The organism is Gordonia westfalica, assembly GCF_900105725.1.
GTDB classification, from domain to species: Bacteria; Actinomycetota; Actinomycetes; order Mycobacteriales; family Mycobacteriaceae; genus Gordonia; species Gordonia westfalica.
Genome location: NZ_FNLM01000034.1, coordinates 115,343 through 230,685, shown reverse-complemented (window position 1 = coordinate 230,685; position 115,343 = coordinate 115,343). Strand labels below are relative to the sequence as shown.

106 protein-coding genes and 7 pseudogenes (2 of these 113 running past the window's edge) are annotated in these 115,343 nt (G+C 66.0%); 53 read left to right on the top strand and 60 right to left on the bottom strand.

Translation table 11 applies throughout. From position 1 onward, the window contains the following. The 4 genes from BLU62_RS06380 to BLU62_RS06365 form a co-directional block, all read right to left on the bottom strand. Positions 1-692, bottom strand: partial view of a hypothetical protein gene (locus BLU62_RS06380; RefSeq protein WP_024499316.1) — the 5' portion only. Its footprint begins 268 nt before the window's first position; only the first 692 of its 960 coding nucleotides appear in the window; it begins with the start codon at positions 690-692; its stop codon lies off the left edge, out of view. 92 nt (positions 693-784) lie between these two features. Next, positions 785-991, bottom strand: a complete 207-nt coding sequence (locus tag BLU62_RS06375; protein ID WP_074848791.1) for a heavy-metal-associated domain-containing protein — start codon at positions 989-991, stop codon at positions 785-787. Positions 992-1,093: 102 nt separating this feature from the next. Next, positions 1,094-2,362, bottom strand: coding sequence for an MFS transporter (locus tag BLU62_RS06370; RefSeq protein ID WP_074848790.1), 1,269 nt, complete (start codon positions 2,360-2,362; stop codon positions 1,094-1,096). A gap of 3 nt (positions 2,363-2,365) precedes the next feature. Next, positions 2,366-3,502 (bottom strand): PLP-dependent cysteine synthase family protein, encoded by a 1,137-nt coding sequence (locus BLU62_RS06365; RefSeq protein WP_005180004.1) that lies wholly within the window; start codon positions 3,500-3,502, stop codon positions 2,366-2,368. A gap of 243 nt (positions 3,503-3,745) precedes the next feature. Between BLU62_RS06365 and BLU62_RS06360 the strand changes: the two genes are divergently transcribed. The 3 genes from BLU62_RS06360 to BLU62_RS06350 are packed head-to-tail and all read left to right on the top strand — an operon-like array spanning position 3,746 to position 6,130. Beyond that, a complete protein-coding gene (locus BLU62_RS06360) occupies positions 3,746-4,480 on the top strand; it encodes a response regulator transcription factor (protein WP_005180009.1) in 735 nt (244 codons plus the stop codon). Next, entirely contained in the window at positions 4,470-5,702 is a 1,233-nt protein-coding gene (locus BLU62_RS06355) for a sensor histidine kinase (protein WP_005195289.1), read from the top strand. Before BLU62_RS06360 ends, BLU62_RS06355 begins: the two co-directional genes overlap by 11 nt. A 47-nt stretch (positions 5,703-5,749) precedes the next feature. After that, positions 5,750-6,130: a BlaI/MecI/CopY family transcriptional regulator gene (locus BLU62_RS06350; protein WP_005180013.1), complete on the top strand. Its 381-nt coding sequence runs from the start codon at positions 5,750-5,752 to the stop codon at positions 6,128-6,130. Positions 6,131-6,183: 53 nt separating this feature from the next. On the opposite strand, the gene BLU62_RS06345 is transcribed toward BLU62_RS06350, so the two are convergent. The 5 genes from BLU62_RS06345 to BLU62_RS06320 all read right to left on the bottom strand — a co-directional run bounded on the left by BLU62_RS06345 (position 6,184) and on the right by BLU62_RS06320 (position 10,217). After that, positions 6,184-6,513, bottom strand: a complete 330-nt coding sequence (locus tag BLU62_RS06345) for a hypothetical protein (RefSeq protein ID WP_074848789.1) — start codon at positions 6,511-6,513, stop codon at positions 6,184-6,186. 27 nt (positions 6,514-6,540) lie between these two features. Continuing rightward, positions 6,541-6,984: a hypothetical protein gene (locus tag BLU62_RS06340; RefSeq protein WP_244278085.1), complete on the bottom strand. Its 444-nt coding sequence runs from the start codon at positions 6,982-6,984 to the stop codon at positions 6,541-6,543. A gap of 506 nt (positions 6,985-7,490) precedes the next feature. Beyond that, entirely contained in the window at positions 7,491-8,441 is a 951-nt protein-coding gene (locus BLU62_RS06335) for a tyrosine-type recombinase/integrase (protein ID WP_005195278.1), read from the bottom strand. Positions 8,442-8,608: 167 nt separating this feature from the next. Then, the gene (locus BLU62_RS06330; protein ID WP_236577746.1) at positions 8,609-9,580 is read right to left on the bottom strand and encodes a dihydrolipoyl dehydrogenase family protein; all 972 of its coding nucleotides are present in this window, start codon (positions 9,578-9,580) and stop codon (positions 8,609-8,611) included. 250 nt (positions 9,581-9,830) lie between these two features. Beyond that, entirely contained in the window at positions 9,831-10,217 is a 387-nt protein-coding gene (locus BLU62_RS06320) for an ArsR/SmtB family transcription factor (protein WP_004018626.1), read from the bottom strand. A 122-nt stretch (positions 10,218-10,339) separates the two neighbouring features. On the opposite strand from BLU62_RS06320, the gene merA reads away from it, so the two are divergent. From merA to merB, 3 genes are all read left to right on the top strand, one after another. Then, positions 10,340-11,776, top strand: coding sequence for a mercury(II) reductase (merA, locus tag BLU62_RS06315; RefSeq protein WP_005195274.1), 1,437 nt, complete (start codon positions 10,340-10,342; stop codon positions 11,774-11,776). A gap of 34 nt (positions 11,777-11,810) precedes the next feature. Continuing rightward, positions 11,811-12,221 (top strand): MerR family transcriptional regulator, encoded by a 411-nt coding sequence (locus BLU62_RS06310; RefSeq protein WP_004018624.1) that lies wholly within the window; start codon positions 11,811-11,813, stop codon positions 12,219-12,221. A gap of 70 nt (positions 12,222-12,291) precedes the next feature. Further along, positions 12,292-12,942: an organomercurial lyase MerB gene (gene merB, locus BLU62_RS06305; RefSeq protein WP_074848787.1), complete on the top strand. Its 651-nt coding sequence runs from the start codon at positions 12,292-12,294 to the stop codon at positions 12,940-12,942. Positions 12,943-12,977: 35 nt separating this feature from the next. On the opposite strand, the gene BLU62_RS06300 is transcribed toward merB, so the two are convergent. The 3 genes from BLU62_RS06300 to BLU62_RS33210 all read right to left on the bottom strand — a co-directional run bounded on the left by BLU62_RS06300 (position 12,978) and on the right by BLU62_RS33210 (position 17,765). Further along, the gene (locus BLU62_RS06300; RefSeq protein ID WP_005195266.1) at positions 12,978-15,989 is read right to left on the bottom strand and encodes a Tn3 family transposase; all 3,012 of its coding nucleotides are present in this window, start codon (positions 15,987-15,989) and stop codon (positions 12,978-12,980) included. A gap of 183 nt (positions 15,990-16,172) precedes the next feature. Then, positions 16,173-17,317 (bottom strand): IS3 family transposase gene (locus tag BLU62_RS06295; RefSeq protein ID WP_085950783.1). Its coding sequence is split into 2 segments (ribosomal slippage): positions 16,173-17,050 and positions 17,050-17,317, totalling 1,146 coding nucleotides; the frame shifts between segments, so codons are not numbered across the junction. 175 nt (positions 17,318-17,492) lie between these two features. Next, positions 17,493-17,765, bottom strand: coding sequence for a hypothetical protein (locus BLU62_RS33210; protein ID WP_024497892.1), 273 nt, complete (start codon positions 17,763-17,765; stop codon positions 17,493-17,495). Positions 17,766-18,148: 383 nt separating this feature from the next. Between BLU62_RS33210 and BLU62_RS32475 the strand changes: the two genes are divergently transcribed. Then, positions 18,149-18,751, top strand: coding sequence for a COG1361 family protein (locus BLU62_RS32475; protein WP_139180018.1), 603 nt, complete (start codon positions 18,149-18,151; stop codon positions 18,749-18,751). Between the two features lie 58 nt (positions 18,752-18,809). On the opposite strand, the gene BLU62_RS32470 is transcribed toward BLU62_RS32475, so the two are convergent. From BLU62_RS32470 to BLU62_RS06270, 4 genes are all read right to left on the bottom strand, one after another. Beyond that, positions 18,810-20,159, bottom strand: coding sequence for a hypothetical protein (locus BLU62_RS32470; RefSeq protein ID WP_139180017.1), 1,350 nt, complete (start codon positions 20,157-20,159; stop codon positions 18,810-18,812). 767 nt (positions 20,160-20,926) lie between these two features. Next, a complete protein-coding gene (locus tag BLU62_RS06280) occupies positions 20,927-22,381 on the bottom strand; it encodes a hypothetical protein (RefSeq protein ID WP_024497891.1) in 1,455 nt (484 codons plus the stop codon). Further along, positions 22,365-22,730, bottom strand: a complete 366-nt coding sequence (locus BLU62_RS06275; protein ID WP_024497890.1) for a helix-turn-helix domain-containing protein — start codon at positions 22,728-22,730, stop codon at positions 22,365-22,367. The genes BLU62_RS06280 and BLU62_RS06275 overlap by 17 nt, the downstream gene beginning before the upstream one ends. A gap of 24 nt (positions 22,731-22,754) precedes the next feature. Further along, positions 22,755-23,861 carry a tyrosine-type recombinase/integrase gene (locus tag BLU62_RS06270; RefSeq protein WP_074848786.1) on the bottom strand — a complete coding sequence of 369 codons (1,107 nt, stop codon included), beginning with the start codon at positions 23,859-23,861 and terminating at the stop codon, positions 22,755-22,757. 361 nt (positions 23,862-24,222) lie between these two features. Between BLU62_RS06270 and BLU62_RS06265 the strand changes: the two genes are divergently transcribed. The 4 genes from BLU62_RS06265 to BLU62_RS33760 all read left to right on the top strand — a co-directional run bounded on the left by BLU62_RS06265 (position 24,223) and on the right by BLU62_RS33760 (position 28,865). Then, the gene (locus BLU62_RS06265) at positions 24,223-24,825 is read left to right on the top strand and encodes a class I SAM-dependent methyltransferase (protein WP_244278084.1); all 603 of its coding nucleotides are present in this window, start codon (positions 24,223-24,225) and stop codon (positions 24,823-24,825) included. Positions 24,826-25,023: 198 nt separating this feature from the next. Continuing rightward, positions 25,024-25,734 carry a TnsA-like heteromeric transposase endonuclease subunit gene (locus tag BLU62_RS06260; RefSeq protein ID WP_084811747.1) on the top strand — a complete coding sequence of 237 codons (711 nt, stop codon included), beginning with the start codon at positions 25,024-25,026 and terminating at the stop codon, positions 25,732-25,734. After that, a complete protein-coding gene (locus tag BLU62_RS06255; RefSeq protein ID WP_074848784.1) occupies positions 25,716-27,734 on the top strand; it encodes a Mu transposase C-terminal domain-containing protein in 2,019 nt (672 codons plus the stop codon). Before BLU62_RS06260 ends, BLU62_RS06255 begins: the two co-directional genes overlap by 19 nt. Positions 27,735-28,415: 681 nt before the next feature. Further along, positions 28,416-28,865 carry a helicase associated domain-containing protein gene (locus BLU62_RS33760; RefSeq protein ID WP_244278083.1) on the top strand — a complete coding sequence of 150 codons (450 nt, stop codon included), beginning with the start codon at positions 28,416-28,418 and terminating at the stop codon, positions 28,863-28,865. A 113-nt stretch (positions 28,866-28,978) separates the two neighbouring features. Here BLU62_RS33760 and BLU62_RS06245 read toward each other — a convergent pair whose 3' ends face one another. From BLU62_RS06245 to BLU62_RS06225, 4 genes and pseudogenes are all read right to left on the bottom strand, one after another. Next, a complete protein-coding gene (locus BLU62_RS06245) occupies positions 28,979-29,452 on the bottom strand; it encodes a lipoprotein LpqH (protein ID WP_074848783.1) in 474 nt (157 codons plus the stop codon). A gap of 166 nt (positions 29,453-29,618) precedes the next feature. Then, a complete protein-coding gene (locus tag BLU62_RS06240; RefSeq protein WP_074848780.1) occupies positions 29,619-30,122 on the bottom strand; it encodes a hypothetical protein in 504 nt (167 codons plus the stop codon). Positions 30,123-30,321: 199 nt separating this feature from the next. Beyond that, a pseudogene (locus tag BLU62_RS06235) lies at positions 30,322-30,681 on the bottom strand (ATP-binding protein); the annotation flags it as partial. Between the two features lie 709 nt (positions 30,682-31,390). Continuing rightward, entirely contained in the window at positions 31,391-31,978 is a 588-nt protein-coding gene (locus BLU62_RS06225; protein ID WP_159441547.1) for a TetR/AcrR family transcriptional regulator, read from the bottom strand. A gap of 88 nt (positions 31,979-32,066) precedes the next feature. Here BLU62_RS06225 and BLU62_RS06220 point away from each other — a divergent pair, with 88 nt between their 5' ends. Both BLU62_RS06220 and BLU62_RS33755 read left to right on the top strand, forming a co-directional pair. Beyond that, on the top strand, positions 32,067-32,627 hold the full coding sequence (locus BLU62_RS06220; RefSeq protein ID WP_074848776.1) for a hypothetical protein: 561 nt from the start codon (positions 32,067-32,069) through the stop codon (positions 32,625-32,627). 102 nt (positions 32,628-32,729) lie between these two features. Next, positions 32,730-32,896, top strand: a pseudogene (locus BLU62_RS33755) (IS256 family transposase); the annotation flags it as partial. 409 nt (positions 32,897-33,305) lie between these two features. Here BLU62_RS33755 and BLU62_RS06210 read toward each other — a convergent pair. Continuing rightward, entirely contained in the window at positions 33,306-34,439 is a 1,134-nt protein-coding gene (locus BLU62_RS06210; RefSeq protein ID WP_074848774.1) for a hypothetical protein, read from the bottom strand. Between the two features lie 31 nt (positions 34,440-34,470). Further along, positions 34,471-35,667, bottom strand: a complete 1,197-nt coding sequence (locus tag BLU62_RS06205; RefSeq protein ID WP_084811744.1) for an aromatic ring-hydroxylating oxygenase subunit alpha — start codon at positions 35,665-35,667, stop codon at positions 34,471-34,473. Positions 35,668-35,794: 127 nt separating this feature from the next. Here BLU62_RS06205 and BLU62_RS06200 point away from each other — a divergent pair, with 127 nt between their 5' ends. Further along, positions 35,795-36,430 carry a TetR/AcrR family transcriptional regulator gene (locus BLU62_RS06200; RefSeq protein ID WP_074848772.1) on the top strand — a complete coding sequence of 212 codons (636 nt, stop codon included), beginning with the start codon at positions 35,795-35,797 and terminating at the stop codon, positions 36,428-36,430. A 381-nt stretch (positions 36,431-36,811) separates the two neighbouring features. Further along, complete coding sequence (locus BLU62_RS06195) at positions 36,812-38,062, top strand: ABC transporter permease (RefSeq protein ID WP_244278082.1); 1,251 nt, start codon at positions 36,812-36,814, stop codon at positions 38,060-38,062. A 16-nt stretch (positions 38,063-38,078) separates the two neighbouring features. Here the strand turns inward: BLU62_RS06195 and BLU62_RS06190 are convergent, their stop codons facing one another. The 4 genes from BLU62_RS06190 to BLU62_RS06170 form a co-directional block, all read right to left on the bottom strand. Then, positions 38,079-38,456 carry an SRPBCC family protein gene (locus BLU62_RS06190; protein WP_074848770.1) on the bottom strand — a complete coding sequence of 126 codons (378 nt, stop codon included), beginning with the start codon at positions 38,454-38,456 and terminating at the stop codon, positions 38,079-38,081. Between the two features lie 1,241 nt (positions 38,457-39,697). Continuing rightward, complete coding sequence (locus tag BLU62_RS06180; RefSeq protein WP_074848766.1) at positions 39,698-40,531, bottom strand: DUF4436 family protein; 834 nt, start codon at positions 40,529-40,531, stop codon at positions 39,698-39,700. A 277-nt stretch (positions 40,532-40,808) separates the two neighbouring features. Next, positions 40,809-41,276, bottom strand: a complete 468-nt coding sequence (locus BLU62_RS32465) for a cold shock domain-containing protein (RefSeq protein ID WP_244278081.1) — start codon at positions 41,274-41,276, stop codon at positions 40,809-40,811. 22 nt (positions 41,277-41,298) lie between these two features. Beyond that, positions 41,299-42,747, bottom strand: coding sequence for a hypothetical protein (locus tag BLU62_RS06170; protein ID WP_139180014.1), 1,449 nt, complete (start codon positions 42,745-42,747; stop codon positions 41,299-41,301). Positions 42,748-43,130: 383 nt separating this feature from the next. Here BLU62_RS06170 and BLU62_RS06165 point away from each other — a divergent pair, with 383 nt between their 5' ends. Beyond that, a complete protein-coding gene (locus tag BLU62_RS06165) occupies positions 43,131-43,520 on the top strand; it encodes a DUF1304 domain-containing protein (protein ID WP_074852720.1) in 390 nt (129 codons plus the stop codon). A gap of 33 nt (positions 43,521-43,553) precedes the next feature. Here the strand turns inward: BLU62_RS06165 and BLU62_RS06160 are convergent, their stop codons facing one another. The 3 genes and pseudogenes from BLU62_RS06160 to BLU62_RS06150 all read right to left on the bottom strand — a co-directional run bounded on the left by BLU62_RS06160 (position 43,554) and on the right by BLU62_RS06150 (position 45,741). Continuing rightward, on the bottom strand, positions 43,554-44,207 hold the full coding sequence (locus BLU62_RS06160; RefSeq protein ID WP_074848761.1) for an LGFP repeat-containing protein: 654 nt from the start codon (positions 44,205-44,207) through the stop codon (positions 43,554-43,556). A 174-nt stretch (positions 44,208-44,381) separates the two neighbouring features. Next, a pseudogene (locus BLU62_RS06155) lies at positions 44,382-45,286 on the bottom strand (DUF5996 family protein). A 90-nt stretch (positions 45,287-45,376) separates the two neighbouring features. Next, positions 45,377-45,741: pseudogene (locus BLU62_RS06150) on the bottom strand (Rv2640c family ArsR-like transcriptional regulator). Between the two features lie 100 nt (positions 45,742-45,841). Between BLU62_RS06150 and BLU62_RS06145 the strand changes: the two are divergent. Further along, complete coding sequence (locus BLU62_RS06145) at positions 45,842-46,324, top strand: ArsI/CadI family heavy metal resistance metalloenzyme (protein ID WP_074848759.1); 483 nt, start codon at positions 45,842-45,844, stop codon at positions 46,322-46,324. Between the two features lie 25 nt (positions 46,325-46,349). Here BLU62_RS06145 and BLU62_RS06140 read toward each other — a convergent pair whose 3' ends face one another. From BLU62_RS06140 to BLU62_RS06130, 3 genes are read right to left on the bottom strand one after another with little or no spacing between them, the layout of a single operon-like run. Beyond that, complete coding sequence (locus BLU62_RS06140) at positions 46,350-46,760, bottom strand: arsenate-mycothiol transferase ArsC (protein WP_074848757.1); 411 nt, start codon at positions 46,758-46,760, stop codon at positions 46,350-46,352. Beyond that, entirely contained in the window at positions 46,753-47,802 is a 1,050-nt protein-coding gene (arsB, locus tag BLU62_RS06135; RefSeq protein ID WP_244278343.1) for an ACR3 family arsenite efflux transporter, read from the bottom strand. The genes BLU62_RS06140 and arsB overlap by 8 nt, the downstream gene beginning before the upstream one ends. Before the next feature lie 32 nt (positions 47,803-47,834). Then, positions 47,835-48,197: an ArsR/SmtB family transcription factor gene (locus tag BLU62_RS06130; RefSeq protein ID WP_074848753.1), complete on the bottom strand. Its 363-nt coding sequence runs from the start codon at positions 48,195-48,197 to the stop codon at positions 47,835-47,837. A 240-nt stretch (positions 48,198-48,437) separates the two neighbouring features. Between BLU62_RS06130 and BLU62_RS34535 the strand changes: the two genes are divergently transcribed. Together BLU62_RS34535 and BLU62_RS35100 are read left to right on the top strand one after the other, a co-directional pair. Next, positions 48,438-48,563, top strand: a complete 126-nt coding sequence (locus BLU62_RS34535) for a hypothetical protein (RefSeq protein WP_342028590.1) — start codon at positions 48,438-48,440, stop codon at positions 48,561-48,563. 59 nt (positions 48,564-48,622) lie between these two features. Further along, positions 48,623-49,390, top strand: a pseudogene (locus tag BLU62_RS35100) (oxygenase MpaB family protein); the annotation flags it as partial. Positions 49,391-50,027: 637 nt separating this feature from the next. Here the strand turns inward: BLU62_RS35100 and BLU62_RS34895 are convergent. The 4 genes from BLU62_RS34895 to BLU62_RS06105 all read right to left on the bottom strand — a co-directional run bounded on the left by BLU62_RS34895 (position 50,028) and on the right by BLU62_RS06105 (position 52,618). After that, a complete protein-coding gene (locus tag BLU62_RS34895) occupies positions 50,028-50,552 on the bottom strand; it encodes a MaoC/PaaZ C-terminal domain-containing protein (RefSeq protein WP_084811742.1) in 525 nt (174 codons plus the stop codon). A 288-nt stretch (positions 50,553-50,840) separates the two neighbouring features. Then, positions 50,841-51,296 carry a nitroreductase/quinone reductase family protein gene (locus tag BLU62_RS06115; protein WP_074848750.1) on the bottom strand — a complete coding sequence of 152 codons (456 nt, stop codon included), beginning with the start codon at positions 51,294-51,296 and terminating at the stop codon, positions 50,841-50,843. A gap of 74 nt (positions 51,297-51,370) precedes the next feature. Continuing rightward, complete coding sequence (locus BLU62_RS06110; RefSeq protein ID WP_074848748.1) at positions 51,371-51,973, bottom strand: AMIN-like domain-containing (lipo)protein; 603 nt, start codon at positions 51,971-51,973, stop codon at positions 51,371-51,373. Between the two features lie 21 nt (positions 51,974-51,994). Then, positions 51,995-52,618 carry an LGFP repeat-containing protein gene (locus BLU62_RS06105; RefSeq protein WP_074852719.1) on the bottom strand — a complete coding sequence of 208 codons (624 nt, stop codon included), beginning with the start codon at positions 52,616-52,618 and terminating at the stop codon, positions 51,995-51,997. A gap of 111 nt (positions 52,619-52,729) precedes the next feature. Between BLU62_RS06105 and BLU62_RS06100 the strand changes: the two genes are divergently transcribed. The 3 genes from BLU62_RS06100 to BLU62_RS06090 all read left to right on the top strand — a co-directional run bounded on the left by BLU62_RS06100 (position 52,730) and on the right by BLU62_RS06090 (position 55,692). Continuing rightward, positions 52,730-53,386, top strand: coding sequence for a TetR/AcrR family transcriptional regulator (locus BLU62_RS06100; protein WP_074848746.1), 657 nt, complete (start codon positions 52,730-52,732; stop codon positions 53,384-53,386). A gap of 11 nt (positions 53,387-53,397) precedes the next feature. After that, positions 53,398-54,060, top strand: a complete 663-nt coding sequence (locus BLU62_RS06095; protein WP_074848744.1) for an enoyl-CoA hydratase-related protein — start codon at positions 53,398-53,400, stop codon at positions 54,058-54,060. A gap of 129 nt (positions 54,061-54,189) precedes the next feature. Then, a complete protein-coding gene (locus tag BLU62_RS06090; RefSeq protein WP_074848742.1) occupies positions 54,190-55,692 on the top strand; it encodes an APC family permease in 1,503 nt (500 codons plus the stop codon). A 26-nt stretch (positions 55,693-55,718) separates the two neighbouring features. Here the strand turns inward: BLU62_RS06090 and arr are convergent, their stop codons facing one another. Next, positions 55,719-56,147, bottom strand: coding sequence for an NAD(+)--rifampin ADP-ribosyltransferase (arr, locus tag BLU62_RS06085; protein WP_074848740.1), 429 nt, complete (start codon positions 56,145-56,147; stop codon positions 55,719-55,721). 160 nt (positions 56,148-56,307) lie between these two features. Here arr and BLU62_RS06080 point away from each other — a divergent pair, with 160 nt between their 5' ends. Continuing rightward, complete coding sequence (locus tag BLU62_RS06080) at positions 56,308-57,309, top strand: alpha/beta hydrolase (RefSeq protein WP_074848738.1); 1,002 nt, start codon at positions 56,308-56,310, stop codon at positions 57,307-57,309. Positions 57,310-57,534: 225 nt separating this feature from the next. On the opposite strand, the pseudogene BLU62_RS34890 reads toward BLU62_RS06080, so the two are convergent. Both BLU62_RS34890 and BLU62_RS06070 read right to left on the bottom strand, forming a co-directional pair. Continuing rightward, positions 57,535-57,648 (bottom strand): annotated as a pseudogene (locus tag BLU62_RS34890) (epoxide hydrolase); the annotation flags it as partial. Between the two features lie 201 nt (positions 57,649-57,849). Then, positions 57,850-58,404: a helix-turn-helix domain-containing protein gene (locus tag BLU62_RS06070; RefSeq protein ID WP_244278079.1), complete on the bottom strand. Its 555-nt coding sequence runs from the start codon at positions 58,402-58,404 to the stop codon at positions 57,850-57,852. 141 nt (positions 58,405-58,545) lie between these two features. Between BLU62_RS06070 and BLU62_RS06065 the strand changes: the two genes are divergently transcribed. Next, the gene (locus tag BLU62_RS06065; protein WP_074848734.1) at positions 58,546-59,238 is read left to right on the top strand and encodes an SDR family NAD(P)-dependent oxidoreductase; all 693 of its coding nucleotides are present in this window, start codon (positions 58,546-58,548) and stop codon (positions 59,236-59,238) included. Between the two features lie 40 nt (positions 59,239-59,278). Next, positions 59,279-60,025 (top strand): MBL fold metallo-hydrolase, encoded by a 747-nt coding sequence (locus BLU62_RS06060; protein ID WP_074848731.1) that lies wholly within the window; start codon positions 59,279-59,281, stop codon positions 60,023-60,025. Positions 60,026-60,047: 22 nt separating this feature from the next. Here BLU62_RS06060 and BLU62_RS06055 read toward each other — a convergent pair whose 3' ends face one another. Continuing rightward, the gene (locus tag BLU62_RS06055; protein ID WP_074848729.1) at positions 60,048-61,220 is read right to left on the bottom strand and encodes an acetyl-CoA C-acyltransferase; all 1,173 of its coding nucleotides are present in this window, start codon (positions 61,218-61,220) and stop codon (positions 60,048-60,050) included. A gap of 124 nt (positions 61,221-61,344) precedes the next feature. Between BLU62_RS06055 and BLU62_RS06050 the strand changes: the two genes are divergently transcribed. Continuing rightward, positions 61,345-61,818: a winged helix-turn-helix transcriptional regulator gene (locus BLU62_RS06050; protein WP_074852718.1), complete on the top strand. Its 474-nt coding sequence runs from the start codon at positions 61,345-61,347 to the stop codon at positions 61,816-61,818. A 21-nt stretch (positions 61,819-61,839) separates the two neighbouring features. Here BLU62_RS06050 and BLU62_RS06045 read toward each other — a convergent pair whose 3' ends face one another. Continuing rightward, positions 61,840-63,216 carry an NAD-dependent succinate-semialdehyde dehydrogenase gene (locus tag BLU62_RS06045; protein ID WP_074848727.1) on the bottom strand — a complete coding sequence of 459 codons (1,377 nt, stop codon included), beginning with the start codon at positions 63,214-63,216 and terminating at the stop codon, positions 61,840-61,842. 299 nt (positions 63,217-63,515) lie between these two features. Between BLU62_RS06045 and BLU62_RS06040 the strand changes: the two genes are divergently transcribed. Beyond that, on the top strand, positions 63,516-64,514 hold the full coding sequence (locus BLU62_RS06040; protein WP_074848725.1) for an alpha/beta hydrolase: 999 nt from the start codon (positions 63,516-63,518) through the stop codon (positions 64,512-64,514). A 59-nt stretch (positions 64,515-64,573) separates the two neighbouring features. Here BLU62_RS06040 and BLU62_RS06035 read toward each other — a convergent pair whose 3' ends face one another. Further along, on the bottom strand, positions 64,574-65,029 hold the full coding sequence (locus BLU62_RS06035) for a hypothetical protein (protein WP_074848723.1): 456 nt from the start codon (positions 65,027-65,029) through the stop codon (positions 64,574-64,576). A 594-nt stretch (positions 65,030-65,623) separates the two neighbouring features. Here BLU62_RS06035 and BLU62_RS06030 point away from each other — a divergent pair. The 5 genes from BLU62_RS06030 (at position 65,624) to BLU62_RS06010 (ending at position 69,638) form a co-directional block, all read left to right on the top strand. After that, on the top strand, positions 65,624-65,989 hold the full coding sequence (locus tag BLU62_RS06030) for a hypothetical protein (RefSeq protein ID WP_244278078.1): 366 nt from the start codon (positions 65,624-65,626) through the stop codon (positions 65,987-65,989). Between the two features lie 40 nt (positions 65,990-66,029). Beyond that, on the top strand, positions 66,030-66,515 hold the full coding sequence (locus BLU62_RS06025) for a GreA/GreB family elongation factor (protein ID WP_074848721.1): 486 nt from the start codon (positions 66,030-66,032) through the stop codon (positions 66,513-66,515). A gap of 48 nt (positions 66,516-66,563) precedes the next feature. Further along, a complete protein-coding gene (locus tag BLU62_RS33745; protein WP_244278077.1) occupies positions 66,564-67,169 on the top strand; it encodes a hypothetical protein in 606 nt (201 codons plus the stop codon). A gap of 85 nt (positions 67,170-67,254) precedes the next feature. Beyond that, on the top strand, positions 67,255-68,613 hold the full coding sequence (gene gdhA, locus BLU62_RS06015) for an NADP-specific glutamate dehydrogenase (protein ID WP_084811741.1): 1,359 nt from the start codon (positions 67,255-67,257) through the stop codon (positions 68,611-68,613). A gap of 164 nt (positions 68,614-68,777) precedes the next feature. Continuing rightward, positions 68,778-69,638, top strand: coding sequence for a hypothetical protein (locus tag BLU62_RS06010; protein WP_244278076.1), 861 nt, complete (start codon positions 68,778-68,780; stop codon positions 69,636-69,638). Between the two features lie 40 nt (positions 69,639-69,678). Here the strand turns inward: BLU62_RS06010 and BLU62_RS06005 are convergent, their stop codons facing one another. Next, entirely contained in the window at positions 69,679-70,260 is a 582-nt protein-coding gene (locus BLU62_RS06005; protein WP_074848718.1) for a TetR/AcrR family transcriptional regulator, read from the bottom strand. Between the two features lie 24 nt (positions 70,261-70,284). Between BLU62_RS06005 and BLU62_RS06000 the strand changes: the two genes are divergently transcribed. Next, entirely contained in the window at positions 70,285-71,553 is a 1,269-nt protein-coding gene (locus tag BLU62_RS06000) for an MFS transporter (RefSeq protein WP_074848715.1), read from the top strand. Positions 71,554-71,660: 107 nt separating this feature from the next. Here BLU62_RS06000 and BLU62_RS05995 read toward each other — a convergent pair whose 3' ends face one another. Further along, the gene (locus BLU62_RS05995; protein WP_074848713.1) at positions 71,661-72,653 is read right to left on the bottom strand and encodes a helix-turn-helix transcriptional regulator; all 993 of its coding nucleotides are present in this window, start codon (positions 72,651-72,653) and stop codon (positions 71,661-71,663) included. Positions 72,654-72,755: 102 nt separating this feature from the next. Between BLU62_RS05995 and BLU62_RS05990 the strand changes: the two genes are divergently transcribed. Then, positions 72,756-73,223, top strand: a complete 468-nt coding sequence (locus BLU62_RS05990; RefSeq protein ID WP_074848711.1) for a VOC family protein — start codon at positions 72,756-72,758, stop codon at positions 73,221-73,223. Positions 73,224-73,226: 3 nt separating this feature from the next. On the opposite strand, the gene BLU62_RS05985 is transcribed toward BLU62_RS05990, so the two are convergent. Continuing rightward, a complete protein-coding gene (locus BLU62_RS05985; protein ID WP_074848709.1) occupies positions 73,227-73,910 on the bottom strand; it encodes a DNA alkylation repair protein in 684 nt (227 codons plus the stop codon). 252 nt (positions 73,911-74,162) lie between these two features. On the opposite strand from BLU62_RS05985, the gene BLU62_RS05980 reads away from it, so the two are divergent. Further along, entirely contained in the window at positions 74,163-75,821 is a 1,659-nt protein-coding gene (locus BLU62_RS05980) for an alkaline phosphatase D family protein (RefSeq protein WP_074848707.1), read from the top strand. Between the two features lie 25 nt (positions 75,822-75,846). Here BLU62_RS05980 and BLU62_RS05975 read toward each other — a convergent pair whose 3' ends face one another. Together BLU62_RS05975 and BLU62_RS05970 are read right to left on the bottom strand one after the other, a co-directional pair. Further along, on the bottom strand, positions 75,847-76,284 hold the full coding sequence (locus tag BLU62_RS05975; RefSeq protein WP_074848705.1) for a VOC family protein: 438 nt from the start codon (positions 76,282-76,284) through the stop codon (positions 75,847-75,849). A gap of 64 nt (positions 76,285-76,348) precedes the next feature. Next, entirely contained in the window at positions 76,349-76,780 is a 432-nt protein-coding gene (locus tag BLU62_RS05970; protein WP_074848703.1) for a PPOX class F420-dependent oxidoreductase, read from the bottom strand. Positions 76,781-77,972: 1,192 nt separating this feature from the next. Here BLU62_RS05970 and BLU62_RS05960 point away from each other — a divergent pair. Continuing rightward, positions 77,973-79,484: an FMN-binding glutamate synthase family protein gene (locus tag BLU62_RS05960; RefSeq protein WP_074848701.1), complete on the top strand. Its 1,512-nt coding sequence runs from the start codon at positions 77,973-77,975 to the stop codon at positions 79,482-79,484. 80 nt (positions 79,485-79,564) lie between these two features. Continuing rightward, positions 79,565-80,119, top strand: a complete 555-nt coding sequence (locus BLU62_RS05955) for a DUF4334 domain-containing protein (RefSeq protein WP_074848700.1) — start codon at positions 79,565-79,567, stop codon at positions 80,117-80,119. Positions 80,120-80,359: 240 nt separating this feature from the next. On the opposite strand, the gene BLU62_RS05950 is transcribed toward BLU62_RS05955, so the two are convergent. After that, on the bottom strand, positions 80,360-81,214 hold the full coding sequence (locus BLU62_RS05950; protein ID WP_074852714.1) for a hypothetical protein: 855 nt from the start codon (positions 81,212-81,214) through the stop codon (positions 80,360-80,362). Between the two features lie 130 nt (positions 81,215-81,344). Here BLU62_RS05950 and BLU62_RS05945 point away from each other — a divergent pair, with 130 nt between their 5' ends. The 5 genes from BLU62_RS05945 (at position 81,345) to upp (ending at position 87,437) form a co-directional block, all read left to right on the top strand. After that, positions 81,345-81,764, top strand: coding sequence for a Fur family transcriptional regulator (locus BLU62_RS05945; protein ID WP_074848698.1), 420 nt, complete (start codon positions 81,345-81,347; stop codon positions 81,762-81,764). Between the two features lie 104 nt (positions 81,765-81,868). Further along, on the top strand, positions 81,869-84,097 hold the full coding sequence (gene katG, locus BLU62_RS05940) for a catalase/peroxidase HPI (RefSeq protein ID WP_074848696.1): 2,229 nt from the start codon (positions 81,869-81,871) through the stop codon (positions 84,095-84,097). A 190-nt stretch (positions 84,098-84,287) separates the two neighbouring features. Beyond that, entirely contained in the window at positions 84,288-85,538 is a 1,251-nt protein-coding gene (locus tag BLU62_RS05935; RefSeq protein ID WP_074848694.1) for a GTP cyclohydrolase II, read from the top strand. Then, complete coding sequence (locus BLU62_RS05930; protein WP_208863605.1) at positions 85,535-86,788, top strand: URC4/urg3 family protein; 1,254 nt, start codon at positions 85,535-85,537, stop codon at positions 86,786-86,788. Before BLU62_RS05935 ends, BLU62_RS05930 begins: the two co-directional genes overlap by 4 nt. A gap of 19 nt (positions 86,789-86,807) precedes the next feature. Continuing rightward, on the top strand, positions 86,808-87,437 hold the full coding sequence (gene upp / locus BLU62_RS05925; protein WP_074848692.1) for a uracil phosphoribosyltransferase: 630 nt from the start codon (positions 86,808-86,810) through the stop codon (positions 87,435-87,437). A gap of 75 nt (positions 87,438-87,512) precedes the next feature. Here the strand turns inward: upp and BLU62_RS05920 are convergent, their stop codons facing one another. Continuing rightward, a complete protein-coding gene (locus BLU62_RS05920) occupies positions 87,513-88,223 on the bottom strand; it encodes a CPBP family intramembrane glutamic endopeptidase (RefSeq protein WP_074848690.1) in 711 nt (236 codons plus the stop codon). A 67-nt stretch (positions 88,224-88,290) separates the two neighbouring features. Between BLU62_RS05920 and BLU62_RS05915 the strand changes: the two genes are divergently transcribed. Continuing rightward, positions 88,291-89,259, top strand: a complete 969-nt coding sequence (locus tag BLU62_RS05915; RefSeq protein ID WP_208863604.1) for an arsenic resistance protein — start codon at positions 88,291-88,293, stop codon at positions 89,257-89,259. On the opposite strand, the gene BLU62_RS05910 is transcribed toward BLU62_RS05915, so the two are convergent. Beyond that, the gene (locus BLU62_RS05910; protein WP_074848686.1) at positions 89,234-89,968 is read right to left on the bottom strand and encodes a glucose 1-dehydrogenase; all 735 of its coding nucleotides are present in this window, start codon (positions 89,966-89,968) and stop codon (positions 89,234-89,236) included. The genes BLU62_RS05915 and BLU62_RS05910 overlap by 26 nt on opposite strands. A gap of 134 nt (positions 89,969-90,102) precedes the next feature. Between BLU62_RS05910 and BLU62_RS05905 the strand changes: the two genes are divergently transcribed. Next, the gene (locus tag BLU62_RS05905) at positions 90,103-91,188 is read left to right on the top strand and encodes an NAD(P)H-dependent amine dehydrogenase family protein (RefSeq protein WP_074848684.1); all 1,086 of its coding nucleotides are present in this window, start codon (positions 90,103-90,105) and stop codon (positions 91,186-91,188) included. On the opposite strand, the gene BLU62_RS05900 is transcribed toward BLU62_RS05905, so the two are convergent. Both BLU62_RS05900 and BLU62_RS05895 read right to left on the bottom strand, forming a co-directional pair. Next, entirely contained in the window at positions 91,163-91,813 is a 651-nt protein-coding gene (locus BLU62_RS05900) for a response regulator (RefSeq protein WP_074852712.1), read from the bottom strand. The genes BLU62_RS05905 and BLU62_RS05900 overlap by 26 nt on opposite strands. Next, complete coding sequence (locus BLU62_RS05895) at positions 91,810-92,970, bottom strand: sensor histidine kinase (protein ID WP_074848683.1); 1,161 nt, start codon at positions 92,968-92,970, stop codon at positions 91,810-91,812. Before BLU62_RS05895 ends, BLU62_RS05900 begins: the two co-directional genes overlap by 4 nt. Positions 92,971-93,105: 135 nt before the next feature. Here BLU62_RS05895 and BLU62_RS05890 point away from each other — a divergent pair, with 135 nt between their 5' ends. The 5 genes from BLU62_RS05890 to BLU62_RS05870 all read left to right on the top strand — a co-directional run bounded on the left by BLU62_RS05890 (position 93,106) and on the right by BLU62_RS05870 (position 98,342). Next, on the top strand, positions 93,106-94,020 hold the full coding sequence (locus BLU62_RS05890) for an ABC transporter ATP-binding protein (RefSeq protein WP_208863603.1): 915 nt from the start codon (positions 93,106-93,108) through the stop codon (positions 94,018-94,020). Further along, complete coding sequence (locus BLU62_RS05885) at positions 94,017-94,829, top strand: ABC transporter permease (protein WP_074848678.1); 813 nt, start codon at positions 94,017-94,019, stop codon at positions 94,827-94,829. The genes BLU62_RS05890 and BLU62_RS05885 overlap by 4 nt, the downstream gene beginning before the upstream one ends. Before the next feature lie 161 nt (positions 94,830-94,990). Continuing rightward, positions 94,991-96,754: an alpha/beta hydrolase gene (locus BLU62_RS05880; RefSeq protein WP_074848676.1), complete on the top strand. Its 1,764-nt coding sequence runs from the start codon at positions 94,991-94,993 to the stop codon at positions 96,752-96,754. 75 nt (positions 96,755-96,829) lie between these two features. Next, complete coding sequence (locus BLU62_RS05875) at positions 96,830-97,786, top strand: helix-turn-helix domain-containing protein (protein WP_074848674.1); 957 nt, start codon at positions 96,830-96,832, stop codon at positions 97,784-97,786. A 1-nt stretch (position 97,787) separates the two neighbouring features. Continuing rightward, positions 97,788-98,342: a dihydrofolate reductase family protein gene (locus BLU62_RS05870; protein WP_074848672.1), complete on the top strand. Its 555-nt coding sequence runs from the start codon at positions 97,788-97,790 to the stop codon at positions 98,340-98,342. Between the two features lie 23 nt (positions 98,343-98,365). Here BLU62_RS05870 and BLU62_RS05865 read toward each other — a convergent pair whose 3' ends face one another. Beyond that, complete coding sequence (locus BLU62_RS05865) at positions 98,366-99,025, bottom strand: PaaI family thioesterase (protein ID WP_074848670.1); 660 nt, start codon at positions 99,023-99,025, stop codon at positions 98,366-98,368. Between the two features lie 71 nt (positions 99,026-99,096). Between BLU62_RS05865 and BLU62_RS05860 the strand changes: the two genes are divergently transcribed. Then, complete coding sequence (locus BLU62_RS05860; RefSeq protein WP_074848668.1) at positions 99,097-99,939, top strand: crotonase/enoyl-CoA hydratase family protein; 843 nt, start codon at positions 99,097-99,099, stop codon at positions 99,937-99,939. Positions 99,940-99,954: 15 nt separating this feature from the next. Here the strand turns inward: BLU62_RS05860 and BLU62_RS05855 are convergent. Beyond that, positions 99,955-100,886 (bottom strand): annotated as a pseudogene (locus BLU62_RS05855) (N-acetylglucosamine kinase). Positions 100,887-100,946: 60 nt separating this feature from the next. Between BLU62_RS05855 and BLU62_RS05850 the strand changes: the two are divergent. Further along, positions 100,947-101,420 carry a nitroreductase family deazaflavin-dependent oxidoreductase gene (locus tag BLU62_RS05850; protein WP_074848666.1) on the top strand — a complete coding sequence of 158 codons (474 nt, stop codon included), beginning with the start codon at positions 100,947-100,949 and terminating at the stop codon, positions 101,418-101,420. A gap of 1 nt (position 101,421) precedes the next feature. On the opposite strand, the gene BLU62_RS05845 is transcribed toward BLU62_RS05850, so the two are convergent. Together BLU62_RS05845 and htpG are read right to left on the bottom strand one after the other, a co-directional pair. Further along, a complete protein-coding gene (locus tag BLU62_RS05845) occupies positions 101,422-102,405 on the bottom strand; it encodes a hypothetical protein (RefSeq protein WP_074848663.1) in 984 nt (327 codons plus the stop codon). 34 nt (positions 102,406-102,439) lie between these two features. Beyond that, a complete protein-coding gene (htpG, locus tag BLU62_RS05840; RefSeq protein WP_074848662.1) occupies positions 102,440-104,425 on the bottom strand; it encodes a molecular chaperone HtpG in 1,986 nt (661 codons plus the stop codon). 234 nt (positions 104,426-104,659) lie between these two features. On the opposite strand from htpG, the gene BLU62_RS05835 reads away from it, so the two are divergent. Then, a complete protein-coding gene (locus tag BLU62_RS05835; RefSeq protein WP_074852711.1) occupies positions 104,660-105,415 on the top strand; it encodes a PIG-L family deacetylase in 756 nt (251 codons plus the stop codon). Between the two features lie 139 nt (positions 105,416-105,554). Here BLU62_RS05835 and recD read toward each other — a convergent pair whose 3' ends face one another. The 4 genes from recD to BLU62_RS05815 are packed head-to-tail and all read right to left on the bottom strand — an operon-like array spanning position 105,555 to position 114,784. Further along, on the bottom strand, positions 105,555-107,414 hold the full coding sequence (recD, locus tag BLU62_RS05830; RefSeq protein WP_074848660.1) for an exodeoxyribonuclease V subunit alpha: 1,860 nt from the start codon (positions 107,412-107,414) through the stop codon (positions 105,555-105,557). After that, positions 107,411-110,863 (bottom strand): UvrD-helicase domain-containing protein, encoded by a 3,453-nt coding sequence (locus BLU62_RS05825; protein WP_074848658.1) that lies wholly within the window; start codon positions 110,861-110,863, stop codon positions 107,411-107,413. The genes recD and BLU62_RS05825 overlap by 4 nt, the downstream gene beginning before the upstream one ends. Then, a complete protein-coding gene (gene recC / locus BLU62_RS05820) occupies positions 110,860-114,309 on the bottom strand; it encodes an exodeoxyribonuclease V subunit gamma (RefSeq protein WP_074848657.1) in 3,450 nt (1,149 codons plus the stop codon). The genes BLU62_RS05825 and recC overlap by 4 nt, the downstream gene beginning before the upstream one ends. Before the next feature lie 10 nt (positions 114,310-114,319). Next, entirely contained in the window at positions 114,320-114,784 is a 465-nt protein-coding gene (locus BLU62_RS05815) for an acyl-CoA thioesterase (protein ID WP_074848655.1), read from the bottom strand. 177 nt (positions 114,785-114,961) lie between these two features. On the opposite strand from BLU62_RS05815, the gene BLU62_RS05810 reads away from it, so the two are divergent. Beyond that, positions 114,962-115,343, top strand: the 5' portion of a protein-coding gene (locus BLU62_RS05810; protein WP_074848653.1) for a GNAT family N-acetyltransferase. It continues 227 nt past the right edge of the window; only the first 382 of its 609 coding nucleotides appear in the window; its start codon is at positions 114,962-114,964; the stop codon falls past the right edge of the window.

Genomic DNA, 115,343 nt, shown 5'->3' with positions numbered 1-115,343 from the left:
AAAGCGCCCAGATACGGCTGCAGGGTGGTGACTGGTTGTCCTGCTCGGCGCACGGTGACGGTCAGTTCGGACTCGGCTCCAGCGCGCAGGTGCCCGGCCAGTTCGATGTCGAACCCGTCGACGGGTGACTGTCGTGATTCGGCGGCGGGTGGGGCCGGCTGGTAGTCACCGCTGACTTCGACGGTGCTGGTGAGGGTGAGGGGTTGGCCGGTGGCGGCGGGCACGAAGTCGGCGTAGATCCGGTAGCTGCCTCCCGTCGCCCACTGCCAGGGCAGCGTCCAGCGCCCTTCGGGCGAGAGAGTGGGGTGCACGTGTCGGAAGTGGGTGCCATCCGCGCGGACGACGATCAGGTGCAGCTGCTTGTCGTGCTCGGCGGCGAAGTCGGTGACCGCGGCCCCGGCGGCGTCGAGGATCTCAAAGCTCAGCGGTGCCTGCACCCCGGACGCATGGGGTGCCACCACATTCCCCAGGATGAAGCCGGCTGCTGCCATCGAAACTCCGCGAACCTGATCGGCCCCCGGAGACGAGGCGGATGTTCGCGACTGTGGTGCAGCATTGTGATCGGCATGGGCGGACTCAGCCGGGGAGGTCGACGCCCTGTCGGGAGCGACACCAGCGGCGATGGCGTACGCCGCAGCGAAAACTATCAGCAGGGCCGCGGCGAAGACGCCGAGCTTGGTTGGAACATTCATCGCTGGATTCCTGTCATCGGTGGTGGCGACACCCACGCCGCCCGGGAGAGGCTGAAGTCGCCAGTGGGGCAGACACTTCAGCCCCCCATCGGCTACTGCGCCAGGTGGTAGCCGGCCTCTTCGATCGCGCCGCGGATCGCGTCGGGCTCGATCGGGGCCGAGCTGGAGATGGTGACGTGCCCGCTGGCCAAGTCGACGTCGACGTCAGTCACGCCGGCCAGTGCTCCGACTTCTTCACGCACCGACGACGCGCAGTGCCCACACGTCATTCCGGAGACGATCACTGTCGATGTGCTCATGAGATGTGCCCTTTCGGTACAGCAGTGGTGCCGACGACCCTCAGGGGGTCTGTCGCTGTGGCGTCTCGCCACACCACATTCATACCTTACCCCCTAGGGTAATCAATGGGTTGTGGTGGGCTGAGCTTCGGTGGTGGCGGTGAAGCCCAGCCATCCGCGGCGGTGCAACAGCAACAGGGCTGACGCCGCCGCCATGCCGGTGAGGACTAGAGCGATCCACACCAGTTCGGGCATGTCGCGGGTGGTGGCCGCGCTGAACAGCCACCCGGTCGCGGCGTTGCCGAGCAGAATCCCGATCCCGACGATGGTGTTGTAGAGCCCGTAGTGGGTGGCGACAAGCGTGCCGCGGGCCAGTCCCACCACGGTGTCCATTTCGAATGGGAACACTGCTGCGGTGGCGGCGGCGAGCAGAGCTGCGGTGAGTAGCAGGGCGGCGATGTTGAGGGCGATGTTGCGCTGATGCGTTGCGGTGCTGGCGACTAGGGGCAGGAAAGCTGCAGCCATCAGCGTCATTCCCACGCTCAGGCTGCCGGTGCTGCCCCAGCGGTTGCCGAACCATGTGGTGATGCGTAGCTGGCCGGCGATGGCCACCAGACCGGTCACCACGAACATTGCGGTGACAACACTGGTGGCGAGGGTGGGGTTGTCTGCTATGCGGTCGGCATGTAGGGGCAGGGCGAGGTAGACCTGGAAGGACAGCACGTAAGAGCTGGCCATCGCCGCAGCGAAGAGCAGGAATCGCCGGTTACGGACGACGCTGCGCCAGTCCTGAATGATTGAGGTGCTGCTCGGGGCAGGTGTTGTTGCGGGTAGCGCTTTGATCTGCACGAGGGTCAGGACCGCGAAAACTGCTGCCGCACAGAGGGAGGTGAGCCGGAAGTCCAGGGCGGTCAGGGCTAGTCCGACCAGCGGCCCGAGCAGGATCCCGGCCTGGTAGAAGACGTTGAACACGGCGAATGCTTCGATGCGGCGCTCACCGGAGTCGGCGGCCAGGTATGCGCGTACGGCGGGGTTGAACAGCGCCCCGGCGAATCCCGTTGCCGCCGAGGCGATCAGGATCGCCGGCAGCGAACTGGCCAGGGCCAGTAGGACGAATCCGATGACCCGCATCAGGCATCCGGCGATGATGAGCGGTTTGTAACCCCAGCGGTCAGCGAGTGTTCCCCCGATCAGGAACATGCCCTGTTGGGAGAAGTTGCGTATCCCCAGGACCAGGCCCACTGCCCATGCGGCCAGGGCCAGCGGGCCGGCGAGGTAGGCGGCGAGGTAGGGCATGAGCATGTAGAAGCCGAGATTGATGGTGAACTGATTGACCATCAGCACTTGGCTGGGGCGATCGAAGCTGCGGAAACTGCGGTAGAGGCGTCGCATAGATCAGCTCGTGGGCTCGGCGTGCGGCACGCAAGTGGGGTCGATGATGGTAGGGCACCGCGTCCAGCTGCTCGCGACCTGAGTGAGCGGATCGCTGATGGTGCGGGGTTCAGTGGGCGGCGCCGGGGCGCCGATCAGGTCGTGAGCGCGGCAGTACTCATCGTTGTAAATGGTTCCGTAGTAGCGAGCGGGGCCATCGGGGAACACCGCCGCGATGCGCGTATCGGCCGAACGAGTACGCGCCAGCCAGCCCGAGACCAGGGCCACCGCGCCCACGCTCCAGCCGCCGGTGGCGTAATGCGTGGCGGCCAGGGTGCGACATGCCCAGACTGCTTCGGCCGGCGCCACCCAGTGCACCTCACTGAACTGGTCATAGGCAACGTTGCGGGGGTAGATACTCGAGCCGAGTCCCCGCATAATCCGTGACTGTGCCGGCTGGCCGAAAATCGTCGAGCCAATGGTGTCTACGCCCACAACCTCCAGCTCAGGGTTGAACTGCCGCAGAGTATGAGCCACACCGGCTGAGTGCCCACCGGTGCCCACCGAGCACACCAGCACATCGATATGTCGCAGCTGCGCGATCAACTCCACACCCAACGAGCTGTAACCGGTCACGTTGTCGGGGTTGGAATACTGGTCGGGACACCACGCAGCCTCGTCGCGCTCGAGCAGGGTGCGCACGCGGTCGCGGCGGGCTTGTTGCCAACCCCCGACCGGATGGGGATCGCTGACGACATCGACCTGGGCGCCGTATGCGGCGAGCATCTGCCGCAAGATCGGTTCCAGTCCTGGATCGGTCACCAAGGTCACCGGATGCCCGAACACGATGCCCGCTAAAGCCAGGCCTAATCCCAGTGTCCCACTAGTTGATTCGATGATCCGCGCCCCCGGGGCCAGCTCTTCACGGGCGCGGGCGCGTTCCACCATGTGCAGCGCAGGCCGGTCTTTCATACCACCGGGGTTGAAGCCTTCCAGCTTGGCCCAGAAGCCGCGCCCGTGCTCGGCGAAGGGTTCCTCGATGCGCAACACCGGGGTGCCGCCCACCAGCTGACGACTCAGCCCAGCACGGGGCGACGCGGCTTCGGCGGGGAAGGTACTGGCGAATGGATCACTGGTGGTGAGGCTGTAGGAGACAGTCACACGGGCATCCTCTGCGTTGTTGAACAGGACGCCGCCGGGCAGAAATCAGATCATCAGTGTGAGAGGGAACTGTGTCGTAACGTTCCACCCGGCGACACCGCCACCTTGCCCACCGAACCTCAAGGCTGATCGGCAGCGTGGATCAAGATCTGCTCAAGAATGCCCACGAGGTTGGATGATCGTGTAGACCACCGCCACCATAGGAGCGTGCCCCAAGATCGCAACGTCGTCGACGACCTCCATATGCCGGTGGTCCGACCACCGCACGGTCTGCACGCCCTGGTGATCGAAGATGAGCCCGACATTGCCGAAGTCGTTGCTGACTACCTGCAGCGCAGCGGATTCACGGTCACCGTTGCGCCCGACGGCCAGGAGGGAGTCGCCGCCGCACGCACGGCGAGTCCGGCAGTAGTCATCCTCGACCTGGGCTTGCCGTCACTCGATGGCGTCGAGGTCTGTCGACAGTTGCGCACCTTCACCAACGCCTACATCGTGATGGTCACGGCCCGCGCGGACGAAGTCGACACAGTCGTTGGCCTGTCGGTGGGGGCCGATGACTACCTCACGAAACCATTTCGCCCTCGTGAGCTGATGGCGCGCATCGACGCCATGCTGCGCCGACCACGGCCGACCCCAACCGGCGAGTCGCACCCGCGGACGATAGGGGAGCTCACCCTCGACCCTCAGGGTCGTGAAGTCCAGGTGGAGAGCACACCCGTGGAGCTGACTCGGACTGAGTTCGACGTTCTCGAAGCGCTCACGCGGCGGCCCGGTGTTGTGTTCAGTCGAGAGCAACTGCTCACCGAAATCTGGGGACCCGACTGGGTCGGCGATGCCCACGTCGTCGAAGTCCATGTCGCCAGTCTGCGCCGCAAACTCGGTGACAGCGCCGTAGCCGGCCGATTCATCCGCACCGTTCGCGGAGTGGGCTACCGGATGGGTGACGGCCAACCTCGAGGAGCCAGCGATGAACGATGAACGTCGACGGTTACGTATCCCCGGCAGCTTCGGCTCCCGGCTCATGCTCGCTCAAGCTATCGTCATCGCCGGCGGCGGCATCAGCGTCGCGATCGTGGCACTATTCGTGGCTCCACACACCTTCCACGACCACCTCGGCCAAGCTCGCCTCGAGCCAGGGTCAGTTCAGGCCGACCATGTCGAAGCCGCGTTCACTTCCTCGATCGTCGTCTCAATGTCTGTCGCATTGATCACCTCGACGATCCTGGCCACGGCCGTCAGCTGGTTCCTGGCTCGCCGCGTACAACAGTCAGTCGCCAGTGTCGCCCGCTCAGCCGTGGCTATTGGCGCCGGCAACTACCGCACGCGCGTACCCGATCGCCAGCTCGGCACCGAGTTCACCCAGCTCAGCCGAGCTATCAACCAACTTGCACAACGGCTGGATTCACAAGACGACATCCGTAAGCGGATGCTGTCAGACCTTGCCCACGAACTGCGCACCCCACTGACCACCATCGGCGCGATCACCGACGCCATCGAAGACGGAATCCGGGCTCCCGACTCACAGACCTTTGACGTCGTGCGCACCGCCACCACCCGCCTGCAGCGTCTCGCCGAGGACATCGCGACCGTATCCAGCGCCGACGAGCATCAGATGCCCCTCCACCCGGCGACGATCACTGTCAACGAACTGCTCATCGCGACCTACGAAGAAGCCGCCGACCTGTTCACCGACGCCAAAGTCACGCTAGGCATCGTCACCACCGCCGCGCGCGTACACATCCATGTCGACGCCGAACGAATGAGCCAAGTACTGCTCAATCTGCTCACCAACGCGCTGCGACACAGCTCCCCGGGCCAGCGAGTCGTAGTGAAAGCCGACACCGCCCCGGCACACGCGGTGCGCATCAGCGTCGTCGACTGCGGTGACGGCATTCCCCCTCAACACCTTCCACACATCTTCGACCGCTTCTACCGCACCGACTCCTCACGCACCAGAGACGCCGGCGGCAGCGGAATCGGCCTCACCATCGCCCGCTCTATCGTCGAAGACCATGGGGGCACCTTGCTCGCCGAAAGCCTGGGAGCCGGACACGGAGCCACCTTCACCATCACGTTGCCGACCACCACCCGACGTCACATCCACCGCAGCACCCCTGGAACCGAATTCTCCGTGGCCTTCAAACACCGCCCGCGTCGCGGCGCTGCCGATGCGCTCCAACGGGACCAAGCTACTAACTGAGGTAGTCCGTCGTAAGATTGACCCGCATCTAGAGATGGTGGGTGAAAATGACTGGGCTGGGTTCACTGGAACGCGCAGTGATGGACGTGCTGTGGTCAGCCGGTGCGGCGATGTCGGTGCACGACCTAGTCGAGGAACTCCACGACCGCGAACCGGCCTACACCACAGTGCTCACCGTCGTCACCAACCTGCACAAAAAAGGGTTCGTCGGTAGAGAAAAAGTCAGCCGCGCCTACCGGTACTTCCCCATGCAGACCCGTGAAGAGGCCACCTCACGCACCTTGCGTCAGGTCCTCGACGCCAGCGGGGACTCCGCGGCAGTACTGATGCACTTCGCCCAGACCGTGACACCCGCCGAGCGTGAAGTGCTCAGCGAATACCTCACCCTTAAACCTCGCCACACCCGCGGCGGCGGCACCAAAGCCTAAGCCATAGAAACCCTCCGACAAGGGAAACTCCGGCGAGGCCCAGGCCCGACTACTCAACCGGTCGCGCGCCCCTTGACTGCTGGGAGTAGACGCGCCACCAGCGCACCGGCCACACCCGCAGCGAAGGCCGCAGCACTCAGAGCCGACACCCAGTCGTGCACACCCACAGCGGTCAGCACCCGCAGCTCAACCGGATCACCGCGCCCGACTCCTGAGCGGGGGTCGGATGGCACGAGATCCGACGTTCGGAGCAGCATCACCAGCCAGAACGCGGCCACCGCCTCAAACATCACCACAGCAAGACCCACCGCACGGGAGATCGTACGGGCAGGACCGCGCGGGCCGAACCGACCCGCACGCCGCACCGCGACACCGTCAGTCATGCCTCACCACCTCCCCGCACACCCGCATCACACCCCACTTCTACTAACCACCTTCGTATTTTGTGGCCATCGGGCGTGGGCGCCGGGAACGAGGGTCTCGAAGCAATCACCACAGGAGGCCGGCCGGGCCAGGCGGAAGACTATCGCGGCCACCAGACCGAAAATCGCGATCACACTGCCAGTACGGACCCACCTCGGGGGTCGATTGAGCTCTGCCCTCAACGCCAACTCGGCAATCGGATCAGCAGGCACCACATCACCCTCGATCGGCCCGCCCGTGGCGGCGAACACGATGAACACCCACATCGCCGAGGCCATCCACACGAGCGAGTCCACCATCACCGCCAACGACGCGCCGTGCAGACGAGCAGAAGACAGCATGAACGCCCCAACACAGAGCAGCGCCAACACGATAGCCGCCGCGAAAAAGCCCTGGGGAGCAACCACCATCACGCCGCCGGCCGCACTCACAGCAAGCGCACACGAAACGAGCGCCCGCCAAGCCTCCCCACCTCGACCCGGCCGACGGGCAGCGGCGACACCACACGCTACGACCGCACCGAACAGCCCCAAGAGTGCCCCTTGGGCCACAACGCTTGCGATCACCGCGCCTCCAACAGCCATCTTGAAACTAATCCAAATAGTAGTTCAGATGAGCCGGAGGACGCTGAGCGGAGGGGGAGTAGCCCTACCCCATGGATGAACCGAGGCCTCCCGAGGCGAGGAACCCTGGGCCGCGCTCACACCAGTCCCTAAAAGGTGTCTGCCACCCGACTTCGAGAGTGACCGCGCGGTACACGCCAAACTGGCGTGCCCGTAACTGGAAGCGCAACAACCAAGTGCTCTCTGGTATCAGATCTCCTGGCAGGTCCCCGATAGCCGGTCCAGGCAGGGGTCACGGTAGTAATGGCGCAAAAAACAACGAAGTTCGCGTAGTGCCTGGTCAGCGGGTAGACGGACGCTCTTGTTGGTGGCCGCTATCGGTGGCTGCGGTCGGGGCCGATGAGGCTGGTGATGCCGCGCATGGCTGCCGGTGAGGGTTTGAAGTAGCGGCGTAGGTTCTCGGGTTTGCGGTGGCGGGACTTGGCCATCAGCTCCACCAGGCTGGCACCGGCCTCGCCGAGATGCGTCAGGCCGGAATGCCGAAGTTCGTGCAGATCCCAACCGGTGCCGGGCCCATTCGTCGCGGTGGCGGCATCCAGCACGGCGCGGGCCTGGCCGTAGGACAGCCGGGCCAGCCCGGTGTCGGGGCAGATGTCCCGGTCGGCGGCGGCCTTTCCGGGGCCCGGTCGGCGGTGGGTGACGAACAGCGGTCCGCGGGTGCGGCCCTTGGTGAGGCGTGGCAGGAGCCGGGCGGTGCCCGCGTCCCAGTACACGAGCTCGTGCGCGTACTCGTGGTAGGTGGCACCGCGGCGGCGGGTGCGGGGCTTGGCGCCCTTGGACTTCACCGGGCAACACCGCCCGGCCAGATCGAGGTCCTCGATGTTGACCTGGAGCAGTTCCTCGGTGCGGGCGCAGGTTTCGTAGAGCATCCGCCACAGCGTCTTCTCCCGGAGGTCGATGTCGCGGCGGGCGATGAGCCGGTCGATCGCGGTGCGCGAGTGCACCGGGGTGGTGGAGTCCGGTGGAGTGGAGCGTTTCACCCAGGCCGGGACCGCCGGGGCGGTGTGGCCGTGCTCGCGGCACCACGCCAGCCACGACGCGACCGCGGCGCGGCGGGCGTTCCAGGTGTTGACTGCTGAGGAGCCCCACAGGGTTTCGAGGGTTTCACCGATCTCATCGTCGGCGACGTCGGCCAGCCGCCGGGTCTCGCCGAGCGTGGCGGTGGTCTTGTCGACGGCGATGCCGTAGGCGCGGCGGGTGTTCGGGGAGCCGATCGAGTCGAGGAAGCTGTCGCCGGCGGCGCGGACGGTGATCCCGGACGGCACGGTGGTACCTCCCTCACTGGGCTTGCCGCAGATAACAGGTCCGCGTCGCGCACCGCCGGAGCGGAGTCGGCGCAGGCCGGATGTCATGATGCTACAGATAACAGGGTGTTATCCGTGGCAGTCGGAAAATGGCCTCACCCGAGTACCGGGCGATGCTCATGGGGTGTCTATGCGCCGATTTCGCGGTGGACGCCGCCGGCGGCGGTGTTGACCGCTTCGGCGAGGGTGGGGTGGATGTGGATGGCTTGGGCGAGTTGGGTGTAGGTGGCGCCGGTGGTCATGGCGATGACGGCCTCGTGAACGAGGTTCCCGCCGTCGGGTCCGGCGATGTGGCAGCCGAGGATACGGTCGGTGGCGGCGTCGGCGACGAATTTGACCAGGCCGCGGGTGTTGCCGATGGCGCGGGCTTTCACGACGCCGGTGAAGTCCTGGCGCCCGACGACGACGTCGTAGCCGGCGGCGCGGGCGGCAGGTTCGGTGAGCCCGACGGCGCCGACTTCGGGGTCGGTGAACACCGCGTGCGGCACGATGCGCCCGGTTGTGGTGCGGTCCTGGCTTCGGAATATGGTGCGGTAGACGATGTCGGCGTCGTCGCGGGCGGTGTGGGTGAACATGGGCCCGCCGCGCAGATCGCCGAGCGCCCAAACATTTTCGGCGTCGGTGCGCAGGGAGGCGTCGACGGTGAGGAAGCCCTGTGGGTCGGGTTCGAGACCGAGGTACTCGAGGCCGAGATTGTCGCTGTTGGGGGTGCGTCCTGTCGCGATCAGCAGGTGGCTGCCGGTGATGTCGTCGGCTTCGCTGCCGGTGCAGCCGAGCCGGATGTTCCCGGTGGTGCCGGTGGCCGCGGTGCAGGTGGTGCCGGTGAGCACGGTGATGCCGTCGGCGGTCATGCCCTCTCTGACGGCGGCGGAGATGTCGGGGTCCTCGCCGGGCAGCAGCCGGTCGGCGCGTTGGATGAGGGTGACCTCGGAGCCGAATCGCCGGAACATTTGGGCGAACTCGCAGCCGACGTAGCCTCCGCCGACGACGAGCAGATGTGAGGGCAGGTCGGTGAGGTCCAGCAGGGTGCGGGAAGTGAAGTAGGGGACGGTGTCGAGGCCGTCGATGGCGGGGATGGTGATCCGGGTCGGGGCGGACAACACCCCGTGGCCTTACGGGCGCGGCGCCGCAGGGTGTAGCCGACGGCGGCGGCCACGACCAGCACGCCTGCGGCAAGCAGCCACGGGCTGGTCAAGACACCGCCGAGACCGGCGAGCACGCCGCCGGCGATCAGGGCGGGACCGGCGCAGCAGGCGACCATCACCAGCACGCCACCGGCCACTGCGAGCAGACCACCGAACCCGCCCGAGTCGTTGTCGGGTGTGTTCATCGCCTTGTTGTCGGGTGTGTTCATCGCCGCCCACTACCGTCCGCGGCGGGGATGCGCGGGCAGCAGCCCAGCGCGGCGGAGTTGTCGGCCGCCAGCGACCGCGCCAGCATCACCAGGTCAGCTACCCGCGGATCACCCACGGAGTACCGCAGTTTCTTCCCGTCGCGGCGCGCGAGGACATACCCGCAGTCGGCCAGGCAGGACAGGTGTACCGACACCCGGGGCTGCGAGATGCCGGCGTGTTCGACGCAGTCGGCGGAGGTGCGCTCCCCGGCGAGGATGAATTCGAGGAGCTTGAGCCGGGTCGGATCCGACAGGGCGCGAAAAAACTTCGCCGTCGTATCCAGATGCGTACACGCCGACTCGGCACCGGGCACGGTGACAGTGGCGGTGGTGGACCGGGCCATGGGATCGCCTCCACGAGACTTGAACTATTCGGATAAGCGCATAATATGGTTCCGGTAGATATTCGTCAACACGAATAGCAGCCGTTGTCGGTTCAGCGGTTGCCCGACCAGGAGGCACCCTCGTGACCTTGACAGATTCCCGCGCCGATCTGGCGATCATCGGTTCCGGCTCGGCGGCGTTCGCCGCCGCCATCGCCGCGGTCAACCTCGGCAAACGGGTGGTGATGGTGGAGCGCGGGACGGTCGGGGGCACGTGCGTGAACGTCGGGTGTGTGCCCTCGAAGGCGCTGCTGGCCGCCGCCGAGGCCCGCCACGCCGCCGAGGCGGCGGGCCGGTTCCCCGGGCTCACCCCCGCCGAGGTGCCGCTGGATTTCCCCGCCCTGATCGCGGGCAAGGACGCGCTGGTCGGGCAGCTGCAGGCGGAGAAGTATGTCGACCTGGCCGCCGACTACGGGTGGGAGATCGTCTCCGGCACCGCGGTGTTCGACGGCAGCGCCGAGGCACCCGTGCTGCGGGTCGCGCGCGCCGAGGGCGGTGTACGGGTGATCGAGGCCGACCAGTATCTGATCGCCACCGGTGCCGCGCCCTGGGCTCCGCCGATCGACGGCCTCGTTGAGGCCGGGTATCTGACCTCGACCACCGCCATGGACCTCCAGCAGCTGCCGGAGTCGCTGATCGTGGTGGGTGCGGGCTATGTGGGGCTCGAGCAGGCCCAGCTGTTCGCCCGCCTGGGCAGCAAGGTCACGGTGATCGCGCGTAGCCGGCTGACCTCGGGTGAGGAACCGGAAATCTCGGCCGCGCTCGAGGCCGTCTTCGCCCACGAGCGCATCGACGTGCTCACCGCCGCCACCGTCGAGAAGGTCCTCGCCGACGACGGGCACAAGGTGGTGACCGTGCGCACCGGCGGCGGCGCCAGCACCGAGCTGCGGGCCGAGCAGGTGCTGATGGCCACCGGCCGCCGCCCCAACACCGCCGGGCTGGGCCTGGATGCGGTCGGCGTCGCCGTCGACGAGCGGGGCGCGGTCGTGGTCGACGACCGCCAGCGCAGCAGCAATCCGCGCATCTGGGCGGCCGGGGACGTGGCCGGGGATCCGCAGTTCGTGTACGTGGCCGCCGCGCAGGGCACCCTGGTCGCCGACAACGCCCTGGCCGGTGCCGATCGCGTCCTGGACTACACCACGGTGCCGCGCGTGACGTTCACCAGCCCCGCGATCGCCTCGGTCGGACTGACCGACGCGCAAGCCGCCGCGGCCGGGCTGGCCTGCCAGTGCCGGGTGCTGGGGTTGTCGAGCGTGCCGCGGGCGCTGGTCAACCGGGACACCCGCGGCCTGGTCAAGATCGTCGCCGAAGCCGGCACCGGCCGGATCATGGGCGTGCACGCCCTCAGCGACGGCGCCGGGGACCTGATCACCGCCGCCACCTATGCGATGACCGCGGGTCTGACCGTCGACCGGCTCGCCCACACCTGGGCGCCGTACCTGACCATGGCCGAAGCGCTGAAACTGACCGCGCAGACTTTCACCACCGACGTCACCAAACTGTCCTGCTGCGCAGGCTGACGCCGTCGGACGGGAGGCAGTGATGAACGGACACATGACGATCGGGGACCTCTCGGCCCGCACCGGGGTGCCGGTGAAGGCGCTGCGCGAGTACACCGACCTCGGCCTGATCTACACCCTGGGCCGCAGCCCGGCCGGCTACCGCCTCTACACCGACGACGCGGAGTGGTGCGTGCGGTTCATCGGCGAGCTGCGCGGCCTCGGGCTCACCATCGCCGAGATCTGCCAGCTCACCTCCACCGACCGTGACGACCACGGCCGTTCGGTCGGCGCCCATCTCGCCGAGCTGCTGCAGCGGTCGCGGCAGCGGCTGCGCCAGCGCATCGCCGATGCCGAGCAGATCCTCGACCGCATCGACGCCTTCGAAACCGCACACCGTGCGCATCTGGCCACCGACGACCTGTGCTGGGCCGGTGACCCGTGCGGATGCGAGCTACGGGCTTGACCCTCACCCCGGGGACAGACCCTACCGTCGGCACCGTCACTGTCCGATCGCCCTCGAGGAGTCCGATCCCATGAGTACCGACAACCTCACTGCCGACGTTTTCGCCAAGATCCTGCCCGCCGGCCGGGACCGGGCGCTGATGCGCGCCGCGCTGCGGCTGCTCACCCACGGCACCCCGGTCACCGTCACCGAACTCGCCGCCGCCGCGGGAGTGCCCGACCTCGACCCCGCGCAGACGCCGATCGGCGCCGACGTCGAATACGACGAGGCCGGCCGGATCGTCGGCTGGGGCCTGACCCTCAACCCGACCCCGCACCGGTTCAGCGTCGGTGGCCACCAGCTCTACACCTGGTGTGCCCCCGACACCCTCATCTTCCCCGCCGTCATCGGCGCACCCGCCTGCATCGAATCCGACTGCCCGATCACGGGCACCACCGTGCGCCTGACCATCGACCCCGTCACCGGGGTCAGCGACCTGGAACCGGCCACCGCGATGGTGGCCTTCGTCGACCCCGACCGGATCCAGCCCGGTCACCTCCGCGCCACCTGCTGCAACCCGCAGGTGTTCCTCGCCACCTCCGACGCCGCCCACCACTGGCAGGCGAAATTCCCAGGCATGACGGTGCTGCCGGTCACCGACGCCTACCACCAGCTCGCCCGCCCCCTCGCCGACGCGATCACCGACCCGACCACGACCACCGGAACCAGCGCCTGCTGCTAGATCGCGCCGCCGCCGATCCGGGCCGGCGCTGCGGGTCAGAACAGGGTGTCCCGCACGCGCAGCGGCCGGTACCCGGTGGGGCCGAGCTGGGCGAGTTCGGCGTCGATGTCGACCTCGATGGCGCCGAAGAAGTTGATGTTCTCGCTGTGGGCCGGGGAGATGTGCGTCAGCACCTCGTCGTCGATGCGCCGCCCGGCCCGCCGCATCTGTTCGGTCGCCAGCCCGTAATACTCTGTGGTCCAGGCGATGACGGCGTTGGTCGCCAACGTGAGGCACCATGCCTGTTCGGTCTGTCCCTCCAGGTGCCTCGCGCGCACGGCGCCTTCGTGCGCGTAGAGCAGGTCGCGGCGGAGCGCGTGCAGGGATTCGCCCTTGTTGAGCTGTCGGGAGATCTTGCGCCGATAGCCCGGGTCGGACAGGTACCGGGCGGCGTAGATCGTGCGCCGCAGCGCCCCGTATTCCTTGAGCGCCGCCGCGAGGGCGTTCTGCCGGCCCGACGCGGAGAGCTTGCCGACCAGCAGCGACGCGGTGGCGTGCCCGAACTTCAGCGACCCGCTCAGCCGGAGCAGGTCGTCGTAGTGCTCGGCGATGAGATCCAGATTCAGCTTGCGGGTCAGCAGCGGCCCGGCGTGCGGGAACGCGGACTCCACCTGGGCCCGAGGCGCCGCCCGATACAGGGTGATCCGGCCCAGGTCCCGGATGCGGGGCGAGAGCTGCAATCCGAGCAGGTCGAACAGCCCGAAGTTCACGAGGGTGACGCCGTGCGTGTCGGTCGCATGCTCGGTGATCGGCAGATCCGTTGCATTGCCGAGGATTTCGTCCAGCACGTAGTGAGCTTCGCGTCTCGTCGCGACGATGACCTTGGTGCCGTAGGTGGCGTGCTGATCGGTGACATGGGTATACGTGCTCAGTCCTTCGTTCGCGAAATAGCGGCTCAACGCTCTGGCGGTGACCGATTTGCCGCGGGTCGGGAACCGTTGCCCATCACTCGACGACAGGGTGCCGGCGCCGAAGACCGGGGTCAGCGGCAGCCTTTGGTGGTAGTCGATGATCGTCAGGTTCGCCGCCCGCAGCGTCTCCTCCCGCACATACCATTCGCTGGTCCAGGCCAGGATGTCGTAGGAGAGGCCCGACGCCTCGGCCATTCGGGTCAGCCCGAGGTTGGTGGAGTAGGCCAGCAGGACGGCGATGAGGTTGCGTTTCAGCTCCGGGCTGCGGGCCTGTTTGCCGCCGGCGTGGGTGAAGCAGTCCAGGTAGCCGGTGCGTTTGTCCAGCTCGATCAGCAGCGACACGATCGGCGCGAACGGCAGCATCTCCGTCAGCTCGGCCTTGAGCGCCGTCGCCTCCGCGGGCACATCCTCCGCCGACAGCGGTGAGATCACCAGGTCACCGGCCTCATCGAGACGGACCGGCCCGTCGCCGCCGGCGAGCACCTTCTCCAACTCGCCCATAGCGGCGTCGAGCTCGTCGGTGGCGGTCGCCAGCGCGCGAGCGGGATCAGCGGACTTGCCGACCAGGCGGCAGAACTCGTCACGCTGCGGCTCCCACGCCTGCGGGGTCAGCAGGTACGCGGCCGGGTCGGCGTAGCGGCGCGACCCCGGCACGAACACATCCCCGCTGCGCAACCCGTCACGCAGCCCCAGCAGCACGCACAGCTCCCAGTAGTGCCGATAGGCGGTGGTGTTACCGGCTTTGCGGGCCTCGTCGAGGTAGCCGCGCCACTTCGTCGGCACGAACCCGGTCGGCGCGTCGTCGGGCACCTTGCGGGTACCGGTCGCGTTCAGCTCCCGCAGCATGTGCACCCCGATCAGCAGCTCGGTCGCGGCGGTGCCGCCGGCGAACCGGACTGTCGACAGCACCTGCGGGGTGAACTGCCGCAGGTAGGAGTACGAGCTGTCCAGAGCGGCCAGGTGCCCGTGATCGCGCGGCAGCCGAGGCTTGGCCTGCGCGACCGCGGCCCGCAACCGCTCCCATCCGATCCGATCGCCCCGGATCAGGCCGCCGATCTCCTCGTCGGGGATCTGCAGGTCACAGACGATCGCCAGCAGGTCGTCGAGCAACCCCTGCCGATCCTCTCCGGCCTTACCGCGCTCGGCCAGCTCGTCGCGCATCCGGCGTTCGGCCTTGCTCAACCTGGCCGAGATCGCCTGATCGAACAGCTGCACCACCTCGTCGAGCACATCGGTGGCCGACTGCGCCAACACGGTGAGCAGAATCGGGTAGCGGCGTTGCGGATCCCGGCGTTCGAGGGCTTGGCCCGTCAAGCGGCGGCCCACCGTCGCCAGGAACCGCCGCCGCTCCGCCGGCAGCACCGACATGTCCAGCTCATCCGCGCCCAGGTTGCGCAGGAACACCAGCTTCTCGACCTCGGCCTTCACCGCGGTCGCCGACGCCTCCACCGGGCCGGTCGACAACCACCGCAACCGCGACATCTCGATCGACGGGTCGACGACCAGCAACGCATTCAGTTCCTTACACCGCTGCGGCGTGAACTCGCGCGCCAACCGGTCGTAGGTCTCCCGCTGCGCCCGCGTGCGAGCGTGCGCGACCCGGCGGACCACCGTTTCCGGGCCCGGCCGGATCACCCGCGCCGAGATCAGGTACTCACACGCCAGCCGGAACAACAGCGTCGGCGAATCGTGCTCCATCGCCCGCGCCAGCAGAAACTCATCCAGCTCCTTCAACTCCATCGCCCCGGCAGGCCGCCACCCCAGATACTGGGCCACCAGCCGCACATGCTCGGTCCGCGTCTGCGCCCGCTTGCCATACGAACGAAGCTGCGCTGCATCGATATTCAGCTGATCCGCCAGCCGGGCCACCGCCACCGGCGGCGCCGACGGCACCTTGTCCGGCACGAACCCCAGCCACGGCAAGGTGCACAACGCCACCGCCAGGCCCAGACGGACCGCAGGGCCCCTGCCCTGCGGAGCAACAAACGCCAGATCCGCCGGGGTCAGCGTGAAGTACCGGAACAACTCCTCACGACTGATCTCCGGGAACTCCCGCAGGCGCTGCAACTCCTCGTCCGCGAATACCCGCGTCGCCACGAACCCCAGCCTCCAACACGCCGACCAACCTCATCGGCAGACAAGCCAAGCACCAACCACCCCGGCCCGCAGCCCGAACCGAGAAATCGCCGCTGACCAGGCACTACGCGAACTTCGTTGTTTTTTGCGCCATTACTACCGGGACCCCAGGCAGTTCTAGAGCCAGTTTCTTCTAGCTGTCGGTCAGTCGATCTCGCAGCCCACAGGGTGGTGCTGGTGGGTGCATCGGGCAGCGTACTCGGCCGGGGTCTGGTAGCCCAGCGCCGAGTGGCGGTGCCGGTGGTTGTGGTCGTCTTTGAAATCGTCGATCACCACGCGAGCTTCGAGCAGGGTGGGCCAGCAGTTGCGGTTCAGGCACTCGTCGCGAAGCCGGTTGTTGAACGATTCGATGAATCCGTTGTTCCACGGCGTGCCGGGCGGAATATAGGAGATGCCTACCGACCCTGCACAGAACGCCTGGAGCGCCTCTGAGATGAACTCAGGGCCGTTGTCCATGCGTAGCACCATGGGTGGGCCACCCCAGATCGCGAAGGTCTTCTCCAATTCCTCGACCAACCGGTCGGCGGTGATCGAGCGATCCACGATGTTGAGCAACGACATCCGGGTGTGTTCATCGACCATTGATGCGATCTTGACCTTCTTGCCATCCACGGTCGAGTCAAACTGAAAGTCCAATGCCCACACCACCTTCGGCGCATCCGCCGCCACGATCGGCACTGACGATTGCCCGGCTCGTTTGCGCCGCGGCGCCCGGCGCACCTGCAGGCCCTCCTCCGTCCACAGCCGATGCACCTTCTTCTTGTTCACCTCGATACCGTCGTCGAACCGCAGGTGCGCCCACGCCCGCCGGAACCCGTGTCGCGGGTGCTTGCGGGCGTAGGTGCGTAGCTGTGCACGCATACCAGCGTCCGGGTCGGCCGGTGTCTGAGCCAACGGCAGACGCCGGTAGGTAGACCGTGAAAGCCCAACAACCCTGCACGCCATACGTTCTGACATGTTCTTCACGTCTTTGAGCATGTCGATCGCGGCGCGTTTGGCGGTCGGGCTCAGAATTTTCCCTTGGCGATCTCCCGCAGCGCGTCTTTCTCCAACTCGGCGTCGGCGAGCAGGCGCTTGAGCCGGCCGTTCTGCTCGCGTAGCTTCTTGAGTTCCTTGGCGGCATCAGCGTCCATACCGCCGTACTGGCGGCGCCAGTTGTACAAGGTGGCCGCCGACACCTCGAGGTCGGCGGCGATCTCCTCGCCGTTCTTGCCCTCGGCCGCCAGTTCATCGGCTCGGCGCAACTTGCGCACGATGTCCTCAGCCGAGTGACGCTTCCGTCCCGCCATGATCCCTATCGTCCCTTCTCCGCCCTCAACAGGGCAATCAGGACTCTAGAACCACCCGGACCGGTTCACGGGGGACACGCCACTCCGACCGTGGGTGAGTGCGATTGACGGGCTTTGCAGCCGAGGCGCGTGCCGCGCCGTGTGCCGTTGATCGCGACCGCAAGAGTGTTGCGGCTCAATCTTGTGTCTGCGTGAACGCTGGTAGCAGGATCGCACCGATGAACCACGGGGCGTCGTCGGCGTCAAGGCGTCCGGCGCGTACTTCCTCGGCTGCCGCGTTCATCACCACGTGGGTGGTGGTCAGGAGCCACGTCACGGGCAGATCAGTTCGGAACGCATCTTCGCGTTGTCCACCTCGATCGGATTGCTGGTCGCCGGCCCGGTTGTCGGGCTGTGGTTCGTCATCCGCCAGCTGCGCGCTCAACGTCATCATCGGCTGGGTGCTCACTACAGCCGTCGTGGCCGGGGTGAACCGTCTGATCAACCGCTCCTAACCTCGGGTGCGACCTTCGAGATCACCCTCGACCGGCGGAGCCGCTGACGTTACGTCAGAGAATGTTCAAATACATACTCCCCAACGCCTTTCAGCTGGTAGCGAGACGTGTTGAAGTAGGACGAGTAGCGACGGGAGTGCAGCGTGCCGTCCACGACACCAACCGGCCCGTGCGGCGAGCGCTACCAACAGGCACTGTAACCGCCACCCCACCATCCTCACCTCGAGCAGACGTATGCAGGGAGGAGTGGCACAACCACGCAGGGCCACTACAGCGAGTGGTCGGCAAAATGCGCGACACGCTGTCCACACCTCGGACGATCGTTGACAATGGCTCAATGGATGCTTCCGCCATCGTTGCCGCGATTGCCGCCGCCATCACTTTGGCTGCCCTGTACTTCACGCGACGACAAGTCAAGACCGCAGAAGAACAGACCGCAATCCAGCGGGGAATGTACAAAGATGCCGCTCAACCGTACGTCTGGGCAGATATCCGACCTCACGCCCAGCATGCTTCATTCATGATGCTCATCCTGAAGAATGAAGGACCGACCGTCGCTACCGACGTCTCACTGAAGATTAATCCAGGATTGCCGTCTGAATGGGCCCGGAACGAAGACCACGAGAAGTTCGCGAGCATGCGCTGCTTTGATTCGCTACCACCTGGACGTATGATGCAGTGGAATCTCGGATTGCCACAAGACCTCTTACCATCCCCCGATACTCCGGGTAACGGTGATGGGCGTTTCAAAATATCGATCTCTTTTCGTGGACCGAACGGGACGAAAACCACTTTAAGTTATTCGATAAACCTAAGCGAGTACCGATGGGTCGCAAAGACGACACCCGGCACCCCAATGACTATCGCAAAGTCAGTGGACGACGCCACCAAGACCCTATCCAAGGCAATCAATAACGTTGCGATACAGCTTTCCGAATAGCTTTTTCACGAACGGCAGCAGCGCAATTTCGGAAGCAGGGCTGTCAGTAGTATAGCTCCTAGTCTGGCAGCCCTCCCTCTGAGCGTCGCTCTTGAATTAAAGCATCAAGAACAGCTTGATCTCGAAGCATGGACCGCGGAATAGGTGCAGGCAGGCCGAGTTGATCAAGTAGCTCTCTCAATGAGACGGGGACAGGGCCAGGCTGTAACGTCGTCCACGAACCCAATAGATCAGCGATGTCTCTGGGAGTCGTGGAGAATGCTTCACCGAGGCCCTCGAACAACGCTAGGTCACTCAGCCTCAGTGGCACAGGGGCTCGCGCGGAGCCCCGCAACTCCTCGAACGGCGCAGACCTTGTAATCCAATCCAACCGGACGGAGGTTATGTTTGCGAGACCGTTATTCGGCACAACAACGTACGGTATGAATACCGGATTCGCCTCAACTCCAAAGGATAAGTGCTCCCTAATCAATCTCGCAGTTGACAAAATCTGGTTGAACTTGCTTTCGACAAACGAAGTATCCATATCTTTGTCGTAGGCAGAGACGTCAGCAAGACCTTGAGCAAGCCTGGCACTCAGGTGGTGATTCGTTGCGTCAATGAGAATGCAGGCACGTCCCGCAACCAACAGGAAATCGCAGACCGAAGGGGCTTCCCCTTTAGTACTAGACCACTCCTCCCGCATTTCGCTTTCATATACTACCCTCGAAATTTTGGAACTATAGGATGCAATCCGCCCCAGAATGTCACCAGCGACACGCTCGAACGCATAATTCATTGCAAGGCTGAATGCCTCGGCCGCTGAACCTGGCTTCGCAGGACCAAACGAGAAAAATGTTTGCCAATACAACTGCGAACCAAAGAACCTATCAACAATCCATTGATATCGGAGCGCAAAAACTGTGTCGTCGTCGTCCCGAAGAAATGGACGTTCCGTGAAAACGTATCGCTGATTCGTAACCGGACCCTGCTCGCGATCACGACGAAGCCTGCGCGCATAATCATTCGCCGAATATGCCATGTTCTTAAGTACGAACTCTACGGCGCATTCGGTAGCACCAGCACGCACTAGGTCCGAGCGTCGAACAACGAACCGCCCAGAGGAAACGATCTCGCTAATGATCTGGCCTGCAACCATGACATCGAGCAGCGGGATGCCATTTGCGAGTTCGAAAGCCTCAGCCGGGTTGGCACCTACTCGCGCGTCACTCACGCGTGCCGGCCAAGGCCGAAACCACAGATCGTACGTTAGAGCCTTGATCAACTCGATCTTGACGGGTTCATTGCTAAGGAAATTCGCCATATCATCCAATGCATGCTGACGAATCGCCGCGATGGTCTCGTCAGAGGTATACGCTTCGATCTCTGCGATGTACGCACCGACGTCGGCGGGGTCTGGGTTCGCCATTGAATCGAGTGCGTTCTGTACGCTTACGTGTTCCGTCGTAATGGACATAACTAGCTCAATCACGTCACTTGTTTCGATATCACGTACCCCGGATGATCCCTCTGTGACTGGACACGACTCAAAGACTTCTCGTATGAGTTGCGTTACTGATCGAGGGGGTACGAGACGATGGGTGACCCCGATCATCGGAGACAGCCGGTTAGCCCACTCCGCCCCAACTTCTGTCAGGAGTTCACGTTCGACACTCACCTCTGACCAGTCAGTCGTAGTAGCAACGTCAAGTCGAGACTGCATTGCTGCCAACGCATGAAGAGCCGATCTCTGGGAAATCTGTCCAAGTCGCTGAACCCGCTCGGCGTGGCTCAATGCGGTCAGCCCCGCGTGGTCAGAAATGATCGCGAATAGCGGTGCAGGCTGTCCGGTGGGTAGACGCTTGGGCGCCATGGAAGGTGACGTTCCGGGGCGCGCCCCGTTCGACCGCCTCTCGCGACGCCGTTGTTTGGTTGTCTTACCCGTACGAGGCTTGCCTCGCTTCTTCTTCGACATCTTAACCTCCGCGATCACGTCGGGAATTTGTGATATTCGCACCACTGCCTATACAGAATAATGGCAGCGTAAGTCATGCGCCGTTGTCAACGATTGAATACGTCTCTTGCGTATGCCGCCGCAGCAGAGACCGAATTTCGCTCGATCGTCGCAGGGTACTACCCAAGCATGTGTGGAAGGAATCCCATTCGAATTATCCCCCCAGTGTCGGACTTACATGATCAATCGTCGCCCAAGTTGCTCACATATTCTGCGTACGTTGCAGCAGCTGCCACAGCATGTCGCTCGATCGTCGCGGGGGAGTAGCCTAGGGCATCCGCGAGGATCGCGGGTGGTGCGAGCTTTGTGAGTTCGTGAAGTGTTCCAAGGCGGGCCGCCCTGGTACTGCAGATCGTCGTGAGGCACGTTCGTAAGTACCCCGGGTTGATATGTTGACCAGGCATGTACCCGCGGAACACCCATGTTGTGGCCGGATGCGCAGCGGTGTTCGCGAGCTCGCGCTCGCCAGCGAGGTAGCGGAATGGCTCATCAAGGGGCTCGGGCAGGGCGATGGCGATGTCGCCGAGCGTTACTGTCACAAGCTCGTCGGAGACAATCACGTCGTCCCACGTGAGTTTGACGACGCGATCGATCTGCTGGCCGAAGACGAGTACCAGGATCGCCGCAGCTCGGTCTCGAGGATTCAGCGCCAGTTTGTTCGACGTGATGCTGTCGACGGCATCGTGCTGGTCCTCAGTACTCATCTTGCGACTGCCACGACGGTGCGGCGTCATCGTTAGGTTCGCAGGGACCAGCGTGGTCTTGATAGCCCACGAAAGGAAGCGTATGGCGAACTCTCTCGTGCTCGGACCTTCGGCTTGCCAAGCGTCTAGGTCGGGCTGAGACAGGCCCGTAATCGAGATGTCCCGAGCGGTGAGCCAGTTGAGGAAGTCGATTGTTACAGTGACGGTTTGCTTGGATCTCAAGAAGGTTCCTTGCGACACCGACTCCATCGAATGCATCTGACGTAGATGGTGCCAACGAATATAGCGGTTTACGACGTCACGATGTTCCTCGGATATTACACGGCTGAGGGCTTCGTTGGACCATTCGATATAGCGGTGGAGCAGTCCGTCCCTAGGCGAAAGGATCTCGTGGGCCACCAACAGTTCTCGAACGTACTCGCGTGTTCGTGACTTCGGTAACGCATCGACCACCTCATGAGTCACCGCTGGCGACTGTGCAAGGTCAGTGAGAAATGCAGTGACGTGCGGTTGGTTGATCCACGTGAGTCCGCTATTGGCTCGTTTCATGGACTTCAACGCGGCCGCGAAGGGTTTGAGCTCAGCGTTGATGGCCCCCGTCTCTGGGTTCGTCAGGATCCGGTCAATCGTCGATCCGAAGACGCATCGCCAGCACCGCCCCTTGGCATAGAGCTCTTCTTCTGCGCCGCATTCCACGCAGTCGACGTTCAGTTTGATGCCGCTGCAGGCACGGCAGGCGGGTCGACCGTTGATGATTCCGGGCAGGACGCCGTTGTGGCCACATGCGCACACACCGCGGGTCCGTTTGGCCGCTTGGTAGCAGTAACCACAGATCTCTAGCTCCTGCCAGGTAACGACGCATTCGCGGTGCTCTCCGCAACGCTCGCAGGGGAGCCAGCGCTCTGGGTCTTCTGGCTTACGTGGGCGTGCCATCGTTACCGTCATCTCGGACGATCTTGATCCTGCGTGCCACGGAGCGCTTCTCACCTACGCCTAAGTCCGCCGGATTCGCCGGCGCGTCTGCGGTGGCCGCGGCTCGCATCTCGACGTAGGGCTCAAACAGATCGTTGGGTGTGCATTCGAGGATGTCGCATAGGGCAGCGAAGGTACGAGCCGGGATCCGTTCGGGAGTACCAGTCACCAATCGGTGCACTTGGGCGTTGGAGAGGTTGATCCCACGTGACTTCAGCAACGGGATGAGTTCCGTTGTCTTCCAAAGGTTGTGGTCGGCCATTCGTTGGCGCAGATTCCAGTGATAGCCGATTCGGCGTTGCTCGCTCACGGGTACTTCTTACTCCCACTTTCGTCACGAGTGACGATTCTCTGTTGGATCATCCCTCTGGATGGTCTTCTGTTTGAAGTCTGCAGATACCGATGTGTAGAGGGCGGTGGTCGAGGAGTATGCATGGCCGACTTGCTGTTGTACGAACATTGGGTCGTATCCCGCCTCGAGGAGATGTGTGACGTACGAGTGGCGCAGGCAATGCATCTTGAGCTCCTTCGGCAGGCCGGCCATGTCGCGGACTGCGGTGAAGGTTCGATTGAAGTTTCGGATACCCGTGGCGCCGGCGCGTTCGGATGGCCACAGTGATGCCGAGCGGTCCGCAGTCGCAAAGAGCTCACGCCCGTGCTGCGACATCCAATGTTCGAGAATGCCTACGACCCAGTCGAACTCAGGCACAGTCAGGACCGTGCGTCGCCGTGGGCCCGACCCTGACATGCCCTTGGCGTAGCGGACTTGAACAGCGCCGTAGTGTCCATACTTCTCGACATGCGGATTCGGGCCGAAGTCGTAGTGTTCCAGCATCGCCAACTCGCGGCGCCGGAGACCGTAGGCATAACAGACCTTAAACGCTGTCGAGTCTCGCATGAGCGGGAGCCAGCGTTTCGAGCCCTTCGTGAACTCCTGGTCTACGAGGTCATCACACGCGTCAAAGAACGTCTGTAATTCGACCTGGGTGAAGCTACGCCGATTGGCCGGAATCGCGTCATCTGTCTTGTGGCGCGGCGTGTTCCACTCGAAGACAACTTGAGCGGGAACGTCATCGAACGCTTTGCTACAGAAGGTAGCCCACCCGTACCTTTCGTCAGTGACGTAATAGCAGAACGCCCGAATAGTGCCAGCGTTCGCGCGCAGCGTCGACACCGAGACAGCTTTGGGACCGGTGCGCCGATCAGCGAGGAACTCATCGACATGGATGGGTTGCCAGGTCCACGGATACTCGTTCGAGTGCTCCTGGAAACGCGCCACCAAGCTGCAGGACGACCGGATAAACGGCACACCTAGGCCACGCGCCAGCATCTGCGCCCGCCAGCCGTCCAGCATCGCCTCGAACACTCGGTCTTCAGGCCGCAAGAGACCGACGACACCGTTGGCGAGGAACTCAGGGAGCCGGCCCGGGACGCTCTGCATCAACTCAATGTACGCGAGAATCTCTCATCTGTTTGGCTAAACCAGCACCGAAGTGCGAGAACGATGACCCGAGCGAGCGGCGGCACGCCACACGCACCGGCGCAACCTGCACGGTCACTCGAGATGGACTGGGTCGAGTCCTCTCATCTGTTTCTACTCGGCCTCGTTAAGTGCCGATAAGATACATTATGTCAACTAGTCTGTGGCGAGTTGTATCATCCGCGAACTCGACACGGAGTCTGTCGGATGACAAGGTAGTTGGGAGTTTGACAGCGAACTTGGGAGTCGTTGGTGCACGGCAATGGCGGTTCAGCTGAGCGTTGGCGGCCGCGGCCCGGCACTGGCATGACACAGTGGTCTGGTGCGCAACGTAGGACCCCGGTGGAACCACAACACCCACTACTACGACCTCGTGCTCGACCGCGCGTCACCATCAGCTCGCACCGCCCTCGACGTTGGCACAGGCGACGGACTGCTGGCGATCCGGCTCGCTGAGAAGATCCCTCATGTCACTGGACTGGACTCCAACGCCGAAATAATCAACCGCGCTCAGTCAAATTGCGTCTCCAACGTCACCTGGATCACCGGCGATGCCCTCACCTATGAGTTGCCCGAGACGCACTACGACCTTGTTGCCGCCGTCGCCACTGTCCACCATTTCCCTGATCTGATGGCCGGTCTGCAGCGCCTAGCGGACCTCACCTCCCCCGGCGGCGCACTGGTCGTAATCGGCTGCGCCCGCAGCTCGACGCTTCGCGACTACGCCTTTGATGCCCTCGGAGTCGTGCAGCACCAGGTTCTTTCGCGCACTCGTGGCTTCTGGCAGCACAACGCCCCTGTCCAGATGCAGTCTGCCCACACGTACGCCGAAGTGGAAGGAATCGCGGCGGCGATGCTACCGGGCATGAAGTGGCGACGCCTTCCGCTGTGGCGATACGCCGTCACCTGGAACAAGACGAAGTAGCAAACGAGCACCACTCCGTTCGCCGAGACCCGTCGTCGTCGACCGCCTGAGAAGTGGTATCGACTCTTTGTCGTACCCCCGTCGTACTTTCCCAATTGATCACGGATATAGATCGGAGGGGTTCGCGATGGGCACGGAGACAGTTCACGATGCCGCGTCGTTGGAACGCGCGCGCACACGCCAAGCTGGGGTTCATGGATGTCCTCCGCGGGGAAGCTTCGATCAGAAATCCCTTCTGCTGCTTTGCTTCACGCCAAGATCGAAACGGCGCTTCCTTTCCGTTCCGGAGTTCAGTACCAGAACCGGCGCAACCGGCACTCACGGCAGTTCGTGTCCCCACAACGATCGCATGTGTGGTGTGAGTCTGCGCTGGAGGCCGATGCGCTCCTTGTCCTTGAGTTCGAAGGCGATGCCCGACAGGTCGCCTCCCAGCCGATGAAGTTTGTGTTCGCGGACGGCACGGAACACGTACCAGACTTCTTCGCGCTTCTGAGATCTGGCGATCAAGTCGTGTATGACGTCAAGCCGTTGGGACGAATGACCGATGAAGCACGGGAACAGTTCCGCAAGACCGCCGAGATGTGCGCATCAATAGGCTGGAAGCATCAAGTCCTGAACGAGCCCGCGCCCGCGCTTCTCCAGAATTTGCAGTTTCTCCGCCCCGCCCGGCATGGCCACTATCATCCGTCGGCTACCGCGTTCGGGCGCATCCGCGAAGCCTTCGTCGACGGCGTGACGTTCGGTGACGGATCAATCATGGCCGACCGCCAACATCCATACCGCGCAGCCGCTCACGTGCGCCACCTGCTTTGGCACCGGTACCTCGATGCCGACCTCTCCGTACCTATCTCCCCTACATCGGTGCTTCGTACGACCAGAAAAGAGGAGCCATGCAACTGCGGCGCGTGAACTTGGGCGACATCATTTCGTGGGATGGACGCGACTGGATCGTTGACGCCCACGGCCGCAACGGCTCCAGGCTGAACCCGGTCACGGATGGAACGCCAAGATGGGTTGACATGGCCACCATCTCTCATGACGGCTCGTTTGAGTACCACGGTGGTAGTGATGGTCACCTCGGCGTAGCTGCCGACCGCATCCAGCTCGCCATGCTCGATCCGGCCACCCGCGCTGACGCACTCTTCTGGTTGCAACACCTGACCGAGGCTCGCTTCGGCGTGGTCGACCCGCATAATCCCGATGCTGTGCCGCGCGACGGTTACGGACCAGAGACGACTATCGAAGGTCGGATGGAACGCAAAGCGCAGGAACTCAATGCGGCGGGAATCAAGACCTCACGAACGAGCCTGTTCCGCAAAGACGCTCAGTATCGTGCTCACGGCATCGTTGGTCTTATCGACGGTCGCCGGGCCAAGGAATCCACGGGGCAGAAGATTCCGCAGATCGTCGATGATGCGGCGCACCGGGTCATCGCTGAGCACCTCGGCGCGACGACCCGCGATGTCCTGTACTACCTCGATAAGGTCAAACAACGAGTCCGCCATGACAACCCCGACATTGACGTCAACTGGCCCAGCGACCGCACTCTTCGGCGATGGCTCACTCCCCTCCTCGACGCTGCCGGGCTTACAAAGTCGGCTCAGCACAGGAGAAGCGAAGGTAACCGGCCGAAGCGCGCGTTCCAGCCGATTCTCGCGACCTATCCCGGGCAGTTCGTCGAGATCGACTCGAACACACTCGATGTTGAGGCGGTCATGCCCGACGGCAAGGTCATCCGCCCGTACATGACGGCGGCAATAGACGTGTTCACCGACAGTGTCGTTGGCTTCCACATTCACGGCGGTGTCCCATCATCGACCGACCACGCAATCCTGTTCGCACGGATGGTCAGTCCGCGTCGCGCAGTTGATCGGATCGATCACGAACTTTCACTGGGCAAATCGAAAGTGCTGCCCGGCTCAGCAATGATCGCTATGGGACAGGCGAACTCAGAGGCTCCCGCGATGCCGTTCATCGCTGTCGAAACGCTGACGATGGACCGGGGAAAGGACTTCCTCGCCAGCCGCGCGGCAGCAGAAACACTGGGGTGGAGCGTCATCGACGCCCCGCCGCATTCTCCCACTGCCAAGCCTCACGTCGAGCGGTTCTTCAAGAGCGTCAACAGCCTGTTTCTATCTCGGATCGACAGCTACGTTGGCAACTCCCCCGAGCACCGCGCCCGCGCCGAACGTGCAGCGATCCCGTTCGCGTCTCTTGTCGATCAAATGTGGGCATTCATCATCACCGTGTACCAGAATCGCCCTCACTCGGGGTTTGTATTGCGAGAGCATCCCGGACGAACTTTCACACCCAATCAGATGTACGCAGCCTCGTTCGACGCCACCGCAGGCATCCCACTCCCCTTCTCCGACCGCGACTACATCGCGCTCATGCCGCGGGACGAACGTACGATTCGCTCGGATGGCGTGCACCTCGGCAACGAAATCTACGACTCGCCCGAGCTCAACGACCTGCGGACGCGAAGCGGCAAATTCGAAGTGCGCCACGACCCCTATGACTCAGAACGCGTGTGGGTTCGCCATCCGGACACTTCGGAGTGGATCACGTGCCATGCCCGAAGCATTCGACTGGCCGCACTACTGCCGCACTCCCATTCGGCTCCCGAACATCGGCAAACCTCGGAGCGACCGAACAGGCCGTCGACCCGCACGCTCAGTGGTCGCAGGACTTTCTCGATGCCGAGTCCGCTCGTGTGGCAGCGAAACAGGCCAGCACGAAGACGTCACGCGAGTCGACAGACTCAAAGGCCGAGAAGAAGGCCCGATCACAAACTCTATGAATGTCGTTCGGACAGTCGTCATGGAACTCCCGAAAAGGAGGCCAGACGGGTCGTTGACTGGCATCGGTGTCGACTTCACGAGCCCGCAGGTTCCGGAGTCGTGGTCTAGTCAAGACGTCAGAAGCTCTTCCGGAAGGACCGTGCATTTGCCTGTGAGACAGCGTGATAAACGCTTCCCATACGATAGTCGTCGCGCGCTGCTGCCGTTCTCTCCCCGGGGATCATCGCAAGTTTGACGAGGATCGATGCCCTAGTTGCCTCGGACATCATTTTTTCATTTCCCGGGAAACCTCCAGACTGAGGCTTCAGGCGCATTCATGTTCGTGTCGGACCACAGTTGAACTCATACGGATTCGCGCGAAGGAACTGTGGCCAAGCACGTATCAGGTGCCGATTCATAGATCATGCTGAGTCGGGCGTTTTCAGACCCTGGCGCAAAGGTTCGAGCGGACTGTCGTCCACAACTGGCCCGCGCCCTGACCCTCCTCGGACTCGAGTGGACCCTGCTCGTAGATCGGACCGAAACAGACTGTGAGGCAATGCCAAGCGCGGATGAGTCAGGTTCGACCAAACGTGGTGGTGCCTACGATCGACTTTTCGAGACCGGGATTGAGCACCTCCACCGGTACGTTGCCGAACATGGTTCGAGCTCGCCGCCCCGCGGCGTGACGATCAACGGTTTCCTGCTCGGGCCTGGGTCGACAGTCGGCGTACCGACTACCGGCTGGGCCGCCTGTCCGCCGAGCGGGTCGCGCGACTCGAGTCCGAGTTCCCGGACTGGCGGTGGAACGTGCGTGACGCCATGTTCGAGACCGGGCTGGTGCACTTCCGCCGCTACGTCGCCGTGCACGGAACCAGCTACATCCGTCAACACGAAGTCTTCGACGGATTCCCGCTCGGGCAGTGGGTGACCAATCGCCGCACCGACTACCGCGTCGGGCGGCTCTCGGCCGAGCGGATCGCGCTGTTCGAGAACGAGTTCCCGGACTGGCAGTGGAGAAAACAGGACGCGGCATTCGCCGTCGCGTTCGAGACCGGACTGGCGCATCTGCGCCGCTACGTCGCCGCCCACGGGACGAGCAACGCCCGCCGGCGCGACACCATCGACGGATTCCCTATCGGCACCTGGGTCGCTTCCCGTCGCGCCGACTACCGCAAAGGCCGACTGACCGCTGAGCGGATCCGCCGCCTCGAAACGGAGTTCCCCGACTGGCAGTGGACCGTACGAGGTCGCTCCTGACCGGACAGAAGACCGACGGGGTGAGGCAACGGATTCAAAACCCTTCCAGTGCGAGTCCTCGTCGCGTCTACTCCCCAGCAACGACGGACCAGGCCATCGGCATTGGGTCAATGTCAGTTGCAGGTCGCCGAGATCTCAAATCGCTTGGTGAGCGGTGCGGCGAGGTCGTAGCTTTCCGCGGTGCCCCTGATCGTGATCCGGGAACCGTCCTGGGTTACCTCGGCCGAGCCTTTGCCGAATTTCGCGGCGTAGTTGACCCCATCGATGGCGAACGACACGCTCTCGACTTTCGGCGGATTTCCTGGTTGCAGATTCACGGCGAGCCCGGGCTGACCGTCGGTGGGGTCCTGCCCGTGAAGACTGATCAAATCGCTCTCGTTGTAGCACTGGAACTTGGTCAGGTCGACGTCGGGCAGCGGTTGTCCCTCGACGGTGGCGCTGAGCCCAGCATCAGGAATCTCGATCTTCGACAGCTTCGGACGAGACTGATCACCTTGAGGTGTGTCGGAGTCCGAACATCCCACTGCCATCAGACCTACACACGATGCCGCCACGAGCGACATCACAAACCGCTGGCGGTTGGCCATTACTTCTCCCCCGAACCGGATGTGCAGCATTACGATCTGCCCCCGCACTCTACCGATAGAGCTTGCAGTGGATTCGCCGTGGGTTCGGCCCTCGTTACCTTGCTCTTAGCGGCGACCTGCGACGGTGACCAGAGGCCGGGTCCGCGTGGCGCCGGCCCTGTTTCGTCTAGCCGCGGATCACAATTTCGATGGCCTCGACGTCGACTCCGTAGGTTTGCGCGAGACCATTTTTTGCCTCCTGGATGGTGAGTGCGTGTGGTGCAGTTGTCGCCTGCGGAGGTGTTGCGGCGGCCTTCTTTTTCGGGGCCGGCAGCCACTTCACACCATCGAGCTCGACGCCGAGATCGTCGAGGGTGGTGTAGCGAACGGGGTTGCGGTGGCCTCCCCAGACCTCGGGTTGGTTGATCGCAGCGTATTCGCTGAACTCGATTCGCCAGCGGTCGTCGACCGGGATGATGCGGGAGATCTTCCCGACTAGGAAGGCGCTGCCGTGCGGTTCTGTGGCGTCGGCGTAAGCCTCCGCGTTGTGGGCGTTCTGGGTGCACACAACGTAGGTGCACTTCCTGGCGCGGGCCGGATCAAGCTTCCAGACGCCCGAACCGCCCTCCGCGAGGATCGAGTCGAGGTTCTTGGCGGTGAAGACGGCGATGGTGTTTTCGGTGTTTGTCATGCCTCAACCATAGATAGTTCGTTGCTACTTTGTCCATACTTCCAACCACGTTGTCGTCATAGTTTCTTGCTCGTGGGCTCGCCCATGGCGACAGCAATCCAGAGAGAATGGTGTGCGTGACCTCTACTCCCCCACCTTGACGAGGCTCATCAATCTTCCCCAGGTGTGCTCACTGAAATTCCCCACCCGGAGGCGGCTTCTACTCTAGCGTTCGTCGGGTCGGTGTGGTCGCGGTGCGCTGGTTTTGGGAGCGGGCGTGGTGGTCGCGTAGGCGGTAGGAGTTGCCGTCGAGTTCGAGCACGACGGAGCGGTCTAGTAGCCGGTCGAGCATGGCCGCGGCGACGGTGGTATCGCCGAGGACTTCACCCCACTCGGCCACCGACCTGTTGGTGGTGATCACGATGCTGGTTTTCAAATAGCGTTGTGCCACAACCTGAAACAACGCTGACGCGGCCTCGGCGGGTAGTGGCAGGTAGCCGAGTTCATCGATCACCAGCAGCGTGGGTCCGGCAAAGAACCGCATGCAGGTGGCCCAACGGCCCTCGATGGCGGCTTTGTGGTCAACATGAGAAAGCGGGCCTCCCTGGAGCTGGTGCGTGGTCAGAGACCATCAGCATCTCGGGAGGCCCGCCTTCGCTGGCGGAGCCACACGGGTGGGGAATTTAGGTGAGCATCACTGGGGAATTTCGATGAGCGCCGTCACTAATCGACGCCGCGGTGGCCAAGGCCCGCCGGCTGGGTCGCTCGTGGGCCGACATCGGCGCGGCCACCGGCATGACCCGACAATCAGCCAACGAGCGCTGGAAAGACCGCACGTGAGTGCTGCCGGATGAGTATCGTCTAATTCAATTCTGACGCATTTGATTTCGAGTTCCGAGGCTGGGTATTTACGACATTCTCGCTGCCTGGGAATGGATTGTGGGACGCCCCGCTGACCGGACCGCCGGACTTCCGTTGAATGTCGCCGGACGCCGGCGATGAGAGGAAGGGCCTCTACGAGGAGGGGTCGACATGAACTTGGAGACTGTCGTGGCGATTATCAGTGCCACGATCGCCATCGGGGCGCTGTGCCTAACTGCCCGCCAGGTGCATCAAGCGGGCGAGCAAACTAAGCTGCAACGCGAACAAACGGAGCTGCAACACAAACTGCAGGGCTGCCGGTCAGCTCGACCTCAGGCGGCACCGACCTACTTGTACAGCTAGCTTGCTCAGCCGCAGTCCCGTGGCCGACACCGTCGGTGGTGTGTCGTGGTGCCTGGCCTCATTCCTCATTCCATGCCGTCTAGGACGAACTGTGCGGCGTTCATCAACCGATCGGCGATGCCATCGTAGTGGGAGTACCCCAGGCCGCATTGCAGGGTGGCCCCGTTGACCGCGATCACCAGGGCGTCTCGCCGGGCATCAGTGTCGTACTCGCCGAGGGCAGCCGAGAGTCGGTGAAGGATGACCGCGCCGGCCCGTTCTCGAATGTCTCTTACTGGCGGGTCCTCACCGAGCAGAGCTGACGTGGAAGCCCGACTCAGAACCGGGTCCTCGCCCAGAACCTCTCCGAACGTGGTGAACAGGCTGTGTAAGCGCTCACCAACCGTGGATCCACTGGCGGTCTGTGCGCCCCACTGATCAAGCTTGCGGGTGAACGCCTCGGCGATCACGTGATGCTTGGAGCGAAAGTAGCCGTACGTCGTGACGTGGGTGACGCCCGCGCGCCGCGACACTTCCCGCATCGACAACCGGTCATAACCGGACTCGTGCAGAGCATCGACGGCGGCGGAGACAATTCGATCTGACGTCACCCCACCACCGACCTCGCCCAGGAAGCCCTTCGTTGAGGTTGCGAGTTCGTCGCCGTTCGTCACCCCGATTACGGTAGACACCCAGCTATACACGTGTAAACTTTACACCTGTAAACCTGACCGACCGAACCTTGAGGAGGAGTCACCCATCATGGCTTTTGACCGCAGTGAACTACACAAAATGAAAGACAGCTGGGAACAAGCAAACATCGATGTGGAGAAGGCAGGTGACTGGCGGCCCCTGAGCGAGTTCTACACCCAAGACGCGACCTACGGCTGGAACTACGGCCCCCAGTGGGACTTCATGGCTATAGGCCGCGACGAGATCCGCGACTTCGCCATCGGATTTGAGATGGACGGACTGGACGGCTGGACCTACCCGTACCAGTCCTGGGTCATCGACGAGCACACCGGAGACATGATCGGACTATGGAAACAAGTCTTCGCCGGCCACCGCCCGGACGGCACCCGCTATGCCCTGGAAGGCATACAAGGTAGCTGGTTCAAATACGCTGGCGATTTCAAGTTCGGATGGCAACGCGATTTCTTCGACTATGGCAACGTGACCGCCCTCTACACCGAGATGCTCGGTGCCGGTGATGCCACCAATGGCATGAAAATGCGTATTGACCGAGTCCTCAACGCCGCCAAAGACCGAAAGCCACTACCCGGCTGGTACAAACTCGGCACCGCACCCGTCCCATTTTGGTGACAACCCTCATCGGGTGGACTGTCGTGAGAACGGTGTAAGTGGCCTTACCGCCGCCCTCGGTGTGTCGGGGTCAGGAAGGTCACGTCACGGCCCGCCGCTCTGATGGCTGTGGAGCCATCTGATGAACACGATGACGGGATCGTCGAGGTGCCTGCGGACCGCAACGTCGACGAGCTCGAGGTAGCGCGCGAGTTGGTGCGCCAGACCCGGGGAGGCCGAGGCCAGTTCGACCTGTCTCCGACGGCCTGCTCAAGGCGATGACCACAACCTGGTAGGTGCCCTCCGTGAACGTCTCGATCGAAGGGTCGGACGGTCTCCGAGGACGCGGCGGTGTCGGTCTCGCGATGAGCGGGGTACCGATGGCGGTTGACGAGTTGACGCGCCTATCTCGTCAGTGCTGTCCGGCCGCTGCATCCCGAGGAACAGACCATCGCAGAGATGCTGCAGGGATGGCGCAACCATGTTCGATCGAGACGGATACGTCAGCAGCTGCACCGTCACCGCAATCTCGAACGCGCGCCGGCAAGTAGATCTGGGCGCACTCAAGCCTGACTGACCCAAGATCCGCTGATACTAGGAGTAACTCAGATCTTGGTATCGGGTCTTATCCAGTGAACAACTGCATCCTGCATCAGATGCACCATCGCGTCCACTCCGCCGACTGAGTGGCCGATAGTCCTACAGGTGAGACGACAGCAGCACGATCGACGCGTGCCGCCTGATGAAGCGCGACGGTGAGTCCAGCGCATCCGCAGCTGTCCGTAGGTCTTCGTGCCTTATGTCCTGGATCCGATCGGACGTGAGTTCTGCAGCCATCACTTCGTCCAGCTCCGGGCGCATAGCGAGAACTTCACGAATCGGTGCGTAGTCGAGCCGACATCTTCGCTCGCCATCGACGTACGGAGCACTCACCGCCCTGCCAGCTAGATTGTCCGGCAGATCCGCGAGGAGATTCATTGCTCTACAGGTCTGGCCGCCGGCACTCAGCACGGACACGGTACGCGCTCGAACCTCTGCCGTTGTCGTCGGAACCTCTGCAAACGCAACGATTCGCTCGGCGGCCTGATCGTCAACCTCGCCGATCGCGAGCAGGACGTCAAGAACGCGATCGATACCACCCGACGCGGCCGCCTCCGAAGGAAGCAGGCCCAGCGCGGCGACAACGCGTGAAACAGCCGTCGATCCGGCGGCAACCAACAGACGGTGCGCCAGGTAATGTTGTTCGCGGGAATCGGCGTGTACGAGTATCTCGACCAGTTGCTCGACTTGTTCAGGCTCCGAGAGTCGAGAGAGTTGGTCCTCGATCTCCGCGAGCCGGTACAGCTCTGGGAACAGCGTTGCAAGCTGCTCGACGGTGAGTGAATTCTTCATCGCAGCAACGGGATCGTCCGGATCGTGGACTACGACCGCGAACGCTTCGTTGACGGCACCGGATCTGATCAGCACTCTAGTCGCGCGGCGGGATGCGCTCACCAGACTCTCGCGGAACCGGGCGGTGACCGAATCCCAGAGGTAGTCACCAAGACCAACGGAAGCTGTCAGCGTCTCAGCCCACTTGTCACCCCTGCCTGACCAGTCGACCTGCACCGGCCAACTATCGACGTCCCATCCCCGATCAGCCACAGCACAATCCGGTACGCCAGTCGCCACCCGGATGGCTGGCCACAGGAACAGCATGTCCCGCGCATGAACATCGGTCAGCGCAGCGCCGTACACCGCTGACCCCGCAGACCGCGTCGTGACTTCCCGAACCGCAGAGACGATCTCCTCGGTGAGATCACCTTCCAGGCGACCCCAGTCGACTGCGTTCATCCCTCCCCCGATGCCGACGCGACATCAGCGGTCATGTGAGAGAGATCCCGATCTTCTCCGCCATCACCCGGATCATGTGCTGCACGCCGATTTCGTTGCGCCCGATGGCCATGTGGTCATGCTGCCCGCGGCGCACTCCTTCACCGCACTGAGGGAGCATCGCGAAGTCTTCGTCCCGAACAGCGGCATGAACCTGTGCGAATATGCCGGCATACATCTCCACCTGCTCAGGACTCTCCGCAGGGTACTTCGCCATCCAACTGTGCCGCACAACGCAACTCGTGGCCGAATCACCCGGCAGAATGTCGATGACCTCGACTCCTACAGGACTGTTGGCCAGGATGAGGTTGGGATAAACCCAATAGATGATGCCCATCTGCGCAGTCGGGTCATTCCACGACTCGTCTTGTTGCATACCCTCGAGGTCCCGAACCCAGTTGAACGGGAAGCCGATACGGTGGTGCGGGCCGAACTCGTCGTAGACGTGGGTGTTCGCGATGGTGTTCTGTCCGATGACGCTGTTGCCGTGGACGAATGGAAAGTGGTAACCCTCAGCGAAGGCTTCGAGCGCACCCTTCCAGCTGACGGCGGAGTTCAGGGATCGCTCGTCATGGTACTGGTAGTCCTGGTAATTCCACCGTGCGAGTTCGGCATCGCACTCACCCAGGTGCGTGTCCAGATCCATCGGCGCATCGGCGTTGAGGACACCCCAGATGAATCCGTGGCGCTCCTCGCTGGGTAGCTCGACCAGACCGTATTCGTCACGATTGACGTCGTCGAACCCTGCCTTGCCCGGAATCCCGCGCAGCTGTCCCCTGTTGTCGTAAACCCATGCGTGGTACGGGCATGTGAATCGTCGGCTGTTCCCTGCCCCGCAAGCCGGCATCGCGCCACGGTGGCGGCAGTAGTTCAAGAAGACGTGAGCCTGCCCGTCACGGTCACGGGTGATCAGCAACGAATCGTCGAGCACCGTGCGCACGACATAGTCATGATTATTCGGGATCTGAGCCGATGCCAGCAGAGGAAGCGGCGTCTCCCTCAACAGTTGATTCCGTTCGTACTCGGCGATCGTGTCATCGCGGTAGTACGACAGGGGCACCCGCAGTGTCGACTCAGCCATGTCCGTGGTGTTGGCGACTGCCAGGTCCAATGCTCGTCGAGTGAGCTCCGGTCCGAACGGACTAGCGGCCGGTCCCGTGCTCGGGGCGGGGTTCTCGAACGTCGTCATGCCAGGTCCTCTCGTCACCAGTGCCTTGCCGACGACCATACATGTAACACGTTCTATGTCCAGTCGTTTTCGGCGATCCAACGATCCAATACGCCACCAGAATCGACGAGCACGACACAATGGGCAGGTGCGTACACATGGATGGGCCGGCCTGATTCCCCCGGCCGACGACGACGAGGCTGCGACACGCATCATCGCCGCCGCCGGAGAGCTGATGGAGTCAGGTGCAACTGATGTGAACATCCGCCAGGTCGCACAGAAGCTGGGTATCGCTCGCCAGACCGTCTACCGGTACTTTCCCAACAGCCAAGCGCTGCTCGTCGCGACAGCTCAACACGCCACCAACAAGTTCCTCGACGACTTGGCGCGGTCACTTGAAGGTCTCACCGAACCTTCAGACGCGATAGTCGAGGCAGTCGCCCTTACCTTCGAGCGCCTTCAAGATAATCGCCGATTCGCCCTGCTGTTCGCTCACCCGGACAACACCGAACTCACCGCCGAGGTCACCGCTACCCGGTCCATCGCCATAGGACGCGTGATCGTCGACCACCTTCCGATCGACTGGGCCGGACATGGATGGACGGACGCCGACATGAATGAGCTCGTCGAAGTCATGCTCCGGTTCGTCCAATCACTCCTCGTCGACCCGGGCGTCCCTCCTCGTCCTCCAAACGAGCTACGCGCATTCCTGCATCGGTGGGTTGGAACGGCCATCGAGGCGAAGAGTTCGACGTCCACGTCGGTGGCCCGAGCTCAGTCCTGAAACTCGGAGCGTCACTGAACACCGAACGAGTTGCGTCGCAGAAATTTCCAACGTTGTCGCGTCCGTACCGGAATATGCAGGGATCGAATATGCCCGGTTACCAGTAGGGCCGAGGGAGTCGTCCCCCCGCAAGACAACCAACGCCTCAGTGGTACTGAGTGCCGGATGACGGCAGCATCCTGACGCTGGTAGTGGCACGCGGCGCCGACTGGTTCTTCTCCTTCGACGCCCGGTCCTCCAGGATTTTCGAGCGGGTCCGCACGTCGCTGAGGTATATCTTGCCCAGTAGATATTCACCGCGGCGAACCCTGTGCCGCCGCTGCCATTTCCGCCCGGAGCCGACACCGCAGTGGGTTTGCCTGTGACTGGCATACTCTGCGGGTGAGCAACACACCAGGCGCTGCAGCAGATCGGCGCGTAGAGAACGAATCGACCAGCCCACAGGGCACGTGGTCCACCGCAGCTCCCGCTCTTGATGAACTGCGCAAGGCTGCCGCAACTCTGCATCGCCTGAATACTGCCGCCGCCCAGGCTCAGTGGGGCGAAACCGGGGCGCTCGCCGATCTGACAGCCGACGCCGCACTCGAGATCACCCACTTCGCCGATGGATCGATCAAAGACATTGCCGCAGAAGGAGCCTCACCGCTGTGGACTCGGCGCGCCGAGGACGCTGTGCGCGCAGTCGCGGCCACCTCCGGTACTGCACCGACACCACATCAAGCGACCGCCGACGCCATGCTCGCAGCATCTCTGGCCAACATCGCTGTCGCCGAAGCGACTCTGGCCGCGGCGCGTGCCGCCGGGATCCCGACCCACACGCCCGACCGACCAGCCATGAGCAGGATCGCCGCACTCAGGTTCACCGACTCCCTCGCGGGGCTGGGCCGCAATGTCATTGCCGAAGTACGCCACATACTCGCCGGGCAACCGCGCTCGATACTGGTGCGTATTGCCATCACCCTGGCTCTGAGCGCCGCGTTGGTGGTGAGCTACCACACCCTGGGATGGAGACGGTACGACGACGCCGCATCAATGACCCTGTATGAGTTCTCGGTGATCGTCGGAAGCGTGGTCTGCACCAACGCTCTGTGCTTCGAAGCCAGCCGCGTACGCCGCCGACTGGCGGGTGGTCAACGCCTATGGCAACTGTTGATCGTCAAGAACCTCGCCATGGCAGTCCTGGTGATGGCAGCCGGCACGCCGGTGATAGCCGTACTCGCCCTCACCGCCGGGACCAATCCGATCGCAATGATCGACCAGTTCATCACGATGATCTTCATCTGGTTGGGAGTGGGCAACGTACTCTCGGTGATCTTTCCCCTACGCCAAGAACCCTTCTCGGCTCGCCTACGAGACGGCACCTGGGTCCCGTATCTCCTGTCCTTCGCGCTTTCGTACGGGGTCGGGCTCACGGTCAACCTCATGATCTACTGGCGGCTCTGGGCCCGCCACAGCGCCGGCGACCACATCACCGGCGGCGACACCGCCGCCTTCGTCGTGGTTGTCGTCAGCGCACTGAGCAGCTGGATACTGCTGACACTCCTCGCGGTCGCCTGCAGTCACAATCCACGAATACGCCAACTCCTCTCCCAGGAAATGGTCGAATACCAGGCCCAGCGCACGCGAGCGTGACACCACCGCCGGTCCCCTAGTCCCGACGAGACGCGATCCGTTCGATGCGCGGCAACGCGATGGCCAGTACCGGCAGATACGCCACCGCCCAGACCGGCGCGCCGAAGCTGAGGACACAACCACCCGCCACCGGGATCACCTCGTGTCGCGTCGCGTTCACCCCTGCCACTTTCCAGGCCCATAGCCGTCGATCCACGAATTCGGTGATCTCGAACGGCAGGGGCACCCCCGCGATGGTCGTGATCGTGCCGTGTACCCCGGACTTCAAGTCGACGTCTCCGTCCACGCGTGCCCCGGTGACGGTGGGTCCCCATTTCGGCCAGGCGCTCACATCGGTGATGGTTGCCCACACCGCTTCGGGCGGCAGGTTCATCCGCAGTTCGGTCGTCGGCATGCCGTGCCGAAACGAAGGTCGAACTCGCAGTTCCGACCTCAGCGACGCGGGAGCCGGACGTCTCATCGTCCCGTCCGACCGAACAGCTTCCGGTCCCACTCAACGCCGTGCGGTGGCCGTTTCCACTCCCACGGCACCTGACTCCCGCGGTCGACGGTGTTACGCAACATCGAACCATCGTCGCAGAACAAGGTCGGGACGGCACTCGTCGCCGCTCCCGGCCTCGACGATCTCTCTGGGTCGCGCGAGTAGGGTGCGCCTGTGAGGTGGGTGCGGACGGGGCGCATTGGACCGGCTTCTGGGGCTACTGATGGTCGGTGGCGCCCCGATGACCGTGGCCGCAATAGTCATCGCGGCGTCCCATCTCGGTGTGAAGGCATACCGCGACTCTCGACAGGCGACCAGACGCTCGGCTCGAACTAACGAAACACGACTCACTCACGATTGAAGGTCATGCGACCCTCCGTTCGTGCCTGGCCGATCACTCTCACTGCATCTGTATGTCTCGCCGTGGCTTTGCGGACTCCGACTCGACCCGGCAAGCACACCCCGAGGACATACCAGACCTCGGCGGGCGGTCCGACACGCACGGTCACCGTTCGCCCGGGCGCCCCGGTCGGCCCGGGTTGTCTCGTCCGGTGACGGGTCTGGCCGAGGAGAACGATCACCAGCCGAGCAGGTCTCATCGCTGGTGGCGAGTCGCCCTCGCCTGTGTGATCGTCGTGATTTGCTCCGGAGCCATTCTCGTCGGCCTGAAGTGGGCGCTGTTCGAGTGGATCGACAGAGGAATGACCACCCGGACTTACGAATCGACCGACGGCGCCAGAAGCATGGCCGAAGTTATGGGACTCGTTCTCATCGACGGAGACGATGTCACCTACGGCGAGGTGACCAGTTCATTCCCCGACTCGAGCGCATATCTGGTCATCACGACTCCTTCTGCTGAGCGGTCGCGCCAGTTGTTCGATCGGTCGGGACTTCCCCCGTCCAGGCCGGTCACGCCCGACTTCGCCACAAGAGCGCCGGAGAATCACGGCCCTGCACCCAGTCCCACGCTGGTGACTTCCCACCGGTGGGATTCCCGCGGGTACGTCACCGCGACTTGGGATCCGCTACGAGCGCCCCGAGTTGTCTACGTGAGTGCCGGCCAAACCTGACGACGAACCGGCCGCGCCCGGACTCGCTCGCGATCCTGGGAGTTCTGGAGAGACTACGGGCACACGAGCCCAAGGTGTCTCAGGTCAGGGAGCTTGTTTCCACCAGGCGACGACATACAGCGCGAGCGACGCGACGAGACCGCCGAGCACCCAGAGAACCACCGAATAGTCGACCCATGATCCGAACGGAGGCGAACCGGGGAAGATGTTGCGCAGGGGTAGCACGGCAAACAGCATCACCGCGAACCAGGTCACCATCGGGGGCTGAAACGCCTTGCGGTGGCGGACCGTCTGGATCGAGACGAACAGGGTGCAGATCGGCAGAACGACCAGCATCGCGCACAACGCGAGATCAAAGGCCAGGGATGCGGCCGCCCTGGATGAGGTGACCGGGAACGCCTTCCCGTCGGCGACGGTGTCCCCCGCTTTGATGTCCCAGCCGATCAGCGAGTCGATCAGCACGACCTCGGTCGCCAACTCCGCGTCGTTCGGACCGAACGCCTTCACCGTCACCGACTCCGCGACGTATCTGTCGAACGGCCAGAGCCGGATGTCGCCGTCGCTGTACAACGACACCGGCAGAACCCCCGGGCGAGTACCCGCGGGGAAAGTCAGTTCGGTATCGGAGACCATCGGTGAAACATCGACGGTCAGATCCTGTTTCAGGTCTCCTCGACCGTCGAGCAGATCACCACCGGCATCAACTGAGACGGTGCCGGCGACCTCGAAGTCGGCGCCGTTGACCGTGTTGATGTCGAGGTACACCACGACGCCGTTCGCCGCCGGCTTACTCGCATCCGCACCGTCATCGGTTCCGCCTTTTGCGTAGACCACCAGCACGGAGACGTAGGCGATGATCAGGCCGACAACGATCGCCAGAGCCACGACCCACGACAATCTTCTACCGGTCTCCGCCATACGCCAGCCTCCACGCTCGTCACCCTTTCGGCGGCCGTGAGCAGGCGCCGGCTGCCGGAAAGTCTATGGGGACACTCCAGTACCGCTCAGGCCGGGTCGAACTCGGACTGCGAGTTCGGTCGAGACGGAGAGCTCAGGCAGCGTCGGATCTCCCTCGTCATTCGAGGACACGAATGTTGTTCGCGCGGAATCCGTATCCGTCCTGTCCCCGATCTTCATAGTCGAACTCCACCGCCTGTCCCGCTGTCAGTGAACGGAAACCCGTACCGGCGACCTCCTAGAAGTGAGCCCACGCTCCCCCGGGTGTGGCGCCCGAGTCGAGCACACCCCACCCCTCGGAATCGTTCCAGGATCGCACGGTGCCCACCGCCGTCGGCAACGTCGCAGCCTCCGGTTGCCGGGCCTCGTCGGGTTCGGTGACCTGGCGCATGATCGTCAGACCGTCCGGCCCGGGATCACCGACGCTGTTCCACAGACTGCCCGAATAGGCCACGGAAGACTGCTCCGGCGGGGTCGCCCCGGCAGGCCAGACGAGTTGCGCCTCATAATCGCAACCGTTGACCGGCGGATCGGCGACCGACCACTCGAAATCGACTTGGGTTCCCGGCCGCAGCCCCATCATGGGAAATCCGGTGAGGTCGGCAACGGCCTCGACGCGGATCATTGTCGCCGTCGCCGACGCCCCTCCCGGCGTCGCCTCGGAATCGATCACACCCCAGCCCAATTGCTGGTTCCACGTCCGCACGATCCCAGTGGTCCCCGTACGTTCACCGTAGGGGTTCGATGCGGGTGCTGTCTGATGGATCCGGCGTCGGATAGATGGTCCTGGTGACAGCAGCGTCGAAATCGACCGGGTCGGACCAAGTCATGGGTTCGACGGGCAGCCGGCGCAGTCCGTTATCGGTGATCCAGTGCCGTCCTTCATGATCGGTGGTGACGGACGGCGTGGGACTGGATGTCGGATAGCTGCCGAGTGGTTGTGTGTCGGCATCGAGGAATGTGATGAGCCACGAGAACCGTCGTGAGACCTGGGTGGGTTCCGTACGTTCCGCCGGTGCGGATCGGTTGAAGGCGTGCCGATCTGACGCATGCGTGCTGATCCAGATTGCGTACGTGGTCTGACCTGCGGCCAAGGGCGATGAGGGGAGGCGTATCGGCTCCCCGAAGGTGAGGTCACCGTTGATGGGATAGACGTCGTCACCGTGCAGGTATCGAAGTGGGTTGTTGAACAGGGACTTCCCTCTATGCGTGGGTCGTCGCAGCCGCGCCGAGATGGACATCGCGGGGCCGACAATCAGGTCGCCCGCGGTGGTGATTCGCATCAGCCGTATGGGTTGCTCAGAGACTTCGGTGTCCTGTGTGGCGATCACGAAGGAGGCGTTGTCCGTAGTGGTGCCGAGCAGGAGATGGTCGTCGGGAACGTCGACGACAGCCATTTGCTCACCCTCCGGTGAGGTGACGATTGCTCGCGGCCTGCCGTGATCGAGAGTTCGCCATTGCAGCGTCACCTCTCCGATGGAGATGAACGACTCTGTAGTGCTCGACTTCTGGACTGGTTCGCCGATGCGGCAGCGGTAGACGTCGAGGCCTTCGGTGACAGTGCATCCGGTCGGTGTCGCGCGGATCGATCGGCCTGAGGTGATCGTGCCCGGAAAGACGTATTCGGTTGCGGTGTCCCCCGACAGCAGAGCGATGATCGGCAGTTGGTTGTCGACCACCCATATCCCGTGATCGCCTGCTGCCACGGCCTGGGGTTCGATTCGTGGTCTCGGTTCCGGCGGGTCGACGTCGTCGAGGTCGAGGTCGATCATCACGCCGGTCTCGACCGCGAACACCGAGGACGAGTCCGACCCTGCGTCACCCATACCGGCTCTGTCGAACCAGCGAGGCGATTCGTCGACGTCGCGGTACGTCGACATCGCACCCGGTACGGGTTCCCACCCTCCCTCTCGGTGGTGATACGGAGTGGTTCGCACCTGTACACGAGTCACCCGGCCACGCACCTGGGCGTGGCGGTTGAAAGCGACGCCGCCCGACTGCCGGAACTGACCGGTCAGCGCGACGGGACCGATACTGGGTCGCCGACCGATCCAGGTGGCTCGCCAACCATCGCCGACCAGGTCACCGGTCCAATACCACCGGCGTTGCGCGGGGCGGTTGCTGCTGCCATCCAGGCGCGGTGTCGAATGCAGGTCCAGCACCGCATCTACGGTCATCGCGCCCGGCGCCGCATCTGAGGTTTCGTGAAAGTCCAGCCACAGCGCCGCGACGGCGCCTATCCGGGGCGGCGGTATCGATCCGTCCTCGATATCCCACGAATGGACCGAAACGGTGAGTACACGCGATCCCTGGCGGACCGTACGGGTGGCCGTCATCGGACGGACCCACACATCTGGACCAGCGAACTACCGAGGCGCCTCATGCGCCTTTCTGCAGACTCGACATGCAGAGCACGCTAGCACCAGCGAGGCTCGTCGCGCATCGACTCTGCCGGACAAGATCACGCGCCGGGCGCAGCGGGTTCCGAGGAGGAGTCCCGGTGGCACACTGGTCGGAACGCACTACTTCCGACGAAGCGATCGAACACGAGGAGTACGCAATGGTCATCGCAGGTCTTGTGCTCGCCGCGGTCGCGGGGCTCCTCCACGTGTTCATCTTCTATCTGGAGTCGATCGCCTGGACGAGCGAGCGCGCACGCGCGACGTTCGGCACCGGGACCGTGGAGGAAGCGACAGTTCAGAAGGAACTCGCTTTCAACCAGGGGTTCTACAACCTGTTCCTCGCGATCGCGGTGTTCGTCGGAATCGTGGTGTACGCCATCGGTTCTGACGCCGTGGGCGCGACGCTGGTCTTCACGGGCACCGGGTCGATGGTCGCGGCGGCGCTGGTTCTGGCGCTCTCGAGCCCCGACAAGATCGCAGCCGCGCTCAAGCAGGGCGTGGTTCCCGCGCTCGCGGTGATCGCACTCGCCGGCGGCCTGATCATCTGAACCCGGCGAACTCCTCGCCCACGACGCCGCCGGTCACTTCAGACCCGACGGTACGACCTTGCCGTTGACCTTCACGATCATCTCGCCGGTTTCTGTGTTCTCCGAGATCATGCCGTACTCGAAAGTCACCACTTCGAGGTCACCGTCGGTGATCACGTCACTCGTAGGCACACCCAACGGTCCGGCCGAGCCGTTCTTGCCGGTGAGTAGCGGCACGCCGTCCGGGGCACGTTCGGTATTCCACGCATCCCGGATCTTTCCCGAGGTGACGATGTACGCGGGGGTCCCGGGATCGGCGTTTTTCGCAATGATCACGCCACTTTGGAACTGCTGGTACACGACGCCGCTCTCACGGGTTCCTGCGTTGTGATCCCCGGTCAGCGGTATGCCGATGGCCCGCTTCTGGGCGTCGGTCGCCGCCGCGTACTTGACTGCCAGCGGGCCGACCAGGGTCACCGCGACGTCGTCTACCCCCGTGATCGTCACCGTGGCGGGCCCGGCCTCGGACGCCCTTGTGACGCTTTCCGCGGCCTCCTGATCGTCGGCTCGTGACGGGGAGGCGGAAGCCTCGGCCGATGGCGCCGCCGACGATGCGTCGTTCGCGTCGGCACTACCGCAGCCGGCGGCGATCAGCGCGACGACGAACATTCCAGCTGCCAGGTCAGCGCGACGGAACGCCACACTCATCTTGTTTCCTCTCGGACGCCGGTCACGTAGCCGATCCGGTACGCGCGAACCACTATCGTGGCCGAGTCTATCGAGTCGACGCTGCCGACCCGGAGCAATATCAAAGGCATCGACCGACAACGCCTTCGGTGATCACCGTCATCGGGGTACCTGAAGCCGAGGCGCCGACGCCGGTCAGGATGAACTCTTGACCTGATCCCAGCGACCCGTCTCCGCGGCCGCCCGGTGGGTCTGTTCGAGGAAATTCAGGACCATCGCGTCCGGGTCCGGAGCTTGCCGCACGAGGTGATACGGCAGCACGTACTCACCCAGCGCGGTGTCCCAGTACGCCGGCGCCTCGACCGCCGGATGCGTGTCGTACCCGTCGGGATGCGGGTACGCGTAGGCATAGAAGGCACCTTCCTCGGCGCCACCCGGCCAATACCCAGCACTCGAGACCTCGTCGCTGTAGGCCTCGTGCATGACCCAGTCGGGACAGTTCGGCACGCCACCGGGATGCTGCGGAGCACTCCGGCCCGAGAACCTGGTGACGGCCAGATCGAATGCGCCCCAGAAGAAATGGACAGGTGAGGACTTTCCTCGGAACTCGCCGCGAAACCTCGACAAGACCCGATGCGCACTGACGAGGGACCACCAGAAGCGAGTCATCGCGTCCGCGTCGTAGGAAGAGTGTGTGATGTCCTCGGCGAACGGGGTTGCATCGGGAAGCTCCACGGGTGTTCCGAGGATGTCGACGTCGATGCCGAGATCTGTCAGGTGACCGGTGTACTCGGCGTAGAAGTCGGCAACGGTCCGCGGTTCGAGGTTCATCCGCCGAGCGCTGCCGTCGGTGACGAGCAACAACAGCTCGTGCTCCAGGAAATCGAAGCGAATCTCGAGGCCGCGAGTCCCGGCGGCCATCAGCGACGTCGTGAGGCCGCGTGCGTCCACATAGAGCGGCACTCCCCACCAGTGGTTGACGTCCGCCCGAGAGCGAGGCGCGTCTTGCCGACGATCTGGGTCCACAGCTGGACCGTGTCCCTGGTGTCGCTCCACGAATCGACCGGCAGTGCAGGCCACGCGTCGTATCGGGTTTCCATAAGGGCATGATCCCCGACGCGTCGACCGCACGCAGGCACTCCACGATTCGACGGGGACTCCGGCGGAACAGCAGGTGAGACCGACGCCCCTCAGCAGCAGCCGGTAGATGCCGCCAAAACGTCACACAGCGCCTGGAGTGCTGCGGGCTGGGCCCGGTAGTACACATTCATGCCGCGTCGCTCGGGGTGACCATACCGGCTTTGCGAAGCTGCCCGAGATGATGACTGGTCGTCGCCTCGGTCAGCCCGACCGCTACTGCCAGATCGCACGTGCAGACCCCCTCCCCCGATGAATCCGAGAGCAGGATCGACAGCAGCTTGAGCCGCACCGGGTCGGCAAGCGCCTTGAGCCGCAACGCAATCTCGAGCGCGGCGTCGTCGTCCAGCGGCGCCGCCGACACCGGCGCACAGCAGATCGGCGCGCTGATATCGACGACGGGCAAGGTCTTCGGCATATCGCCACCATACGCACGATCTTGACATATGTCGAAAAGGTGGCATCCTGCGAGTGTCCGTCTAGTTAGATATATGTCTCACAGGTGAAAGGTGGATGTCATGTCCCGTATGCAGCTCGCACTCAACGTCGACGATCTGGACACCGCGGTCGAGTTCTACTCGAAACTGTTCAACGTCGGGCCGGCGAAACTCAAGCCCGGGTATGCGAACTTCGCAATCGCCGAGCCGCCCCTGAAGCTGGTCTTGCTGGAGAACCCCGGCCAGGGAGGCACGATCAACCACCTCGGGGTCGAGGTCGAGTCCAGCGAGAAGGTGCACGCCGAAATCGCCCGCCTGTCCGGCGAAGGTCTGTTCACGCAGGAGGAGATCAACTCCACCTGCTGCTTCGCCACCCAGGACAAGGTCTGGGTCACCGGGCCGGCCAACGAGAAGTGGGAGGTCTACACAGTGCTCGCCGACTCCGATACCTTCGGCACCAGCCCGAAGCTGTTGGCAGAGCTCACCGATGATTCGGAGCAGGGTTCGATGTGTTGCGGCGGCACTGCCACCGAACCTACCGACGCCCGCACCGCCTGCTGCTGAGACCGTCGCGACAACGCGCTCTCGCCTACTGCTCGAGGCGGTCGGCGAGAGCACCGATCCGGGCGGTGATGTCGTCGCGGATCAGCCGCATCCGCTCGATGCCGTCGATGCCCCGCTCGGAGGGTTCATCGGTAAGCCACACCTCGAGTTCAACGCCGGCCGGGGCCTCGACCTCGGCCGGACCCACGACCACGACCAGGTCCGCGGCCCGCATCAGCTCGTCGCTGAGTTGACGGGGTTGATGGCCGGTGACGTGCGCGCCGACCTCTGCGAGCACCTGCGCCGACAAGTCGTTGACCAACCCGTTGGTCTTGGCTTCGGTACCGGCCGACGAGGCGTCGATGCGGTCGGTGATCGTGGGCGTGAGACGTTCTGCCATCACGGACTTCCCGCGGTTGCTCACGCACACGAACAACACCTTGATGGAGTCAGGCATCTCGCTGGGCCTCCCTCGGCAGCTCGGATGGCGTGGCGAATCGGCGGCGCAACGTCAAGCTCACGTAGACCAGCGCAACGAGTACCGGCACCTCGATCAGCGGGCCGATCACACCTGCCAGCGCCTGTCCCGAGGTCACCCCGAAGGTGGCGATCGCAACAGCGATGGCGAGTTCGAAGTTGTTGCCGGCCGCGGTGAACGCCAATGTGGTCGTCCGCTCGTACCCGAGGCCGAGCACCGTCCCCAGGGCGAATCCACCGCCCCACATCACCGCGAAGTAGATCAACAGCGGCAACGCGATTCGAGCGACGTCCCAGGGCTGCGAGGTGATCCGCTCGCCCTGTAGCGCGAACAGGATCACGACGGTGAACAGCAGACCGTACAGGGCCCACGGCCCCAGTCGCGGCAGGAACGAGTCTTGATACCAGGCGCGGCCCTTCACTCGCTCCCCGATCCGGCGAGTCAGATAGCCCGCCAGCAACGGGATGCCCAGGAAGATCAGCACCGATTTCGCGATCTGCCACGGCGAGGCGTCGATCGTGGTCTGTTCCAGGCCGAGCCATCCCGGTAGCACCGACAGGTAGAACCAGCCCAACACAGCGAACATGACCACCTGGAACACCGAGTTCAGCGCCACGAGAACGGCGGCCGCCTCCCGGTCGCCGCAGGCGAGGTCGTTCCAGATGATGACCATCGCAATGCAGCGGGCCAGCCCGACGATGATCAGTCCGGTCCGATACTCCGGAAGATCCGGCAACAACAGCCACGCCAGCGCAAACATCAACGCCGGCCCGACAATCCAGTTCAGCACCAGCGACGCGACCAGCAGACGACGGTCACCGGTCACCGAATCCAGGCGGTCGTAGCGCACCTTCGCCAGGACCGGGTACATCATCACCAGCAGGCCGATGGCGATCGGCAGCGAGATGCCGTCCACCTCGACCGCCGCAACCGCCTCACCGAGTCCCGAGACCCACCGCCCCAGCAGCAGGCCGAGCAGCATCGCGCCGCCGATCCACACCGGCAGAAATCGATCAAGCATCGACAGTTTGCCGGCCACCTGGCCGGGCGCACTCACTGCGGATCCTCGCATGGACGGGGTTCGCCCTGCACCGCTGCCAGGCCGTCGAGCAACCCGGACAGCTGTTGCAGCGCAGCTGTGTTCACTCGGTAGTACACCCAGGTGGACCGCCTGTCACTGCTCACCAGTCCGGCCTCCCGCAGCACCTTGAGATGATGCGAGATCGTCGGCTGCGACAGATCGAACGGTCCGGAGATGTCGCACACGCATGCTTCGCCACCAGGATGGGCCGCCACCTCAGACAACAGCCGGAGTCGCACCGGATCCGCGAGCGCTTTCAGCACGAGCGACGCCGCTCCGGCCTGGTCGGCATCGAGACCTCTGGCCGGGGTTGCGAGCAGGTTCTGTTTCGACACTCGTCAATATTGACAGATATCGAATCAGGAGTCATCTGCACCCCCTGCCGCCACCTCTATCCGTTACGAAAACACCGCCCCGTCCACCTTGGTCTGATGTCTCCGCAGGGGCATCAGCGTCGGCCGCCGACGACAATCGCCTGAGACGATTCAGTCAAATAGTCCCAAACCGCTCATGGCGAGCTTCGGAACCTGTTCCAATTGCTGACAAGCGGAACAGTCAGCTGTGAGGGGGCACCGATGTCGGCGCAGTACTACCCGGAACTGGCAGAGCGGGTCACACGGCAAGCCGACGATCTACCCGAGCTGTACGGCGACTTCGACTTCACCACGACCCGGAACGTTTCACCACCGACCCGGACGTGAGGTCGGCGCTGCCGCGTCGACTGGGCGATCGCAACACGTACCTCGACGACCCGCGCCTCATGGAGTTGGTCCACACCTCGACATTCCTCGCCGATGTGCCCGCGGACCGGGTGGCAGCACTGGCCGGTCGGTACCCGGTCTCCGAACTCGTGACACTGGTTCGCCGCGTTTGCCGCGAGGGCGCCGAGAATGTGCCCGACGCTCCACCCGAGATCGGCGAGCTCATCACGGTGATGCAGGAGAAGCCCGACTGGATCAACTTCGATCTCGTCGACGACGGCGCCGCGTACTCGCGTGTGTATGCCGCGCTCGTCTCCCCCCTCATGACTCGAGGCGCGTTCCTGGCGACCTTCACCAACAGTTATGCAGCACTGCCGATGACAATCACCGACGCACTGTCGGGCACCCGCGCCGCGCACCGCGTCAACGAGACCACCGCCTACTTCGCGGTGACGGCACTGCCCGGCGGTCTCGACCGTTTCAGCCCGGGCTTCGAGGCCACGGTGATGGTGCGACTCATGCATTCGATGGTCCGCGTCAACGCCCTGCAGCGGATCGGCCGTACCAACAACAGCAAGAATCGGATGTGGGACACCGAGGTCTACGGCCTGCCGGTCCCGCAAATCGATCAATTCCCCGCCGGCATGATCGGCCCTTACCAGAAGGCGGACAAGGATGTCAGGGCCAACCGCGAACTCCCCTACGACGAGCGCGCGATGGTCGAATTCCACCGCTACCGCGGCTTCCTGCTGGGGCTCCCCGAAGAACTGCTGCCCGGATCTGCGCAGGAGATCGTCGACCTGTTCAATGCGCGGGCCGCAACCCTGCGCTACGGATACGACGACGACTGCCGCAAACTCGTCAGCTCCACGATGGACGCCTACCTGCGCCCGTCCGAGAGCCCCTTCGACCGCGCTGCCGACGCGGTCGAAAAGAGTTACAGCAAGCTCGCTTTCGCGGCCGCCTTCTGCGAGGGCAACCTCAAGAAGGCCGCCGAGATGGGCGTCGACCTGTCGGTCACCGACTTCGCTCGCGCAGCGGCGACAGTACCGTTGCTGACCAGCAGGTTCGCCGCGGTCCGGATCGCCGGCGAACTCCCCGTGCTGCAAGAGCTGGCCGATCAGTACGTCACCGACCTGGTCAAACGGCGCCTCGACGACAACGGGATCCCCGCGTACACAACGGATTCCCGGGAGTACGCGCACTATTCAGCCGGCACGGTGGGACTACGCCTTCTCCTCGGGCTCCGTGGCGGGCCCCTCATCGGTGGCTCCACCTTCGCCGGTCCAGTCGCCCGATTCTTCGCCCTCGGCCGGATCGGACTGCACGTCAGGCTTCGCATCCTTCGGCGCGGTGTCGACTTCCTCGGTGTGCGGATCGGTCTGCTTCTCGGTCATCGGACGGCTATACCCGCGGACGACCGCGATCAACCGTCGACGGTGCCGGTTACACCGACAGACCCACTCACCGCTGTTGCAGCATCCGGTAGCGGATCACCTGTAGCGGCGCCATCGCCAGAACGACCCGACCCTCGTCGTCGACGAGTCGCCCGGCGCAACGCAGGTCAGCCCGCTCGGTGGTGCGGTCCTCACCCCGGAAACGCGGAGCCACCTCGAGGATCTCGATTCCGGCTGTGTGGATCACGTCCGGGCGCAGCGGATTGGGCAGACGCATGGTCTCGATCCCCTTGCCGGCCACCAGCGCCAACCGCGGGATGAAGACCCGCGACGCGAGGCTTGAATAGAGCGCCAGGGAATGCGCGGCGCTGCCGATGATGCCGCCGAATGGCCCGGCTGCGGCCGCTTCCCTGTCCACATGGATCGGCAGTGGATCGAATCGCTTCGCGAACTCGATGATCTCGTCCTCGGTCGCGCTCGTGGTGCCCAACTCGAAGACATCCCCCGCTCGGAGATCCTCCGCATACAGAATCCCCACGTCGTCCGCAACGGGCGAGTCCGACAGCCCTGATCCAGGTCTCACGTTGTCCATAAACCTAATGTAGCTAGATTCTGGGCTCGACCGAAACCAGCCGGCCGGGATTTCAGTCCGTCACCGCCGGCTACCGAGATCATCCATGCGGCGCTGAAAGCGATCCATGCCGACGGCGAACGCCGTGAGACCAACAGGGGCGAACAATCCCACGATGAGTGCAGCCATGCCCAGTGCCTCCCGGTGTCCCGATTCGTTGAACGCGGACGGAACATAGCCATTCGTTCGTATCGGTAAACATCGCAGCCGGACTCCGGCGAACGGCGCAGCACGCCTCTATGTCGCCGATCACCGCGGATCGATCCGGAACACCCCGCATCGACCGGCCACGGCAGCGAAGGCGTCCGGGGTGACGTCGGTGACCACGCCGGCGTCCTTCATCATCTTCGGGCCGTCGCTTCCCGCCAGCTCCGGCCAGGCGCGCAGCACCGGAACCGCCTGTTCGGCGGGCAGTTCGACGAGCCGGACGTCGGTCACGTCTCTGCGGATCGCCAACTGCGCGAGTCCGTCGGCCGCGCGGACGTTGCGCGCCCAGTCGGCGCCGGGAAATCCCTCGAGGAGGTAGCGCTCGCCGTCCAGGGTGATCACCGTCAGCGGAGTCCGCCGTGGCTTCTGACTCTTCCGGCCGGCGACGATCAGGACCGGCAGCTCCTTCATCCCGCCGAAGCGTTGCAGGAACAGAAACACCTTGTTCATCGGCTTGAGCCAGCGGGGCGGCGTGACGGTTCGCGGTGACGAGGGCATGGGCGATCCTTCCGAAGCCTTACTCCGTACACCGTACTAGGTTTATCCCGATGCGTACACCACGACCAATCCCGTCAGCGCTCCACGTCGATCACCAGTCGGGTCGGATTCGTCAGCACGTCGACACTGAATGGAAGGCCGGGTTCGGAAACACCGATGAATGACTGTGTGACGCCTTCGAATACGAGTGCGCCGCGAACCTCGACCACCGAACCGCCGGGTTGCGCACGAACCGGATCAGGCCCGTCGTACGGTTCGACGCCGCTGTCGAACGGGTACGCGGATCCCTCGATCTGCACTTCCAGGATCGCGTTCCCCGCAACGTCGACCGGGAACCCGCTGCCGTCCTGGATCGCCTGGTCGACGTAGGAGACGCGCCAGCCGGGCATACCTCTACCGCCGAGCTCGTAGACGACTCGATCGAATCCGTCGTGCACGCCGGCGCGGATGTCCATGACGGTGAGTCGCGCGCCCTGCGCCGGCGGCGCGGTCTTCGGATCGGCGTCCCCTTTCGACGCGGCGGCACCAGGAGCCGCCGCGGTCGTCTCAGCGGGAGGCGTCGACGTCACGGTCTCGGTTACCGTCGGCACCGAGCCGTTCTCACCATCGGGCGTCGAACAACCCGCAAAGACGACGGCAGCGATGGCCGTCAGGACCGCAGAACGTGCACGCATCATGAGCGCACACGGTACCGGCGATCAGGGCCAGAAGACGGTGCCGTTCAGGAAGTCCTGGGCGAAACGACCACCGGTGCGGTACTCGCCACCGAGCGGGACGCCGTAGTAGCCCTTCGCACCACCTCGCGCGAGCCACTTCTGCAGGATTCCGCCCCACACGATCTGGGCGCCACCGGCCTTGGACCAGGTGACGACGCCGCCCTGGAAGTCGTTGCTCCGCCCGCTACCCGACTTGTATTCGTTGGTGACCGGGAATCCCAGTGCACCGCGCTCGGCTCCCGCCTTCTGCCAGCGGGTCCGGATCGCTCCGCCGACCTGGTGTGCAGTGCCGCCGTCGACCGCGGGATGCCAGTAGAACGACACGTCGCGAGCGAACGTCTGGTAGCGACCCCGCTTGGCTGAGGCGCGTTCGGGACCGGTGGGCGCACCCCACTTCCAGTAGCCGCCACTCTTGGAGTAGGCCTCTTCGATCTTTCCGCCGACCACGATTCCGTTGATCACGCGGTCGGCCTGGGCGGTCGGCGCCAGAACTACGAGCGACATCACGGCCGCGACGATCACGAGACCAGCCGAGACGAGCCGCGACCGAGTACGGCCGGAGACGGGACGAGAGTTGCGGCGAAGCGAAGTGGAGAGAGCGGGCATGCGCGTGATCATACGGATGCCACCCGCTTGTCGTTAGGTCAGCTCACGATGCTCGGGCGATCGCCGTAGGTCGTCTTAATAACAGAGCAGGCGCTCTGTTATTGTCCTTTCATGCCCCGCCCCCGGACGCACGATCTCGAGCAGTTGCTGGATGCTGCCGAGGCTCTGGCGGTCGAGTCGGGCCCGGCTGCGGTCACGGTGCGCGCCCTTTCCGACCTGACGTCCATCTCCAACGGCGCGATCTATCACGCCTTCGGGTCTCGCGTGGGCGTGGTCGGGCGGGTGTGGCTTCGCGCCGCTGAGCGGTTCCTCACAGCGCAGCGTGTGGCGGTGGATGCAGTCCTCGACACCGGACACGACAGAGAGACCGCGGTTGAGGCCGTGGTCGCCGCAGCCGATACGCCGGCCCGGTTCTCGCTCGATCATCCTGCGTCCGGGCGATTCCTGCTCACGGTGAACCGCGACGAACTCCTCGGGTCCGCCGACCTACCCGACGACCTGGCCGGTGACCTTCGACAACTCGACCAAGCCCTCGTCGAGCCGTTTGTCACGTTGTCGCGTGCACTCTGGGCCCGCGCCGACCGGCACACCGTCGAGATCATCAGGGATTGCGTCGTCGAACTGCCGACCGCTCTTCTGCTTCGTGGGCGACGCACCGCGGATGAAGCGGTGCGCGCGCGTTGCGCCGCCGCCGTCCGCGCCGTACTGGCTCTCGATCCGCCGGCACCCGACTCATCCGTTACTGCCACAACGTCTCTCGAAAGATAAGGAAACCGCGCATGGCTGCCACCCTCGAACTCCACGACGACATCGCCGTACTCACCCTCGGTGACGACGAGAATCGCTTCTCCCCTGGCTTTCTCGACTCTGTCGGCGAACTCCTCGACAACGTCGAGTCCACGGCCCGCGGTCTGGTCACCGTCGGCTCGGGCAAGTTCTACTCCAACGGGCTCGACCTCGAATGGCTTCTCGCCAACGGCGACAAGGCCGACGGGTATGTCGAACAGGTACAGGAACTCTTCGTCAGGCTTCTCACCTTCCCGCTGCCGACGGTCGCCGGCGTCAACGGCCACGCATTCGGCGCAGGCGCGATGTTCGCACTCGCCCACGACTACCGCGTGATGCGCGAAGATCGCGGCTATTACTGCTTTCCCGAGGTCGACATCAACATTCCCTTCACGACGGGTATGGCCGCCCTCATCCAGGCCAAGCTGACGCCGCAGACCGCGCTCACCGCCATGACGACCGGGCACCGGTATGCCGGACCGGAAGCGACCGAAGTCGGCCTGGTCGACGCCGTCGCCGACGAGACCGCCATCGTCTCCGGCGCGCTCGATCGACTGAAGCCACTCGTGGGCAAGGATTCGAACACCCTCGGCGCCATCAAGTCCACCATGTTCCGCTCGGTCACCGACGCACTGCGTCAGGGCCGCACACGCTGAACCCGCACGCGCCTTCACTTCTCGCGGCGTCGGCATCCCCGCGTAGCTCGACCGGGGGATGTTTCGGCGTTTGTGATGTTCTCCACCGGCGCTCTCTAGTCTGATCCCGACCTGAGAGGCGGCGGCCAGATGAGCGATCAGTCATCCCAAGGTGATGCGAACGAGGTGTCGGTCGAATTCGGTTACACGCCGGAGCTCAAACGAGCCCTCGGTTCCTTCCAGGTGTTCGCCGTCTCCTTCGCGTTCATCTCGGTGGCGGTCGGCATCTTCGGCACGTACGGGATGCTGCTGAACAACGCGGGGCCGGTGGGCATCTGGACCTGGCTGATCGCACTCGCGGGTCAGTTGCTGGTCGCGTTGGTCATCGCCCAGTTCGCCGCCCGAATCCCGCTCAGCGGGTCGTCCTACCAGTGGGCCTCGAGACTGGCGAACCCGCGCGTGGGGTGGATCTTCGGTTGGCTGACGTTCTGTTACCTCGTCGTCGGACTGATGGCGATCGACTTCGCGATGGCCAGCCAATGCCTGATGCCGCTGTTCAACATGGCTCCCGACGAGCAGACCGCTCGCATCCTCACCGTGGTGGTATTGCTTGTGCAGGCGGCGCTCGCCATCGCGTCGACTCGGCTCGTCGGGCTGATCAACTCACTGGCGGTGGGTGTCGAGGTCACCATCGTGGTGGTGCTGGTGGTCGCCCTGCTGGTGGCGGTCGCGGTGACCGGCGACGGTTCGGCCGCCAACCTCGGATCACGCGGCGTCGCAGCGGATTCGACCGAGTACTTCGCCTTCGGCGGCGGCTTGATGGCCGTGATGATCGTCGGACTGGCCACACTGGTGGGTTTCGACTCGGCAGCCAACATGGCCGAGGAAGCCAAGGATCCGCACCGAACCGTGCCCCGGGCCATCGTCGGATCGGTTGCGGCAGCCGGAATCCTGGGAATGCTCTTCCTCATCGGACTGACCGTGGCGATCGACGACATCACCAAGGTCTCCGCCTCGGAGTCGCCGGTGGCGACCATCATGCGCGATCAGTTCGGCGCACCGATGGAGCGAATCCTCCTGGTGGTGATCGCAATCGCCTTCTTCGGTGGCGGGTTGGTGTCGATGACGTCCTGTGCGCGCATGGTTTTCGCGATGTCGCGCGACGGGCGGTTCCCGGGGCATCAGCTCATGCGACGGGTCAACAAGCGCTCCCAGACCCCGATCCCGGCCACCGTGCTCCCGCTGGTGATCGGGATCGTCGTGATGATCGTGCTGCCCGGCGATGCGCTGATCGAACTCATCACCGCCGGCACCCTCTTCCCCGCCATCACCTACGGACTCGTCGTCATCCTCTACCGGGCCGTCCGGAAACGTCTGGACCGTAAACGCGGCGCCTTCGACCTCGGCCGGTTCGAGTTGCCGGTGGCCGTCGCCGCACTGGTGTGGTCGGTGTGCGCAGTGGTCATCCTGCTCTCCCCCATCGATGCGACCGTCCCCATGATCATCGTGGGCGGACTGATCCTCGTCGGTGGTCTCTACTTCGGCTTCATGCTGGTGTTCCGGCGCGAAGTCCTCGACAGTGAGCCCGGACAGGATGTGTTCTCCGGCATCGAACGTCGCAGCGACCCGGACCCGCAGGACGCGGGCGTCTGACCGGTCGGCTCCGGCCAGCGCGACAACTAGTCGTAGAGAACGGCACGGCCTTCCCGCTTCAGCACCTCGAGTCCATCGCGGAATCGCTGAAGGTATTCCGGAGAATGGGGAACCCAGTCGGTCATCTCCCCGACGACCGTGACCGGCTTGTCTGTGCGGTACGAGTGCGTCGGATTGCCCGGAAACTGCTTGTCCGTCACGTTCGGGTCGTCCTCCACTGGGCCTTGGGGTTCGACGATGTAGACGCGGCTTGGGCCGTCGCCTCTCGCCATCTCGGCAGCCAGGACCGCACCGTCGAGCACTTTCGTCAGGTAGATGTGGTTCGAGACGTGCTCGGGCCGATAGTTCGACCGATAGCCGGGTGTCAGATGGTCCCCGACCTGCAGGTCGGCCTTTGTGCCGTGGAACCAGGCACCGGATTCATGCACCACAAACCGTTCCGGTGTGTCCGCCATCTCCGCCAATGAAAATCCTCCCGCCGGGACAATCGAATGGCCATTGTGCACGCGCGTCGGGGCCTTGCCGCAAGTCCCCCACCCGGCGATACACTGAAAGCGGAAGACACGTTTTCGTCGTTTCCAGTCACGATTTCCCCACCCCGAAACCGCCGACGGCGTGATTGAATTCGGCGTGCGCGTACATCATTTGATCGCAACAGCGTCAGCGGCTCTGTTCGTCATCGGGGCCGCCGGATGTTCCACCGATTCCGGCGAGACCCGACAGCCCTCGTCCACGGTGGCGACCGCGTCCACTCACGCGCCCACCGCAGCTCCGCCGGTCCCGCAGGGTTCCGACGGAGTGGACATCGAGCGAATCGAGTATCTCGATCCCGCCGACGCCGACCCCGCCGAGAACTGGGCCAACCTGTATCTGCCGGCGGGCGACCACGAGGATGGATCGGTTCCACTGGTCACCATCGTGCACGGCGGCGGTTGGGAGAGTCGTGCCGGCGCAGAACAATTCGATGAGATGGCCCGCGAGCTCGCGTCACGAGGACTGGCCGTCTACAACATCGAGTACCGACGAGTCGGCACAGGTGGGGGTTGGCCGACGACCTTCCACGACGTGGCGCGCGCACTGGACTATGTACCCACGATGGCCGAGTCCCACCCGCAGCTCAGCATCGACGACGAACTGGTCATCGGCCACAGCGCCGGTGCCCAGTTGGCGGTCTGGGGCGGCACCCGACACCGACTCGAGGACGACGAAGTGGGCTCACGCCCCGCGTTCGTCCCGTCGCGGGTGGTGTCGATCTCCGGCCCCCTCGACATGCGTTACGCCGTGAACCACGGCAACGGCCGCGTCATCAAGCAGATCCTCGGCGGCACACCTGAACAGGTACCTGATCGCTACGAGTCGGTGGACCCCATCCAGAACCTCGACCCACAGCTGCCGGTGATCCTCTTCCACGGTCTCGCCGACGACGACGTGAACCCGGACAACTCGCGTCGTTACACGGCCGCTGTGCACGCAGCGGGCGGCACCGCCGACCTCCATCTCTTCGATGGCGAAACCCACACCTCGCTGGTGCATCGCCAGTCCCCCGCCTACCAGCAGATCATGGATCGGCTGACCGACGTGGCCACAAAAGAACTCGACAAGCTGCGCAACGAATGATCGGGTTCCACATCGTGGCGGCCGAATCGAGATGGCCCGCTACCCGAAAGACTGTGCAGGGTCCGATACTTCGCCACGAGATCGGGGTAGGAAGGCCTCGACGAGGTCAGCATCGTTCCCCCGGTCCACGAGGAGTTCCGCCAAAGCCCCCGACGCGGGCATCGCGAAGCCGATTCGCACTGCGCGAAGTAGTTCGCACGCGATCGTACGTAGGAACGCCGTCCCTGACAGGGTTTCGAAGGGACTGTCCACAGTCTCTGTCCACTCGAAGAACTTGTCGAGGATCCACGCGAGCAGTCCGACCGGTATATCGACCAGGGAGTAGTTGTACTGACCCGGGACGTTGGGCACGCCCTTCGGCGAGTCCGCGTGGAAACAGGTCGGCGGCGATCCGCAGTTCAGTGGGTACCAACAGACGACCGACCGGCAGCGCCCGATCATCAGGCTGACCGCCAAATAGTGACAGCCCCACCCTTTTTCGGCAAACCCACCACCCTCGGGGGTGGTGGGTTTGCCGAAAATGGGTGGGTTTGCCGGACGTCAGATGCGGCGCGCACGCGCTCGGTGGTCGCCGGGTCGGTGCGTGGAGTTCCGCCAGTCCGGATAGAGCGCCTGATCGGCCGGCTCCAGGAACATGTCCCGAAGCTGGTTCCGCCCCACCGGGAACCGCGAAGAAAGCGCGGTCGCCGACGAATTGGCGGCCAGGATGTCGAAGTAGCGGCCCTCGACGTACGCCGGCTGTGCCAGGGTCTCGACCAGTTTCTGCATCCCCGCCGGTACGACCTCTTTCCGCGCTCGGCGGCGGGGTCGTCGTGGCTGGTCGCCCACCAGTGACAGCAGATACGCGACATGGTCGTCATCGAGTTGCAGGACCCGCGCCAGCGACTCGAGCACCTGCGCCGACGGATTTCGGTCGCGCCCGCGCTCCAGTCGCAGGTAGTAGTCGGCGCTGATCCCGGCGAGCATCGCGACCTCCTCGCGCCGCAAGCCCGGTACGCGACGCACGCCGACTCCCGGGATACCCGCCTGTTCCGGCGTCACGAGGCCGCGCCGCGCTTTCAGATACTCCCCGAGAGTGTTCGGACGGTCTGCCATGTCGTTCAGCCTAGGTCGCGCCGGCCGGACATGAGGGGGTCCTGTCACACCCTGGGACAGACGGAGTACTGCCGCGCCGCGTGAACCGCTCATAGCGTTCATCACCGAGCCCACCTCGGGCACAGACCGGAAGGAACCCCCATGACAGTCACGCTCATCACCGGCGCCAACAAGGGAATCGGATTCGAGACCGCCCGACAGCTGACCCGGCTCGGACACACCGTCTACCTCGGCGCGCGCGACACCGAACGCGGCGAGAAGGCCGCCGCCGAGGCCGGCGCGCGATTCGTGCAACTGGATGTCACCGACGACGCGTCGGTCGCCGCGGCACTCGCACGAGTCGATGCCCTCGAAGGGCGACTCGACGTGCTCGTGCACAACGCGGGGATCTCCGGCGACTGGGTCGTCGACGGCCCCACCGCCGCCCGGGTCTTCGACACCAACGCCGTGGGCATCGTCCGGGTCACCGAGGCCGCGCTGCCGCTACTGCGCAAATCGGACCAGCCGCGCGTCGTCACCGTGTCCAGCAGCATGGGATCGTTCTGGGCCGTCACCAACCCGGACCGCCCCGAGTCCGGGCTGACCGCCGCGCTCTACGCCGCGTCGAAGTCGGCAGCGACGATGCTGACGCTGCAGTACTCCAAGAGCGAACCGGGCATCAAGTTCAATGCACTCGAACCGGGCTTCACGTCCACCGACATGATCACCGGCGCCGGAATGACCGGCGGCCGGCCCGTCGAGGAAAGTGCACGCACCGTCGTGAAACTGGCAACGATCGGACCCGACGGACCCACCGGCACGCTGCAGGACGAAAACGGGCTACTCCCCTGGTGAACCCGGGTTTGCGCACAGCTCCCCGGGGTTACGCTGAGGCATGGTATTCCAACGCGACGTCGCACCCGGAATCCATCGCCTCGAACACGCGTACACCAACCAGTACCTCGTCGAGGTCGACGACCGGCTGGTGATCGTCGACGCCGGACTGCCCCGCTCCTACGGACCGCTGGTCGAGGCGATCCACCATCTGGGCCGCGACGTCGATGCGGTGTCCGCACTGATCATCACCCACGGGCATTTCGATCATGTGGGCACCGCACGACGCCTGGCCAAGCAGTGGCGTATCCCGGTGCACGTACATCGCGACGATGCCTGGCTCGCCGCCCACCCCTACCGATATGCGCACGAGAACACCACGCGCGGCGGAGTCCCCCTGCGCAATCCGCCGTCGTGGAAATTGCTGAGCCGCATGGCCTTTGCCGGAGCGCTCACCGTCCGGGGAATCAACACCTCCAAGGTGTCAGTCTTCGACGACGACGCCGTTCTTCCGGGAGAGGCCGAGGTGGTGCCCACGCACGGCCACACCTTCGGTCATGTCTCGCTGTACTACCCGGACCGCGATGCCGTCATCTCCGGTGACGCGCTGGTCACCCTCGACCCCTACACGGCCGCATACGGCCCCCGGATGATCGCCGGGTCGGCCACCGCCGACCTCGAGCGGAATCGGGCCTCGCTGGACGCTCTCGCCGCGACCGGCGCGAAGTCCGTCCTACCCGGGCACGGCGTCCCGTGGCACCACGGTGTGGCGGCGGCCGTGGAGCGCGCACGCCACACCGACGGTTGACACCGACCGGCGGCTCCTCGGATCAGTCGAGGCGCTCGTAGATCGTCGCGTTGGCGAGACCGCCTGCCTCACACATGGTTTGCAGGAGGAAACGCCCACCCCGCTGCTCCAGCGCGTTCAGTCCGGTGGTCGCGAGACGGGCGCCGCTGGCACCCAGCGGATGACCGAGTGCGATCGCGCCGCCGTTGACGTTCACCTTGTCGAGATCGACGCCGAGTTCCCGCGCCCAGGCCAGCACGACCGGGGCAAAGGCCTCGTTGACCTCGAACAGGTCGATGTCGGCGAGGTCGAGTCCACTGCGCGCGAGCACTTTTCGGGTTGCCGGGATGATCGCGGTGAGCATCAGCAACGGATCGTCGCCGGCTACCGCGATGGTGTGAACCCGTGCACGAGGGCGCAATCCGAGCTCGGCCGCCTTCTCCTCGCTCATGACGAGGACGGCCGCCGAGCCGTCGCTGATCTGGCTGGCACTGGCCGCGGTGATCCGCCAGTCGATCTCCGGGAATCGCCGGGCGATCGCCTCGTCGTGGTACGCGGGGCGCAGGCCGGCCAGGCTCTCGAGGGTGCCGCCCAGGCGGATCCCCTCGTCGGCGGTCAGACCGGCGAGGGGCGCGAGCTCGTTGTCGAACAGCCCGTTCTTCGTCGCCCGCGCCGCCAATTCGTGTGAACGCAAGGAGAATTCATCGATCTCCCGGCGCGAGATGTCCCATCGCGCGGCGATGAGTTCGGCCGAGATTCCCTGCCCGACCAGTCCGTCGGGATAGCGCTCGTCGAACGCGACGCCGTTCAGGTCCGACGCGCCGACCGCGGCCGAGCCCATCGGCACCCGGGACATCGATTCGACTCCCGCGGCGACGACCACGTCGTAGGTCCCGGCGATCACCCCCTGGGCGGCGAACGCGATCGCCTGTTGACCGCTGCCGCACTGGCGGTCGATCGACACCCCGGGCACCGACTCCGGGTAACCGGCGGCCAGCAATGCACGACGAGCGATGTTGAAGCTCTGTTCGCCCACCTGGCTGACGACTCCGGTGATCACGTCGTCGATCTCGGCCGGATCGAGCCCCGTGCGGTCGACGATTGCTCGCAGGCTGTGCGCGAGAAGGTCGACGGGGTGGACCTCATGCAAGCCGCCCGACGGCTTCCCCTTGCCGATCGGTGTGCGTACCGCGTCCACGATGACTGCAGTTGCCATGCCTGACCCTCCATCAGTGGGTGGACCGTCGACCGACGATCCGTATGTGGCTGACTTTTGTCTGCCATAGTCAGAGGTCTACGCTCTGACTATGGTCTTGTCAAGCCAGGGTAGGATGGGTCACATGATGAAGCTGGTGGGACCGCTCGCGGAACGTGACCGGTGGGAGGCGACACAGTGTTCGATCGCCAAAGCCGTCGACATCGTCGGCACGCGATCGGCGATCCTCATCCTGCGTGAGGCCTTCTACGGCGCCACCCGGTTCGACCAGTTCGCCCGCCGTGTGGGCATCACCGACGCAGTTGCGTCTGCCCGGCTGAAGGAGCTGACGGAGGCGGGCGTCTTCACCAAGGTCCCCTATCAGGAGCCCGGCCAGCGGGTCCGCTACGAGTACCTGCTCACCGACATGGGCCGTGACCTGTTCCCGGTCGTGATGTCGCTGATGCAGTGGGGCAACGAACACCTGCAGCCCGACGGCCCACCCCTCACCGTCACCGACGCGTCCCGGAACCCGGTCCGGGTCGGTGTGGTGACCGACGCGCAGGAGACCCTCGGCCCCGACGATGTCGAGGTGAGGGTCACCCGCCGGTCGAGCTGAACCCGCGGTCGATCGCCGGTACTACTCGGCCGCCGTGCGTCGCAGCTTGGTGTTGACGAACTCGCCCATCCCCCAGCGGCCGAGCTCACGCCCGTAGCCGGAGCGCTTGACGCCGCCGAACGGCAGGCCCGGCAAGGTGGTGCCGTGTTCGTTGACGTAGGCCATACCCACCTCGAGCCGATCGGCGACCCGTTCGGCATCGGCGATGTCGGTGCTCCACACCGATCCGCTGAGGCCGAACTGCACATCGTTCGCCAACTCGACCGCCTCGTCGGCCGAGTTCACCTTGTAGACCATGGCCACCGGACCGAAGATCTCCTCGGAGTAGGCGTCCATATCCGGGGTGATGTCGGTCAGCACGGTCGGCTGGAAGAACGCGCCGTCACGGTCGATCGGTGAACCGCCGGTCCGCAGTGTGGCGCCCTGGTCGACGGCGGTCTTGACCTGGTCGGCGACGGTGTCCCGCGCCGAGAGCGACGACAGCGGGCCCATCCGGGTGGACGACTCGGCCGGGTCCCCCACCGCCGTTGCCTCGAACTTCTCGACCAACCGGCTCACGAAGTCGTCGTAGAGCTCGTCGAGGACGATGAAGCGCTTCGGCGAGTTGCAGGCCTGCCCGGCGTTGGAGAGTCGTGCCCGGGCGGCGATCGTGGTGGTGCGGTCCATGTCCGCGGAGTCGAGCAGGATGAACGGGTCCGAACCGCCCAACTCCAGGACCGATTTCTTGAGGTTCTCGGCGGCGACCTTGGCCACAGCTGCGCCGGCCGCCTCACTGCCGGTCAACGACACGCCACGGATCGCCGGGTTCTGCAACAGTTCGGCCACCTGGCCGCTGCTCGCATACACATTGGCGTAGGCATCCTGCGGCACCCCGGCGTCATGCAGGATCTCGGCCATGAGCGCCGAGGACGCGGCACAGATCGACGCGTGCTTCAGGATGATCGTGTTGCCGGCGAGCAGATTGGGCGCCGCGAAACGCGCCACCTGGTAGTACGGGTAGTTCCACGGCATCACGCCGACGAGCGGTCCGATCGGGGCGGTCTGCACGATCGAGGACTTCGCACCTTGAGCGTCAAGCTCCTCGCTGACCAGCAGATCCGGACCGTGCTCGGCGTACCAGCGGTAGATGTCGGCGGCGAGCTGGACCTCGCCGGCCGCCTCCTTGGCCGGCTTACCCATCTCGGTCGTGATCACCGACGCCAATTCGTCTGCTCGCTTCTCGTACAGATCCGCCGTGCGGGACAGGATGTTCGCGCGCTCCGCGGCATCGGTGCGCCGCCAGCTCTCGAACGCCGCCAGCGAACGTTCGGCGATCCCGCCGATCTCGTCGTCGGCGAGAGCTGCGAACTGCTGTTCGGTGATGCCGGTGGTGGGATTCGCGGTGACGTAGGTACTCACAGAGAACCGTCCTTCCGATGTCGGTGGTTCTGATCGGCTGCGTTGATGAGCCCGACTGAGGGGCACAGGCCGAGTGTCTGTCGGGTACCCGCGCCATGGGTGTGCAAACACGAGCGCCGTGGCCCGCTCCTGACGAGCGAACTCGTATGCTCGGACGGAATCGGGCGAGCCGTGGTTCGCAGACACCCGGAGGCTGGTCCAATACGTCAGCGGTGCGGCCGCGTCTACGGCATCATCGACCGAGTCATCTCCGACGCGGAGCGTGGGGGCGCACCGTCGGAAGATCCCAAGGGGGAGAAGTGTCGATCTGGCAGAGAGCCGTCGTGCTCGCATGCGCGGGTGTCACCGCCTTGACCGGAAGTCTCTGCGGGGGGCCGGTCGCAGCGGCACCGACCGATACGCCTGCTCGCGAGGTCGCGCGCGTCCTCTCTGTCTCGCCGACGACCCCGACGCGTGCAACGGTGACCGTCTACTCACCCGCCATGGAGCGACCCGTCCGGGTCAGCGTGCTGCTCCCACACGATCGCTCGAAACCACGCCCCACGCTGTACCTGCTCGACGGGATCGACGGCGGCATCTACACCAATTACACGCAGAGCGGCTGGACGTTCCAGACCGACATCGTGAAGTTCATGGCGGACAAACCGGTCAATGTCGTGATGCCCATCGGCGGAATGGCCGCGTACTACACGGACTGGCAGAGGACCGATCCCGTTCTCGGACGGAACAAGTGGGAAACGTTCCTGACCAAGGAACTCCCCCCACTGATCGACAAGCGCTTCATGGGCAACGGCCGCAACGTGATCGGCGGATTGTCGATGGGCGCCCTGGGCGCGATGTCGATCGCCGTGCGCCATCCCGACCTCTACCGCGGCGTCGCCGCGTTCAGCGGCTGCCTCGATCAGGGTTCGACCGAGTTCCGCCAGGCCACCGCGGCGTCGGTGAGCACCCGCGGCGGCAATCCCGACAACATGTGGGGTCCGTTGGGCCATTCGAGATGGGATGACCACAATCCGGCCGCCCATGTCGCAGCACTCAGAGGCAAGCCGATCTACGTCGCCGTCGGCAACGGCCTACCCGACCCGTCGCTCGGAATCGCCGGACTCGCCTCACCCGTCGGCGGCGTTCTCGAAGGCATCGTTCTCCAGTGCACACAGAGTTTCAAGCGCCGCGCCGACACCGCCGGGGTGAAAGCCACCTACGACTTCCGGTCGGGCCTGCACTCATGGGGCTACTGGAATCAAGACTTCCATCGTGCGTGGCCGACGCTGGCGAAGGGGCTCGGCGTCGAGCGCTGATCGAATTGTGAAGTCCCTGCACGCGGGACGGACGCATCGCCCGTCCCGCGCGTAGGCCATCAGCCGCCGGCGACGGCCGCAGCTCTCCGGGACCGGCTGCGGACCGGGCGGTGCATCCCGGCCGGCGCCTCCCGGATGTCGAGCGTTCGACGAGCCACGTCCAGATGGTGGCGAGCGATCCCGAGCGCGGCGTGGTAGCCGACCCGGAACTCGCTGTCATCGGCGTCGGCAGCCCACCTCCCCTCTTGCTCGATACGGTCCACCAGACCCTGGATGATGTCGAAATCCCGGCGCAGACCCCCTGAGAGCACAGCTGCACCGACGAAGGCGTCGGGGCGAAGCGACTCGGTGGTGATCACGTCGAGTACGCATACGCGGGCAAACGTCATACCCGCCCGGAACCCCCGTAGGAGCTCGGACTGCGGTCGCTCGACGGCGGCCAGGGTCGAGAGACGGTCGTGGAGACTCGTGAGGACCTCTGCGAGATGCGTGCGCTGCTCCACGTCATCCCACATTCTTCCGTTTCCGGATGATCGAGGTGTCCTCGCTCGCACGCTTTTTCTCGCGCCGCAACTTCAATTCTTGGCGACGCTTTTTTGAACTTGAATTCTTCTCTGCCATGATTCCTCGCTGACATGAATGGTGAAGTGGGCTTTGGACCCACTCACCTCCGTGACCATAGCCCAGAAAAGAAAAAAGTCCAGTCGCCGGCCCTTCGAGGCTCGTCGCTAACGCTCCTCGCACCTCAGGGGGCGGAGAAAGTCGTCGAAACCGTCGCCCCAGGAGCGGAGAAAGTCGTCGAAACCGTCGCCCCAGGAGCAGAGAAAGTCGCCAAAACCGTCGCCCCAGGAGCGGAGAAGGTCGTCGAATCCACTGAAAACAGGACATTTCACGCCCTACCCCGACCAAGTCAGCCGCTGACTGGCTTTTAATTTTTTTTCGGCTAGAGTCCGTGGCACCGGTCCGTAGGGCCGGTTTCAGCGAAAGGAAGAGTGGCCGTGAAAGCGGTTGTGATGGAGTGTCGTATTCGAGTGTGTGGTTCTTCGAAGCGAATTGAGGAATTCATCGATCAGGTTTCTTCGCGGGCATTTAGCGCTTTTCCGGAGTCGGTGAAGTATGCGCTTGCCGTCGAGGATTCCGATTCCCTGCTCCTGCGTCGGCAGTGGCATCGGGAAAACGATGTCGACGACTTCGGGGTGCCGGTGGGCAAGGATGTCTGTTGCGCGTTCGCCGACTCGTCCGGCCGGTTGACCGCGGCAAAACTGGAGAGCCTGTCTCGCGAGATCCTCGCCGATCTCGAGCTCGACCCGTGGGCCACGGATGCGGAGGTCGGTTCATCGGTGAGCGAGGCCGCCGAGTCGGTGCCGTGGATCCTCACCCTGCGAACCGATGTGGACCGCGCCTCCCGCGAGGAGATCGCGTCACGCCACCCGACGCTCGGGCTCCGGGCGAAGCCACTGATCGCGATGTCCTGATCGTCGTGGACATCTCGTCATCGAAGCAGAGGAGTCAGCGATGACCACCACCACACATGTTCCGAACGCTCCCCTGACGCGAGACCTGCTCGAGAGCCAGTTGGCCGCCGACTGTCGTGAACGTGCCGTCGTCAGTGCGGAGGTCCTCGAGCACCGCGCCGCCGGCGACCTGGAGAACAACGACGCATACCACGGCGCGGTGGGCCGGCTCGAAACGCTCGACCGGCGTATCGCGCAGTTGTACGCGGCGCTGTCCACCGCGGACGCCGAACCGTCTGCGGACGGCACGGTACAGGTCGGCTCGATGGTCACGGTGGTGTTCGATCACGATCCCGGCGACGTCACGACCTTCCTGGTCGGCCCGCCGGAGCAGTACACCGTGGTGGGCGTCGACGTCTGCTCACCCGATTCACCGCTCGGCCAGGCGGTTCTGGGCACCGACGTCGGCGACGACCGCACATATCGGCTACCCAACGGTCGAGAGTGCACGATCACGGTCAAAGCGCACCGGATCGAGCTTCTCTGACGCAGCGTTGCTTCATGCGCGAACCCGCGGCCGGCGGATGGCGGCACCATGAGGGACATCGCCGCAGCGGCCGGAATCCCGGTGACCCGGTTCCGGCCGCCCGCTCGTCGAGCGTCCCACCCCACGGTGGCGGCCGACGTCGTGGTGATCGGACGACCGGGGGCTCTGACGGAGCGGGTGCGTCGGGTCCTCCACGAACGAGGGCTGGCCGTCGAGGTCGTGGGTGTCCGGTCGGCGGGTGTTCAGAGCCGGGATCGCGCCTCCGACGGTGAGCCGGTCTCGGGCAGACCCGCGGGAGCCCGGTCGTGCATCGCCGTGCTCGATCGGCCACCCCGGCCTCGGCGAGGGTGGTGGGACTGGCGCAGCCGGAGGCTCGAACGACAGCAGGAGGACAGCCTCATCGACGCGGTGTCGGACGTCGCGTCGAACGCCCGGAACCTCGGTTTGCTGGTCGTCGCCGATGCGTCGACACCGGGCGAGACCGACATCGCACGAGAACGGGCCAGGCACGTCGCACGCGTCGCCGACTACGAGGCAGCCATCAACGGAAACCCGCTGAGCTCGGCTTTCTATCTCCGCACGAGCGCAGCCGACTGTTCATCCGGAGCGTTCCCGGCGGTCGTCGACTGGGCCCTCCGGGGACCGGATTTATAGACATTTCCTGCCGATCGATAGGCTGCGGGGTGGCGGTGGCCCGATTCCGGGTGCACCGCCGCTCCCACAGGTACCGAATAAGGAAGTGGTGGCCACCGTGGCCGTGCTCGACGAGAAGATCAGCGATCTGTACGAACAGGTGGTTGCGCGCAACCCCGGAGAGGCCGAATTCCACCAGGCCGTTCGTGAGGTCTTCGACTGCCTCGGCCCCGTTCTGGCCAAGCACCCGCACTATGCCGACGCCGGGATCATCAAGCGTCTGACCGAGCCCGAGCGGCAGATCATCTTTCGCGTGCCGTGGGTCGACGACCAGGACCAGGTCCAGGTCAACCGCGGGTTCCGCGTCGAGTTCAACTCGGCCCTCGGCCCCTACAAGGGCGGCCTCCGCTTCCATCCGAGCGTCTACCTCGGCGTGGTCAAGTTCCTCGGCTTCGAGCAGATCTTCAAGAACGCGCTCACCGGTCTACCGATCGGCGGCGGCAAGGGCGGCGCCGACTTCGACCCCAAGGGTCGCTCGGACGGCGAGATCATGCGGTTCTGCCAGTCCTTCATGACCGAGCTCTACCGCCACATCGGTGAGTACACCGACGTCCCCGCCGGCGATATCGGCGTCGGCGGCCGGGAGATCGGCTACCTGTTCGGTCAGTACAAGCGCATCACCAACCGTTACGAGTCCGGCGTCCTGACCGGCAAGGGACTCGCCTGGGGAGGATCGCAGGTCCGCACCGAGGCCACCGGCTACGGCGCGGTGTTCTTCGTCCGCGACATGCTCGCCGCGGTCGACGACAAGCTCGACGGCAAGACCGTCGTCGTGTCGGGATCGGGCAACGTCGCCATCTACGCCATCGAGAAGATCCAGCAACTCGGTGGCCGCGTCACCGCCTGCTCGGACTCGAGCGGATACATCGTCGACGAAGCAGGCATCGACCTGGAGCTCCTCAAGGAGATCAAGAACGTCCAGCGGGGTCGCATCGCCGACTATGCGAAGGCGCGCCCCGCTGCGCGGCTCGTCACCAACGGATCGCTGTGGAACGTGCCCACCGACATCGCCATCCCGTGCGCGACCCAGAACGAACTCAACGGCGCCGACGCCACCGCGCTCGTCAGGAACGGGGTCCGCATCGTCGCCGAGGGCGCCAACATGCCGTGCACCCCCGAGGCCGTACGCATCTTCGGCGACGCCGGAGTCCGCTTCGCACCCGGCAAGGCGGCGAACGCCGGCGGTGTGGCCACGAGCGCACTCGAGATGCAGCAGAACGCATCTCGCGACTCGTGGACCTTCGGCTACACCGAAGAGCGTCTCTCGGAGATAATGACCTCCATCCACGATCACTGCCTGCACACCGCCGAGGAATATGGCGCACCCGGCAACTACGTGACCGGCGCGAACATCGCCGGCTTCACCCAGGTCGCCGACGCGATGCTGGCCCTCGGCCTCATCTGAGCCGCTACACCCGCTGCATCTGTATGACGTTGTGCCCGGATTCCGGGCACAACGTCATACCGCTTTCCCGGGCCCCTTGACACCGCTCGGTCCTCGGCGCTTCAGTGTGCTCACCGACGGATCGTCCGTTCGACTGATTGGGGCCGGCTGTGCGAGGTGTATCGATGACGGGACCGGATCGACGGGCCGCCGGACCGCGACGGGTCCTCTCGACGTTGCTCGCCATTCTCGGGGTGTTCACACTCGCGGTGGGTGTGGCCCCGAGCGCCACCGCTGCCCCGGGGAATGAGACCGGTTTCGCCCTCCCGTTCTCGGGCGCTCCGGCCTTTGAGCGATTTGCACCGCCGAAGCTGACGAAGCCGTCGCAACTCAACCAGCCGATGGGTCTCGCAGCCGCCGATCGTGTGGCAGCGGCAATCGGGTTGTCTCCGAAAGATGCTCTCTCCGAACAGCAATACCGCTCCTTCTTGAGCGGCGGCGGTATCGGCGGAAGCCGCGACGCGGCCAAGATCATCGACGCCTGTCTGATCATCCTGACCAACACCACCGGTCGTCCGATGTTCGGCGACTCCGTCGTCGGAAGCTATGGCCTGTACGTGAACGAGCAGGGCATGCTGCAGAGCCCCGCGAACGCGAGTGCGCCCACGCGACAGGTCAATTCGCTGATCGCCCCCGGCGGCTACGTCGGCACGTGGCTGCGCGACAACGGGGCGACCGACACCCTGCTGGCGCTCTACCGGTCGGCCTACACGATCGAGGTCCCGTTCGGCTTTGTCGCACAACAGATGTCGGGCGCCGCACAGTTGGTGACGAACACCAAGGCCGGCGTCACGACCACCGTCGGCATGTCGATGGCGCCGCCGCTGTGGATCGTGAACTTCGCGCTGCTCTACATCGTCAAGCCGTCACTCGCCGCTGCGATGCCCGCCTACTGGGCGCCCATCCCGCCGCCGGTGGCCGTTGCGATCAAGGCCAGCCCCAACGGCCAGGTGCCCTACAGCAGGTACGCCTCGCACTTCGGGTGAGCGGGCGGGTGTACTCGGACTGCGGTATACCGCCCTGTCCTCAATTCGTAGTAGGTGTGCACGCGATCGCGATGAGCGTCACCGCGATCTCCCGGCCGAGCGTCGACTTCCGTAACGGCTTGTCACGCAGTCTCATCGCGAGTTCGCCGGTGACCACGACGAGGACTTGCTCGGCCAGGTGATCGGGATTCGCGCACGGCAGTTGCGCGGCGAGATCGCGCAGGGTTCGGCGCATGTGGTCGGTGTCGCGGGTGACGGCGTCGGCGATCTCGGCCGGCGGGTCGGACATCTCGGCGGCGGTGCCGAGGAACGCACACCACCGCGCGCCGTCGGGTCGGGCCGCGAAGTCGTCGATGGCGTCGAAGATGGCGAGCAGACGGCCCTCGGCGTCGGGGGCAGCCGCGATGAGACTCCCCCACGTCTCGCGCCACCGCTCGTGTCGTCGTTCGAGTGATGCGGCGACCAATGCCTCCTTGCTGCGGTAGCCGCGGTAGAGCGTCGCCGCCGACACGCCCGCCCGCGCGAGGATGGCGTCGACGGGTGTCGACTCGATTCCGCGCGAGAACACGAGGTCATCAACTGCGTCGAGCAGTTTCTCCGCGGAGGCCTTGCGCATCGGCATGGCAATCAGCCTAGACTCGAAAATATGAAACGCACGTTTTCGTTTGGTCTCGATCGGGAGCCACTGGTCATCGTGGCCGGCACTGCTTTCATCGCGGCGACCTACGGGCTGGTGCGCCTCGCCTACGGGCTTTTCCTGCCCGACGTACAGACCGATCTGGCCCTCGACTCGGCACGGGCGGGGTACATCTCGTCGGGATCGTCGCTGGTCTACTGCCTGGCGGCGGTGTGCGGCTTCCTCTACGGGCGCCGCTACCCGCGGGCGCTCATCGTGGTCGCAACCGTCACCGCGGCCGGTGGTGTCTGGGGCATGGCCGCCGCCGGCAATCTGATCGTCTTCGGCTTGTTCGCGGTGATCAGCTCGGCGGGCGCAGGTCTGGCATCGCCCGCACTGGTGAGCGTCGTACGGCGCAACATCGCCGCAGACCGTGTCGATCGCGCCCAGTCCATGGTCAATTCCGGTACCGGCCCCGGGCTCGTCGGCGCCGGGGCACTCGCGCTCGTCTTCCTGCCCGAATGGCGCGTGACCTGGGCGGTCATCGGTGTGGTGACGGTGATCATCGCGGTCGGCCTCCTCGCAGCCGACCGACCGGGATCGGCCGGCCGGGACGAGCAGGCACCGACGTTCTCCGTCGCCTGGGTCCGCCGCCACGCGACCGCACTGACCGTCGCCGTCCTGATGGGCGCGGCGTCGAGCGCCATGTGGACCTACGGACGCGCAATCCTCGTCGACAACGGCGGATCGTCACAGCGCGGCACGACCATCGCCTGGATCATGATCGGGATCGGCGGTGCCGCAGTGGCTCTCACCGCCGCACCGCTGGCGAGGTGGTCCGCGACGTCGGCGTGGACCCTCAGCTGCTCGACGATGACCGCCGGCATCGTCCTGGTCGCGGCGGCTCCGGGCCGAATGACGGTCGCGCTCATCGGCTGCCTGTTGTTCGGGTGGGGATTCACGTCCGCGACGTCGGCGCTCATCGCCTGGACCTCGACCATCGACGCGGCACGCTCCGCCGCGGGCACCGCACTCCTGTTCATCGCGTTGATGTTCGGGCAGGCCGTCGGTGCCACCGCCCTCGGCGCCGTCATCACCGCTGTGGGTTACGGGTTCGCGTTCATCGTGGCCGCGGTGGCGTCGGCCGTGTCGATCGCCGTCGCCCTGCTCGATCGGACCGGTCGACGAGCGGACGCCGACGAGCGGCCCGGCTCAGGTGAACCAGGACATGAGCCGTCCGCGGGACCAGCACCGATCGAGCGCATCACCGGTGAACTCGAGGGGCGGCAACGCCGTTGAGGGTCCGAACACGGTGAGCCCGATGATGCTGTGACCCGACGCCGGACGGTCCCCGGGACAGAGCACGGCGTAGCGCCCGGTGCGGTCCGAGCGCTTCGAAGACACGCTCACCGTCCCAGAGCCGTTCCGGCGGCTCTCGATGACCGCTCGGCCAGCGTCGCGAATGCGTTCTGCAGCTCGACCGGGCCCACGACGTCCACATCGGCATCGAAACGCGCCAGTGAAGCGCAGAGCCCGGCCCAGGAGAAAGATCCCAGTCGAACGCGGCACCTCCCGGGGCCGCGGGGCTCGACCTCTGCATCGGTGAGATAGGACGCCACGTCCCGGGCGTCGAGGTGAAGGATCACTTCGCCACGACAGGGCCACTCGTCTGCCTCGGTCGACCCCTTGAACCGCCCCGCGAGGAACTTTCCGACGTCGCCGCCGGGGATCTCGCGCGGGACGAACCGTGGACCGTTCGGCACCCGCGGGCGGACGCGATCGGCACGATACGTTCGCCAGTCCTGGGATTGCGGACTCCAACCCACCACATACCACCGACCCGACCAGGCGACGAGATGATGGGGCTGCGTGCGCCGGGGAGCCGCGTCGTCGTCGAAATCCTCTCCGGCACGCCGGTAGTCGAAGCGCAGCTCCTCGCTCGCCCGTATCGCGGCGTCGACGGCGAGGATGACGTCGGTGCCGACCTCGCCGTGTCCGTTGCCCGCAGCCGACACCTCGAGCGAGTCGATGCGGGTGCTCAGTCTCCTCGGCAGCACCTGGCGCATCGTCGACAACGCCCGACCTGCGGACTCGGCGATCCCTGCACCCGTCCCGGTGGCGGTCTTGAGCGCGATCGCGATGGCGACCGCCTGCTCGTCGTCGAACAGCATGGGCGGCAGAGCCGTTCCCGCGTCGAGCCGATAGCCGCCGTCCCTGCCCTTGGTGCCGTCGATCCGATATCCGAGCTCGCGGAGACGTTCCACGTCACGACGGACGGTCCGCTCGCTGACCTGCAACCGCTCGGCCAAGCGCGACCCCGGCCACTCGCGCGTCTGCTGCAACAACGACAGCAGCGCGAGCAGGCGTTGGGACGTCTCCGCGGACGAGGTGGCCGGCATGTGATGATCATGCCGCACACAGCGGACGAACTCTGTCCTATTTTGCTGCGACAGTCGTCTCAGCCCAGAAGAACTGGGGTTCTTTTCATCAGGAGACCCGACATGACCATCACCGCTGTCACCCATCTCAACTTCACCGGAAACGCCCGTGAGGCCCTGGAGTTCTACGCCTCGGTGTTCGACGGTCGACTCACCATCGCGACGTACGGCGACTTCGGTATGCCCGGTGAACTCCCGGATGCCGGACGCGTTGTCTTCGGTCAGGTGATCGCCGACTCCGGATTCCAGATCATGGCCTTCGACGCGCCGTCGCACGCCGACCTGACACCCGACCTGAACTCGAGGACACTCCGCGTGGACAACACCACCGCGACGGACGCACCGTTCTTCGTGTCGGTCCGCGGCGAGGATGTCGTCGAGGTCGGCGCGCTGTGGGACAAGCTGTCCGACGGCGGGCGGATCGTCGAGCCGTTCGGACCGGTGCCGTGGGCGCCCGCGTTCGGCATGCTCACCGACAGGTTCGGCGTGACCTGGATTCTCGATGTCGCGATGCAGTTCGCCGGCGCGTGATCGTCACGCGTCCTTCCGGGCGACCATCTCCGTGATCCAGATCGGCGCGAACGGCGAGATGCATCCGGGCGAGGTCGGATAGTCCTCGAGCACCTGTAACCGTTCGCCGATGGCCATCGCCCGCGAGCGGTGATCGGGATGCTCGATGCCGATCGTCGCCAGACAGGTGTTCATCGCCCACTGCAGGCGTTCCGGGGCGTCCGCCATCTCGGCCTCGATGGTGTCGAGCAGCCCGGCGAGGTCGAGACCGTCGGGCTGCTTGGCCACCCGCTCCGTGGTGAGGGCCCAGCCGGCGCTGGTGGCGGCTTCGTCGGCGTCGTCCATCCAGGCGACGCGGAGTTCTTCCTTGTGCGGGTTCTTCTTCACGACGTAGTTGACGAGCCAGTCGTGCACCTTCGGCCGGCCGGCTTCGCGCACCATCGTGTCGAGCTGCGCGGCGTCGAAGGCTTTCGGCCGGCAGATGAGAAGTGCGACGAGCCGAGCTGCGGTGTCGCCGGTCGCCCACAACGCCGACGCGAGATCGTGCTGGGTCTTGAGTCGTTTGGCGACGGCCCGGAGCTTGGTCAGGTTCACGCCGTGGTCGTCGCCGTGCTTCTCGTTCACCGCGCGGACCCTCGGGTCCTCGAGCTCGGCCAGTTCTGCCAGCACAGCGACAACCGTCGCGTCCACATCGGCGCTGCCCGCCATCTTCGCTCCACCTCGGCTCAACAACTCGTCGTCGCCCGCATCCGTTCGTCAGCCTACGACGCCCTGCCCGTCGGTCACTCGGCTCGGTACCTCCGCCCGGGGTACCTCGGCCACGGCGAACACGACCCGTCCGGTTCGTCCGGTTGGAATCCGAGGTCCGGCAACGAGATCGGCCGCGGTAGGTGAGACGAACACACCACCCGCCCTCCGACATCGGGCCCGCCGGGCACCTCGAGGCCTACGCTGAGTCTCATGGCCTTGGTACTCGGACCGATCCTGCGGCACGTCGACGAGACATCAGCGCTGGTCTGGGTACAAACCGACGGCCCGGCGGAGGTCGAGGTCCTCGCTGGCCGCGCGCGCACCTTCGAGGTTCTCGGCCATCACTACGCACTGGTCGAGGTCACCGGGCTGGCACCGGACACCACGACCGAGTACGAGGTGGTCGTCAACGGTTCCCGTGAATGGCCCCTGGCGGACTCGGATTTCCCGGCCAGCGTCATCCGGACCCGCGGACCCGCGACGGCCCACCGTCACCGGTTCGTCTTCGGGTCGTGCCGGTATCCCAAGGCGGAGGACCCGAAGATCGACGAGAAACTCGGACTCGACGCGTTGGACTGCTACGCGGTGCGCATGCGTCGGCTCCCCGTCGACGACTGGCCCGACACCCTGATCCTCCTCGGCGACCAGGTCTACGCCGACGAACTGACCCCGCAGGTCAAAGAGAAACTCGAGACGACCAGGACCTCGACGGTCGGTCCGTCCGACGAAGTGGTGAGTTTCCAGGAGTACGAGGGTCTCTACCGGCACACCTGGGGCGATCCGGAGATCCGCTGGATCCTGTCGACCGTTCCGACCGCGATGATCTTCGACGACCACGACATCCGCGACGACTGGAACACCTCCGACACGTGGCGCCGGCAGATGGACGAGCAACCATGGTGGCGCGACCGGATAAGGGCCGGACTCGCGTCGTACTGGGTGTACCAGCACCTGGGCAACCTCTCACCCGCCGAACTCGACGCCTCCGACGACTACCGCAGGGTGACCGAGATCGACGGGGACTGCTGGCCGCATCTGGTCGACCTCGCCGACCGCGCCGACGCCGAAACCGACGGCGTCAAGGGAATCCGGTTCAGCTTCCGCTGGGACCTCGGTGCGACCCGACTCACCATGATCGACTCACGCAACGGCCGCATTCTCGCCGGCGGTGCCCGAAAGATGCTGAGTGACAACGAGTTCGATTGGATCGAACAACAGGTGACCGACGGCGTCGAGTCGCTCGACCACGTGGTGCTCGGGTCGTCGTTGCCGTGGTTGCTCCCGCCGCTCCTCAGTGACGCCGAGACCCTCGACGAGATCGGGGCCCGCCACGACGGATGGGTCGGGCGGCTGGCCGAGAAGATACGGCAAGGAGCCGATCTGGAGCACTGGCCCGCATTCTTCGATTCCTTCACCCGGCTGAGCCGGCTGATCAGCGGAATCGCGGGTCCCGGGCATGGTGATGAGACCGCCGGCCCGGCGACCGTCAGCGTCCTGTCGGGCGACGTCCACCACAGTTACGCCGCGCGCGCCGAGTTCGCCGAACCCACCGATGCCGCGATCTATCAGTTGGTCTGTTCACCGGTGCACAACGCCATCCCGCCGTACATGAAGGGGGTGTTCCGGCTCGGCTGGTCGCCACGCCTCGCCCGGGTCGTCCGACGCTGGGCGCGCTTCCGCGGATCACCGCAGCTCCCCGTCGCGTGGCACAACGCTCTCGGCCCGCTGTTCGGCAACACCATCGCCTCGCTGATCCTCGACGGACGCTCCGCGCGGGTCACGTTCGAACAGCCCGACCTGGACGGAACCCTGCACGCTGCCGGCGATATGTCGTTGACGGGCGAATCCGTAGAAAGCGTGCGGCCATAGCGCCGCTATCTTCTACGAAATGCGGTCAGTCCAAGCAGAATTCGTTGCCCTCGGGGTCACGCATCACAATGTGCCCGGCACCGAGTGGCGGTTCCGGCTCATGTCGCTCGACGCGGGTCGCGCCCAATGCGACGAGCCTGGTCGCCTCCTCCTCGAGTGCGGCGAGACGATCGTCACCGGTCAGGCCCGGGGCGGCACGGACGTCGAGGTGCACCCGGTTCTTGGCGGACTTCCCTTCCGGCACCCGCTGGAAGAAGACCCGTGGACCACGACCGTCGGGGTCGAGCACCGCCGACGCGTCGTTCCTGCGTTCCTCGGGGACACCCATCGCGTCGAGCGCGGCGTCCCAGCTGTCGAATCCCGCGGGCGGGGCCTGAACCCGGTAACCGAGTACCTCGGCCCAGAACGCGGCGAGAGCCGCGGGATCAGCGCAATCGAACGTGACCTGGATTTCTGTGGACATTCCTCCACTGTGTCGCACAACGAGGACAACTGACGTCCTCATCGCGAAGAACTTCTCCGGTGAGTCAGCGCAGCCGCTCGCCGTACACCCGCGTCACCGACAGCACCATCAGCACGCGGCGATCGGACACCATCACGCTCCGGTACTCGTCCCAGTCCGGGTGTTCGCCCGCGGCCTTGCGGTAGTAGTCGACGAGCGCCTCCACCTCGGGCCCGTGGGGATCGGTTCCCGGTCCGATCAGCGTGACGTCGCCTTCCGCGGTCGCCCACGTGTAGTGGTCGGGTCCGGTGACCTCGAGTGCCGCCCGCGGGTCGCGCCGCAGGTTCGCCGTCTTGGCGCGGCCCTCGGTCATCGAGACATAGATCGTGTCGGCGTCGCGATCGTAGAAGGCGGTCACCGGCGACAGCTGTGGAAGGCCGGAGGACTTGATCGTGGCGAGGACACCGAGGCTTGATTCGGCGAGCAGGTCGCGCGGGTCGTACTTCGAGGTGGTCATGGTCTGGGCAACTGCTCGTGGTCGGCGACTATTCCGGCGCGACGCCCCCGCAGATCTGGTGCGGAATCCCGGCCGGCGGACATCTCGGACCTATACCGTCGTACGGTGTTCACGATCGGAATAGTGGCGGCGTCGCTCGCCGCGGTCGCCTACGGATTGTCGACGGTCCTGCGCGCGCTCGGCGCCCGGAATGCGGCCCGTTCCGCCGACGCCGCGTCGATCACGTCCGAGGGCGGGCCGTCGCTGCGCTCGACGCTAGACACCTTCCGCGACCCCGCCTTCCTCGTCGGCACCCTCATGGTGATCCTCGGCTTCGCCGGTGGTGCTGTCGCCGCACGGCTGCTACCGCTGTTCCTCGCCCAGACCATCGTCGCCGGGAACCTGATCATCACCGCGCTGCTCGGCAGCGTCCTGCTCGGCACAAAACTGCGGGGTCGGGACCTTCTCGCGATGGGCGTGGTGGTCGCGTCGCTCTGCATGCTCGGCGCGTCGGCATCTCACGAAGCCGCGACCGCGCACGACATGGCGTTTCACTGGGCGCTGTTCATCGTGTCGACGACCGTCGCCCTGGTGGGGCTCGTCGTCGTGCATCTCCTCGGACGAGCCGGCGCCATCCTGGCGGGGGCGCTCGCCGGCGCGATGTACGGCGCACTGGCGGTGGCGGTGCGTGTCCTCGACGGCGTTCACCCGTTCGATGTCGCGTCCCTGCTCACCGACCCGGCTGCCTGGACGATCGCGATCGCCGGTGCGGTCGCGTTCTACGTCCAGACCGTCGCACTGCAGCTCGGGCCGGTCAACGCCGTCACCGCCGTGCTCGTCGTCGGAGAGGTCGGCATCCCTTCGGTGATCGGCGTCCTGTTCCTCGGCGACCGCGCCGTCGACGGGCTCGGCTGGCTCGCCTATGTCGGATTCGCCGGAGCGATCGCCGGAGCATTCGCGGTCGCGTGGTTGACGTCCACTCCCGACGAGACCGATCCATCCCGTGGAGTGGCTGTCGAGCCGACCAGACAAAAGTGGGACATTCTGTCGCGCAACGTCCTCCCGGTCCACAGACCGAGCCACAGTGCGACTTATGCTTGGCCTCCGCTGTTTGCCGGCCACCCGACGCTCCCCCGATGCGTTCGGCGCCGCACGTCATCGCGCCCTGCCGGCCCGCAGGGCGTGACCTCCAACCCGAACAGGCAATCGACCCGTGAAGAAGATCGGCATCCCCGCCCTGGCCCTCGCCGGCCTGACCACCTACGACCTGCTGCAGAAACGCCACAGCATCCTGCGGACCTTCCCCGTCGTCGGACATCTGCGGTACGCGGTGGAGGCGGCCGGACCCGAACTGCGGCAGTACATCGTCACCGACAACAACACCGAGCGCCCGTTCAACCGAGACCAGCGCCGCTGGATCTATGCCTCGGCGAAACTCGAGAACAACTATTTCGGGTTCGGCAGCGACAACAACATCGACGGCGTCGACGGCTATCCGATCTTCAAGGCCCGCACCTTCAGTGATCTGCCCGCCCGTCCACATTCACCGCAGGCATTCCTCCCGTCGGCGAAGGTCCTCGGCGGACCCCGCGCACGTCGCGCCGCCTTCCGGCCCTCCTCACTGGTCAACATCTCCGCCGTGAGTTACGGCTCGCTGTCCGCTCCGGCGGTCGAAGCGCTCAATACCGGCGCCGCACTTGCCGGATCGCTGCACAACACCGGCGAGGGCGGCCTGTCCGCGCACCACCGCCACGGCGGCGACCTCGTGTACCAGATCGGCACCGGCTACTTCGGTTGCCGCACCACCGACGGAGCGTTCTCCCTTCCGGCACTCCTGGAGTCGATTGCCGACGCGCCCGTGCGCGCCATCGAGATCAAACTCAGTCAGGGTGCCAAACCCGGCCTCGGGGGCGTCCTGCCCGGCGCGAAAGTCACCGAAGAGATCGCCCGCATCCGCGGCATCGAGCCCGGGAAGGATTGTGTGAGTCCCTCACGGCACAGCGCCTTCGGTGACGTGGACTCCCTCCTCGATTTCGTCGAGACCATCGCCGAGGCAACCGGACTCCCCGTCGGCATCAAGTCCGCCGTCGGCCACCTCGAGTTCTGGGAAGACCTCGCCGACGCCATGATCCCCGGAACACGCGGCGTCGACTTCATCACCATCGACGGCGGCGACGGCGGCACCGGAGCCGCACCGCTGGCTTTCACCGACCACGTCAGCTATCCACTGCACACCGCATTCCCCTTGGTGCAGAGAATCTTCCAGAAGGCCGGTATCGCAGAGAACATCACCTGGATCGCATCCGGCCGCGCCGGACTGCCCGACACCGCACTCATGGCGTTCGCGGCAGGCGCCGACATGGTCAACGTCGCTCGTGAAGCGATGCTCTCCATCGGCTGTATCCAAGCCCAGCGCTGCCACACCGGGCACTGCCCTACCGGCGTCGCCACCCAGAATGCCTGGCTCATGCGCGGCGTCGACCCGACCACCAAGAGCGCCCGCGTCGCCAACTACATGACCGCGCTGCGGCGCGACCTACTGAAGCTCTCCGACGCCCTCGCTGTCGCCCACCCAGCGCTGGCCGGCTCCGACGACATCGACATCCTCCACGCCGACGGCAGCATCACGTCCCTGACCGACGCCATCGGATACCAACCGGGCTGGGGTCTTCCTTCCCGGGACGACCGCACCGAGATCACCCGCATCATGTACGCGGATGCGTGACCCGAGAAACCGACTGACCCCCAACCAGCACTGTTGCGACGTTCTTCTCTATTTGTGTCTTTGGCCGTACGATCGGCGACATGGACGCGCGCGACATCCTGACCACCATCCCGACCGACACCGCCGAGGCGCTCGAGCTCTTCGACTCCTGCGCCGCCGTCGAGCCGGAGTTCATGATCGGCACGTGGCGAGGTGCCGAACTGCCGACCGGACATCCGCTCGACGGCTTCCTCGCGGCCAGCGGCTGGTGGGGCAAGCAGTTCATCGACGCCGAGACCGTGCATCCCCTCCTGTTCCCGACCCGGGACGGTTCCGCGCTCTGGGCGATGAACCCGGCCATCGCCTTCAGCGGGCTGACGATCGCCGAGAAGGCGCCGCAGACCAAGACGATGTCGTTCGCCACGCCGATCGCCGCGACCCGGCTGTTGAGCCAGACGCGGAAGGCGCGGGCACGCCTGCGCACGACGCGCTATCGCGGAATCGACACCGCGACGATGGCGTACGACCAACTGCCGATCCACGACGTGTTCCGCAAACTCTCCGACGACGCGGTCATCGGCGCCATGGACCTCAAGGGCTCGCCCGCACCGTACTTCTTCGTTCTTCGGCGAGATGATTCGCTGCGGCTGATCTGATCAGCGCTTGTTGAGCCGCTTCATCGAACGGGCACCAAGCCCTCATGGCTCGCCGCTTGCGCTCCTCGCACCTGAAGTACCCGCAGCCGGTGAACCGGCGTGAGGGTCCAAAGGCTCCGCTCCCTGAGGAGCGTCGGTAGCCCCGACTGCCGAACCTCAACTCGACCGGCTGACGTCGATCGACGTCTGCGGGTCGGGTTGACGTCGGCCGGTGGTTGGGTGAGCGAGGGGGCCTTCGCTTCAGAGTTCGGCGAGCGCGGCCCTGAGTTTGTTCGCCTCGGCGACCGCGTCGCGCAGTGCGACCTTGGACTCCGAGCGACTTTGTTCCGCCGTCGACAGTCGCTGACGGGCAAAGCGCAGGGAGTCCTCGCACCGCGACAACTGCTCGCGCAGCTCCCGTGCCCGGGCGACGAGTTCGTCGACCTCCGCGGACGCCTCGTCGACCGCGGACGACGCAACGCCGAGACCGTCGCGCGCAGCCCGTTCATCCTCCTCGGCCTGCGCGATACGTGACTCGAGCTCACGCCTGACCTCGGTGTCCTCGTCGGTGCGGTCGGTGGCGTCCGGTTCGACGTGGCGGGCCGGTTCGGCCGGCGGATCGGGCACGACGAACACCCCCGCCGGACCGAAGCCGCTGTACTCCGCAGAGGTGACGAGGCGTCCGCGGCGAAGAGCGTCCAGGGTGTCCGCATCGGCGATCGCCGCGCGCAGCGTCGTGGCGACCTCACGAACCGCACTGTCGGACAACCGCACTCCGAGCGATGAGGCGGTCCGCACCACGCCGTCGGTGGACGAGTTGATCAGATCCTGGCGCCGGCGGGACAGCTCGCGCATCGTGGCAGCTGCCGAACGTCGCTGCGCCGCAGACAGGTCCGCGGCCAGTGCGGTGACCTGGTCGGAGTCATCGGGATTCGCACGCACCCACTGGTTGATCGCCCAGGCCGCCTGCGTCGGCCGGCGCAAGTGTGAGATGTCCTTGGCGAGAGCGGATTCGCCCTCCCCCTTGACTTCCTTGGCCAGCTCGTTTCGCCGTTTCACGAACAGGTCCGGCGTCAGTCCATAGAGTTCGTCGACGATCTCGTCGAAGCGGGACATCGCGTCACCCGCGGCCGGCTGGACGTGGCTTGCACATGAGCTGATCGTACTTCCCCGGACGTGCACGATCCGATACTCGACATCGACGCAAAACTTGAACGATTCCAGAAAACTGTGCATACTTGCCCACATGCTCACCGACGACGACTGCGCCACACGCTTGCGCGCGGCACGACTCCGGGTCACCCGCCCGCGGGTCGCAGTCATGCGCGCGGTGCATGCACACCCCCATGCCGACACCGACTCCGTGTTCCGCTCGACGAGAGCCGAACTCGCCGAGGTCTCGCAGCAAACCGTCTATGACGTGTTGGCCGCGTTGACATCTGCCGGTCTCATCCGTCGGATACAGCCGTCCGGCCACGTGGCGCGTTACGAGTCACGGATCGGCGACAACCACCACCATGTGGTCTGCCGTTCATGCGGTGCGATCGGAGACGTGGACTGCGCCATCGGTGCGGCCCCGTGCCTGACCGCGTCCAACGACCAGGGTTTCGTCATCGACGAGGCCGAGGTCGTCTACTGGGGCCTCTGCCCCGACTGCAAGGCCTGATCAACCCGAGATCGTCAACTCTCATCGGTCGAGCCGCACCAGCGGTCCGACCGGGATCACGTCTGTGATCACAGCCACCATCACCATTTCCCGAAAGGAATGACATGGCGCAAGAACACCCGCCGATCGCCGAGGCGAACACCGAACCCACGGCGGGCGGATGCCCCGTCATGCACGATCGTGCCAAGCAGCCCACCGAGGGTGGCGGCAACCGTGACTGGTGGCCGAATCAGATGAATCTGAAGATCCTGCAGCACAATCCGGATGTCGTGAATCCGCTTGACGCAGAATTCGACTACCACGAGGCACTCAAGTCCCTCGACGTCGACGCCCTCAAGGCGGATCTGACCGCCCTCATGACCGATTCGCAGGACTGGTGGCCCGCGGACTTCGGCCACTACGGCGGCCTCATGGTCCGTATGTCCTGGCATGCCGCGGGCACCTACCGCGTCCAGGACGGACGAGGTGGCGCGGGCGCGGGCATGCAGCGTTTCGCGCCCCTGAACAGCTGGCCCGACAACGCCAACCTCGACAAGGCCCGTCGCCTGCTGTGGCCGATCAAGAAGAAGTACGGCCAGGCCGTCTCCTGGGCCGACCTGCTGGTCTTCGCGGGCAACGTCGCTCTCGAATCGATGGGCTTCAAGACCGCGGGCTTCGCCTTCGGCCGCGTCGACGAGTGGGAGCCCGACGACGTCTACTGGGGTCCCGAACTCGAGTGGCTCGCCGATCAGCGCTACAAGGGTGACCGCGAACTCGAGAAGCCGCTGGCCGCCGTCCAGATGGGCCTCATCTACGTGAACCCGGAAGGCCCCAACGGCAATCCGGACGTCCTGGGGTCGGCCGCCGACATCCGCGACACCTTCGCCCGGATGGCGATGAACGACGTCGAGACCGCCGCCCTGATCGTCGGTGGTCACACCTTCGGCAAGACCCACGGCGCCGGCGACGCGAGCCAGGTCGGCCCTGAGCCCGAGGCCGCGTCGCTCGAGGACAACGGCCTCGGCTGGCGCAGCTCGCACGGCGACGGCTCCGGTGCCGACACGATCACCAGTGGTCTCGAGGTCATCTGGAACCCGACCCCGACCCAGTGGGACAACGCGTTCCTGGAAACCCTCTACGGCTACGAGTGGGAGCTCTACAAGAGCCCGGCGGGCGCCAACCAGTGGCGTCCGAAGGACGGCGCCGGCGACGGCACCGTGCCCATGGCGTTCGGCGACGGGAAGACCCACCCGTCGATGCTGACCAGCGATCTCGCGCTGCGCTTCGACCCCGAGTACGGCAAGATCACCCGCCGCTGGCTCGACCACCCGGAGGAGCTGGCCGAGGAATTCGCCAAGGCCTGGTTCAAGCTGCTCCACCGCGACATGGGCCCCGCTGTCCGCTACCGCGGCCCGCTGGTTCCCGAGGTCACCTACGGCTGGCAGGACAACGTGCCGGTGCACGAGGGACCGCTCGTCTCCGACGCCGACATCGCCGCACTGAAGACCGCTCTCCTCGAGTCGGGCCTGTCGGTCTCGCAGCTGGTGAAGACCGCCTGGGCGGCCGCATCGTCGTTCCGCGGCAGCGACTTCCGCGGTGGCGCAAACGGTGGCCGCCTCCGCCTGCAGCCGCAGGCCGGCTGGGAGGCCAACGAGCCCGCCGAACTCGCCGACGTCGTCGCGACGCTGGAGGGTATCGCCGGGTCGTTCACCGGTGAGGCCGGCGCGAAGATCTCCTTCGCCGATCTCGTCGTACTCGGTGGTGTCGCGGCGATCGAGAAGGCCGCTCGCGAAGCGGGAGTCGACGTCACCGTGCCGTTCACCCCGGGTCGCACCGACGTGGCACAGGACGACATCGACGTCGAGTCGTTCGCCTACCTCGAGCCCACCGCCGACGGTTTCCGCAACTACGTCGGCAGTGACAACGGCGAGCGGGGTCTGGCACAGCCCGCCGAGTTCAAGCTGCTCGACCGGGCGAACCTGCTCACCGTGAGCGCACCGGAGATGACCGCTCTCATCGGCGGACTGCGCGTTCTGGGTGCGAACTACCAGAACTCGGCACTGGGTGTGCTCACCGACAAGCCGGGCGTGCTGACGAACGACTACTTCGTCAACCTGCTCGACATGGCGACCGCTTGGTCGAAGACCGACGACGAGAACGTCTTCGTCGGCACCGACCGCGCCACCGGCGAGCAGACCTGGACCGGCAGCCGCGTCGACCTGGCGTTCAGCTCGAACTCGCAGCTGCGCGCCCTGGCCGAGGTGTACGCCTCCGACGACGCCAAGGAGAAGTTCGTCAAGGACTTCGTGGCGGCGTGGGACAAGGTCATGAACCTGGACCGGTTCGACATCTGACCCGATCCATCGATCAGCTGAATCGCTGATCGCCTCTCACACGACGATGCGGTGGTACCCGACCCGGGTGCCACCGCATCGTCGTCTGGCGAGGACCGCCCTCATTCCGCGCGGCACGATCGCGAATTCGGAACTATGCTGGCGCTTTCCTCGAGGTGGCGGGTGACCGTCGTGGCAGAAGGAGATCGCGATGTCCGGCGAGCACAAATCCCTGGGGCACATCCGTCTGACCTCACACAGCGGCGGAGTCGACGCCCCGCCCATCGAATGGGGCGCGGCGACCGCGGCCGAGCGCGGGCCGGTCATCGGCACCACCGGAGTTCGGGCCCATCGCAACGTGATCGGCACCCACAGCGGGTCGTACAGCGTCTACCGCGCGCTAGCGGTGGCCGCCGGAGCGCTCGCCCGGGACCATCGCGCAGACCTGACCAACACCTCTCCGACCGACCACATCGGCCCGTACCCCCAGTGGGGCGACCCGAAGGCGATCGTCTCCCTCGATCCGTGGGGCGCCACGGTCGCGGAGAGCTTTCCCGACAAGATCGCCGCAGGCTACGACGTCCGTCCGACCATCGCCGTCACCAAGGCACACGTCATCCTCCCCGAGATCGCCGAGGCGATCGAGAAGGGGCGCCTCGTCCCCGACGGCAAGGTGCTCCTGCCCAGCGGTGCGGCGCTGGTGACGAAAGCGGCGGTCGAGCCGGTCTGGCACCTGCCCGGCGTAGCCGCACGATTCGGTTGTTCCGAGGCCGAGTTGCGGCGCGTCCTGTTCGAGGAGACCGGGGGCATGTATCCCGAGCTCGTGACCCGGTCGGACCTGGAGGTGTTCCTCCCACCGATCGGCGGGCAGACCGTCTATGTGTTCGGCGACGCACGCGATCTCGCCGATCCGACGGTGGAGCTGACCGCCCGCGTCCACGACGAGTGCAACGGCTCGGATGTCTTCGGGTCGGACATCTGCACGTGCCGCCCGTATCTCACGCACGCGATCGAGGAATGCATCCGCGGTACCCAGCGCGGTGGTGTCGGTCTGGTCTCCTACTCCCGCAAGGAGGGACGAGCGCTGGGCGAGGTGACCAAGTTCCTGGTCTACAACGCACGCAAACGTCAGGAGGGCGGCGACACCGCCGACCAGTACTTCGCGCGTACCGAATGTGTTGCGGGAGTGCAGGACATGCGGTTCCAGGAACTCATGCCCGACGTCCTGCACTGGTTCGGTATCACCAAGATCCACCGGTTGGTGTCGATGAGCAACATGAAGTACGACGCGATCACCGGTTCGGGTATCGAGGTCGGCGAGCGGGTCAACATCCCCGACGAGCTCGTCCCGGCCGACGCCCGTGTGGAGATCGACGCCAAGATGGCCGCCGGGTACTTCACCCCGGGACCGGTTCCCGACGCCGAGGAGCTGCGACGGGTCAAGGGCCGGGGGCTGGAGTGACCATTCCTGCACAGGAGGGCATCCCGTCGCGAGAAGATGTCGCCGCCGCAGCATTGCTGCGTACGAGCACCGCGGTCCGTGAACGGTCTCGCCAACTCCTGGATCGCGCACGCGCCGGCGACTCCCCGTGGTTCACCGTGCACGACGACGCTCTCGGTTCCGCGGCGGACGTCGTGGTCGAGACAACCCGCGAGCGTTATCCCGACGGGGCGATCCCGTTTCACAGTCGCTGGCGCCATTTCGAAGCCGGGGGCGTCGACCGGCTCGGGTCGCTGCGCGACGCACTCCCTCCCGAGGGTTCCCCGGACCGTAGCCGCGCACTCATCGACGTCGTCCTGGTCAGCGTCCTCCTCGACGCCGGAGCCGGTGCCGAGTGGTCGTATCGGGAGGAGTCGACCGGTCTGGTCCTGACCCGCTCGGAAGGTCTCGGGGTCGCCAGTTGGGAGGCCTTCACCGGCGGTCTGTTCTCCGGCGATGCGGCGCGACCGCTTCGGGTCGATGCCGCCGGCCTCCGAGCGGTGACGGTCGAGAAGCTCGGCGTCGTCTTCCAGGTCTCCCCCGTCAATCCGCTCACCGGCCTGGAGGGTCGCGTCGAACTGCTGCGGCGCCTCGGCGACGCCCTCGCCGATCAACCCGCGGTCTTCGGTCCCGACGGCCGGCCGGGAGGCCTCTTCGATCACCTGACCTCCGACGGCCGCGACGCGGTGACGGCCTCCGAGATCCTGGGTGCCGTACTGAACCACCTCGGTCCGATCTGGCCGTCGGACAACGAGATCGGTTCGGTGCCGTTGGGCGACTGCTGGCCACACCGGGCGGTGGCCGGTCCGGGCCTCACCGCGGGTTGGGTTCCGTTCCACAAGCTTTCGCAGTGGCTCACCTATTCGCTGTTGGAGCCGTTCAGGTGGGCGGGTGTGGAGGTGACCGGCATCGACGAGTTGACGGGCCTCCCCGAGTACCGCAACGGCGGGCTCCTGCTCGACACCGGCGTCCTGGCGCTTCGGGACGAGGACTGGGCCGGCGTCGAGTGGGAGGTCGGCGATCAGATCGTCGTCGAATGGCGTGCTCTCACCGTGGCACTGCTCGACGAGCTCGCCGGCCTCGTCCGGGATCGACTCGGGGCCGACGCGGCAGCGATGCCACTGGCGTGTGTCCTCGAGGGTGGCACGTGGGCCGCGGGCCGGGTGCTGGCCGCCCAGCTGCGGAACGGGTTGCCGCCCTTGTCGATCCGCAGCACCGGAACCGTCTTCTGAAACCACGACAAGGGGACCCATGGGCACCGTCGCCGTCATCGATCATCCGCTGGTGCAGCACAAGCTCACCCTGATGCGCCGGAAGGACACCTCCACCAACGACTTCCGTCGGCTGCTGAACGAGATCTCCACGCTCATGGCCTACGACGTCCTGCGGGACACCCCCATGCACGAGGTCACCATCGACACACCGCTCGAGACCACCACGGCGAGCGTGATCGACGGCAAGAAGCTGGTGTTCGCGGCCGTGCTCCGGGCCGGCGCGGGCATCGCCGACGGCATGCTGACCGTGGTGCCGGGTGCGCGGGTCGGCCACATCGGCCTCTATCGCGACCCGAAGACGATGGTGGTGGTCGAGTACTACTTCAAGATGCCGTCGGACCTGGACGAGCGCGACGTGGTGATCGTCGATCCGCTTCTCGCGACGGGCTTTTCCGCGGTGGCCGCGATCGACCGGATCAAGGAGTACTCGCCGCGATCGATCAAGTTCGTGTGCCTCGTCGCCTGCCCGGAGGGTATCGACGTGCTGCACAAGGCTCATCCCGAGGTCCCCGTCTACACCGCGGGGATCGACCGCGAACTCGACGACAACGGATTCATCCGCCCGGGATTGGGTGATGTCGGCGACCGGGTGTTCGGGACGGCCTGACGAGAGTTCGGTGAGGTCCGGTCACCAGGCCCTTCGTGGCTCGCTCCGCTCGCACCTCAGGGAGCAGAGGTCGGGTCAGGAGACCTGCCAGGCGACCGCCGCGCCGATCGCGCCGGTGGCGTTGAGGGCCCAGTGCAAGGCGATCGGGGCGAGGAGACTCGTGGTGCGCTGTCGGAGCCAGCCGAGGACGAAGCCCGCGAATCCGGTCGCCACCACCGCACCCCCGATCCCGGCGACCTGCGCGACGGTGCCCGACCCGAGGGCACCGCTGAGGCCTTCGTTGCCCTCGGTGAGTCCGGTCGAGGACAGGATGTGCCACAGTCCGAAGGCGACGGCGCCGTACACCAGGGTCGCCGTCGGCCCGAACAACCGCCCGAGCGTCCCCTGCAGGACACCGCGGAACATCAGTTCCTCGGGGATCGCGGTCTGCAGCGGGATGATGACGAAGGCGGCGAGCAGTGCCTCGGACGTGTCGTCGTAGCGGTCCGACAGGAAGAAGTCGCGGGTCGCCGGGACCGCGACCGCCGTCGACACGATGGCCGCGACCACGATGACCGACGCCACCGCGAACGGGATACCCGCGCGCAGTTCCGCACGGCTCAGACCCAGTTCACGCCAGTCGAGGCCGCCGAGTCGCGCGACGACCAGCAGGACGAGCGCCGCCACCGGGATGATCAGAACGGCGAGAACGCCGCCCGAACGGTGGGCGACGATGTTGACCGCGATCAGGGCCACGACCACCACGACGAGGAGCGCGACGTCGTGGCGTCTCGAAGGTGCGGTCACCCGTCGAGTGTCGCGCAGGCCGCGGCCCCGTGCCGCCGAACGGCGGGCCGTGACCCAGAATGGTGCAGTGCCCGACACCGCCACCATCCCCGAACGTCTCGAACAGCATCAGGTCGCGCTGTATCTGCTCGCGATCGGTGCGGGGCTGGCTGCCGGGCTGACGCTGCCGTCGGCGGCCGAGTCGATGGATGTCGCGGTCACGCCTCTGCTGGCCGCCCTCCTCTATGTGACGTTCCTCCAGGTGAGGGCGACGGATCTCGTTGCCTCCCTGCGCGACCGGAAGTTTCTCACCGTCGTGCTGGCGGTGAACTTCGTGATCGTGCCGCTCGTGGTCGCGGCGCTGACTCCGCTGCTGCCGACGGACGACGCGATCCGGGTGGGCGCACTGCTCGTGCTGTTGTGTCCATGCGTCGACTACGTCGTCGTCTTCACGGGCCTCGCCGGGGGTGACAACCAACGGCTGCTCGCGGCGACACCGCTGCTGTTGCTCGCCCAGATGCTCATCGTCCCGGTTTATCTGACTCTCCTGCTCGGCGATGGCCGGACGGCGATCGACCCGGAGCCGTTCCTGTGGGCGTTCGCGATCCTGATCGTCGCTCCGCTGGCACTGGCCTGGCTCACGCAGGGATGGGCGGCGCGCAGCGCCGTCGGGCGTCGTGCCGATGACGCCGTGTCGACGACGATGGTGCCGCTGATGATGGCGGTGCTGTTCACCGCGGTCGGTTCACAGGTGCCGCGGATCGATTCGCGGTTCGACGACATCGCCGGTGTCATCCCGGTCTATGCGCTGTTCCTGATCGTCATGGTGTTCATCGGACTCGGCGTCTCGCGCGCCCTTCGACTCACGCCGTCGTCCGGGACGGCCGTGGTGTTTTCCGGCGCGACACGCAACTCGCTGGTCGTGCTCCCGCTGGCGTTGGCGCTCCCGGTCGGTGCCGAACTCGCCGCGGCAACGGTGATTACTCAGACGCTCGTCGAGCTGATCGGGATGGTGATCCTGGTGTGGGCGTTCACTTGTGCGGCACGTCGGCGCTGAGGCCGCCGTCCATCACGAACTCCGCGCCGGTGGCGTACGACGATTCGTCGCTGGCCAGGAACACGACGAAGGTCGACACCTCACTCGACTGAGCCGCCCGGCCCATCGGGACCTTCACCATGTCCTCCGGGATGCCCTCGGTCATCGGCGTGCGGACGAGACCCGGGTGGATCGAATTGACCCGGACGTTGTGCGGGGCGAGCTCGAGCGCGACGGACTTCGCGAGTCCGCGGACACCCCACTTGGTGGCGACATACCCGTGCGCCCAGGGACTTCCGCGTAGCCCCTCGACGGAGGACACGTTGATGATCGAGCCGCCGCCGGCGGCGATCATCAGATCCGCGACAGCCTGGATGCCGAGGAAGGTCCCGGTCAGGTTGACGTCGAGGATCTGCCTCCACTTGTCGAGCCGAAACTGCTGAATGGTCGACCCGTTGACGATGCCCGCGTTGTTCACGAGCACGTTCACCTTTCCGAACTCGTCCACCGCGGTCGTGACAGCCGCCTGCCAGTCCTCCGGCGATGTCACGTCGAGATGGACGTAGCGCGCGGCGGCGCCCAGTTCGGCGGCCAGGGCCTTGCCCTCGTCGTCGAGGATGTCGCCGATCACGACCTTCGCACCCTCGGCGACCAGCGCCCGCGCGTGCTCCGCGCCCATACCGCGGGAACCCCCGGTGATCACTGCAATCTTGTCGTCTACGCGTCCCATGGCGAGCCACGCTACCTCGGTCGACCCGAAAATAGAACAGGTTCCACCAAGAAATGGTCTACTGAACAGACATGAGTCCGGACAGGTGTTCACATCGCCCGTCCGGCGGATGCCAGTGCAAGGAGACTCTCGCCATGCCCATACGGGTCGCTCTCGTCGGAACCGGCAACGTCGGCCGGTTGTCGCTCACCCAGCTGATCGAGGACTCGCGATTCGAGCTCGTCGCCGTGTGCGTGTCCAGCCCGGAGAAGGTCGACGTCGACGCCGCGACACTGGCCGGGCTCGAGACCCCGACCGGCATCCGGGCCGTCGACGATCTCGACGCGGTCATCGCCGAGAAGCCGGATTGCGTCGTCTACTGCGCGATGGGCGACACCCGCCCGGTCGAGGCGTTCAACGACGTGGTGCGCTTCCTCGCCGCCGGCATCGACGTCGTCGGGTCGTCGCCGAACACCCTGCAGTACCCGTGGGGTGTGATGCCGCAGAAGGCCATCACCAAGATCGAGAAGACCACCGCGGCGAGCGGCGCCAGCCTGTTCGTGACCGGCGTCGATCCCGGATTCGCCAACGACCTCATCCCGTTCGTGTTCGCCGGGACCTGCCAGCGCATCGAACAGGTCCGGTGCATGGAGATCGCCGACTACGCGACCTACGACGGCGCGACGGTCATGTTCGACGTGATGGGCTTCGGCAAACCCCTCGACGAGACGCCGATGCTGTTCCTGCCCGGGGTCCTGGGCCTGGCTTGGGGCACGACGATCCAGCAGCTCGCCGCCGGACTCGGGGTCACCGTCGACGACATTCAGGAAGTCCACGAAAGCGAACCCGCCCCCGAGGACTTCGAGATCGCCGCCGGCACGATCGGCAAGGGCACGCGCGCGGCGGTGCGCTTCCAGATCATCGGCAACGTCGAAGGACGGCCGGCGATCGTCATCGAACACGTCACCCGGCTACGCGGCGACCTGCGTCCGGACTGGGCCCAGCCGGCACAGCCCGGCGGTTGCTACCGGGTCGAGATCACCGGCGAGCCGTCGTACACCGTCGACATCTGCCCGACGAGCCTCAAGGGCGATCACAATCACGCCGCGATCGTCGCCGCCGCGGGCCGGATCGTGAACGCGATCCCCGCGGTGGTCGAGGGCCCCGCAGGACTTCGCACGACGCTCGATCTGCCGCTCGTCACCGGACCCGCACTCACACCGCCCCTGCGTCGTGCATGAGGATCGCCACCTGCACGCGGTTCGAGGCGTCGAGTTTGGTGAAGATGTGCGAGATGTGCGCCTTCACTGTCGCGAGGCTCATGTAGAGCCGTTCGGCGATCTCGGCATTCGACGCTCCGCGTGCGAGTTCGACTGCGACGTCGTGCTCTCGCGCGGTCAGTGACTCGATACGGGTTGCGGCCGAGGCGGATCGGGCTCCCCCGCCGTCGACGACCTGCTTGATCAACGCCGCGGTGACCGACGGACTCAGGGCCGGCTGCCCGGCGAGGACGTTGTGGATCGCCGCGACGATCTCGTCGGGTGCGGTGTCCTTGAGGAGAAAGCCGTCGGCGCCCATGGCGAGCGCACGCACGACGAAATCGTCGGCGTCGAACGTGGTCAGCACGATGACCGCCGGCGGCGCCGAACCTGCCTTGAATCGTCCGGTGGCCTCGATGCCGTCGAGGACCGGCATGCGCAGATCCATCAACACCAGGTCGACCGGACTGTCCCGGTGGCTGTCCAGGGCCTCCTGTCCGTTGCCTGCCTCGGCGACGATCTCGAGTCCGGCGTCGCCCCCGAGGAGCAGACGCAGCCCGGACCGGACGAGCGGGTCGTCGTCGACGATCATGATGCGCGCGGTCATGACTGCCACGGTAGCCAGACGTGCAGCAGGAATCTCTTGTCGTCGCCGACGGTCGCCGATTGCCGCCCGCCGTGGAGGCCGACGCGTTCGGCGAGCCCGACCAGACCGTAACCGGGAGCTGGCGAGGCGGACCCGGCCGACAACGGCAACGGATTCTCGACGAGGAGATCGACCCCGTGGTCGGGACCGCCGCGGATGTGCATCGTCACCGGCGCGCTCGGCGAGTGCCGGCGCGCATTGGTCAGAGCTTCCTGCACGCAGCGGTAGAGCGTGCGGGCGATGGCGGGAGGCAGTGCGGCGATGTCGATCTCACAGCGGGTATCGACACGCATCCCGAGCGTCCGCGCTTCCTCGACGAGCGCCATCAGGTCGGGTGCGCCCTGTGGTTCCTCCGGGGCGGCGTCGCCCGGACCCTCTCGCAGGACGCCGAGCACCTCGCGCAACTCGGTGAGCGCGAGGTGCGAGGTCTCCTGGATCGTCCGTGCGGTCTCGCGCACCTGCTCCCCACTCAGGTCGGTCCGGTAGGCTAACGCTCCGGCCGACATGCTCATCGCCGAGATCCGATGGGCGAGAATGTCGTGCATCTCCCGCGCGATGCGCGCACGCTCCAGCGACCGTGCCTGTTGGACCTTGGCCTGCTGCTCCGCCTCCGACGCGAGGGCCCGGGCCTGCCAGCTCGCGAGGAGTTCCCGGCGCGAGCCGATGTACATGCCCCAGAACACCATCGACGCGGTCACCGCCCCCGTGACCAGATACTGCACGAGGACGGGATCGTCTTCTTCCACCGGTGTGGAGAAGAACTGGAGACCGAGGGCGTTGGCGACGATGCAGAGGAGCGTCAGCGGGATGATCTCACTCCAACGGCGCCGGGTCGCCATCGACACCATCGCGAGTACCGCGGGCCCCAAGGACAGCGTGGACGCGATGCTCGCGACGTTGGTGAACACGGTCACCGCAACGGGATGGCTTCGGCGCCACCAGATGACGGTGTAGGACGCGACCCCGAGCGCGAGATCGGCGAGGTACCACCACCGGGCCTCGTTCCACAGATACTCCGCGCGGGTGGAGAACACCGCGAGGGAAAGCAGGAGCATCGCCAGGAGTCGCCAGGTATGACCCACCCACGTCAGCGGAGGTTGATACTGCTCGGGTTGCACAACCGCAACGGTAGTCCGACGCCCGGGGAGTCGACCTCCGACCTTCGGGTGCCGTGGTTCTACGACTTTCGGCTGATGCAGTCGTGAACCGGCGGCCGATGTGTGCGACCGCCCGCGACGACGACCATGACATCCATGATCACAGTGCAGAACCTCACGAAAAGGTATGGCGACCATGTCGCGGTCGACGACGTGTCCTTCACCTGCCGTCCCGGGCAGGTCACCGGCTTCCTCGGCCCCAACGGCGCCGGCAAGTCGACGACCATGCGGATCATCGCCGGGCTCACCCCCGCGACGTCCGGAACCGCGCACCTCTACGGTGTCGACTACCGGACCATCCCGAATCCGGCCACGCAGGTCGGAGTGCTCCTCGACGCGTCGGCCCAGCATGCCGGACGGACCGGAGCCGAAATCCTGCGCCTGGCCGCGATGACCATGGGAATCCGCGGCGACCGGGTCGACGAGATGCTCGAGATGGTCAGCCTCACACCGGAGGAGGCAGGCCGTCGGGTCCGCAACTACTCGCTCGGGATGCGTCAGAGGTTGGGCATCGCGGCGGCACTGCTCGGTGACCCGAAGATCCTGATCCTCGACGAACCGGCCAACGGCCTCGACCCCGCCGGCATCCACTGGATGCGGACCCTGTTGCGCGACTACGCCGATCGTGGCGGCGCAGTCCTGCTGTCGTCGCACCTGCTCCACGAGATCGAGATCATCGCCGACGACATCGTCGTGATCGGCGGCGGGCGGATCGTCGCCCAGGGCACCAAGGCAGAACTCCTGGCCGGTGCGGGCGCCCGCGTCCACTCGCTCGACGACGCGACACTCGGCCAGGCACTCACCGCGGCCGGGATCTCGTTCCGCCACAACACCTCGGGCGGACTCGAGGTCGACGCCGACCCGGTCGAGGTCGGCCGTGCCGCGGCGGCGGTCGGGGTCGTCCTCACCGAGCTTCGTCCCGCCGACGGCGCGCAGCTCGAAGCCATGTTCCTGCAGCTGACCTCCGACACCCAGCGCGAGCAGCCCACCCTCGAAGGAGCCCTCCGATGACCATCGCCGACTTCAGCACCCCGCTCGCACCGACGCCGGGTATCGACGTCACGCGCCCGGGAATCCCGTTCGCGCGCCTGGTGCGGGTCGAACTCCGCAAGCTCGTCGACACCCGGGCCGGCTTCTGGCTGACCGCGTCGATCGGCGTCATCGCGGCTATCGTCATGGTCGCGATGCTCATCGCCAACCGGAACAACCCCGAGAACCTCAACCTCGGAGAGTTCTTCGGGATGATGAACATCCCCACCGCGATCATCCTGCCGATCCTGGCGATCCTGCTGGTGACCGGTGAGTGGAGCCAGCGTACGGCGCTCACGACCTTCACGCTCGAGCCGCGTCGGGAACGGATCATCGGCGCGAAACTCACGGCGTCGATGATCACCGCGGTGGCCGCCGTCGCGGTGGCCCTGGTACTCGGCGTCATCGGCAACGGTATCGCCGCCATCGCCTTCGCCGATCCGGCCGGCTCGTGGGGGCTCAGCCTTGCCGGCTTCGTCAATTCCTTTGTGATCCAGGCCTTCGGGTTGCTGCTGGGATTCGGTTTCGCCGCCCTCATCCTCAACACACCAGGAGCCATCGTCGCCTACTTCGCACTCCCGACCGCCCTGTCGGTGGTCAGCGAACTGGTCCCCTGGTTCAAGGACAACCTCGGCCAGTGGGTCGACACCACCCTGACCAACATGCCCTTCCAGTCCGGCGAATGGGCCTCCGGCGGCGAATGGGCCCGACTGCTGGTGTCGGGCCTGATCTGGATCGCCCTGCCCCTCGGCGTCGGAGTGCTCCGGGTCATGCGGTCGGAGGTGAAGTAGGACAACTCCCCTGAATCAGGCACGGGCGGTCACCGCCGGCGACCCGGGGTTGCCGGCGGTAACCGTGCGGGAGCAGTATTGGGCCGAAGTAGGCACAGCCCGTGTCGCGGATGATGATTCGCTGCTAGGTTTGCCAGGTTCTCGAGAAATGAGGAACCCACGTGTCGTCGTCGACCCCCACCAACGACCCGGTCGCAGAACCCCCTGCCGAACCTTCTGTCGAGGCACCTGCGGACCTCGGCGCGGAGTCGCCGGCAGACGTCGAGAGCGGCGATGACGCCCGCCCGGCCTGGTGGCGACGCCGCCTCGACCGCTTCTCCTGTGTCGGGCTGGCCGTCGCGCTGGTCTTCCTCTGGCTGTCGATGACACCGTCGCTGCTGCCCCGCGGCGCGCTGTTCCAGGGTGTGGTCAGCGGTGCGTCGGCTGCAGTCGGATATGCGCTCGGCGTGTTCTTCTCGTGGCTGATCCGCTTCATGATCTCGCGCGACAAGCCGTGGCCGGCCCCGATGCACCGGGTCTGGGTGGCCCTCGGCCTCGCCGCGATCGCCGGCACGGTCGTCATGCTCGTGATGTTCCAGCGGTGGCAGGACGACATCCGCACGATGATGAGCGTCGACCTGTTGTCCTGGACCGCATACCCGCAGATCGCGATCATCTGCGTGGTGGTGTTCTTCCTGCTCATCCTGATCGGGCAGGCATGGGGCGACGGGGTCGTCTGGCTCGTCCGGACGATCAACCGCTTTGCGCCGCCGCGAATCTCCGCGGTCGCGGCGATCGTCGTCGCGATCCTGGTCACCGTGTTCGTCCTCAACGGCGTGGTCGCGAACTACGGCATGAAGGCGCTGAACTCGACGTTCGCCTCGGTCAACGACGAGACGACCGCCGATTCGAAGCCGCCGACCTCGCCGCTTCGCTCCGGTGGTCCGGGCTCGTTGGTGACCTGGGATTCGCTGGGACGTCAGGGACGGATCTTCGTCTCGGTCGGTCCGAGCGTCGAGGAACTCTCCGCGTTCAACGGCGCGCCTGCGATGGAACCCATCCGCGCCTACGTGGGACTCGGCTCGGGCGACGACCTGCGCGCCAACGCGGAACTGGCCGCCGAAGAACTCGAACGCACCGGCGGGCTGCAGCGAAAGGTCGTCGCAGTCGCATCGACCACCGGCACCGGCTGGATCAATCAGGCCACCGTGGACTCCCTCGAGTACATGTACAACGGCGACACGGCCACGGTCAGCATGCAGTACTCCTACCTCCCCAGTTGGCTGTCCTTCCTGGTCGACAAGGAACGGGCCCGCCAGGCCGGTCAGGCGCTGTTCGAGGCCGTCTCCGAGCGGGTGCGCGCGATCCCGGAGGCCCAGCGGCCCAAGCTCGTGGTCTTCGGCGAGAGTCTCGGTTCGTTCGCCGCCGAGTCGGCCTTCGGCACGATTCCGTCCCTCAACGCCCGGACCGACGGCGCGTTGTTCGTCGGCCCGACGTTCAACAATTCGCTGTGGGTCGACACGACCACCAACCGCGACCCCGGCACGCCCGAGTGGCAACCGACCTATGACGACGGCCGACAGGTCCGCTTCATCGCCGACGCTCCGGATCTCTACAACGCCAAGGGCGAGTGGGTCCCGGGCCGCGCGGTCTACCTGCAGCATGCCTCCGACCCGATCTCGTGGTGGTCGCCGCGCCTGATCCTGCGCGAGCCCGACTGGCTCAACGAAGCGCGTGGACGGGACGTCCTGCCGGCGATGCACTGGATTCCCTTCGTGACCTTCCTGCAGGTCAGCGCCGACATGGCGGTGTCGACCGGAGTCCCGGACGGTCATGGACACTTCTATCTGGCAGCCATCCCGGCGGCATGGGCAGAGATCCTGCAGCCACCGGGTTGGACCCCGGAGAAAACCGAGAAGCTCATCCCGCTGCTGAATCGCGACTGAGCGGCACCCGACCGGTTCTGCGAACGAGCAAGATCGGTCGGGTCGGGAAGGCCCTCGGCGTTCCATACTCGATGGGTGAGCCCAACCCCCGGCGACCGTGATCGTCTGCGTGAGTTGCTCGACGCCGTGCTGGCCGACGAGCACTCGAACCTCGATGAGATGGCGACCGGCGCGTTCTCGTCGCCGTTCCACTTCTCCCGGCAGGTGAGCCGAGGGGTGGGCGAGTCGCCGGTCGCGCTTCGCCGGCGAGTACTCCTCGAGCGGGCGGCATGGCTGCTGCAGCACGGCAAGACCGTCACCGAGGTGGCCTTCGACTCCGGCTATGAGTCCGTGGACGGTTTCGCGCGGGCCTTCACCCGCGCGTTCGGGCACAGCCCGGGCCGGGCTGCCTCGGTCGGCCGCTCTGGACCGACCGCCGAGCACAGTCACTGGCTGCCCGCCCCCAACGGCATCCACTTCCATTCGCCCACAGTGCTCTACGTCGACAACGGCACTCCCACCACCGAGAGTGCCGGCGACGTCGTGATGCTCATGATCCGGCACGACCTCGACGACATCGAGGCGCTGCTGGATGCCGCCAAGGGAGTCGACGAGCAGGACTGGACGCGGCGACGGCTCCCCGGCCATGAACCCCTGCACTGGAATGGGCCGGAAGAGTCACTCGCGCAGGTCATGTCGCATCTCGTCGCGGACAAACACCCCTGGCTGGCCACGATCGAGGGTGCCGACATGCCGCCGGACCCGCCGTCCAACCTTACCGGGCTCGTCGAGCTCCACCGCGAGCTGACACCGAGGTGGCTGGCGCTGATCCGCGACATCGACCGGCGCAACGCCTGGCAGGACCGCGTCATCGACGCACTGTGCGATCCGCCCGAATCATTCCTGCTCTCCCAGATCGTCGCGCACGTCCTGACGTTCTCCGCTCATCGTCGTCAACTCGCGCGGTGGATGCTGCACGACACCGGCGTCGACGTCGCGGCACTCGACCCCGATCCGATCATGTGGCACCGCAAGCACTCCGGAGGTTTCTAGAATGGTGTTCCGCTACTACACCGCGACCACCCTCGACGGCTATCTCGCCGACGACCACGACAGCCTCGACTGGCTCCTGACCCAGCCGCTCGAGGAAGGTGGCCCGATGAACTACGACGACTTCTTCGCCGAGATCGGCGCCGCCGTCATGGGGTACACCACCTACCAGTGGCTCCTCGACAACGAACTCGCCAACGGCAAGCCGTGGCCGTACGAGATCCCGTCCTTCGTGTTCACCCATCGGACGATCACTCCGGTCGCCGAGTCGATCACCGTCGTCGACGGCAACCCCGCCGACCACCGCGATCTGCTGACCGAAGTAGCTGCCGGCAAGGACGTGTGGGTGGTCGGCGGAGGCGATCTCGCCGCCCAGTTCGCCGAGGCCGGAATGCTCGACGACATGATCGTCTCGATCGCACCGGTCACCCTCGGTTCCGGGCGCCCCCTGTTCCCCCGGCGCTACGACCTCGAACTGCAGGAGTTCGCCCGCAACGGCGCCTTCCTGTGTGCGCGTTACTCACTCGTCGGTGCACGCACGCCGCTCGCCGAGGTCTGACCCCGCACGACCGGCGCGAGCACTCAGCCCTCGCCGACCGACTTGCGCAGCACGTCGGACACCTCGCCGCGAGCCCACTTGGGCAGGATGAAGATCCCCTCGGCCTCGGCGGTGACCTTGCCGTCGCGCGTGATCGTGCCGGTGACAAAGGTTTTCACACCCTCGACACGGTCGACCCGCGCCTCGCCGCGGATCCGGCCGAGCGGCGTCGCACTGCGATATCGGACGTTGAGCGTGCCGGTCATGCCGGGAACGCCCTGGAACTCCGCGGTCGAGCCGAGGAGCTGGTCGAGGATCAATGCCAGGACACCGCCGTGGACGAGCCCGGCCGGTCCTTCGTAGGCCGCGCCGAGATCGACTTCGGTCCAACTGAATTCGGCTTCGTGATGCAGCTCGACGGGCGGTGCGATCGGATTGCGCCGCCCCAGAACGGCATTGCCCCAGGATCGCTTGGTGCCGTCGGTGTTGAACCGGATGCCGTAGGCACCGGGCAACTGGTCCTTGCGCAGGATCTCGGTCGCGGCCTCGATGAGGCGTCGCGCCTCGGCGATGTCGGCCTCGCCGACCTCGGTGCGCACCGTCGCGTCGATCAGTTCGCGCACGCTCCCGGCGATCGACGACGCGAGCTCCGAACGATGTGCGAGCTCCTTGGGGTCGATGTCCTCCTGGATGTATCCGCTCATGGGTTCATCTAACAGGGCGCCACTGGCAGTCCGCCCGCCGGACGTCCTGACTGCCGAGTAAGCTCCCTCGCATGACAGACCAAGCCTGGAATGAACGCGACTGGACCGCGTTCGACGTCACCGTCGCCGACCACATCGCCGAGGTCGCGCTCACCGGCCCCGGCAAGGGCAACGCGATGGGCCCCGACTTCTGGCGCGAGCTCCCGGAACTGTTCGGTTTCATCGACCGCGATCCCGAGGTGCGCGCGGTCGTGCTGACCGGCGCGGGCAACCACTTCTCCTACGGGCTCGACCTCGTCGCCATGGCCGGCACGCTGGCCAACGTCCTGGCCGACAACGCCAAGGCCGCGGCGCGCACCGAGTTCCTGGAGTCGCTGCGCAAGCTGCAGGCCGGCATCACCGCGGTCGCGGACTGCCGCAAGCCGGTCATCGCTGCGATCTCGGGCTGGTGCATCGGCGGCGGTGTCGACCTGATCTGTGCCGCCGACGTCCGCTACGCGAGCGCCGACGCCAAGTTCAGCATCCGCGAGGTGAAGGTCGGCATGGTCGCCGACGTGGGCACGCTCGCCCGCCTGCCGTACATCATCGGCGATGGTCACCTGCGCGAACTGGCGCTGACCGGCAAGGACTTCGACGCCGCGCGCGCCGAGAAGATCGGCCTGGTCAACGACGTCGCCGACGATCGGGACGCTGTTCTCGCGCTCGCCCGCGAGACCGCCCGGGAGATCGCCGACAACCCGCCGCTGGTGGTCCACGGCATCAAGGACGTGCTCGACCACTCCCGCAGCGCCGCCGTCCACGACAGCCTGCGCTACGTCGCGGCCTGGAACTCGGCGTTCCTCCCCAGCGAGGACCTGTCGGAGGCCATCACGGCCGTGTTCGAGAAGCGCAAACCGGAGTTCAAGGGTCGCTGACCCGCGTCTGGCGCTTCACACGCCGCTGCGGTGAACCTCCGCGGCCAACGGGTGCGGCGCGTCGTCGAGATCTGCGAGCAGCCGCACGCCGTCCAGCGGTTCGCCGTACGGCGCTCCGATGTCGACGCCGGGCGCACGTTCGCCCACGACGTCGACAAACCGCCGTCTCAGGCGGTCGTTGGACGTCATCACTGTGCCCAACCAGCTGATCCGCGCCTTCTCGCCGGGTCGGTGACCACTGCGTTCCAGCGCAGTGATCGTCGATCCGGCGAGTTCGTCCGCGGCGTCGTCGACGATCCGCTGCGCGACAGCGTCACCCGCCCGGGCGCCGGCGTCGACGACTCGGGCGAATCCGGCCACCCGCGCGACGCGGTCCGGATCTCCCTGCACGACCATGTACAGCTCCTCGAGCGGCCCGAAGATCTCGGCGGCCCGTTCCTGCAGAACCGTCGCGCTCCCCCTGCCGTCGAAAGCGCGCAGTGCGGCACCGATGCCGGCCCGTCCGATCCAGAATGCGCTGCCGGCATCACCGAACAGGTATCCCCAACCGTCGACCCGCTGGACCCCGGCCCGTCCGACGCCGAGCGTGACCACACCGGTGCCGACCGCGGTGACCACGCCGAACTCGTCCCGGTTCGCGGCCAGGTAGGCGGTGACCGAGTCGTGCGCCACCGCGACCGATGTCACCCCGAGGTCGGCGACCGCGGCAAGAAGGGCCGATGGTCTCGCCGCCTGGGGTGTGAGTCCGGAGATCCGGCGGCCACGGTCCACGTGCCCCGCGGGATCCCGACCTCGTGAACGGACGCACCGATCTGTTCGACGACGGGCCGGTCGGTACGGATCGGCCCGAGCTCGTGGTCGTCGGCTCCGGACGGGGTTTCGACCCGCAGTCGCGTTCCCGTCTGCCCACCGTCGACCAGAATATGTCCCGTCGTGTGACCGCCCATGATGTGCACGCTATCCGGCACCGTGCCGACCGGGTGACGGTGTCATGTCACACTAAGCGGATGAAGGTGCGGCGCAGCCTCGCGATCAAGATCGGATCGATCCCCTGGATGCCTCGTTTTCTCCCGCAGATCGTGGTGGGTGACAACGCCATTCAGACCGTCACCGGCAATCGGGTCACCCTGCTCGACATCGCCGATCTCCCGAACATCACCATCCGGGTGGCAGGTCGCAAGACCGGCGCCATCCGGACCACACAACTCCTCGCGGTGCCCGACGGCGATGACTGGCTGATCGCCGGCTCGTACTTCGGCGGACCGAAGATGCCTGCGTGGGTGTACAACATCCGGGCCGCCGACACGATCGAGATCGTCGTCGGCGGAGAGGTTTCCGTCGCCGTCCCGACCGAACTCGAGGACGCCGACCGCGACGCGGCGTGGCAGAAACTGCGCACGGTGTGGCCGAACTTCGACCTGTACGAGAAGCGTACGGACCGCCGGATCCCGGTGTTCCGGTTGCGCCCTGCGGCCGCGTAGGTCAGGTCACCGGCTCGGCGGTGAAGGACGGTGTGTCGGCGGTGAGGTCGACGCCACCCACCAGATACTGCGCGTCCGTCGTCTCGACCCGAGGGCCGTTCTTGTCGTAGTCCGGGGTGTAGGCGACGCGCCACTCGACGGCGCCCGCGACGTCGACCGTGCCGAGGTCCTCGTCGTCCGGCGTGGACTCGGCACTCGCGGTGGGCCGTCGGAGCAGGTATCTGAGCCCTGACAGGTCGCGCGGCGCCGTCCACCGCACGCTGCCGTCCACCGCGGAGCGGAAGAGTCGCTGCGTGCATCCGGCGACGTCCGATCCGGCATCTGCCCGAGTCGACGCCGCACACCGGGTGAGGTGTGCCGAGACCGCGTCGCTGACCGCGGAGACCCCGGTGGGACTCAGTTCGGCGACCACTCGCGCCGTCACCGGTTCGTGAGGTCCGAGCGGCGCATCGTCGACGGTGCGTCCGATGAAATCGGTGTCGCGTGAGCCCCAACGCTGGGGCCCCGGGAAGAGGAAGACGGTGTCGCCGGCCTTCACCTGCGCACCGAACAGCGTCGGGCTCGGGATCAGCAGCGACTCGATGCGCACTTTCACCGCACCGTCGACGACCGCCCACCCGTCCCCGGACCGCGTCACCCCGATCGGGACGTCGACCTGGCGTGACCCGAGGCGATACCGCGCCCGGACCGACGTCGCGGTCTCACCCGGATCGTCGACCTCGATATCCGAGATAGCCGCTTCGGCCCGCTGCTGGCGCAGTACTCCGTCGGTGAGGAAGCGGGCGTCCGGGCGTGGGTCGACGACGGTCAGGGCCGCCGAGGCGTCGGCTTCGGCGAGCGCCGTCAGATAGGTGCGGACCGCATCCTCGGGTGTGCGGGCCCGCTCGTCCTCGCGGGAAAGTCCCACGAGGAGAGCGGACACCAGCACGACAGCGAGGAGCAGCGCCCCGACGCCGAGGAGGATCGTCCACCTCCGGCGACTCATCCCGGGCGACCCGCCCGGGGCGTCGGGAACCCGATCAGGAATCCGATCCGGCCGCGAACGATTCGGTCAGGCTGCCCGCGAGAAGCTTCGCGAACTCCGCCGGGTCCTCGAGCTCGCCGCCCTCGGCGATCACGGCCATGCCGTAGACGAGCTTCGCGGTCGGGACCAGCTTGTCGTGATCGCCGTTCGCATAAGCCTTGTTGAGCGCCGCGACCAGCGGGTGGTCGGGGTTGAGCTCGAGCGCACGCTTGGACTTCGGGAACTCCTGTCCCGAGGCCCGGTACAGCTTCTCCAGCTGCGGCGACATCGAGAACGTGTCACCCACCAGGCACGCCGGCGATTCCGTCAGCCGCGACGACAACCGGGTCTCGCTGACGTCGTCGGACAGTGTGGTGGTCAGCCACGACAGCAGGTCGGCGTAGGCCTTGTTCTGCTCGTCCTTCGACGTGTCGTCGGAGTCGGAGTCGTCGGCGTCGAGATCGACCGCCCCTTTGGCGACCGACTGGAACGACTTGCCCTCGAACTCGGCACCGGCCGACACCCACATCTCGTCGACCGGGTCGGACAGGACGAGCACCTCGATCCCCTTGGCGCGGAACGCCTCCATGTGCGGGGAGTTGACGATCTGCTGCCGGGACTCGCCGGTCATGTAGTAGATCGTGTCCTGGCCGCTCTTCATCCGGCCGATGTAGTCGGCCAGCGTCGTGAGCTCCTCCTCCGAGTGGGTGCTCGCGAAGGACGACGCCTTGAGCAGCGCGTCGCGGTTGTCCGGGTCGTTGACGAGGCCTTCCTTGATCACACGCCCGAAGCCGTCCCAGAAGGTGCGGTAGTCGTCGGGGCGGCTGTCGCGCATCTCGGCAACCGTCGAGATGACCTTCTTGGTGAGGCGACGACGGATCGCGCGGATCTGCCGGTCCTGCTGCAGGATCTCGCGCGAGACGTTGAGCGAGAGATCCGCGGCGTCGACGACACCCTTGACGAAGCGCAGGTACTCCGGCATCAGCTCGGCGCAGTCATCCATGATGAACACGCGCTTGACGTACAGGTGGATGCCGACCTTGCTGTCCCGCATGAACAGGTCGAACGGCGGCTGCGTCGGGATGAACAGCAGCGCCTGGTACTCGAAGGTGCCCTCGGCCTGCAGGGTGATGGTCTCCAGCGGCGCGTCCCAGGCGTGGGACACGTGCCGGTAGAACTCGTGGTACTCGTCGTCGGTCACGTCCGACCGCGACTTGGCCCACAGGGCCTTCATCGAGTTGATGGTCTCCGCCTCGACGATCGTCTTCGTCTCGGGGGTCTTGTCCTCGTCGGACTCGGTGTCGGAGTCGGGCGTCTCGACCGGGACCGTCTTCTCGACGTCCATGCGGATCGGCCACGCGATGAAGTCGGAGTAGCGCTTGACGAGCTGCCGGAGCTTGGACTTGTCGGCGTAGTCGTACAGGTGGTCCTCGGTGTCGACCGGCTTGAGCGCCAGGGTGACCGAGGTGCCCTGCGGCGCGTCCGGCACGTCGTCGATCGTGTAGGTGCCGTCGCCGGTCGACTCCCAGCGCGTACCGATGCTGTGACCGGCCTTGCGCGTCACCAGAGTGACCTTCTCGGCGACCATGAACGTCGAGTAGAAGCCGATGCCGAACTGGCCGATGAGTTCCTCGGCTGCGGCGTCGGAGACGCCCTTCTCCCGTGCCTCGGCGAGCGAGCGGCGCAGTTCCGCGGTGCCCGACCGGGCGAGTGTGCCGATGAGTCCGACGACCTCGTCGCGGGTCATGCCGATGCCGTTGTCGGCGACGACCAGGGTGCGCTTCTCCGCGTCCGGGTCGAGGGTGATGTGCAGGTCGGAGGTGTCGACGTCGAGATCCTTGTCGAGCAACGACTCCAGACGCAGTTTGTCGAGCGCATCGGATGCGTTCGAGATCAGCTCACGCAGGAAGCTGTCCTTGTTGGAGTAGATCGAGTGGACCATGAGATCCAGCAGCTGCCGGGTCTCCGCCTGGAACTCGTGAACTTCGGGCTGAGCGCTCATCGCAGACCTCCATGTTCTGTTCTCGGATGTTCTGTTCTCACGTGTACGTTCGCCGACCTGCCGTTTCGGTGCCGTGATCCGACCCCCGGACCCGGGCCCGACGCGACACGTCGTGACGGACACCGACTTTACCGAGCACCGGTATGGCTACCCTGGGTCGGGGACCGACTACCCCGGTCACGGATGGTGCCCGAGAAGCACCATCACGCGGGGAACGATCAGGAAGCCAGGTGGATGGGTACGCCTCGACTGCTGCTGGTGCATGCACACCCCGACGACGAGTCGCTGTGGACCGGCGGGCTCACCGCCCGTCATGTCGACGCCGGCGGCGAAGCCGACCTGGTGATGTGCACCTGGGCCGAGGGCACGATCCGGCACCAAGAGCTGACCGAGGCCGTCGACATCCTCGGCATGCCGCGCCCGCCGATCATGCTCGGCTACGCCGACGATCGCCGCCCCGAATCGGCCCCGGACGCCGAACGACTGTGCGCCGCGTCGTTCGACGAGCAGGTCCGGGCACTCACCAAGCACATCCGCGAACTCAAGCCCGACATCGTCGTCACCTATGACGCGCTCGGCATCTACGGACACCCCGATCACGTCCACGCCCACCGCTTGGCCTGTGCCGCCGCCGATGCCGCGGCCTCGACGAAGCTCTACCACCGCGCCGGTCCGGCCTGGCGGGTCCGGTCGCTCTACTTCGCGACGATCCCCGAGTGGATGATGGACCTGCTCGCCCCCGGCCTCTTTCCCGAGATCCCGCGCGAGCAACTGCCCGGCACACCGGATTCCGAGATCGACGTGGTCGTCGACGTGTCGGATCTGGCGGCGCGCAAGAAGGCCGGCGTCACCGCACACCGGTCGGAGGTCGACCGGAGCCGGGCGATCGCGGGGTTCATGTCGCTGCCCGACGAGATCCAGCACAAGTTGCTGGGCGTCGAGTGCTACCAGCGACGTGATCTCGTGCCGGGTGGGTGTGACCTGATCTGACCCTTCGAGGCTCGTCGCTATCGCTCCTCGCACCTCAGGGAGCGAGAATCGGATCGCTTCGCTCACACCTCAGGGAGCGAGAATCGGGGCGCTTCGCTCACACCTCAGGGAGCGAGAATCGGGGCGCTTCGCCCGTACCTCAGGGAGCGGCGGGTCCGATCGCGGTGAGCGTCGACCGCAACCCGCTGGCGCGCTGCACGCGTCGGTTCACGGCCGCGGCGAGGACATCGGCGGTCCCGACGATCCGCACCCGGCTCCGTGCGCGGGTGATCGCGGTGTACAGGAGCTCACGCGTCAGCAGCTCCGAGCCTGCCGGCGGCAGGACGACGGTCACCTGGTCGAACTGGCTGCCCTGGCTGCGGTGGATGGTCATCGCGTGAACCGACACCACGTCGGCGAGCTGGGTGGGGTGCAGCAGCCGGATCTCGCCGCCGCGGCGGAACGCCACCCGCACCGAATCCGTCGCGCCGGCGTCCGGATCGGCGATCACCACGCCGGTGTCGCCGTTGAAGGTCGAGGTCTGGCGGTCATTCGCCGTAACCAGGATCGGTTGTCCGACATACCAACCCATGTGTTCGGCCTCGGTGGTGCCCAGCCAGTCGGTGATGCGCGTGGTCCAGCCGCGCACACCCCACGAACCCTCGCGGTGCGCACACAGGACCCGGTGACTGTCGAGGGCGTCCAGGGCACCCTCCGCGTCACCCTTCCCGGCTGCGGCGCGCAGGCCACGACCCCAGCTCAGGATGTCGCCGGCCACGCCGTCGAGATCGTCGGGTGCCACCAGCTCGACATCGTCGATGTCCGGTGACGTGACCAGTTCCAGGACCGCGTCGGGATCGCCGGCGTTGACCGCGGCGGCGACCTGCGAGATGCCACCGCCGAACCGGAACTGCCTCCGCAGGGTGATCACGCCGTCGGCCAGTCGCGCCACGTCGTCGGGGTCGAGTCGCTCGGCGGCGGGGTCGAGGCCCACCGCATCGAAGGCCTGCGTCAGAGTCGCCGGCAATTCCTCCGACCCGGCGTCCGGCAGGTCGGTCCGCTCGACGAGGTCGGCGAGCACGGCACCCGCCTCCACCGAGGCCAGCTGATGGGGATCGCCGACGAACACGACCCGCGCGTCGGGGCGGACGGCGTCGAGCAGTCGACTCATCGCGGTCATCGACAGCATCGACGTCTCGTCGACGACGATGACGTCGTGGGGCAGCGTGCGACCGCGTCCGTACCGGGGGTTCGAGCCGGGGCGCCAGCCGAGCAGCGAATGGAGTGTGACCGCGTGGGCGGTGACCGGCAGCGTGGATTCGGCCTCGACCGAGGCCTGGAGTTGCGCGGCGGCGCGGCCGGTGGGTGCGCAGAGGCCGATGCGCAGGCCAGGTCCCTGGAGACGGTCGAGGACGGCGAGGATGCGGGCGACGGTGTAGGTCTTGCCGGTTCCCGGGCCGCCCGCGAGGACCGTCGTCCAGCGCGTCGCCGCCACCGCAGCCGCCAGCTTCTGCAGTGTGCCGTCGTCGGGTGAGGAGTAGACCGTCGCGACGGCCTCGCCGAGCGCCTCGGTGTCGACCGACGGCGACGTCCGCGCCCGCCGGTCGAGGATCTCCCGGATCGTCTGTTCCTGTCGGAAGTACTTCTGTAGGTACACGAGTGGGCCGTCGACGGAATCCCGCACCACGAGCGGCCGCAACGGTCCCGCGTCGCTGCCGGTGACGAGCGGACTCGCCGCCAGCGCGTCGAGAAGATCTCGCGGCGAGGGCATCTCGATGTCCGCGGCGCCCTCCCCCGCCAGTTCGCCGATGCGATCCAGCGCGAGGCAGGTGGAACCCAGCCGCACCGCGCGAATCGCGAGGGCGGCACCGAGCCGGGCGTCGTCGGATACGGGTTCGCCGCACATCCGGATCAACCGGTCGGTGATGTGCAGATCCGCGGCGGCCAGGAGACCCGCGGTGTTCCATTCGGCGAGTGTGCCGGTCGCCGAATCGACGCGCTGGACATCGGGTGTGCTCATCGGCCCTCTCCTCGGGTTCCGGCAGCCCCGCTCGTCCCGAGACCGGCCAGCGCATCGGACAGGTCCACGACGAGCCCGGCGGGCAGCACCCACTCGAAGACACCGCAACCGGGTGGGGTCTCCGGACCCGCCATGCCGCGCACGAAGTGGTACTGCACCGGACCGAGATGACGCTCCGGGTCGTAGCCGGACACGCGCCATCGCAGATAACGGTGCAGTGCAACCGAATACAGCATCGCTTGCAGCGGATAATGGGCAGCGATCATCTCACCGGCCATCGCCTCCGCGTCGAAGTCCTCGACCACGAGGTCGCCCGGCAGGATGCGGTTGGTCTTGTAGTCGACGATCACGTAGCGGCCGTCCGGGGTCCGCAGCACCGAATCGATGCTGCCGGTGAGGAATCCGCGAAGCCGCCGGCCCGGCACCGCTCTCAGGTGCTCGGCGTAGCCGCGCAGCGAATCCGACTCCGGCAGGTGCAGTTCCAGCAGATCGGCCAGACGACCCAGCGTCGTACCCTCACCGGACGCGACCTCGTCCGCCGGACCGAGCGGCAACTCGAAATCGAGTTCCGCGAGGCGATCACGAGGATCGATGCTCCACAGGTCCCCGAAACCGAGAGGCGTGGTGAGCACACCGACCAGCGCGGCGACGAGCCGATCGGGGTCGATGTCCGCGGCAAGCGCGCCGAGCGCTCGGGAACACAGTTCCCGGACATGCGCTTCGACGTCGGGCGCGGAGGTGTCGACGTACTCGAGGACCTCGTGGACGAGGGTGCCGAAGGCCGCACCGTACGGTAGGCCGTTCATCAGCGAGGGCATACCGGGCCGGGTTGCGGCCGAGGCGGTTCCGGCATCTTCCGCGACCTCGCCGGGCAGAACGATCGGTTCGTCGTCGAGGATGTCGGTCGCCTCGTCGTCGGGTTCGCTCCCGGTCTCGACCACCGAGGCCGACGGTCCCCCGGGCGCACCATGTGCGCCATGGGCCACGTCGGCGGTAAGAGCCGAATACGACGTACGGCGCCAGTCCTGATCGATCCGGCGATCGAAGCGCGCGATGCCCAGAGATTCGGCACCTTCCCCCGCGTCGGCGGCCGGAGCGACCGCATCGGCATCGATGCGGCCGGCGGGTTCGACGGAGATCGCGGGATCTCGCGCGGTCAGGGTGCGCAGGACGCCCACGCAGTCGACGTCGGCCTCCGGGATGGCGACGTCGGTCGCGACGGTCCATTCCGGTTCCCCGGCCGACGATCGAACCGCGTCCTCGCGACCGAAGACCAACCGGTGGAGCGGTCCGGTCGTGGTGTTCCGCGACGGCGCCCACCACGCGACGACCTGCGACTCGGCGCGGGTGAGTGCGACATACAGGAGTCGCAGATCCTCCCCCGCGACCTCTTCCGCGTAGCGCCGGCGTCGGGCCGCACGATCCGGGGCCTGCTGGCCACCCACGTCGAGCCGGCGGGTCCCGGTGTCGTCGTGGTAGGTGATGTTCCCGCGGTCGTTGACCCACGTGCCGTCCCACCCGTAGGGCACATAGACGATCGGGAACTGCAGCCCCTTGCTCGCGTGCACGGTCATGATCTGCACGGCCTGGGTGTCACGGTCGAGTCGACGGCTCTGGTCCTCATAGCGCCGTGAGGAGGTGTCGGTGACCCGTTCGGTCAGCCACTCCACGAGCGCGCTCAGTCCCTCCCCGGTCTCGACGACGTGCTTGTTGCACAGCGCCGACACCTGGATGAGGTCGGTGAGGGTGCGTTCGCCGTTCTCGACGGTGAGAACACGTGCCGCCACCTCATGGGCGTCGAAGAGACGTTGCGCCATCGCGGCGAACCCGCCCTGCGCGAGAACCCGGGCGAGCATGGACAGTTCGGCTCCGAGTTCGGCCACCTCCGGCTCGGATGCGGTGGCAACCCGTTCGGTGGACCAGCCGAAGAGTGCGGTCAGGGCGGCCATACGCACCCGGTCGGCGCGGGAGGGTTGCTCGACGGCGCGCAACACCCACAGCCATTGCTGGGCGGCCGACGTCGAGAAGACGTTGACGCCCGACCCGATCACGGAGTTGATGCCGCGTTCGGCGAGTTCGGCCTGGAGGGGCTCGATCGTGCTGTTGAGCCGCACGAGGATCGCGATGTCGCCGGGGTCGACCGGCCGGGAGACACCGCCGAGGTCGATGCGGGCGCCCTGGGCCAGCACGTCGGCGATGTCGTCGGCGACGTCGGCGGCGATGCGCGAACGAACCTCCTTGACGCCGGGGAGATTGAACGAGTTGAGGGAGGTGAAGTCTCCGCGCAGGAACGCGCGCAGGCGCAACGGCGGACGGCCCTCGAGACGACTGCCCGCGAACGCGGCCTGCACGGGCCGCGCCACGATGTCCGGATGTCCCAGCGTCGCACCGCCGTACAGATGCTGCAGTGCCCCGACGAGCGCGCCGTCCGAGCGCCGGTTCACGTCGAGCGCCCGCAGGGTGTCGGCCGACGACACGGCCGCGAGGTAGCTCAACACCTCGGCGCCGCGGAAGCCGTAGATGGACTGTTTCGGATCGCCGACGAGAATCATCCGGCGGTGACCGTGGAAGCAGCGGCGCAGGATGTCCCACTGCAGCGGATCGGTGTCCTGGAACTCGTCGACCAGCACCACGCCGAAGGTGTCGCGAATCCGTCGGCACGCACGATCGCCGACCACCTCGTCGTTGACGATCCGGTGCAGGATCGCCTGGAGGTCGTCGTAGGTGCGGACGCGGGCATCCCGCTTCCGGGTCTCGACATGCCGGCGGACCGCCTCGGCGAAGCTGACCCGGCGGGCCGCGATGTCGTCGGCGACCGGGCCGTCGGCGAGTTCACGCTCGCTCGGCGCGAGTTCGACCGAAGCCTGGCGCACGGCGTCGCGTGCGATCTCCCGCGCCTCGGCGAAGCTGAATTCCGGTGCGTCACTGGCCCAGAAGCCGCGCAGGTAGAGGTCGAGGGCAACCTCCTCGGTGAGTTCGTCGACCTCTTCGACGATGGAGTAGACGAGCTCTCGTTCGCCGAGGAATCCCAGCGCCTCCAGCATCCGGTTGCAGAAGGTGTGGGTCGTCGCGATCGTCGACGCATCGAAGTCGCTCAGGGCGCGGGCGAGGTTCCGGCGACGCGCGAGGATCTCATCCGGTGTACCGCTCGCGAGTTGCCGCAACAGGGCGTCGTCGCCGGCCTGGGCGGGACCGGACAGGACCTCCGCGGGATCGGCGAGGGCGTCGAGCAGTTCACGGACACGAGCCCGCATCCGGTCGCGCAGTTCGGCGGTGGCCGCCCGGCTGAAGGTGACGAGCAGCATCTCCGAGATCGGCACGCCGTCGGCGAGACAGCGGGCCGCGAGACCCACGATCGCGTAGGTCTTGCCCGTCCCGGCACTCGCCTCGAGCACGGTGGTGTGTTCCGGCAGTTCGGCGGTGATGTCGAAGGTCTCCGGGCGTCTCATGTGCCCTCCCGGTGGTGGCCGACGGGAACCCAGACCGCGCGTGCAAGTCCGGTGAAGAGCGGTTCGTCCTCTGTCAGAGCCAGTTCCACGCCGCCGAGGATGCGGTCGGCCGGTGCCCGTTCCTCGAGCAGGATGTCGAAGTCGACATCGGCGAGGACGTCGCCGCCGAAGGCCAGCTTGAGGTAGCGGTCGTGGCTCGGACCGAACTTGTCGTCGAAGACCTTGCGTGCACTGTTGAGCGCCCAGTGGCTCCGGCGACCGGGACCGTCGTTGTCCACGAAGGTGAACGCGGGTTCCAACGGCAGCGGCAGCGGGCGCCGCAGGCCCTCGTCCCGCAGCCGGACGAGCTGATCGAGCAGCGGCACCGGATCCTCGGGGCGACGAAGGGTGAGCGTGGTGGTCCCACCCCCGCGAGCGGCCCGGCCGACCGACACCGCGGAGCCGACCCGCGCGGCGCCTGCATTGCCCTGGGCCGCGGACGCGGCGACCGCGAGCAGCGTGATCCAGGCGCTCAGTTGCTGTTTGGCCTTGAGTCGCGAGTAGGTGGCACGCACCAGCCGTGCCTGTCCGTCGTCGGCGGTGAACACATCGCCGACGGTGCCGTGCACGCGTCGGCCGTCGGGCAGCGTGACCAGGATGTCCAGGGTCTCCGGCGACCCCGGGCGCAACGGTGCGACGACGCCGTGCAGACGGGTGACCGCACGCGAGATGGCCTGCAGTTCGCGTGTTCCGAAGGCGAAGGGCGGCAACGTGCCCCGCCGGAGCTCGGCGGCTTCGCAATCGCCGATGGGCACCCCGGCCAGCATCCGGGTGAGGAACCGGTCGCCGATCCCCCACTTGTCGAGCGGGTCGAGTTCGACGTCGAGCTGGTCGTCGTGGGGCGTCTCGTCGTCGGGGATTCGGGCGCCCAGGCGTTGACGGACGAAGGCGGTGATCGGATCGACGTGGAAGTCGATGAGCGACGTGAGGTCGATGTCGGCGAGCTCCGCGGTCGGCTCGGGGGCCGGAAGGATCTCGCGGGCGGCGGGCACCATCGGTTCGGCCGGTCCCCGGAGGGCTCTCGCTCCGGCGAGCAGCGACGCGTCGTGGCTGAACGGACCGGCGATCCCCGTGATTCCCCCGTCAACGAAGTTGCGTGCGTCGAAGCCGTGTAGTGAATGCCGCCGGACGATCGACGGGCGGTCGGGACCGGTGAGGCCGTCGAGGGTGTCGATCAGTTCGCTGACCACGACGGCGGGCGGGATGTGCCGTCCCGACACCGGGTCGGCGCCGCTGTAGAAGACGAGCAGGTTGTCCTGCGCCGAGCCGATGGCGTCGAGGAAGCACTGGCGGTCCTCGTCGCGCGGATTGCGTTCCCCCACCAGCGGATCGACGCCGAGTACATCGTCACCGTCGATGCGCTGTACACGCGGGAACACCTCGGCGTCGATGCCCAGCAGCACGATGACCCGGTGGGGCACCGAGCGCATCGGCACCATCGTGCAGACCGTGAGCTCACCGGTCCGGAAGTTGGATCGCGTGGGTCGACCGGCGATCAAGGCGGACAACAGGTCCCGCACGTCGGCGAGACGCAGGATCTCCTCGGTGGTGCCGAAGGCGTCCTCGAGCATCCGGATGGCCTGTGCGCGCTGCCAGTCGTCGGCGGGCGCGGTCGCGGTGAGCGAACCGACCGCCTCGACGAGTGTCTCGGCCCAGCGGTGGGCCGGTGCGGGTGTGGTCAGCTCGGCGAGAACACCACCGAGACGGTCGAGGAACTCGTCGAGCCGTCCGACGAGGTCGATCCCGGTGCTCTCCACACCCGCGAGTGGCAGTGCGGTGCCGAGCCATTCGTCGTCGGTCTCCTCGGCGACCACACCGAGGGCGATGCGGTCGAGACCGGCGTCGAAGGTGCCCTGCCGGAAACGCTCGAGACCGAACCGCGCGCGTTCCGCCGCACCGAGGCCCCAGCGGACATTGCTGTGCCCCAGCCATTCCCGGACCAGGTCCAGGTCATCATCGGTCATCGCGAATCGCGCGCGGACGGGTTCGGTCCCGAGCAGATCGAGGATGTCGCCTGCGGTCACCCGGCCGGCGGCGAGTTCGACCACGCCGACAACGGTGTCGATGACCGGGTTGACGTGCCGCACGCCCCGGTCGGCGAGGCGCACTCGCAGATCGAAGGCGGGATGCGGTAGTCCGGCCTGACCGAAGGCACCGCGGATCAGCGGCGCGAAGGTCTCGACGTCGGGGCACATGATCAGGACGTCGCGGGGTTCGAGGGTCGGGTCGTCGGCGAACAGGTGCAGCAGTCTGTCCCGCAACACCTCGATCTGTCGTTCCGGGCCGTGGCACGCATGGACTTCGACGGACCCGTCGTCGGTGAGTTCGGCGGCCCGGGCCGCACCCGGGTCGTCGTGCATCCCGGCGTCGTCGCGGATGCCGGCCTGCAGCGCCCCGAGCAGCTTGTCCGGCAGCGGCGTACGCGGCGGATGGTGGACGTCACGGTCGACGATGTCGCCCAGACGCAACTGGAGTTCCTGGAGATCCCGGGACAGTCCGGCCAGCAACGGGTTCGGGAGTTCGGGGACCGGACGCTCGCTCCGACGCGGCGGCACGTTTACACCGGGCCGCTCTCCGTTCGGCGCTCCCTCCGCACTCACGCGCAGGGCCTCCCACAGACTCGGACTCGCGTGTGGGACGAACAGGTGGACGTCGTGGTGGACGCTCACCGCCGAGATGATGTTCCGGAACGACTCGGTGATCCGCGTCGGACCGAACACCGACAGGCGTTCGGGAAGGTGGGCGACCCCGGCATCGGTCCGTAGACGGTCGCACACCTCGCCGAGGACCTCCGCCGGATGCGGCTGCCCGATCTCGGCGCGCACCGCGCGCCAGAACCCGGCCTGCCAGGCCAGGTCGTCGCGCAGCGGGCCACCGGCACCGTCGAGGTCGTCCCCGGCCGCCCAGCCGGCGATCATCGACGGCCGTGAGCGTCCGTATCGCTCGAAGAGTTCGGCGAGATGGCGTGCCGTCGCATAGCGGCGTCCGATCCGGGGCGACGACTCGTCACCGGCACCGATGTGGCGGGCGATGACCGTCAGTTCGGGGTCGTCGATCCGCGCATCGAGGACCCGGAGCACCGGCCAGGCCAATTCCGCGGCGCGCCAGGGATTCGACGCCGACAGCGGGGTGTCGGTCGCGAACCGTTCCCCGGCCAGCACCGCGGCCGAGATCGCGTCCGCCAGGCGGCCGGGACCGGTGAAATCGATGTTGGCCGCGATGCCGTCCGACGATCCGGGACCGGAACCGAGGCGACGGGCGAGATGCTGGGCGAGCCAGCGTTCGACGCCGGCCGCCGGCACCGAGACGATCTCGGTGGACATCGGATCGTCGAGCGGTGTCGACAACACCTCTGCCAGCGCGTCGGCAAGGGTGTCGGTGCGCTCGGCGCGGTGGAGGATCAGCACCCGGGCGCGGTCAGCTCGCGGTGTTCGCGCTTGCCGAGTGGAACCGCACCGGCTCGCCGAGCGCGCCGGTCAGAACCTCACGCAGGTGCTCCGGAATCGGCGTCGGCCGGCCCACCGCCGGGTCGATGACCACCATCGTCGTCTCCGCGGTCGCGCAGAGGACGCCCTCTTTGTCGAACAGGCGCAGAGCCATCACGAACGATGAGCGACCGACCCGCCCGACGCACGAACGTACGGTCACCGGGTGCGTCGAGTAGTGGACGGGCGCCGAGAACTCGACGTCCTGGCGAGCCACGAGGAAGGAGAAGTCGCGCGGCCCGTCGGGCACCCACTCGTGGAACGAGCGGACGCGGGCCTCCTCGAACAGGCGGGAGATCTGCACGTTGTTGATGTGATTGTTGATGTCCATGTCGCCCCATCGGAGGTGGACGGGGATCTCGAGGGCATAGTCCGGTGCAGAGGGTTCAGAAGCCACGGCAGCAACCTTATCGGCGGAACACGCCGGCCGTGTACTGCGGTACCGACCGTTCCGAGACCGTAGACTGCGCCCGGGGAACAGGTAGACGCGCTGGCAGGCGGCCGCCGCCGCACGTCTGAAAGAAGTACATCCGCGGCTCGTCGCCGACGGAAGTCGGGCAGTGAGGGGCCTCAGGTGAACATCGACACGACACGGGCACGTCTGCGCCCGGTGTCCGCGATGGACATCGACGACCTCGTCCACCTCGACAGCGATCCCATGGTCATGCGATTCGTGAGCGGCGGTGCACCGACCCCGCGCGCGGTCATCGAGGACTGGGTACTACCCCGAGCCGAGTCGGAGCGGAGGCTGTACGGAACCGGCACGTGGGTGCTGTGCGACCCGGCCACCGGCGCATTCCTCGGCTGGACGTCGTTGCGGACGCCGCGTCACAGTCGCCGGCCCGAACTCGAGTTGAGCTACCGCATCCGCCGGACGGCGTGGGGGCGCGGTCTGGCCACCGAGGCCGCGTTCGCGCTCACCGCGTTCGCCTTCGATCACCTTCACACCGAGCGGG

Bases quoted from the DNA above. Each gene is read 5' to 3' on its own strand.
- BLU62_RS06375 (WP_074848791.1), bottom strand. From the start codon at position 991: ATGAGCACATCGACAGTGATCGTCTCCGGAATGACGTGTGGGCACTGC.
- BLU62_RS06370 (WP_074848790.1), bottom strand. From the start codon at position 2,362: ATGCGACGCCTCTACCGCAGTTTCCGCAGCTTCGATCGCCCCAGCCAA.
- BLU62_RS06360 (WP_005180009.1), top strand. From the start codon at position 3,746: ATGCCGGTGGTCCGACCACCGCACGGTCTGCACGCCCTGGTGATCGAA.
- BLU62_RS06355 (WP_005195289.1), top strand. From the start codon at position 4,470: ATGAACGATGAACGTCGACGGTTACGTATCCCCGGCAGCTTCGGCTCC.
- BLU62_RS06350 (WP_005180013.1), top strand. From the start codon at position 5,750: ATGACTGGGCTGGGTTCACTGGAACGCGCAGTGATGGACGTGCTGTGG.
- BLU62_RS06345 (WP_074848789.1), bottom strand. From the start codon at position 6,513: ATGACTGACGGTGTCGCGGTGCGGCGTGCGGGTCGGTTCGGCCCGCGC.
- BLU62_RS06320 (WP_004018626.1), bottom strand. From the start codon at position 10,217: ATGGCCCGGTCCACCACCGCCACTGTCACCGTGCCCGGTGCCGAGTCG.
- BLU62_RS06310 (WP_004018624.1), top strand. From the start codon at position 11,811: ATGACGATCGGGGACCTCTCGGCCCGCACCGGGGTGCCGGTGAAGGCG.
- merB (WP_074848787.1), top strand. From the start codon at position 12,292: ATGAGTACCGACAACCTCACTGCCGACGTTTTCGCCAAGATCCTGCCC.
- BLU62_RS32475 (WP_139180018.1), top strand. From the start codon at position 18,149: ATGGATGCTTCCGCCATCGTTGCCGCGATTGCCGCCGCCATCACTTTG.
- BLU62_RS32470 (WP_139180017.1), bottom strand. From the start codon at position 20,159: ATGGCGAACCCAGACCCCGCCGACGTCGGTGCGTACATCGCAGAGATC.
- BLU62_RS06280 (WP_024497891.1), bottom strand. From the start codon at position 22,381: ATGGCACGCCCACGTAAGCCAGAAGACCCAGAGCGCTGGCTCCCCTGC.
- BLU62_RS06270 (WP_074848786.1), bottom strand. From the start codon at position 23,861: ATGCAGAGCGTCCCGGGCCGGCTCCCTGAGTTCCTCGCCAACGGTGTC.
- BLU62_RS06260 (WP_084811747.1), top strand. From the start codon at position 25,024: ATGTCCTCCGCGGGGAAGCTTCGATCAGAAATCCCTTCTGCTGCTTTG.
- BLU62_RS06255 (WP_074848784.1), top strand. From the start codon at position 25,716: ATGCAACTGCGGCGCGTGAACTTGGGCGACATCATTTCGTGGGATGGA.
- BLU62_RS06245 (WP_074848783.1), bottom strand. From the start codon at position 29,452: ATGGCCAACCGCCAGCGGTTTGTGATGTCGCTCGTGGCGGCATCGTGT.
- BLU62_RS06240 (WP_074848780.1), bottom strand. From the start codon at position 30,122: ATGACAAACACCGAAAACACCATCGCCGTCTTCACCGCCAAGAACCTC.
- BLU62_RS06220 (WP_074848776.1), top strand. From the start codon at position 32,067: ATGGCTTTTGACCGCAGTGAACTACACAAAATGAAAGACAGCTGGGAA.
- BLU62_RS06210 (WP_074848774.1), bottom strand. From the start codon at position 34,439: ATGAACGCAGTCGACTGGGGTCGCCTGGAAGGTGATCTCACCGAGGAG.
- BLU62_RS06205 (WP_084811744.1), bottom strand. From the start codon at position 35,667: ATGACGACGTTCGAGAACCCCGCCCCGAGCACGGGACCGGCCGCTAGT.
- BLU62_RS06190 (WP_074848770.1), bottom strand. From the start codon at position 38,456: ATGCCGACGACCGAACTGCGGATGAACCTGCCGCCCGAAGCGGTGTGG.
- BLU62_RS06180 (WP_074848766.1), bottom strand. From the start codon at position 40,531: ATGGCGGAGACCGGTAGAAGATTGTCGTGGGTCGTGGCTCTGGCGATC.
- BLU62_RS06170 (WP_139180014.1), bottom strand. From the start codon at position 42,747: ATGACCGTAGATGCGGTGCTGGACCTGCATTCGACACCGCGCCTGGAT.
- BLU62_RS06165 (WP_074852720.1), top strand. From the start codon at position 43,131: ATGGTCATCGCAGGTCTTGTGCTCGCCGCGGTCGCGGGGCTCCTCCAC.
- BLU62_RS06160 (WP_074848761.1), bottom strand. From the start codon at position 44,207: ATGAGTGTGGCGTTCCGTCGCGCTGACCTGGCAGCTGGAATGTTCGTC.
- BLU62_RS06145 (WP_074848759.1), top strand. From the start codon at position 45,842: ATGTCCCGTATGCAGCTCGCACTCAACGTCGACGATCTGGACACCGCG.
- BLU62_RS06140 (WP_074848757.1), bottom strand. From the start codon at position 46,760: ATGCCTGACTCCATCAAGGTGTTGTTCGTGTGCGTGAGCAACCGCGGG.
- arsB (WP_244278343.1), bottom strand. From the start codon at position 47,802: ATGCTTGATCGATTTCTGCCGGTGTGGATCGGCGGCGCGATGCTGCTC.
- BLU62_RS34535 (WP_342028590.1), top strand. From the start codon at position 48,438: ATGTCGGCGCAGTACTACCCGGAACTGGCAGAGCGGGTCACACGGCAA.
- BLU62_RS34895 (WP_084811742.1), bottom strand. From the start codon at position 50,552: ATGGACAACGTGAGACCTGGATCAGGGCTGTCGGACTCGCCCGTTGCG.
- BLU62_RS06115 (WP_074848750.1), bottom strand. From the start codon at position 51,296: ATGCCCTCGTCACCGCGAACCGTCACGCCGCCCCGCTGGCTCAAGCCG.
- BLU62_RS06110 (WP_074848748.1), bottom strand. From the start codon at position 51,973: ATGATGCGTGCACGTTCTGCGGTCCTGACGGCCATCGCTGCCGTCGTC.
- BLU62_RS06105 (WP_074852719.1), bottom strand. From the start codon at position 52,618: ATGCCCGCTCTCTCCACTTCGCTTCGCCGCAACTCTCGTCCCGTCTCC.
- BLU62_RS06100 (WP_074848746.1), top strand. From the start codon at position 52,730: ATGCCCCGCCCCCGGACGCACGATCTCGAGCAGTTGCTGGATGCTGCC.
- BLU62_RS06095 (WP_074848744.1), top strand. From the start codon at position 53,398: ATGGCTGCCACCCTCGAACTCCACGACGACATCGCCGTACTCACCCTC.
- BLU62_RS06090 (WP_074848742.1), top strand. From the start codon at position 54,190: ATGAGCGATCAGTCATCCCAAGGTGATGCGAACGAGGTGTCGGTCGAA.
- arr (WP_074848740.1), bottom strand. From the start codon at position 56,147: ATGGCGGACACACCGGAACGGTTTGTGGTGCATGAATCCGGTGCCTGG.
- BLU62_RS06070 (WP_244278079.1), bottom strand. From the start codon at position 58,404: ATGGCAGACCGTCCGAACACTCTCGGGGAGTATCTGAAAGCGCGGCGC.
- BLU62_RS06065 (WP_074848734.1), top strand. From the start codon at position 58,546: ATGACAGTCACGCTCATCACCGGCGCCAACAAGGGAATCGGATTCGAG.
- BLU62_RS06060 (WP_074848731.1), top strand. From the start codon at position 59,279: ATGGTATTCCAACGCGACGTCGCACCCGGAATCCATCGCCTCGAACAC.
- BLU62_RS06055 (WP_074848729.1), bottom strand. From the start codon at position 61,220: ATGGCAACTGCAGTCATCGTGGACGCGGTACGCACACCGATCGGCAAG.
- BLU62_RS06050 (WP_074852718.1), top strand. From the start codon at position 61,345: ATGATGAAGCTGGTGGGACCGCTCGCGGAACGTGACCGGTGGGAGGCG.
- BLU62_RS06035 (WP_074848723.1), bottom strand. From the start codon at position 65,029: ATGTGGGATGACGTGGAGCAGCGCACGCATCTCGCAGAGGTCCTCACG.
- BLU62_RS06025 (WP_074848721.1), top strand. From the start codon at position 66,030: ATGACCACCACCACACATGTTCCGAACGCTCCCCTGACGCGAGACCTG.
- BLU62_RS33745 (WP_244278077.1), top strand. From the start codon at position 66,564: ATGAGGGACATCGCCGCAGCGGCCGGAATCCCGGTGACCCGGTTCCGG.
- BLU62_RS06010 (WP_244278076.1), top strand. From the start codon at position 68,778: ATGACGGGACCGGATCGACGGGCCGCCGGACCGCGACGGGTCCTCTCG.
- BLU62_RS06005 (WP_074848718.1), bottom strand. From the start codon at position 70,260: ATGCCGATGCGCAAGGCCTCCGCGGAGAAACTGCTCGACGCAGTTGAT.
- BLU62_RS06000 (WP_074848715.1), top strand. From the start codon at position 70,285: ATGAAACGCACGTTTTCGTTTGGTCTCGATCGGGAGCCACTGGTCATC.
- BLU62_RS05995 (WP_074848713.1), bottom strand. From the start codon at position 72,653: ATGCCGGCCACCTCGTCCGCGGAGACGTCCCAACGCCTGCTCGCGCTG.
- BLU62_RS05990 (WP_074848711.1), top strand. From the start codon at position 72,756: ATGACCATCACCGCTGTCACCCATCTCAACTTCACCGGAAACGCCCGT.
- BLU62_RS05985 (WP_074848709.1), bottom strand. From the start codon at position 73,910: ATGGCGGGCAGCGCCGATGTGGACGCGACGGTTGTCGCTGTGCTGGCA.
- BLU62_RS05980 (WP_074848707.1), top strand. From the start codon at position 74,163: ATGGCCTTGGTACTCGGACCGATCCTGCGGCACGTCGACGAGACATCA.
- BLU62_RS05975 (WP_074848705.1), bottom strand. From the start codon at position 76,284: ATGTCCACAGAAATCCAGGTCACGTTCGATTGCGCTGATCCCGCGGCT.
- BLU62_RS05970 (WP_074848703.1), bottom strand. From the start codon at position 76,780: ATGACCACCTCGAAGTACGACCCGCGCGACCTGCTCGCCGAATCAAGC.
- BLU62_RS05955 (WP_074848700.1), top strand. From the start codon at position 79,565: ATGGACGCGCGCGACATCCTGACCACCATCCCGACCGACACCGCCGAG.
- BLU62_RS05950 (WP_074852714.1), bottom strand. From the start codon at position 81,214: ATGTCCCGCTTCGACGAGATCGTCGACGAACTCTATGGACTGACGCCG.
- BLU62_RS05945 (WP_074848698.1), top strand. From the start codon at position 81,345: ATGCTCACCGACGACGACTGCGCCACACGCTTGCGCGCGGCACGACTC.
- katG (WP_074848696.1), top strand. From the start codon at position 81,869: ATGGCGCAAGAACACCCGCCGATCGCCGAGGCGAACACCGAACCCACG.
- BLU62_RS05935 (WP_074848694.1), top strand. From the start codon at position 84,288: ATGTCCGGCGAGCACAAATCCCTGGGGCACATCCGTCTGACCTCACAC.
- upp (WP_074848692.1), top strand. From the start codon at position 86,808: ATGGGCACCGTCGCCGTCATCGATCATCCGCTGGTGCAGCACAAGCTC.
- BLU62_RS05910 (WP_074848686.1), bottom strand. From the start codon at position 89,968: ATGGGACGCGTAGACGACAAGATTGCAGTGATCACCGGGGGTTCCCGC.
- BLU62_RS05905 (WP_074848684.1), top strand. From the start codon at position 90,103: ATGCCCATACGGGTCGCTCTCGTCGGAACCGGCAACGTCGGCCGGTTG.
- BLU62_RS05900 (WP_074852712.1), bottom strand. From the start codon at position 91,813: ATGACCGCGCGCATCATGATCGTCGACGACGACCCGCTCGTCCGGTCC.
- BLU62_RS05890 (WP_208863603.1), top strand. From the start codon at position 93,106: ATGATCACAGTGCAGAACCTCACGAAAAGGTATGGCGACCATGTCGCG.
- BLU62_RS05885 (WP_074848678.1), top strand. From the start codon at position 94,017: ATGACCATCGCCGACTTCAGCACCCCGCTCGCACCGACGCCGGGTATC.
- BLU62_RS05870 (WP_074848672.1), top strand. From the start codon at position 97,788: ATGGTGTTCCGCTACTACACCGCGACCACCCTCGACGGCTATCTCGCC.
- BLU62_RS05865 (WP_074848670.1), bottom strand. From the start codon at position 99,025: ATGAGCGGATACATCCAGGAGGACATCGACCCCAAGGAGCTCGCACAT.
- BLU62_RS05860 (WP_074848668.1), top strand. From the start codon at position 99,097: ATGACAGACCAAGCCTGGAATGAACGCGACTGGACCGCGTTCGACGTC.
- BLU62_RS05850 (WP_074848666.1), top strand. From the start codon at position 100,947: ATGAAGGTGCGGCGCAGCCTCGCGATCAAGATCGGATCGATCCCCTGG.
- BLU62_RS05845 (WP_074848663.1), bottom strand. From the start codon at position 102,405: ATGAGTCGCCGGAGGTGGACGATCCTCCTCGGCGTCGGGGCGCTGCTC.
- htpG (WP_074848662.1), bottom strand. From the start codon at position 104,425: ATGAGCGCTCAGCCCGAAGTTCACGAGTTCCAGGCGGAGACCCGGCAG.
- BLU62_RS05835 (WP_074852711.1), top strand. From the start codon at position 104,660: ATGGGTACGCCTCGACTGCTGCTGGTGCATGCACACCCCGACGACGAG.
- recD (WP_074848660.1), bottom strand. From the start codon at position 107,414: ATGAGCACACCCGATGTCCAGCGCGTCGATTCGGCGACCGGCACACTC.
- BLU62_RS05825 (WP_074848658.1), bottom strand. From the start codon at position 110,863: ATGAGACGCCCGGAGACCTTCGACATCACCGCCGAACTGCCGGAACAC.